This window comes from Amycolatopsis samaneae, assembly GCF_039541975.1.
GTDB lineage: Bacteria > Actinomycetota > Actinomycetes > Mycobacteriales > Pseudonocardiaceae > Amycolatopsis > Amycolatopsis samaneae.
The window spans coordinates 337,618-450,925 of the sequence record NZ_BAABHG010000003.1 but is presented as its reverse complement, the minus strand read 5'-3'; the positions used below and the strand labels follow the sequence as shown (position 1 = coordinate 450,925).

General features: G+C 71.0%; 107 protein-coding genes and 1 pseudogene (2 of these 108 running past the window's edge). 52 read left to right on the top strand and 56 right to left on the bottom strand.

The window, feature by feature from the left end:
- A protein-coding gene (locus ABD987_RS09205) for a gamma-glutamyl-gamma-aminobutyrate hydrolase family protein (RefSeq protein ID WP_345389149.1) crosses the window boundary here: on the bottom strand, nt 1-261 show its 5' end (the start). It extends 453 nt beyond the left edge of the window; 261 of the gene's 714 nt are visible here — the first part of the coding sequence; the start codon lies at nt 259-261; the stop codon falls past the left edge of the window.
- The gene (locus ABD987_RS09200; RefSeq protein ID WP_345389147.1) at nt 242-1,609 is read right to left on the bottom strand and encodes a glutamine synthetase family protein; all 1,368 of its coding nucleotides are present in this window, start codon (nt 1,607-1,609) and stop codon (nt 242-244) included. The genes ABD987_RS09205 and ABD987_RS09200 overlap by 20 nt, the downstream gene beginning before the upstream one ends.
- A gap of 235 nt (nt 1,610-1,844) precedes the next feature.
- On the opposite strand from ABD987_RS09200, the gene ABD987_RS09195 reads away from it, so the two are divergent.
- Entirely contained in the window at nt 1,845-2,366 is a 522-nt protein-coding gene (locus tag ABD987_RS09195) for a YflT domain-containing protein (protein WP_345389145.1), read from the top strand.
- Between the two features lie 148 nt (nt 2,367-2,514).
- Here ABD987_RS09195 and ABD987_RS09190 read toward each other — a convergent pair whose 3' ends face one another.
- The 13 genes and pseudogenes from ABD987_RS09190 to rsmD form a co-directional block, all read right to left on the bottom strand.
- Nucleotides 2,515-3,798 (bottom strand): DUF1700 domain-containing protein, encoded by a 1,284-nt coding sequence (locus tag ABD987_RS09190; RefSeq protein WP_345389143.1) that lies wholly within the window; start codon nt 3,796-3,798, stop codon nt 2,515-2,517.
- On the bottom strand, nt 3,795-4,115 hold the full coding sequence (locus tag ABD987_RS09185; protein ID WP_345389141.1) for a PadR family transcriptional regulator: 321 nt from the start codon (nt 4,113-4,115) through the stop codon (nt 3,795-3,797). Before ABD987_RS09185 ends, ABD987_RS09190 begins: the two co-directional genes overlap by 4 nt.
- Before the next feature lie 88 nt (nt 4,116-4,203).
- Nucleotides 4,204-5,400, bottom strand: coding sequence for an MAB_1171c family putative transporter (locus ABD987_RS09180; RefSeq protein ID WP_345389139.1), 1,197 nt, complete (start codon nt 5,398-5,400; stop codon nt 4,204-4,206).
- Entirely contained in the window at nt 5,397-5,972 is a 576-nt protein-coding gene (locus ABD987_RS09175) for a hypothetical protein (RefSeq protein WP_345389137.1), read from the bottom strand. The genes ABD987_RS09180 and ABD987_RS09175 overlap by 4 nt, the downstream gene beginning before the upstream one ends.
- The gene (locus ABD987_RS09170; RefSeq protein WP_345389135.1) at nt 5,973-6,410 is read right to left on the bottom strand and encodes an XRE family transcriptional regulator; all 438 of its coding nucleotides are present in this window, start codon (nt 6,408-6,410) and stop codon (nt 5,973-5,975) included.
- A 61-nt stretch (nt 6,411-6,471) separates the two neighbouring features.
- A complete protein-coding gene (gene mutM / locus ABD987_RS09165; protein WP_345389133.1) occupies nt 6,472-7,338 on the bottom strand; it encodes a bifunctional DNA-formamidopyrimidine glycosylase/DNA-(apurinic or apyrimidinic site) lyase in 867 nt (288 codons plus the stop codon).
- A 21-nt stretch (nt 7,339-7,359) separates the two neighbouring features.
- On the bottom strand, nt 7,360-8,127 hold the full coding sequence (gene rnc / locus ABD987_RS09160) for a ribonuclease III (protein WP_345389131.1): 768 nt from the start codon (nt 8,125-8,127) through the stop codon (nt 7,360-7,362).
- Between the two features lie 15 nt (nt 8,128-8,142).
- Complete coding sequence (gene rpmF / locus ABD987_RS09155) at nt 8,143-8,325, bottom strand: 50S ribosomal protein L32 (protein ID WP_345389129.1); 183 nt, start codon at nt 8,323-8,325, stop codon at nt 8,143-8,145.
- Nucleotides 8,326-8,371: 46 nt separating this feature from the next.
- Entirely contained in the window at nt 8,372-8,989 is a 618-nt protein-coding gene (locus ABD987_RS09150; RefSeq protein ID WP_345389127.1) for a YceD family protein, read from the bottom strand.
- A 705-nt stretch (nt 8,990-9,694) separates the two neighbouring features.
- Nucleotides 9,695-10,420 carry a DivIVA domain-containing protein gene (locus ABD987_RS09145; protein WP_345389125.1) on the bottom strand — a complete coding sequence of 242 codons (726 nt, stop codon included), beginning with the start codon at nt 10,418-10,420 and terminating at the stop codon, nt 9,695-9,697.
- Nucleotides 10,421-10,548: 128 nt separating this feature from the next.
- Nucleotides 10,549-10,962, bottom strand: a pseudogene (locus ABD987_RS09140) (guanyl-specific ribonuclease); the annotation flags it as partial.
- Between the two features lie 94 nt (nt 10,963-11,056).
- Nucleotides 11,057-11,539: a pantetheine-phosphate adenylyltransferase gene (coaD, locus tag ABD987_RS09135; protein WP_345389123.1), complete on the bottom strand. Its 483-nt coding sequence runs from the start codon at nt 11,537-11,539 to the stop codon at nt 11,057-11,059.
- Between the two features lie 52 nt (nt 11,540-11,591).
- Nucleotides 11,592-12,149, bottom strand: a complete 558-nt coding sequence (gene rsmD / locus ABD987_RS09130) for a 16S rRNA (guanine(966)-N(2))-methyltransferase RsmD (RefSeq protein ID WP_345389121.1) — start codon at nt 12,147-12,149, stop codon at nt 11,592-11,594.
- Nucleotides 12,150-12,273: 124 nt separating this feature from the next.
- On the opposite strand from rsmD, the gene ABD987_RS09125 reads away from it, so the two are divergent.
- The 13 genes from ABD987_RS09125 (at nt 12,274) to ABD987_RS09065 (ending at nt 25,938) form a co-directional block, all read left to right on the top strand.
- A complete protein-coding gene (locus tag ABD987_RS09125) occupies nt 12,274-14,388 on the top strand; it encodes a HelD family protein (RefSeq protein ID WP_345389119.1) in 2,115 nt (704 codons plus the stop codon).
- Between the two features lie 121 nt (nt 14,389-14,509).
- Nucleotides 14,510-15,505, top strand: coding sequence for an LLM class flavin-dependent oxidoreductase (locus ABD987_RS09120; RefSeq protein WP_345389117.1), 996 nt, complete (start codon nt 14,510-14,512; stop codon nt 15,503-15,505).
- A gap of 326 nt (nt 15,506-15,831) precedes the next feature.
- Nucleotides 15,832-16,623 (top strand): MlaE family ABC transporter permease, encoded by a 792-nt coding sequence (locus ABD987_RS09115; protein ID WP_345389115.1) that lies wholly within the window; start codon nt 15,832-15,834, stop codon nt 16,621-16,623.
- A gap of 3 nt (nt 16,624-16,626) precedes the next feature.
- Entirely contained in the window at nt 16,627-17,481 is an 855-nt protein-coding gene (locus ABD987_RS09110) for an MlaE family ABC transporter permease (protein ID WP_345389113.1), read from the top strand.
- Nucleotides 17,478-18,758: an MCE family protein gene (locus ABD987_RS09105; RefSeq protein WP_345389111.1), complete on the top strand. Its 1,281-nt coding sequence runs from the start codon at nt 17,478-17,480 to the stop codon at nt 18,756-18,758. Before ABD987_RS09110 ends, ABD987_RS09105 begins: the two co-directional genes overlap by 4 nt.
- Complete coding sequence (locus ABD987_RS09100; RefSeq protein WP_345389109.1) at nt 18,755-19,756, top strand: MCE family protein; 1,002 nt, start codon at nt 18,755-18,757, stop codon at nt 19,754-19,756. Before ABD987_RS09105 ends, ABD987_RS09100 begins: the two co-directional genes overlap by 4 nt.
- Nucleotides 19,753-20,745 carry an MCE family protein gene (locus ABD987_RS09095; RefSeq protein ID WP_345389107.1) on the top strand — a complete coding sequence of 331 codons (993 nt, stop codon included), beginning with the start codon at nt 19,753-19,755 and terminating at the stop codon, nt 20,743-20,745. Before ABD987_RS09100 ends, ABD987_RS09095 begins: the two co-directional genes overlap by 4 nt.
- Nucleotides 20,742-21,761: an MCE family protein gene (locus ABD987_RS09090; protein ID WP_345389105.1), complete on the top strand. Its 1,020-nt coding sequence runs from the start codon at nt 20,742-20,744 to the stop codon at nt 21,759-21,761. The genes ABD987_RS09095 and ABD987_RS09090 overlap by 4 nt, the downstream gene beginning before the upstream one ends.
- A complete protein-coding gene (locus ABD987_RS09085; RefSeq protein WP_345389103.1) occupies nt 21,758-22,873 on the top strand; it encodes an MCE family protein in 1,116 nt (371 codons plus the stop codon). Before ABD987_RS09090 ends, ABD987_RS09085 begins: the two co-directional genes overlap by 4 nt.
- Entirely contained in the window at nt 22,873-24,072 is a 1,200-nt protein-coding gene (locus ABD987_RS09080; protein ID WP_345389101.1) for an MCE family protein, read from the top strand. The genes ABD987_RS09085 and ABD987_RS09080 overlap by 1 nt, the downstream gene beginning before the upstream one ends.
- Nucleotides 24,057-24,623: a hypothetical protein gene (locus ABD987_RS09075; protein WP_345389099.1), complete on the top strand. Its 567-nt coding sequence runs from the start codon at nt 24,057-24,059 to the stop codon at nt 24,621-24,623. Before ABD987_RS09080 ends, ABD987_RS09075 begins: the two co-directional genes overlap by 16 nt.
- Complete coding sequence (locus ABD987_RS09070) at nt 24,620-25,222, top strand: hypothetical protein (protein WP_345389097.1); 603 nt, start codon at nt 24,620-24,622, stop codon at nt 25,220-25,222. Before ABD987_RS09075 ends, ABD987_RS09070 begins: the two co-directional genes overlap by 4 nt.
- 68 nt (nt 25,223-25,290) lie before the next feature.
- A complete protein-coding gene (locus ABD987_RS09065; protein ID WP_345389095.1) occupies nt 25,291-25,938 on the top strand; it encodes a hypothetical protein in 648 nt (215 codons plus the stop codon).
- A 43-nt stretch (nt 25,939-25,981) separates the two neighbouring features.
- Here ABD987_RS09065 and ABD987_RS09060 read toward each other — a convergent pair whose 3' ends face one another.
- Entirely contained in the window at nt 25,982-26,995 is a 1,014-nt protein-coding gene (locus tag ABD987_RS09060; RefSeq protein ID WP_345389093.1) for an RCC1 domain-containing protein, read from the bottom strand.
- 378 nt (nt 26,996-27,373) lie between these two features.
- Between ABD987_RS09060 and ABD987_RS09055 the strand changes: the two genes are divergently transcribed.
- Both ABD987_RS09055 and ABD987_RS09050 read left to right on the top strand, forming a co-directional pair.
- Nucleotides 27,374-28,027 (top strand): DUF6801 domain-containing protein, encoded by a 654-nt coding sequence (locus tag ABD987_RS09055; protein ID WP_345389091.1) that lies wholly within the window; start codon nt 27,374-27,376, stop codon nt 28,025-28,027.
- A 164-nt stretch (nt 28,028-28,191) separates the two neighbouring features.
- Nucleotides 28,192-29,574 (top strand): DUF6801 domain-containing protein, encoded by a 1,383-nt coding sequence (locus ABD987_RS09050; protein WP_345389089.1) that lies wholly within the window; start codon nt 28,192-28,194, stop codon nt 29,572-29,574.
- A gap of 13 nt (nt 29,575-29,587) precedes the next feature.
- On the opposite strand, the gene ABD987_RS09045 is transcribed toward ABD987_RS09050, so the two are convergent.
- The 5 genes from ABD987_RS09045 to ABD987_RS09025 form a co-directional block, all read right to left on the bottom strand.
- Entirely contained in the window at nt 29,588-30,877 is a 1,290-nt protein-coding gene (locus ABD987_RS09045) for a PucR family transcriptional regulator (protein ID WP_345389087.1), read from the bottom strand.
- A gap of 235 nt (nt 30,878-31,112) precedes the next feature.
- Nucleotides 31,113-33,107, bottom strand: a complete 1,995-nt coding sequence (locus ABD987_RS09040) for a hypothetical protein (protein WP_345389085.1) — start codon at nt 33,105-33,107, stop codon at nt 31,113-31,115.
- The gene (locus tag ABD987_RS09035) at nt 33,104-34,033 is read right to left on the bottom strand and encodes a polyprenyl synthetase family protein (protein WP_345389083.1); all 930 of its coding nucleotides are present in this window, start codon (nt 34,031-34,033) and stop codon (nt 33,104-33,106) included. The genes ABD987_RS09040 and ABD987_RS09035 overlap by 4 nt, the downstream gene beginning before the upstream one ends.
- Entirely contained in the window at nt 34,030-35,553 is a 1,524-nt protein-coding gene (locus tag ABD987_RS09030) for a chymotrypsin family serine protease (protein ID WP_345389081.1), read from the bottom strand. Before ABD987_RS09030 ends, ABD987_RS09035 begins: the two co-directional genes overlap by 4 nt.
- Before the next feature lie 43 nt (nt 35,554-35,596).
- Complete coding sequence (locus ABD987_RS09025; protein WP_345389079.1) at nt 35,597-36,196, bottom strand: hypothetical protein; 600 nt, start codon at nt 36,194-36,196, stop codon at nt 35,597-35,599.
- A 564-nt stretch (nt 36,197-36,760) separates the two neighbouring features.
- On the opposite strand from ABD987_RS09025, the gene ABD987_RS09020 reads away from it, so the two are divergent.
- The 5 genes from ABD987_RS09020 (at nt 36,761) to ABD987_RS09000 (ending at nt 46,130) form a co-directional block, all read left to right on the top strand.
- Nucleotides 36,761-37,828 carry a hypothetical protein gene (locus ABD987_RS09020; protein WP_345389077.1) on the top strand — a complete coding sequence of 356 codons (1,068 nt, stop codon included), beginning with the start codon at nt 36,761-36,763 and terminating at the stop codon, nt 37,826-37,828.
- Nucleotides 37,829-37,885: 57 nt separating this feature from the next.
- Nucleotides 37,886-41,689 (top strand): coiled-coil domain-containing protein, encoded by a 3,804-nt coding sequence (locus tag ABD987_RS09015; RefSeq protein WP_345389075.1) that lies wholly within the window; start codon nt 37,886-37,888, stop codon nt 41,687-41,689.
- Nucleotides 41,689-42,468, top strand: coding sequence for a hypothetical protein (locus ABD987_RS09010; RefSeq protein ID WP_345389073.1), 780 nt, complete (start codon nt 41,689-41,691; stop codon nt 42,466-42,468). The genes ABD987_RS09015 and ABD987_RS09010 overlap by 1 nt, the downstream gene beginning before the upstream one ends.
- A gap of 97 nt (nt 42,469-42,565) precedes the next feature.
- Nucleotides 42,566-44,620, top strand: a complete 2,055-nt coding sequence (locus tag ABD987_RS09005) for an AbfB domain-containing protein (RefSeq protein ID WP_345389071.1) — start codon at nt 42,566-42,568, stop codon at nt 44,618-44,620.
- Between the two features lie 22 nt (nt 44,621-44,642).
- On the top strand, nt 44,643-46,130 hold the full coding sequence (locus ABD987_RS09000) for an AbfB domain-containing protein (RefSeq protein WP_345389069.1): 1,488 nt from the start codon (nt 44,643-44,645) through the stop codon (nt 46,128-46,130).
- Nucleotides 46,131-46,205: 75 nt separating this feature from the next.
- Here ABD987_RS09000 and ABD987_RS08995 read toward each other — a convergent pair whose 3' ends face one another.
- The 4 genes from ABD987_RS08995 to ABD987_RS08980 all read right to left on the bottom strand — a co-directional run bounded on the left by ABD987_RS08995 (nt 46,206) and on the right by ABD987_RS08980 (nt 52,941).
- Complete coding sequence (locus ABD987_RS08995; RefSeq protein ID WP_345389067.1) at nt 46,206-47,036, bottom strand: arginase family protein; 831 nt, start codon at nt 47,034-47,036, stop codon at nt 46,206-46,208.
- A 169-nt stretch (nt 47,037-47,205) separates the two neighbouring features.
- Nucleotides 47,206-50,583, bottom strand: a complete 3,378-nt coding sequence (locus ABD987_RS08990) for a pyruvate carboxylase (RefSeq protein ID WP_345389065.1) — start codon at nt 50,581-50,583, stop codon at nt 47,206-47,208.
- Nucleotides 50,584-50,723: 140 nt separating this feature from the next.
- Entirely contained in the window at nt 50,724-51,650 is a 927-nt protein-coding gene (locus tag ABD987_RS08985; protein WP_345389063.1) for a S8 family peptidase, read from the bottom strand.
- A 79-nt stretch (nt 51,651-51,729) separates the two neighbouring features.
- Nucleotides 51,730-52,941: an erythromycin esterase family protein gene (locus ABD987_RS08980; RefSeq protein ID WP_345389061.1), complete on the bottom strand. Its 1,212-nt coding sequence runs from the start codon at nt 52,939-52,941 to the stop codon at nt 51,730-51,732.
- Nucleotides 52,942-52,972: 31 nt separating this feature from the next.
- Here ABD987_RS08980 and ABD987_RS08975 point away from each other — a divergent pair, with 31 nt between their 5' ends.
- Complete coding sequence (locus ABD987_RS08975) at nt 52,973-53,596, top strand: TetR/AcrR family transcriptional regulator (protein ID WP_345389059.1); 624 nt, start codon at nt 52,973-52,975, stop codon at nt 53,594-53,596.
- Nucleotides 53,597-53,676: 80 nt separating this feature from the next.
- On the opposite strand, the gene ABD987_RS08970 is transcribed toward ABD987_RS08975, so the two are convergent.
- From ABD987_RS08970 to ABD987_RS08960, 3 genes are read right to left on the bottom strand one after another with little or no spacing between them, the layout of a single operon-like run.
- Nucleotides 53,677-54,186 carry a GNAT family N-acetyltransferase gene (locus ABD987_RS08970; RefSeq protein ID WP_345389057.1) on the bottom strand — a complete coding sequence of 170 codons (510 nt, stop codon included), beginning with the start codon at nt 54,184-54,186 and terminating at the stop codon, nt 53,677-53,679.
- Nucleotides 54,187-54,190: 4 nt separating this feature from the next.
- Complete coding sequence (recG, locus tag ABD987_RS08965; RefSeq protein ID WP_345389055.1) at nt 54,191-56,341, bottom strand: ATP-dependent DNA helicase RecG; 2,151 nt, start codon at nt 56,339-56,341, stop codon at nt 54,191-54,193.
- 2 nt (nt 56,342-56,343) lie between these two features.
- Entirely contained in the window at nt 56,344-57,942 is a 1,599-nt protein-coding gene (locus ABD987_RS08960) for a DAK2 domain-containing protein (protein ID WP_345389053.1), read from the bottom strand.
- A gap of 132 nt (nt 57,943-58,074) precedes the next feature.
- On the opposite strand from ABD987_RS08960, the gene rpmB reads away from it, so the two are divergent.
- Nucleotides 58,075-58,266, top strand: a complete 192-nt coding sequence (gene rpmB, locus ABD987_RS08955) for a 50S ribosomal protein L28 (protein ID WP_324162777.1) — start codon at nt 58,075-58,077, stop codon at nt 58,264-58,266.
- Between the two features lie 503 nt (nt 58,267-58,769).
- On the opposite strand, the gene ABD987_RS08950 is transcribed toward rpmB, so the two are convergent.
- From ABD987_RS08950 to ABD987_RS08940, 3 genes are all read right to left on the bottom strand, one after another.
- The gene (locus tag ABD987_RS08950; protein ID WP_345389049.1) at nt 58,770-59,558 is read right to left on the bottom strand and encodes an alpha/beta fold hydrolase; all 789 of its coding nucleotides are present in this window, start codon (nt 59,556-59,558) and stop codon (nt 58,770-58,772) included.
- Between the two features lie 83 nt (nt 59,559-59,641).
- Nucleotides 59,642-60,319 carry a uracil-DNA glycosylase gene (locus tag ABD987_RS08945; protein WP_345389047.1) on the bottom strand — a complete coding sequence of 226 codons (678 nt, stop codon included), beginning with the start codon at nt 60,317-60,319 and terminating at the stop codon, nt 59,642-59,644.
- A 20-nt stretch (nt 60,320-60,339) separates the two neighbouring features.
- Nucleotides 60,340-60,861 carry a gamma carbonic anhydrase family protein gene (locus tag ABD987_RS08940; RefSeq protein WP_345389045.1) on the bottom strand — a complete coding sequence of 174 codons (522 nt, stop codon included), beginning with the start codon at nt 60,859-60,861 and terminating at the stop codon, nt 60,340-60,342.
- Nucleotides 60,862-60,888: 27 nt separating this feature from the next.
- Here ABD987_RS08940 and ABD987_RS08935 point away from each other — a divergent pair, with 27 nt between their 5' ends.
- The gene (locus ABD987_RS08935; protein ID WP_345389043.1) at nt 60,889-62,118 is read left to right on the top strand and encodes a glycoside hydrolase family 27 protein; all 1,230 of its coding nucleotides are present in this window, start codon (nt 60,889-60,891) and stop codon (nt 62,116-62,118) included.
- A 39-nt stretch (nt 62,119-62,157) separates the two neighbouring features.
- Here the strand turns inward: ABD987_RS08935 and ABD987_RS08930 are convergent, their stop codons facing one another.
- Nucleotides 62,158-62,637 carry a GNAT family N-acetyltransferase gene (locus tag ABD987_RS08930; protein WP_345389041.1) on the bottom strand — a complete coding sequence of 160 codons (480 nt, stop codon included), beginning with the start codon at nt 62,635-62,637 and terminating at the stop codon, nt 62,158-62,160.
- A gap of 29 nt (nt 62,638-62,666) precedes the next feature.
- On the bottom strand, nt 62,667-63,623 hold the full coding sequence (locus ABD987_RS08925) for a thiamine-phosphate kinase (protein WP_345389039.1): 957 nt from the start codon (nt 63,621-63,623) through the stop codon (nt 62,667-62,669).
- A 150-nt stretch (nt 63,624-63,773) separates the two neighbouring features.
- On the opposite strand from ABD987_RS08925, the gene ABD987_RS08920 reads away from it, so the two are divergent.
- The gene (locus tag ABD987_RS08920) at nt 63,774-64,007 is read left to right on the top strand and encodes an Lrp/AsnC family transcriptional regulator (protein ID WP_345389037.1); all 234 of its coding nucleotides are present in this window, start codon (nt 63,774-63,776) and stop codon (nt 64,005-64,007) included.
- 19 nt (nt 64,008-64,026) lie between these two features.
- Nucleotides 64,027-64,560, top strand: coding sequence for a DUF3515 domain-containing protein (locus ABD987_RS08915; protein ID WP_345389035.1), 534 nt, complete (start codon nt 64,027-64,029; stop codon nt 64,558-64,560).
- Between the two features lie 74 nt (nt 64,561-64,634).
- Here ABD987_RS08915 and ABD987_RS08910 read toward each other — a convergent pair whose 3' ends face one another.
- On the bottom strand, nt 64,635-65,732 hold the full coding sequence (locus ABD987_RS08910; protein WP_345389033.1) for a D-alanine--D-alanine ligase family protein: 1,098 nt from the start codon (nt 65,730-65,732) through the stop codon (nt 64,635-64,637).
- A 145-nt stretch (nt 65,733-65,877) separates the two neighbouring features.
- Between ABD987_RS08910 and ABD987_RS08905 the strand changes: the two genes are divergently transcribed.
- The 3 genes from ABD987_RS08905 (at nt 65,878) to ABD987_RS08895 (ending at nt 68,543) form a co-directional block, all read left to right on the top strand.
- A complete protein-coding gene (locus ABD987_RS08905; RefSeq protein ID WP_345389031.1) occupies nt 65,878-66,198 on the top strand; it encodes a hypothetical protein in 321 nt (106 codons plus the stop codon).
- Nucleotides 66,198-67,886 carry an alpha/beta hydrolase gene (locus ABD987_RS08900; RefSeq protein ID WP_345389029.1) on the top strand — a complete coding sequence of 563 codons (1,689 nt, stop codon included), beginning with the start codon at nt 66,198-66,200 and terminating at the stop codon, nt 67,884-67,886. Before ABD987_RS08905 ends, ABD987_RS08900 begins: the two co-directional genes overlap by 1 nt.
- Nucleotides 67,887-67,991: 105 nt before the next feature.
- Complete coding sequence (locus ABD987_RS08895) at nt 67,992-68,543, top strand: hypothetical protein (RefSeq protein ID WP_345389027.1); 552 nt, start codon at nt 67,992-67,994, stop codon at nt 68,541-68,543.
- A gap of 6 nt (nt 68,544-68,549) precedes the next feature.
- Here the strand turns inward: ABD987_RS08895 and ABD987_RS08890 are convergent, their stop codons facing one another.
- Both ABD987_RS08890 and pdxR read right to left on the bottom strand, forming a co-directional pair.
- Entirely contained in the window at nt 68,550-68,786 is a 237-nt protein-coding gene (locus ABD987_RS08890) for a hypothetical protein (RefSeq protein ID WP_345389025.1), read from the bottom strand.
- A 157-nt stretch (nt 68,787-68,943) separates the two neighbouring features.
- Entirely contained in the window at nt 68,944-70,317 is a 1,374-nt protein-coding gene (pdxR, locus tag ABD987_RS08885; protein WP_345389023.1) for a MocR-like pyridoxine biosynthesis transcription factor PdxR, read from the bottom strand.
- A gap of 92 nt (nt 70,318-70,409) precedes the next feature.
- Here pdxR and ABD987_RS08880 point away from each other — a divergent pair, with 92 nt between their 5' ends.
- Nucleotides 70,410-71,081 (top strand): pyridoxamine 5'-phosphate oxidase family protein, encoded by a 672-nt coding sequence (locus tag ABD987_RS08880; RefSeq protein ID WP_345389021.1) that lies wholly within the window; start codon nt 70,410-70,412, stop codon nt 71,079-71,081.
- Here the strand turns inward: ABD987_RS08880 and ABD987_RS08875 are convergent.
- Both ABD987_RS08875 and ABD987_RS08870 read right to left on the bottom strand, forming a co-directional pair.
- On the bottom strand, nt 71,050-72,477 hold the full coding sequence (locus tag ABD987_RS08875; RefSeq protein WP_345389019.1) for a sensor histidine kinase: 1,428 nt from the start codon (nt 72,475-72,477) through the stop codon (nt 71,050-71,052). The genes ABD987_RS08880 and ABD987_RS08875 overlap by 32 nt on opposite strands.
- Complete coding sequence (locus ABD987_RS08870; RefSeq protein WP_345389017.1) at nt 72,474-73,250, bottom strand: response regulator transcription factor; 777 nt, start codon at nt 73,248-73,250, stop codon at nt 72,474-72,476. The genes ABD987_RS08875 and ABD987_RS08870 overlap by 4 nt, the downstream gene beginning before the upstream one ends.
- Nucleotides 73,251-73,381: 131 nt before the next feature.
- Here ABD987_RS08870 and ABD987_RS08865 point away from each other — a divergent pair, with 131 nt between their 5' ends.
- The 6 genes from ABD987_RS08865 (at nt 73,382) to ABD987_RS08840 (ending at nt 78,210) form a co-directional block, all read left to right on the top strand.
- Nucleotides 73,382-74,725 carry a ferredoxin reductase family protein gene (locus tag ABD987_RS08865; protein ID WP_345389015.1) on the top strand — a complete coding sequence of 448 codons (1,344 nt, stop codon included), beginning with the start codon at nt 73,382-73,384 and terminating at the stop codon, nt 74,723-74,725.
- Nucleotides 74,726-74,734: 9 nt separating this feature from the next.
- Complete coding sequence (locus ABD987_RS08860; protein ID WP_345389013.1) at nt 74,735-75,133, top strand: FMN-binding protein; 399 nt, start codon at nt 74,735-74,737, stop codon at nt 75,131-75,133.
- 2 nt (nt 75,134-75,135) lie between these two features.
- Nucleotides 75,136-75,873, top strand: coding sequence for an FAD:protein FMN transferase (locus ABD987_RS08855; protein WP_345389011.1), 738 nt, complete (start codon nt 75,136-75,138; stop codon nt 75,871-75,873).
- 78 nt (nt 75,874-75,951) lie between these two features.
- Complete coding sequence (locus ABD987_RS08850; RefSeq protein WP_345389009.1) at nt 75,952-76,341, top strand: VOC family protein; 390 nt, start codon at nt 75,952-75,954, stop codon at nt 76,339-76,341.
- The gene (locus ABD987_RS08845) at nt 76,341-77,162 is read left to right on the top strand and encodes a class I SAM-dependent methyltransferase (RefSeq protein WP_345389007.1); all 822 of its coding nucleotides are present in this window, start codon (nt 76,341-76,343) and stop codon (nt 77,160-77,162) included. Before ABD987_RS08850 ends, ABD987_RS08845 begins: the two co-directional genes overlap by 1 nt.
- Before the next feature lie 43 nt (nt 77,163-77,205).
- Nucleotides 77,206-78,210, top strand: a complete 1,005-nt coding sequence (locus ABD987_RS08840) for an asparaginase (RefSeq protein ID WP_345389005.1) — start codon at nt 77,206-77,208, stop codon at nt 78,208-78,210.
- Here ABD987_RS08840 and ABD987_RS08835 read toward each other — a convergent pair.
- From ABD987_RS08835 to ABD987_RS08825, 3 genes are all read right to left on the bottom strand, one after another.
- Nucleotides 78,207-78,695 carry a cysteine dioxygenase gene (locus ABD987_RS08835; RefSeq protein WP_345389003.1) on the bottom strand — a complete coding sequence of 163 codons (489 nt, stop codon included), beginning with the start codon at nt 78,693-78,695 and terminating at the stop codon, nt 78,207-78,209. The two genes, ABD987_RS08840 and ABD987_RS08835, sit on opposite strands and share 4 nt — an antisense overlap.
- Nucleotides 78,696-79,635: 940 nt before the next feature.
- Nucleotides 79,636-80,661, bottom strand: a complete 1,026-nt coding sequence (locus ABD987_RS08830) for an NAD(P)H-dependent glycerol-3-phosphate dehydrogenase (RefSeq protein WP_345389001.1) — start codon at nt 80,659-80,661, stop codon at nt 79,636-79,638.
- A complete protein-coding gene (locus tag ABD987_RS08825; RefSeq protein WP_345388999.1) occupies nt 80,661-81,389 on the bottom strand; it encodes a lysophospholipid acyltransferase family protein in 729 nt (242 codons plus the stop codon). Before ABD987_RS08825 ends, ABD987_RS08830 begins: the two co-directional genes overlap by 1 nt.
- Nucleotides 81,390-81,508: 119 nt before the next feature.
- Here ABD987_RS08825 and cofC point away from each other — a divergent pair, with 119 nt between their 5' ends.
- From cofC to ABD987_RS08810, 3 genes are all read left to right on the top strand, one after another.
- Nucleotides 81,509-82,141 carry a 2-phospho-L-lactate guanylyltransferase gene (gene cofC, locus ABD987_RS08820; RefSeq protein WP_345388997.1) on the top strand — a complete coding sequence of 211 codons (633 nt, stop codon included), beginning with the start codon at nt 81,509-81,511 and terminating at the stop codon, nt 82,139-82,141.
- A gap of 64 nt (nt 82,142-82,205) precedes the next feature.
- The gene (locus ABD987_RS08815; protein WP_345388995.1) at nt 82,206-84,686 is read left to right on the top strand and encodes an RNA degradosome polyphosphate kinase; all 2,481 of its coding nucleotides are present in this window, start codon (nt 82,206-82,208) and stop codon (nt 84,684-84,686) included.
- A complete protein-coding gene (locus ABD987_RS08810) occupies nt 84,683-85,636 on the top strand; it encodes an NUDIX hydrolase (protein WP_345388993.1) in 954 nt (317 codons plus the stop codon). Before ABD987_RS08815 ends, ABD987_RS08810 begins: the two co-directional genes overlap by 4 nt.
- A 309-nt stretch (nt 85,637-85,945) precedes the next feature.
- Here the strand turns inward: ABD987_RS08810 and ABD987_RS08805 are convergent, their stop codons facing one another.
- The 4 genes from ABD987_RS08805 to leuC all read right to left on the bottom strand — a co-directional run bounded on the left by ABD987_RS08805 (nt 85,946) and on the right by leuC (nt 91,905).
- The gene (locus ABD987_RS08805) at nt 85,946-88,705 is read right to left on the bottom strand and encodes an AfsR/SARP family transcriptional regulator (RefSeq protein ID WP_345388991.1); all 2,760 of its coding nucleotides are present in this window, start codon (nt 88,703-88,705) and stop codon (nt 85,946-85,948) included.
- A gap of 211 nt (nt 88,706-88,916) precedes the next feature.
- Entirely contained in the window at nt 88,917-89,585 is a 669-nt protein-coding gene (locus ABD987_RS08800) for an HU family DNA-binding protein (RefSeq protein ID WP_345388989.1), read from the bottom strand.
- 251 nt (nt 89,586-89,836) lie between these two features.
- Nucleotides 89,837-90,439: a 3-isopropylmalate dehydratase small subunit gene (gene leuD, locus ABD987_RS08795; protein WP_345388987.1), complete on the bottom strand. Its 603-nt coding sequence runs from the start codon at nt 90,437-90,439 to the stop codon at nt 89,837-89,839.
- Nucleotides 90,440-90,468: 29 nt separating this feature from the next.
- Nucleotides 90,469-91,905, bottom strand: a complete 1,437-nt coding sequence (gene leuC, locus ABD987_RS08790) for a 3-isopropylmalate dehydratase large subunit (protein WP_345388985.1) — start codon at nt 91,903-91,905, stop codon at nt 90,469-90,471.
- Between the two features lie 142 nt (nt 91,906-92,047).
- Here leuC and ABD987_RS08785 point away from each other — a divergent pair, with 142 nt between their 5' ends.
- From ABD987_RS08785 to ABD987_RS08765, 5 genes are all read left to right on the top strand, one after another.
- Nucleotides 92,048-92,749 (top strand): IclR family transcriptional regulator, encoded by a 702-nt coding sequence (locus ABD987_RS08785; RefSeq protein ID WP_345388982.1) that lies wholly within the window; start codon nt 92,048-92,050, stop codon nt 92,747-92,749.
- A 408-nt stretch (nt 92,750-93,157) separates the two neighbouring features.
- The gene (locus tag ABD987_RS08780) at nt 93,158-93,571 is read left to right on the top strand and encodes a phage holin family protein (protein WP_345388980.1); all 414 of its coding nucleotides are present in this window, start codon (nt 93,158-93,160) and stop codon (nt 93,569-93,571) included.
- The gene (locus ABD987_RS08775; protein WP_345388978.1) at nt 93,568-93,879 is read left to right on the top strand and encodes a DUF3618 domain-containing protein; all 312 of its coding nucleotides are present in this window, start codon (nt 93,568-93,570) and stop codon (nt 93,877-93,879) included. Before ABD987_RS08780 ends, ABD987_RS08775 begins: the two co-directional genes overlap by 4 nt.
- A gap of 94 nt (nt 93,880-93,973) precedes the next feature.
- The gene (locus ABD987_RS08770) at nt 93,974-94,306 is read left to right on the top strand and encodes a plasmid stabilization protein (protein ID WP_345388976.1); all 333 of its coding nucleotides are present in this window, start codon (nt 93,974-93,976) and stop codon (nt 94,304-94,306) included.
- Between the two features lie 10 nt (nt 94,307-94,316).
- On the top strand, nt 94,317-94,775 hold the full coding sequence (locus ABD987_RS08765; RefSeq protein ID WP_345388974.1) for a DUF6328 family protein: 459 nt from the start codon (nt 94,317-94,319) through the stop codon (nt 94,773-94,775).
- A 31-nt stretch (nt 94,776-94,806) separates the two neighbouring features.
- Here the strand turns inward: ABD987_RS08765 and ABD987_RS08760 are convergent, their stop codons facing one another.
- The 6 genes from ABD987_RS08760 to ABD987_RS08735 all read right to left on the bottom strand — a co-directional run bounded on the left by ABD987_RS08760 (nt 94,807) and on the right by ABD987_RS08735 (nt 99,628).
- Nucleotides 94,807-95,754, bottom strand: coding sequence for an anti-sigma factor RsbA family regulatory protein (locus tag ABD987_RS08760; RefSeq protein ID WP_345388972.1), 948 nt, complete (start codon nt 95,752-95,754; stop codon nt 94,807-94,809).
- Between the two features lie 75 nt (nt 95,755-95,829).
- Entirely contained in the window at nt 95,830-96,450 is a 621-nt protein-coding gene (locus ABD987_RS08755; RefSeq protein WP_345388970.1) for a DUF6292 family protein, read from the bottom strand.
- A gap of 165 nt (nt 96,451-96,615) precedes the next feature.
- Nucleotides 96,616-97,011 carry a hypothetical protein gene (locus ABD987_RS08750; protein WP_345388968.1) on the bottom strand — a complete coding sequence of 132 codons (396 nt, stop codon included), beginning with the start codon at nt 97,009-97,011 and terminating at the stop codon, nt 96,616-96,618.
- Between the two features lie 193 nt (nt 97,012-97,204).
- Entirely contained in the window at nt 97,205-97,363 is a 159-nt protein-coding gene (locus ABD987_RS08745) for a hypothetical protein (RefSeq protein WP_345388966.1), read from the bottom strand.
- Between the two features lie 174 nt (nt 97,364-97,537).
- The gene (locus tag ABD987_RS08740; protein WP_345388964.1) at nt 97,538-97,957 is read right to left on the bottom strand and encodes a PPOX class F420-dependent oxidoreductase; all 420 of its coding nucleotides are present in this window, start codon (nt 97,955-97,957) and stop codon (nt 97,538-97,540) included.
- Nucleotides 97,958-97,993: 36 nt separating this feature from the next.
- Nucleotides 97,994-99,628 (bottom strand): AMP-binding protein, encoded by a 1,635-nt coding sequence (locus ABD987_RS08735; RefSeq protein WP_345388962.1) that lies wholly within the window; start codon nt 99,626-99,628, stop codon nt 97,994-97,996.
- Between the two features lie 113 nt (nt 99,629-99,741).
- Here ABD987_RS08735 and ABD987_RS08730 point away from each other — a divergent pair, with 113 nt between their 5' ends.
- Entirely contained in the window at nt 99,742-100,602 is an 861-nt protein-coding gene (locus ABD987_RS08730) for a LuxR C-terminal-related transcriptional regulator (RefSeq protein WP_345388960.1), read from the top strand.
- A gap of 143 nt (nt 100,603-100,745) precedes the next feature.
- Here ABD987_RS08730 and ABD987_RS08725 read toward each other — a convergent pair whose 3' ends face one another.
- On the bottom strand, nt 100,746-101,696 hold the full coding sequence (locus tag ABD987_RS08725) for an Lrp/AsnC family transcriptional regulator (protein ID WP_345388958.1): 951 nt from the start codon (nt 101,694-101,696) through the stop codon (nt 100,746-100,748).
- Nucleotides 101,697-101,788: 92 nt separating this feature from the next.
- Here ABD987_RS08725 and ABD987_RS08720 point away from each other — a divergent pair, with 92 nt between their 5' ends.
- The 5 genes from ABD987_RS08720 to ABD987_RS08700 all read left to right on the top strand — a co-directional run bounded on the left by ABD987_RS08720 (nt 101,789) and on the right by ABD987_RS08700 (nt 108,591).
- Nucleotides 101,789-103,183, top strand: coding sequence for an MFS transporter (locus ABD987_RS08720; protein ID WP_345388956.1), 1,395 nt, complete (start codon nt 101,789-101,791; stop codon nt 103,181-103,183).
- Between the two features lie 129 nt (nt 103,184-103,312).
- On the top strand, nt 103,313-104,455 hold the full coding sequence (locus tag ABD987_RS08715; protein WP_345388954.1) for an epoxide hydrolase family protein: 1,143 nt from the start codon (nt 103,313-103,315) through the stop codon (nt 104,453-104,455).
- A gap of 194 nt (nt 104,456-104,649) precedes the next feature.
- Nucleotides 104,650-106,470, top strand: coding sequence for an APC family permease (locus tag ABD987_RS08710; RefSeq protein ID WP_345388952.1), 1,821 nt, complete (start codon nt 104,650-104,652; stop codon nt 106,468-106,470).
- A 64-nt stretch (nt 106,471-106,534) separates the two neighbouring features.
- Complete coding sequence (locus tag ABD987_RS08705) at nt 106,535-107,110, top strand: PadR family transcriptional regulator (RefSeq protein ID WP_345388950.1); 576 nt, start codon at nt 106,535-106,537, stop codon at nt 107,108-107,110.
- 17 nt (nt 107,111-107,127) lie between these two features.
- Nucleotides 107,128-108,591, top strand: coding sequence for an FAD-dependent monooxygenase (locus ABD987_RS08700; RefSeq protein ID WP_345388948.1), 1,464 nt, complete (start codon nt 107,128-107,130; stop codon nt 108,589-108,591).
- An 81-nt stretch (nt 108,592-108,672) separates the two neighbouring features.
- Here the strand turns inward: ABD987_RS08700 and ABD987_RS08695 are convergent, their stop codons facing one another.
- Entirely contained in the window at nt 108,673-109,572 is a 900-nt protein-coding gene (locus tag ABD987_RS08695; protein ID WP_345388946.1) for a GntR family transcriptional regulator, read from the bottom strand.
- A 187-nt stretch (nt 109,573-109,759) separates the two neighbouring features.
- Between ABD987_RS08695 and ABD987_RS08690 the strand changes: the two genes are divergently transcribed.
- Nucleotides 109,760-110,476, top strand: a complete 717-nt coding sequence (locus ABD987_RS08690) for a DUF2306 domain-containing protein (RefSeq protein WP_345388944.1) — start codon at nt 109,760-109,762, stop codon at nt 110,474-110,476.
- On the opposite strand, the gene ABD987_RS08685 is transcribed toward ABD987_RS08690, so the two are convergent.
- Complete coding sequence (locus ABD987_RS08685) at nt 110,477-111,424, bottom strand: hypothetical protein (RefSeq protein WP_345388942.1); 948 nt, start codon at nt 111,422-111,424, stop codon at nt 110,477-110,479.
- A gap of 250 nt (nt 111,425-111,674) precedes the next feature.
- Here ABD987_RS08685 and ABD987_RS08680 point away from each other — a divergent pair, with 250 nt between their 5' ends.
- Entirely contained in the window at nt 111,675-112,646 is a 972-nt protein-coding gene (locus ABD987_RS08680) for a chitinase (protein ID WP_345388940.1), read from the top strand.
- A 69-nt stretch (nt 112,647-112,715) separates the two neighbouring features.
- Here ABD987_RS08680 and ABD987_RS08675 read toward each other — a convergent pair whose 3' ends face one another.
- Together ABD987_RS08675 and ABD987_RS08670 are read right to left on the bottom strand one after the other, a co-directional pair.
- Entirely contained in the window at nt 112,716-113,090 is a 375-nt protein-coding gene (locus tag ABD987_RS08675) for a DUF427 domain-containing protein (protein ID WP_345388938.1), read from the bottom strand.
- A 42-nt stretch (nt 113,091-113,132) separates the two neighbouring features.
- Nucleotides 113,133-113,308, bottom strand: the 3' end of a protein-coding gene (locus ABD987_RS08670) for an HAD family acid phosphatase (RefSeq protein ID WP_345388936.1). It continues 595 nt past the right edge of the window; only the last 176 of its 771 coding nucleotides appear in the window; its start codon lies beyond the right edge, outside the window; the stop codon is at nt 113,133-113,135.

Below are 113,308 nucleotides of genomic sequence, written 5' to 3'. Positions count from 1 at the left end.
GGTCCTCTCGTGCGGTTCCTGGCCGTACCGCGCCGGGTCCACGTCGGCACCGCCGGTCAGCACCAGACCATCCACAGTGGACACCAGACGGGCGTGGCCGTCGCCGACCGGCGGCAGGAGCACGGGAATCCCGCCCGCCGCCACCACGCAGTCGACGTAGACGCGGTGCAGCAGGGCCGCCTCGGTGTCCCAGACGCCGAACCTCGCGGGCTCGAGATACGTCGTCAGCCCGATGACAGGCTTAGAGCCGCTCGAAACCACGGATGCGCTCCCAATCGGTGACGGCCTTCTCGAAGGCCTCGCGTTCGATGTTCGCCGCGTTGAGGTAGTGCCGCTTGACCTCGTCGCCGAAGGCCCGTTCGACGAGCTCGCTCGCCGCGAACTCCCCGATGGCCTCGCCGAGCGTGGCGGGCACCCGCGGCAGGTCCGCGGAATCGTAGGCGTTGCCGGTGAACTCCGCCTCCAGCGGCAGTTCGTTCTCGATGCCGTGCAGCCCCGCCGCGATGAGCGCGGCGACCGCGAGGTACGGGTTGACGTCGCCGCCGGGAACGCGGTTCTCCACTCGCAGCGAGTCGCCGTGGCCGACCACGCGCAGCGCGCACGTGCGGTTGTCGGTGCCCCAGGCGATGCCGGTCGGCGCGAAGCTGCCGGGCGCGAACCGCTTGTAGGAGTTGATGTTCGGCGCGAAGAAGCAGGTCAGCTCCCGCAGCCCGGCGAGCTGACCGGCGAGGAAGTGCTCCATCAGCTTCGAGAACCCGCCCGGGCGGTCACCGGCCAGCACCGCCGCGCCGTCCTTCGCGCGCAGGCTGAGGTGGATGTGGCAGGAGTTGCCCTCACGTTCGTCGTACTTCGCCATGAAGGTCAGGCTCTTGCCCTCCTGCGCGGCGATCTCCTTGGCACCGGTCTTGTAGACGCTGTGGTTGTCGCAGGTGGTCAACGCGTCGGCGTAGCGGAAGGCGATCTCCTGCTGGCCGGGATTGCACTCGCCCTTGGCGGATTCGACGTACATCCCGGCGCCGCCCATCTCGCGGCGGATGCGGCGCAGCAGCGGTTCGATCCGCGCGGTGCCGAGCATCGAGTAGTCCACATTGTACTGATTGGCGGCCTTCAGGCCCTGGTATCGCTTGTCCCACGCGGTCTCGTAGCTGTCGTCGAAGACGATGAACTCCAGCTCGGTGCCCACGTACGCGGTGAGGCCGCGTTCGGCGAGCCGGTCGAGCTGGGCACGCAGGACCTGTCGCGGCGACACCGCGACCGGTCCGCCCTGTACCCGCTCCACGTCGGCGAGCACCAGCGCCGTGCCCGGCTGCCATGGGACCAGCCGCATCGTGTCGAAGTCGGGCCGCAGCACGAAGTCGCCGTAGCCGGTCTGCCACGACGAGAGGTCGTAGCCGTCGACGGTGTTCATCTCGACATCGACCGCGAGCAGGTAGTTGCACGCTTCGGTGGCGTGCGGCACCACCTCTTCGAGGAAGTACTCCGCGGCGCAGCGCTTGCCCTGGAGCCTGCCCTGCATGTCGGTCATCGCGACGAGCACGGTGTCGATCGCCCCGTCGGCGACCAGCGTGCGCAGCTGGTCGAGGGTGAGCATGCCTTGTCTCCGCGCCATCCGCCACCCCAAAGGTTTGAACCGAATCCTTTGCGCGTTCTTCCTACCGGGCGGCTGGCACGGGGTCAACCGGAGCAAAGGTATTAATGTGAACCTTTGAGGGGACGCGTGGCGAGCCGGGGACATACCGGTCAGAATGTCCGTGTTGTCCGGCTGAGAAGAGTCTGTGAATCACGCCCGGCCGGGACCAATCCGGCGTCTTCGGACGTTGTACCGGTCAAGAGAGGTGAGATCGATGACCACAGCATTCACGCAGAGCTCGGTGAACCCGCAGCAGGCCCGTCCTCAGCTGCCCACGATGCCCACCGGCTGGCCGATCGGCTCCTACGAGTCGTACGAGCAGGCCCAGCGCGCGGTCGACCACCTCGCGGGCACCGACTTCCCGGTCACCGACGTGACCATCGTCGGCGTCGAGCCGGTGCTCGTGGAGCGCATCGCGGGCCGGATGAGCTGGCGCAAACTGCTCGGCAACGCCGCGATGTCCGGCGCGCTGTTCGGCCTGTTCCTCGGTCTGGTGCTGAGCATGCTGAACCCGGGGGCAGGCATGATCCCGATCGGCATCGGCCTCGTCGCCGGTATCGGCTTCAACCTGGCCTTCGGCGCGCTCGGCTACGCGATCAGCCCGAACAAGCGCGGGTTCGTCTCGCAGAGCCAGCTGGTCGCGCGCCGCTACGACGTGCTGAGCCAGCCGCGCAACGCCGAGAAGGGCCGTCAGCTCCTGGCCGACCACGCCGCGCGCAGCGCCTTCGGTCACTGACCCCGGCTCCGGCCTTCTGTTCCCGTAGGTCCGTGAATGCCACATTGAGGGACTCTGAATCCCTCAATGTGGCATTCACGGACCGCTGCTGTCGGCGCGTGGAAGACGTGGTGGGAGCGACCCCCGACCGCCGCTCCCACCACGTCGGCTACCGGGTCGCCGGAGGCGCCGACGGCGCCGTTGACGGAGCCGGGGACGCGGGCGCGCCGGAACTCGACGGCGCGGGGCTCGGGCTCGGCGCGGGCGTGGGGCTGGGGCTCGTGCCCTTCGGGATGGCGGCGCTGAACAGGACGTCGGCCCGTTCGCGGCAAACGCCGCGATAGCCGTTGTACCCGTTGATGCGCCCCCGGTTGTCGGCCACGCCCTGATCCAGCCACGGGCGGGGGAAGCGGTTGTCCGCCCCGACCCGCATCTTGGCGCCCGTGCCCGGCTCGCAGACGTACCGGCTCATCGCGAGCGGCCGCCCCTGCTCGTCGTAGAGATAGACGTCGGTCAACGGCTTGCCCTGCGCGTCGAACGCGTAGACGTTGCCGACCATCTCGTTGCCGTACTGCAGTTGCTTGCTGCCGTACGAATCGCTCGTGGTCGACATGGAATACGAACTCGGACTCGAACTCGAACCCCAGGAGGTCCGGCCGGCGACCAGGTCGACCGCGGCGCCGAACCCGCCGAGCATGCCGCCGACGACGAACGCGGAGATCGGCACGGCCACCCACAGCAACCGCCGGTCCTTGCCCAGCTTCGCACCGGCCCAGATCACCGCGATCGCGGCGGCCAGCAGGAACGGCAGCAGGAGCGCCGCGTACCGGTGCCGCAGCATGAGCAGCAGCCCGAACGCGATCAGCACACCCGCGCACACCAGCCACCAGGCCGGACGCAACGAACGCAGGTAGCCCAGCACCTTGCCGCTGTCCCGGCTGTCCCCGGTGGACACGAACCGCTCCCTGACCCAGACGACCTCCGGGAGCGCCAGCACCGCGGGAAGACCGCGCTTGAACAGGAAATACAGGCTCAGCACGAAAACCGGCACCAGGAAGCCCAGGCCGAGCAGCGCGTCCGGATTGATTCGCACCGCGGCGCTGAACGCGAACATCGCGAGCCCCGCCGCGCAGAACACCAAGCCCCACAAGGCGAATCGTGGCCCGAACAGGTTCGGCACCTTCGCCGCCGGGGCGGGCAACACCGTCGTCACCTCCTCGGACGGCTGCGGGTATCCGCCCGCGGCCCGCAGTTCGGCCGCGTAGCTCTCCGGCGTGCCGAGCCGTTCGATCAGCGCCTCCACCTTGGCGTCGGCGCCCAGCTCGGCCTCCATCTCGGCCAGATGCGGCCGGACGTCTTCCAGAATTTCCTCGATCTCACCGGCAGGCAGATCGGCGAGCGCGGTCCGAACCCTCGCCAGATAGACCCGCACGGCGGTCGGCCGCTCACTCACGATGCCTCCAACAGTGTGTCCATTGTGGACGCGAACCCCCGCCACACCTTCATGGATTCGGCGAGCCGGGCCCGGCCCGGTTCGTTCAGGCTGTAGTACTTGCGGTGCGGCCCTTCCTCGCTCGGCACCACGTACGACGTCAGCAGTCCCGCCTTGTAGAGGCGGCGCAGGGTGCCGTACACCGACGCGTCCCCCACCTCCTCCAGCCCGGCGACCCTGAGTCTTCGCAGGACGTCGTAGCCGTAGCCGTCGTCCTCGCGCAGCACCGCGAGCACGGCCAGATCGAGCACGCCCTTGAGTAGCTGACTGATCTCCACCCGGTCCTCCAGTCTTACGCGTCAGAAGGTACCACGCATTGCGCAGTAGTGTGCACAGCGATGCCCCGATCGCCATCAGAACCTGCCTTCAGGCCGGAACACCCAGGTCGTCGCGGACCTGATCACGGACGCGTGCGACGACCGCGGAGTGCCGCCAGGCCCGCGTCACCTGGACGAGCCACGCCGCCTCGGCGGCGATCCCGGCGTCCGGCAGCTGCCGGGCGGGCGGGCCCGCGTCGCCGCCCCGGTACCGGCGGTCCGCCTCGCTCGCGAGCAGCGCGGCGGCGAGCGCGGCTGCTTCGGCGGTGGCCGCGACCAGCCGCTCCGGCACCCCGGCACGACGCGCCCGCGCCTCGGCCAGCGCCGGGATCCCCGGCTCGAAGTGGGGACGCAGCGCCAGGTACCCGTCCCGGATCTCGATGACCCGCCGGTACAACGCGAACTCGGCACCGCCCGCCAGGCCCGGTGCCGGCGCGAGGGCGATCCCCGGCACGGCGGCGCGCAGCGCGGCCCACAACGGTTCGATGCGCCGGTACGCGTGGTACGCGCGCAGCCAGCGCACCGGCGCGCGCAGCGCGGGACCCCAGACGCTGAGCGTCGCGCCCGCGACCGCCAGTCCGACACACCCCGCGGCGAGGACCGCCGAATAGACGTCCTCGCTGGCGTTCACCCGTCCGCTGGCGACCAGCCTGCCGACGTCGTCGATCCCCCAGAACGTCCAGGCCAGCGCGGACACCGCCCCGCCGACGATCAGCCACAGCCCGGCCCGCAGCGCCCCCGGCTCGGCGAGCCACGCGAACCGGCCGAACACGACGATGAACGTGGTGAGGCTGACCACCCCGTAGACGACGAACACCAGCAGATACGCGACCAGGTACCAGAGAGCGTCCTCCCCCACGGCGGTGTCCTCGCCCACCCGGTGCGTCCTGGCGAGGAAGAACAGCACGACCTCGGTGAGGGCCACGACGGCCGTGAGCGCCACGTGCCATCCCGGCCGGGCGTGCGCGCCCAGCCGCAGGGAACGCGCGAACGCGACGGCGAAGGCCATCGCGCCGATCTTGAACAGGTCCGCGGCCAGGTTCACCAGGCTGGCGAACGGTTCCCGCCCACCGACGATCGCCTCGGCCGCGGGGGTGAGCACGAGGATGCCCGCCGCGATGCAGATCCCGAAACCGGACAGGCACCACAACCGCCGCGCGGGCTGGGTGTGCCGCGATTCGAGGAGCTTGAAGCCGAAACCCGCGAAGGCGAGCACACAGCAGTAGTAGGACAGGGTCTCGATCACGGGGTCCCGCGGCGGGGCTTGCCGCCGAACAGGCTGTCCACCCTGGCCATCCCGCCGGCGAGGTCACTGTCGCGCTCGTCGGACCGCGCCGGTCCCCGCGTACCCTCGCCGCGGGCCACCCGCTGCGCGATGAGCGAGGCCAGCAGTTCGGCCTCCTGTTCCTCGACGGCGCCGTAGGTGCTCCTGCCGAGCACCCGGCGGACGAGCTCGGGCGACAGGTTCGGCATGAGCGCCCGGCTCGCGGCGACGTCGATCGCCGCGCCGGCGGCGCCGGGCGCGGCCGGGCCGACGTGCCCGCACAGCAGGTGCCCGACCTCGTGCAGCAGGATGTGCCGCCGGTGCAGGGCGGTCGTGGTGGTCGGATAGAGGATGTAGTCGGCGCGCTCGGTGCTCATCAGCAGACCGCAGGGGCCGCCGGACGGCGCGTTCACCGGCATCAGCTCGATCGGGCGCCCGCGCTGGGCCGCGAGCGCGGCGACGAACCGCCCGTCGTCGAACGGCTCGGGAAGGACGAGCGTGTCGGCGAGCCGGCGGCACCGCCGCCAGAGCTGCCTGCGCTGCCGGTCCGGCACTCAGGCCTCCTTCCGCTGGCCGCCACGGCCGGCCTCCCTGCGCGCGATCGCGTCGATCATGTCGCTGATCGTGTCCAGCCCGTCGGCCGAGAGGGTCACCGCGCGCAGCGCGACATCACGGACACCGGCGTCACGCAACGCGCCCAGCAGCGCGAGTTCCTCGGCGATCTTGGCGCTCTGCTCGTCGTCGAAGAAGTACGCCGGGGGAACGCCGAAGAACTGCGCGAGCGCTTCGAGATGCCGTTTGGTCGGATTGTCCCGGCGCCCGGTCCGCAGCTGCCAGAGGTAGGTGGTGGAAAAACTCTCCCCCGTCGCCTCACGACAGGCCTTCGCGACCTCTTCGTGGCTGTAGGACTCCCGATCCGGCCTGCGCACGACGTCGAACAGCTTGTCGATCTTTTCGGCGAGCGTGGACCTGCCGGGTTCGGTGACCACCATCACTCCCTCAACGGCGCCGTGGTGCGCGTTTTCATCCTAGTTGGCGAGCTGGCGGAACGCATCAACGCGAGCTAGTTCGCGGCCGGGGCTGGCACCGCGGGCAGGAGTACGACGAGCGGTTCATGAACGGTTCGCGGCGAATCGCCGAGCCGCAGCGGCGGCACGGCAACCCCTCCTGCCCGTAGGCGTCGAGCGACCGGTCGAAGTAACCGGACTCGCCGTTCACGTTGACATACAAGGCATCGAACGAGGTCCCGCCCGCGACCAGCGCTTCGGCCATGACCTCGGCGGCCGCGGCGAGCACCGCCTCCGCCCTGGCCGCGACGAGCTTGTCCGTCGGCCGGGCCCAGTGCAGTTTCGCGCGCCACAACGCTTCGTCGGCGTAGATGTTGCCGACACCGGAAACCAGCGTCTGATCCAGCAACGCGCGCTTGACCTCGGTGCGGCGCGAACGCAGCGCCCGCACCGCCGCGCCGAGATCGAACGCCGGATCCATCGGATCCCGCGCGATGTGCGCGATCGCCGAGGGCAACCGCGCGCCGTCGACCTCGGCCAGCTCGTCCAGCGCGAGACCGCCGAAGGTGCGCTGGTCCACGAACCGCAGCTCCGGGCCCTCGTCGTCGAAACGGACCCGGACCCGCAAATGCTTCTCGTCCGGGGCGCCTTCGGGCTGGACGAGCATCTGCCCGCTCATCCCGAGATGCGCCAGGACGGCTTCTGCCGAATCCAGCTCCAGCCACAGGTACTTGCCGCGGCGGCGGGCCGCGTCGATCCGGACCCCGGCGAGCCGGCCGGTGAAGTCCTCCGCCCCGAGCACGTGGCGACGGATGGCGCGCGGATGCAGGACTTCGACCTTGCTGATCGTGCGATGCGCGACATGCGCTTCGAGGCCGGCGCGAACCACCTCGACCTCGGGAAGTTCAGGCATACGACCATTCTGGCGCACGCCTCAGGACGGAGTGCCCTCGCCGTCCGGCTCCTCGGCCTGCTTCGCGGCCGCGATCTCGTCCGTGAGCGTCCGCCACGCCGTCTCGGCGGCCTTCTGCTCGGCTTCCTTCTTGGTGGAACCGGTGCCGTGCCCGTAGTCACGGCCGCCGACGAGCACCGTGGCGGTGAACTCCTTGCGGTGATCCGGCCCGGTGTCCTCGACGCGGTACTCAGGCACGCCGAGACCCGCGGACGCGGTCAGCTCCTGCAGACTGGTCTTCCAGTCCAGCCCGGCCCCCCGCTTCGGCGCCTCGGCGAGCAGCCCGTCGAACAGGTGATGCACCAGTTTCCTGGCGACCTCGATGCCGTGCTGCAGATAGGCGGCGCCGATGACCGCCTCGAGACCGTCGGCGAGGATGCTCGCCTTGTCCCTGCCGCCGGTGAGCTCCTCGCCCTTGCCGAGCAACAGGTGTGCCCCGAGACCACCCTCGCCGAGCCCGCGCGCGACACCCGCCAGCGCGTGCATGTTGACCACACTGGCGCGCAACTTCGCGAGCTGCCCCTCGGGCAGCTCGGGATGAGTGGTGTAGAGGTGGTCGGTGACCACGAGGCCGAGCACCGCGTCGCCGAGGAACTCCAGCCGCTCGTTGGGCGGGAGACCACCGTTCTCGTACGCGTAGGAACGATGGGTCAGCGACAGCTTGAGCAGCTCGGGGTCGAGAGTGACCCCGAGCGCTTCGAGCAGTGGTGCAGGATCGACCGCTGGGCCGTTGGGCGACTTACCCCCCATGACCGGATACCCGGATCAGGCGGGCTCGACGACCTGGCGGCCGTTGTGCTGGCCGCACGACGGGCACGCGACGTGCTGGAGCTTCGGCTGCTTGCAGGCGCGGTTGGAGCAGGGCACCAGCTGAACCGGAGCCGCCTTCCACTGGCTGCGGCGCGCGCGCGTGTTGGATCGCGACATCTTCCGCTTCGGGACGGCCACGAGTAGATCTCCTTAAGACGGTCTGCCCGCGAGCACGCGAGCGGACTTAGGCTTGCTGTCCGGGGCCGTCCACGGGTTTGTCACCCGTGTTCTCGTCGAAACGCTCGACCAGTGCGGCCCACCGAGGGTCTATCTTCTCATGCCCGTGTCCGGGCTCGAGATCGGCCCACTTGACGCCGCATTCGGTGCACAACCCGGCACAGTCCTCGGTGCACAACGGGGCCAGCGGCAGGGCCAGCACGACCGCGTCCCGGACGATCGGCTCCAGGTCGATCCGGTCGTCGACCAGGCGGGGAATCTCTTCCTCCTCCGTGGTCTCCTCGGTCGCGGAACCGGGATAGGCGAACAGCTCGGTGAGTTCGACCTCGACGTCCTCGGTGACCGGGTCGAGACAGCGCGAGCAGGCACCGCGCGCGGTCGCCGTGGCCGTGCCGGTGACCAGCACGCCCTCGACGACGGACTCGAGCAGCAGATCCAGTTCGAGCTCAGCCCCGGCCGCGATGGTGATCACGTCGGGCACGCCGAGCTCGGTGTCCAGCGGCACACTGCGCCGGACCGGACGGGACAGCCCGGCACGCCGGCCCAGCTCACGGGTGTCGAGCACCCACGGACTGCGGTCGTCGAGCGACGCGGGCCTGGGATGGGAGGTGTTGTTCTCGGACATCCACACCAGAGTACGCAGGCCGGGGCGCCCTCGATCGGGCCGGTGCCCACGGCGGTTTCGCGACGGTTCAGCGATGGTTCGCGACGGGTCGCGAAGGAATGAACGGAAGATTCAGGACAGCCTGAGCACCCCTACCCGACAGCGTAGGGATGGGGACCGACGGAAACACCGGGGCGGGAGGAAACCGGCGCCGGGCCCGGTCCGGAACGCGGCGGACGAGCGCCCCAATGTGGCATTGGGTGCGTCCAACGCAGCGAATGTGGCGTTCGGTGCGTCCAACGCACCCAATGTGGCGTTCGGTGCGTGCGAGGCCGCGACCGGGCCGCCGACCGGCCGCGCCCACGTCCCGAACGGCCCGTTCGGGACACGGGTGCGACCGCTTGCCGCCTCAGCAGCCCCGTCAGTCACCACAGTCACCGAAACCCCACGGAGAAAGCCTCATCGGGAAGCACGCGACGCCCCGCCAGCTTGTCGGGGGTCAGGCCGGGCGCCGAGGGACGCCCTGGGTGCGTTGAATGCGACGAGGGCGTCCCTCGGCGCGCCCAACGCACCGAAAGCGTCCCTCGGCACCCCGCCACCACCACACGTCCCGAACGCCTCATGGGGGACGCTCAATGTCCCGAACGGCCCGTTCGGGACATACCGAGCACCCCTACCAGCGAGTCTATCGGGTGGGGGTGACGGAAACGGGGCGGAAGGCCGGGGTCAGACCTGGTAGTCGTACAGCGTCGGACGGGCCGAGCCGGAGACGTTGGCCGGGGAGCGCAGGTGGTTGCGGCCGGAGTCGACCGTCCGCAGGGTCGTGGCCAGCAGCTCCGAGAACTCGGCGAGCTTGCCGTCCACGTAGGCGTCGCATTCGCCACGCTGCCGGTCGGCCTCGGCGTGCGCCTCGTCCACGATCCGCGCCGACTCCGCGTGCGCGGCCTGCACGACCTCGGTCTGCGCGACCAGCCGGGCCTGCTCGGCACGGCCGTCCTCGATGGCGCGGTCGTAGGCGTCCCGGCCCGCCTGGATCATCCGGTCGGACTCGGCGCGGGAGCGCTCGGTCAGGTTCTGGAACTCGGCCTGCCCGGCCGCGACCATCCGCTCGGACTCGGCGTGCGCGTCGGCCAGCATCTGCTCGGCGCGCGCACGCGCGTCGGCCAGGATGCGCTCGGCCTCCGCGGACGCGTCCCCGACGGTCCGCTCCGCCTCGGCGTTGGCGCCGGCGACGGTGTCCGACGCCTCCTTGCGCGCGGCCAGCAGCAGGTCGTCCCGCTTGTCGAGCACGTCCTGCGCGTCGTCGACCTCGGCCGGGAGCGCGTCACGCACGTCGTCGAGCAACTCGAGAACATCGCCACGGGGCACCACACAACTGGAGGTCATCGGCACGCCGCGTGCCTCCTCGACGATCGTGACGAGCTCGTCGAGCGCCTCGAAAACCCGGTACACGGCAACTCCCTCTGCAGAGCATCCCCGTTCGCTGCCCCAAGTCTGCCCGCTGACTCGCCTGAACCGGTGAAAGCACGCGGTGCCGGGCGTGTCCTGCGTGCCAGGACACACCCGGTACCGGCCGATCAGACGTCGATGACCTGGAAGGTCTTGTAGTGGTCGCCGGTGTAGAAGTACTCGTGCGCGCCGCTCACGATGCGCCGGGTGCCGCGGTTCGACGAGCCCGGGGTGATCACGGTGTACTCGTGGTAGTACTTCGACGCGCAGGCTGGCAGAACCTTCTCCCGGTTGGTGAACACCGAGCCGTCCTTGCCCGGGTACGGGAACGGGCCCCCGGACTGGATCAGCTTGTAGGTGTCGGTCGCCTGCTTGGGCAGCGAGGACAGCTTGACGTGCTTGTAACCACTGAGGTCACCGCACTTGTTCTGCTGGGTGCTGAACGAGGCCGGCGCCGAGACCGCCTCCGCGGCGGTCACCCCGCCGAAGAGGGCGACCACCATGGCGAACAGGACGGCGAACATGCGAGATCGGTTGTTGGTCATTTTCGGACCGTAACCCGGACGTGTGACTAAAAGAACAGTTCGAGGTGAACACTCGCGGACCGACCAGGGATTCCCTACGAACGTCGTCCCCCGATCAGGGCCGATTCGCGAGTTTCTCGTGCAGCCGCTCGAACACCACGGGCGGGACCAGGGCCTTGACGTCGCCGCCGAGCCCGGCCACCTCCTTCACCAGCGAACTGGACACGAAGCCGTACGCCGGGTTGTTGGCCATCAGCAACGTTTCGAGCCCGGTCAGCTCGCGGTTCATCTGCGCCATCTGCAACTCGTAGTCGAAGTCGCTGACCGAGCGCAGGCCCTTCGCCACCGCGGCGATGTCGTTCTCGCGGCAGTAGTCCACCAGCAGGCCCTGCCACGAGTCGACCCGGACGTTCGGCAGCTTCGCGGTGATCTCGCGCAGCATCTCCATGCGCTCCTCGACGGAGAACAGGCCCTTCTTGCTCTTGTTCACCCCCACCGCCACGACCACTTCGTCGAACAACAGGGCAGCCCGCTCGATGATGTCGAGGTGCCCGTTGGTGGCCGGGTCGTAGGACCCGGGACAGACCGCACGCCGCATGGCGCGGACGCTATCAAGCCGGAAGGCACCGCGCGCGTCTGTGACTACTGCGTCACACCCCGCCGTACTCCGCCCAGTACAACGCGGTGTCGCCGTAACGCTTCACCCGCGTCGCGGCGTATCCCGGCGGCCAGTCCGGCTCGCCGTCGCGGGCGGCCCGCTCGATCACCACGAGCGCGCCGTCACCGACCCAGCCGCCGTCGGCGAGCGCGGCCAGCACGACCCCGAGCCCGGCGGCGTCGACCGCGTAGGGCGGATCGGCCAGCACGATGTCGAACGACGCGGGCGCGGGCGCGGACACGACCGCCTCGACCTGTCCCGCCCGGACGGTGCCGCCGAGCCCCACCGCGGCGACGTTGCCGCGCAGCACCTCCGCCGCCCGCCGGTCCGCCTCGACGAACAGCGCGTCCGCGGCGCCACGGGAAAGCGCTTCGAGCCCGAGCGCGCCCGAGCCCGCGTAGAGGTCGAGCACCCGGACGCCGTCCAGCTCGCCGGCCACCTCCAGGGCGTTGAACAGGGCTTCCCTGACCCGCTCCGAGGTCGGCCGGGTGCCCTTCGGCGGCACCTTCAGCCGCCTGCCGCCCGCCTTCCCGGCCACGATCCTGGTCACCGCCCCATTCTCACCCGCGCCACCGAATGTGGCGTTGGGCAGGACTTGCTGAACCTGGCGGGGTCACCGCGTAGAGTCGTTCTTCGCCCTCGTGAGGCGATCGAGTCGTTGTCAAGGAGCATGCGTGTCCGAACCCCGGGTCAGACGGGCCGAGATCGCCATCGAGCAAACCCACGTCGACCGGGTGTACACCCGGCTGGCGGAGCTGCGGGTCCAGGCCGAGGCGATGCGCACCAAGGGCTACGAGATCGGCCAGGGCGCCCAGCGCGAGGCGATCTTCGAACAGGCGTCGATGCTCTTCGAGCGCGACATGATGGTCTTCCACGCCAACCAGACCCTCCAGACACTCGACGCCGAGTACGAGGGCCTGGTGTTCGGCAGGCTCGACCACCTCGACCGCGAGCACATCTACGTCGGCAGGCTCGGCATCCGCGACGCCGAGTTCGACAACCTTGTCACCGACTGGCGCGCCCCGGCCGCCGCCGCGTTCTACCAGGCCACCGCCGAAGAGCCGATGGACGTCGTGCGCCGCCGCGTCATCCGCTGCTCCGGCCAGAACGTGCTCGACGTCGACGACGACGTCCTCATCGCCGACGCCGTCCCCGAGGACATGCCGATCGTCGGCGAGGGCGCGCTCATGGCCGCCCTGGGCCGCTCGCGCGGCGAGAAGATGCGCGACATCGTCGCGACCATCCAGAAGGAACAGGACGAGGTCATCCGCGCGCCGTGGCGCGGCGTCACCGAGATCACCGGCGGCCCCGGCACCGGCAAGACCGCCGTCGCGCTGCACCGCGCGGCCTACCTGCTCTACCGGCACCGCCGTCAGCTCGGCGGCGCCGGCGTGCTGGTGATCGGCCCGTCCGGCGTGTTCACCAGCTACATCTCCCGCGTGCTGCCGTCGATGGGTGAGACGAACGTCGAACTGCGCGCACTCGGCGAGGTCCTCGACGGACTCGAAGCGACCCGCCAGGACGCGGCCCCGCTCGCGGCGATCAAGGGCTCGCTCCGCATCCGGAAGGTCCTGCTGCGCGCACTGCGCGACACCCCGCCGGACGCCCCGGACGAGCTGCGCATCGTCTACCGCGGCGAGGTGCTGAAGCTGACCCGCCGCGAGCTGGAAAAGGTACGCCGCAAGGCACACACGCACGGCGCGCCGCCGAACCGGTCCCGGGTGCGGACCGCGGAACTGCTGCTGGAAGCGCTTGCCGCGAAGGCGGAAGAGCACGCGAAGGCCGACGGCAAACAGGTCGACCGGGCGGAGCTGATCACCGACCTCGGCGAGCGCATCGAGTTCCACCGGTTCCTCGTGGTGTGGTGGCCGATCCTCTACCCGGCACAGATCCTCAAGTGGCTCGGCGACGAGAAACGCCTCGCCGCGGCGGCGAAGGGCATCCTGTCCCGCGCGGACATCACGATGCTCGCCGCGGACCTCGCGGACCGCTCGCGCGGCTGGTCGGTGGCCGACGTCGCCCTGCTCGACGAGCTCCGTGTCCTCATCGGACCGCCGCCGAAACGACGCCGCAAGAACCAGCCGGTGGTCGAGGTCGAACCGCAGCGCGGCGGGGCACCACAGCGGCCGGAGCACTACGACGAGTACTCGCACGTGGTCGTCGACGAGTCGCAGGACCTCTCCCCCATGCAGTGGCGGATGGTCGGACGGCGCGGGAAGTACGCCAGCTGGACCGTCGTCGGCGACCCGGTGCAGAGTTCCTGGCCGGACCCGGCCGAGGCGGCGCAGGCCCGCGACCAGGCGTTCGGGCTCAAGACCACGCGGCGCCGCTTCACCCTGCGGACCAACTACCGGAACTCGGCGGAGATCTTCGACCTCGCGGCACAGGTCGTCACCGGGCACGCCGAAGCGGACGAACTGCCGATCGCGGTGCGGAAGACCGGGATCACCCCGGAGGTCCGCGCCGTCGGGAAGGCCGCGCTCGAAGGGGCCACCCAGGACGCGGTCAAGGAACTGCTCGGCGCCGTCGAGGGCACCGTGGGCGTGATCACCGCCATGGACCGGGTGCCCGAGGTGTCCGGCTGGCTCGCCGGGCAGTCCGACGATCGGCTCAAGGTCGTCGGCAGCCTCGACTCGAAGGGCCTCGAATACGACGCCGTCGTCCTCGTCGAGCCGATCGACCTGGTCACCGAGTCGACCACCGGCCGCCGCGTCCTCTACGTCGCGCTGACCCGCGCCACCCAGCACCTGACCGTCCTCGCCTCCGACCCCGACTGGCTCCCTTCCTGAACACGCGACACGCGTGATCGAGGCGCGCACTCGCGTGATTGGAGACGTAACTCGCGTGATTGGGCGGAGATCTCGCGTGAAGCGGGGAAGAGATCGGGGACGCGGGGCGTTGTAGCGGGGCGTGAGTTCCGTATCAGGGGTGCCGCTGTCCGTGCTCGATCTGTCTCCCGTGGTGAGCGGGGGTGACGTCGGCACGGCGCTGCGCAACACCATCGACCTCGCGAAGGTCGCCGAGCGGCTGGGCTTCCACCGCTACTGGCTCGCCGAGCACCACAACATGCCGGGCATCGCCAGCTCCGCGACCGTCGTGCTGATGAGCCAGGTGGCGACCGCCACCGAGCGCATCCGCGTCGGCTCCGGCGGGATCATGCTGCCCAACCACGCCCCGCTGATCGTCGCCGAGCAGTTCGGGACACTGGAGGCGTTCCACCCCGGCCGGATCGACCTCGGCATCGGCCGGGCGCCCGGCACCGACCAGCGCACCGCGCTCGCCCTGCGCGGCCCCGGCGGCCTGTCCGCCGAGAACTTCCCCCAGCAGCTGGGCGAACTGCTCGCCTACTTCGAGCACTCCGAGTCCCGGGGCGTCAACGCCGTCACCGCGGAGGGCAACCGGCCCCCGGTGTGGCTGCTCGGGTCGAGCGGCTTCAGCGCCCAGCTCGCCGGACGGCTCGGCCTGCCCTTCTCCTTCGCGCACCACTTCGCCGCCGAGAACACCATCCCCGCGGTCAAGCTCTACCGCGAGAACTTCCAGCCCTCCGAGGTGCTCGACGCGCCGTACGTCATGCTCGGCGCGTCCGTCTTCGCCGCGGACACCGACGACCGGGCGCACTACCTCGCCGCCCCCAGCGGGCTGACCTTCCTCAGCCTGCGCCGCGGTCGCCCGACCCCGCTGCCCACGCCCGAGGAGGCCGCGGCCTACCCGTACACCGACATCGACCGGGTGTTCATCGAAGACCGCTTCTCCTCCAGCATCATCGGCTCGCCCGAGACCGTCCACAAGGGACTCGAGAAGCTGGTCGCGGACACCGGCGCGGACGAGCTGATGGTCACCACGATGATGCACAGTCACGAAGACCGCGTCCGCTCCTACGAAATCCTCGCCGGACTCACCCGCTGAGCCGTACCCGGAGAGTCGGCTCACGTACCTGGAAGGTCGGTTCGCGTACCCGAAGGGTCGGCTCGGAATTCTTTTCCGGTCCGGACAACAATTGAAGAGACGTTTGTCAGGAAGCAACAAGAATCTACCCGGTTATCGGGCCGTGACCAGGTGATCGTGCTCAGGTTCTTGTCACCGCACCGCGCGCGAAGTTAGCGTACCGACCAGTAACGAACCGCACGGTAACACCCGCCACCGGCACCAACGGACCATTGTCTCCACCATTCGGAGCAACCGGAAATGCCAGTGGGAGGGTGTATTCGCCGTGCCGCGCGAAAAGAGGTGGCATGGTCGGGCGGACGACGGCGTCCTTTCCCGGTGCGGCCGCGCTCCGGCAGACCGGACGGCTCTACGCGCTCGGCCTCGACGTTGTGCGGCTGACCTTCCGCCGCCCGTTCCAGGCACGCGAGCTGATCCAGCAGTTCTGGTTCATCGCCAGCGTTTCCATCCTGCCAACGGCGCTGGTCTCGATCCCGTTCGGCGCGGTCATCGCGCTGCACATCGGCTCGCTGACCACGCAGATCGGCGCCCAGTCCTTCACCGGCGCGGCCAGCGTGCTCGCGATCATCCAGCAGGCCAGCCCGATCGTGACGGCGCTGCTCATCGCGGGCGCCGGCGGCAGCGCGATGTGCGCGGACCTCGGCTCGCGGACCATCCGCGAGGAGATCGACGCGATGGAGGTGCTCGGCGTCTCGCCGATCCAGCGCCTGATCGTGCCCAGGGTGCTCGCCGCGATGGGCGTCGCGGCGTTCCTCAACGGCATGGTCAGCGTCGTCGGCGTGCTCGGCGGCTACTTCTTCAACGTCGTCATGCAGCAGGGGACGCCCGGCGCCTACCTGGCCAGTTTCTCCGCGCTGGCCCAGCTGCCGGACCTGTGGATCAGCGAGATCAAGGCGGTCCTGTTCGGCTTCGTCGCCGCGGTCGTGGCCTCCTACCGCGGCCTCAACCCGAAGGGCGGGCCGAAGGGCGTCGGCGACGCGGTCAACCAGTCCGTGGTCATCACGTTCCTGCTGCTGTTCGTGCTGAACCTGGTGCTCACCGCGGTCTACCTGCAACTCGTCCCGCCGAAGGGGAGCTGAGCGATGGTCACCACCAGCCCGGCCACCCGCGCCGCCCGCGTGCGCGACGCCGTCGACCGCCGGTTCGGCTTCCTCGACACCCTCGGCGACCAGATCCTGTTCTTCCTGCGCGCGCTGGCCTGGACCCCGCGCGCGATCCACCGCTACCTCCGCGAGATCGTGCGGCTGCTGGCCGAGGTCAGCTTCGGCTCCGGCGCGCTCGCGGTCATCGGCGGCACGATCGGCGTGATGATCGGCATGACCGTCGCCACCGGGATGGTCGTGGGCATGCAGGGCTACTCGGCGCTCAACCAGGTCGGGACCTCCGCGTTCGCCGGGTTCGTCTCGGCCTACTTCAACACCAGGGAGATCGCCCCGCTCGTCGCCGGGCTCGCGCTGTCGGCGACCGTCGGCTGCGGGTTCACCGCGCAGCTGGGCGCGATGCGGATCTCCGAGGAGATCGACGCGCTGGAGGTCATGGGCATCCCGAGCGTCCCCTACCTCGTGACGACCAGGGTCATCGCCGGGTTCCTCGCGGTGATCCCGCTCTACGCCATCGGGCTGCTCAGCTCGTACGTCGCCTCGCGCCAGGTCACGGTGTGGGCGTTCGGCCAGTCCGCGGGCACCTACGACCACTACTTCCTGCTGTTCCTGCCACCCGGTGACGTGCTGTGGTCGTTCGGGAAGGTGCTGGTGTTCAGCGTCGTGGTGGTGCTGGCGCACTGCTACTACGGATTCCGCGCCAGCGGCGGGCCCGCGGGCGTCGGCGTCGCGGTCGGGCGCGCCGTGCGGACCGCGATCGTCGCCATCAGCGTGCTCGACTTCTTCCTCAGCCTCGCGATCTGGGGCGCCACCACGACGGTTCAGGTGGCCGGATGACGAGGCACACGGGGCTGCGCAAGGCCGGGGTCCGCGCCGCCGGGGCGCTGTTCCTCGTGGTCATGGTGGGGCTGGCCTGGCTCTCGGTCATGGTCTACGACAAGGACTTCGTGACCTCGGTGCCGGTGACGCTCAGGGCCGACCGCATCGGCAACCAGCTCAAGGCGGGCGGACAGGTCAAGGCCCGCGGCGTGGTCGTCGGCGAGATCCGCGGGGTCCGCGCGACACCGGTGGGCGCGGAGATCGCCCTCGCGCTGGAACCGGCCAAAGCAGACCTGCTGCCCGGCAACGTCTCCGCGCTGCTGGTCCCGAAGACGCTCTTCGGCGAGCGCTACGTCCAGCTGTCCATTCCGGACAGTGCGCGGGCGCCGCACCTGAAGGCGGGCGACGTCATCGCCCAGGACCGCTCCGCCAACGCCATCGAGCTGGAACGCGTCTTCGACAACCTCCTGCCGGTGCTGAAGGCCGTGCAGCCGCAGAAACTCGCGACCACGCTCACCGCGGTCGCGACCGCGCTGGACGGCAGGGGCGAGCAGCTGGGCAGCACCCTGCGCACCGCGTCGGACTACCTCACCCGGTTCAACCCGAACCTCCCGCGCCTGGACGAGAACGTCCGCGACCTCGCGGCCGTGACCACGCTCTACGGCGACATCGCGCCCGACCTGCTCGACGCGCTCACCGGCGCGGCGGTCACCCTCGGCACCGTGCACGACCGGCGCGACGACCTCGCCGCCGTCTACCAGCAGGTCACCGATTCCTCCCAGCAGCTCACCACGTTCCTGCAGAACAACAGGAACAACCTGATCCGGCTGACCGCCGAGAGCCGGGCGCCGCTGGAGATCGGCGCGCGGTACTCCCCCGGCTTCAAATGCACGCTCGACTCGATGGTGGCGCTGAAGGACTCGATGAACAAGGTACTGGGCGCGGGCACGAAGGAACCGGGACTGCACGCGAACATCACGATCACCGAGCCGCGCGGGAAATACGTCCCGGGCAGGGACGACCCGGCCTACCACTCCGGCGACGGCGGACCGCTCTGCTACCTCAACGGCGTCATGCCGCCCGTGGGTACCCCCGCGGTCGCCGCGGCAGGTCCCCGGGCACCGCTGGCACCCGGCGGCCCCGGCGACCTCGGCCTCCCGAACTCTCCGCAGGAGCGGGGACTGCTGAGCGCGCTCCTCGCGCCGCAGCTCGGGACGGCGCCCTCGGGCGTGCCCGCGTGGGGCAGCGTGCTCGTCGGCCCGCTCTACCGCGGCACGGAGGTGACGCTGCGATGAGGAAGTTCGTCCCCGCGCTGCTCAAGAGCCTCGTGTTCATCGTGGTCACCGGGCTGGCCACGGCGTTGCTGGCGATCTCGATCACCAACACCGGGGTCGGCGACACCGAGCTCTACGGCGCCACCTTCACCGACGCGACCGCGTTGAACGTCGGCGACGACGTCCGGATCTCCGGCGTCCGGGTCGGCCAGGTGGAAAAGCTGGAGATCGCCGAGCAGCACCTCGCGCACGTCCGGTTCTCCCTCGACTCCGAGCGCACGCTGCCCGCCGACGTCGGCGCGGTGATCAAGTACCGCAACATGGTCGGGCAGCGCTACATCGCGCTGGAGCGGGGCAAGAGCGGCGCGGGCGACCTGCCGAAGGGCGGCGAGATCCCGGTGGGGCGCACCACCGCCGCGCTCGACCTCACCGATCTGTTCAACGGCTTCAAACCGCTGTTCCAGGCGCTCGCCCCGAACGACGTCAACCAGCTCTCCGGCGAGATCGTGCAGGTGCTGCAGGGCGAGGGCGGGACGGTGGAAAGCCTGCTCGCGCACACCGGCTCGCTCACCACCACCCTCGCCGGGCGGGACCGGGTGATCGGCGAGGTGATCGGCAACCTCAACTCGGTGCTGAAGACGGTCAACGGCAAGGGGGACGCGCTGGCGAACCTGATCTCCACGCTGCGCGGGCTGGTCTCCGGGCTGGCCGGGGACCGGGCCGCGATCGGCGACGCGATCGGCGGGCTCGCCGATCTCACCGACGCCACCGCCGGGCTGTTCGAGCAGGCGCGCCCGGGGCTCAAGGACAGCATCGCCGGGCTCGGCGCGCTGTCCGGGCAGCTGGCCGCCGGGAAGTCCGATGTGGACAGCGCGCTGACCACCCTGCCGAAGAAGTACGAAGCACTCGGCAGGACCGCCTCCTACGCGTCGTGGATGAACTTCTACCTGTGCAGCGCGACCCTGCTGACCGATCCCCCGCGCGGGGTCCCCCAGACGGCCGCGAGGTGCGGATCGTGAAGTCGTTCAAGGAACGCAATCCGCTCACCATCGGCGTCCTCGGCAGCCTCGGCCTCGCCGCGGTGCTCACCGTGACGCTGAACTGGGACAACCTGCCGGTGGTCGGCGGGGGCACCACCTACGCCGCCGAGTTCTCCGAGGCCGCCGGCCTGCGGACCGCCGACGAGGTCCGCGTCGCGGGCATCAAGGTCGGCGAGGTCACCGGCGTCGCGCTCGCCGACGACCACGTGAACGTGACCTTCCGGGTCAAGGGCGCGTGGATCGGCGACCGCACCTCGGCCGAGATCAAGATCAAGACGTTGCTGGGCCGCAAGTTCCTCGCCCTGCACCCGACCGGCGCCGGAACGCAGGACCCCGACCGGCCGATCGGGCGGGACCGCACGGTCACGCCCTTCGACGTCACCGACGCGTTCAACGGGCTCGCCGACACCGTCGGCCAGATCGACACGAAACAGCTCGCGGACAGCTTCGGCTCGATCAGCGACACCTTCCGCAACTCCCCCGAGCACATCCGCACCGCGCTCGACGGGCTGACCGCGCTGTCGAAGACGGTTTCCCGGCGGGACAACGAAATCGCCGAACTGCTGGCCAACGCCCGGAAACTGACCACGACGCTGGCGAACTCGAACGACGACTTCGAGGCACTGCTCAGGGACGGGAACCTGCTGCTCACCGAGCTGAACAACCGCCGCGACGCCATCCACCAGCTGCTCACCGGCGCGCAGAAGCTCGCCGGTGAGCTGTCCGGGTTCGTCAAGGACAACAAGGACGAGCTCGGCCGCGCGCTGAGCCAGCTCGGCCAGGTCACCGACGTGCTCAGGAAACAGAACGAGAACCTCTCCAAGAGCCTCGAACTCGCGGGCCCGTACTTCCGCGTCGTCACCAACGCCACCGGCAACGGGCGCTGGGTCGACGGCTACCTGTGCGGGCTCATCCCGGAGAACCGCGATCCGTGCGATCCGAAGAAACTGGTCGGAGGTGGCAGATGACCACGACCCGGATGGGTGTGCGGCTGAACCGGTTCGTCCTGTTCGCCGTGCTGCTCGCGCTCGTCGTCGTGGCCGGGCTGTGGTGGCTGTTCTCCGGCAACGGGAAACACCACGCCACGGTGTACTTCTCCCGCGCGGTCGGCGTCTACACCGGCTCGGACGTCCGGCTGCTCGGCGTGCGGATCGGCCAGGTGGACTCGGTGACCCCGCGCGGCGAGCAGGTCGAGGTGGGCCTGACCTTCGACGGCTCGGCGGGTATCGCGGCCGACACCACGGTGGTCGTCATCGCGCCCAGCGTCGTCGCCGACCGGTACGTGCAGTTCGCGAAGCTCGCCCGCGGCGGGCCCCGGCTGACGGACAACGCGGTCATCGGCACGAACCGCACCGCGACCCCGGTGGAACTCGACCAGCTCTACGGCAGCCTCGACACCCTCGCCAAGGCGCTCGGCCCGAACGGCGCCAACTCCGGCGGCGCGCTGTCGGACCTGCTGCGCACCGGCTCGCGGAACCTCGCGGGCAACGGCAAGCCGTTCAACGAGTCCGTGCGCAACTTCGCCGAGCTGGCCCGCACCCTGGCCGGGAACTCCAGCGACCTGTTCGGCACGGTCGACGAACTGCAGAAGTTCACCACCATGCTGGCCACCAACGACCGGCAGGTCTCCGACGTCAACCGCCAGCTCGCGCGGATCTCGGAAACCCTCGCCGCCAACAAGGACGAACTCACCGGCGCGCTCAGGGGCCTCGGCGGCGCGCTCGGCGACATCCAGGCGTTCATCAGGGACAACCGCGGCCAGATCAAGTCCAATGTGGACAAATTGGCGCTGACCACGCAGACACTGGTGGACAAGCGCGCGTCGGTGGCCGAGCTGCTCGACGTCGCGCCGATAGCGGCGCAGAACGTGGTCAACGCCGTCGACCCGGTCACCGGCACCCTCCAGGGGCGCGGCAACCTGCACGAGTACTTCGGGCTCCCGGTCACCGGGCCCGTCTACAGTGGACAGGCGGGCGGCCGATGAACCGGACGGGACGGGCCCGGCGAACGCTGGCCACGCTGGCGGTGTGCTTCCTGGCGGCCACGGGATGTTCGTCCGGCGAGTTCAAGGGCGTCTACGACCTCCCGCTGCCCGGCGGCGCCGACCTCGGCGGGCACCCGTTCCGGGTCACCGTGCAGTTCGCCGACGTGCTCGACCTGGTCCCCCAAGCCGCGGTGAAGGTCGGCGACGTGCCGGTGGGGCGGGTCGAGTCGATCCGGCTGGGCAGGGACGGCTGGACCGCCGAGGCGGTGGTGGCCGTCAACGGCGACGTCGTGCTGCCCGCGAACGCGATCGCGCGGCTGCGGCAGTCCAGCCTGCTCGGCGAGAAGTTCGTCGAACTCGCGGCCGCCGACGGCGCGGGCGGCGGCGCGGCGGCGGGCAGGCCCGCCGACCGGCTCGCCGACGGCGCCACGATCACCGCGGACCGGACCAACCGCAACCCGGAGTTCGAGGAGATCTTCGGCGCGCTTTCGCTGCTGCTCAACGGCGGCGGGATCGGGCAGCTGCAGACGATCAACCGCGAACTGTCGAAGGTGATGACCGGCAACGAGACGCAGATCAGGGACTTCCTGTCCGGGCTGAACACCCTGATGTCCAATCTGGACTCCCACCGGTCCGACATCACCGCGGCCATCGACGGCCTCAACCGGCTGTCGGCGACGCTGGCCAACCGGGCCAAGCAGGTCTCCGGCGCGCTCACCGACCTCACCCCCGGCCTGAAGACGCTGTCGGACCAGCGTGCCCAGCTCGTCACCATGCTCGGCTCGCTCGACCGGCTCTCCGGCGTGGCCACCGACGTGATCCACCGCAGCCGCGACGACCTCGTCGCGGACCTGCGGGCGCTGGCCCCCATCCTGCGGAACCTGGCGGCGGCGGGCGAGAACCTGCCGAAGTCGCTGGAGATCCTGCCGAGCTTCCCGTTCACCGACCCCGTGCTCGACGCGGTGAAGGGCGACTACCTCAACGTGTACGCCGCGCTCCTGCCCGCGCCGGGCGTCCCCCTCCCGCCCCCGGGCGAGGGCGTCCCCCCGGGCCTGCCGACACTGCCGCTCCCGGCCTCCTCGTCGTCCGCGCCACCGGCGGGAGGCCGCTGATGCTCACCACCCGGGTCCGGATCCAGGTCCTCGCGTTCGTGGTCATCGCGCTGGCCACGACGGCGTTCGTCGGCGCGAACTACGCCGGGCTCGGCAGGCTGTTCGGCGGTGGCGAGTACACCGTGCGGCTCCAGCTGGCCGAGGGCGGCGGGCTGTTCACCAACGGTGAGGTGACCTACCGCGGCGTCGCCGTCGGCCGGGTCGGCACGCTGCGCCTGACCACCACCGGGATGGAGGCCGACCTGCTCATCGACACCTCGGCGCCGCCGATCCCGGCGAACGCCCGCGCCGTGGTGGCGAACCGCTCGGCCGTCGGCGAGCAGTACGTCGACCTCCAGCCGCGCACCGGGGACAGGCCGTACCTCACCGACGGGGCGGTCATCCCGCGCGAGGCGGCCACCCTGCCGCTCCCGGTGCCGAACCTGCTGTCCGATGTGGACTCACTGACCGCCTCGGTGCCGACCGGCGACCTGCGCACGGTGGTCGACGAGCTGGACAAGGCGTTCCAGGGCGCCGGGCCGGACCTGCGGCTGCTGACCGACACCGCGACCTCGTTCACCCAGCAGGCCGCCCGGCACCTGCCGGAGACCACCAAGCTGATCGACGACGGCGCGACCGTGCTGCGCACCCAGCTGGACTCCTCGCAGGCCTGGCGCCAGTTCAGTGCCAACGCCAAGGCGTTCGCCGGGCAGCTGGCCGGCGCCGACGGCGACCTGCGCAGGCTGATCGCCTCGGCTCCCCCGGCCGCCACCGAACTCGGCAAGCTGGTCAAGGAGACCAACCCCGGACTGCCGATCCTGCTGGCGAACCTGCTCACCACCGCGCAGGTCTTCGACGCGCGGACCGACGGGCTGCGCGAGCTGCTGGTCAACGTCCCGAAGGCGGTCGCGGCGACCTCGACGGCGATCACCAAGGACGGCGGACGGCTCTCGCTGGCGCTGACCTTCCACGACCCGCCGCCGTGCGAACGGGGTTACGAGGGCACCGACCGCCGGCCCAGCACCGACCTCTCCCCGATGCCGTTCAACACCGCGGCCGCGTGCACCCTGTCCCACGGCGACCCAAGCTCGGTGCGTGGCGCGCAGAACGCGCCGCACGCCGGTGTCCCGCCCGCCGCCGTGCCCGGGGTGCTGGGCGGCGTGCTGAGCGAACTGCCGACCGCCAAGACCCTCCCGGAGATGCTATGGCTACGGAACTAGCGCCCGCGAAGGCTTCCCGGCTCCGGAAGGCCCTGACGTCCCTTCGGGCCCGGCCCCTGCTCGCGGTCGCCGCCGCGCTGGTGGCGGTGAGCGCGGTGTTCGCGGGCTGGTCGGGGTACTCGTGGTTCGGCGCGGCGAACGATCCCGGCGTGACCTACGGCGGCACCCGCGACGAGGTGCTGCGGACCGGCCGCGAACTCGTCGCGGTACTGAACACGCTCGACTACCACCGCATCGAGCAGGATCTGGCCCGCTGGCGGGACGCCTCGACCGGCCCGCTGCGTGACCAGCTCTCCCGGACCGACGACACCACGAAGAAGACCCTCGCCCAGAACGCGACGGTGTCCAGCGGCAAGGTGCTCGACGCCGCGCTGACCGAACTGGACACGCACGCGGGCACGGCGAAGATGCTCGTCGCGGTGGAGATCAGCGTCACCAAGGAAGGGACCGCCCCGGCGGCCAAACGCAACCGGTTCGCGGCCGCGCTGGCCAGGACCGAGGCGGGCTGGAAACTCAGCGCGCTCGACCAGCTTCCGGTGGGGGCACGATGAGTACGGAGACCGTCACGGACACCGGCGAAGAAGCCGAGACTCCGGAGCCCGTGGAGTCCGAAGCGGCGGAACCCGAGGCCGGTGTGTCCTGGGCGCGGCGGCTCCGGCTGCCACTGATCCTGCTCGCCGTGGCGGTCGTGCTGGCGGGCGCCGGGGTGTGGTTCACCGTCCAGGCCCGCTCACTCACCGCGGGTGCCGCCACCGCCAACCACGCGCTGACCGACGTCGGCGCCACCGCGGAGGTCACCTCGGCGGTGTCCCTGGCGCTGAACAAGGTGTTCTCCTATTCCTACGACCGGACCGAGGTCACCGAAAAGGCGGCCGCCGAGGTTCTGCGCGGCCAGGCCCGCGATTCCTACGACAAGCTTTTCGCACAGGTCAGGGAAAAGGCGCCGCAGCAGAAACTGATCCTCACCTCGCGGGTTTCCTCGGCCGCGGTGCAATTCTTGGACGACCACCGGGCGACCCTGCTCGTCTTTCTCGATCAATCGGCGGTCCGCGCCGACAACAACACGGCGGACGCGGCGGCGGCCCAGCTTTCGGTCACCGCGGAACGGTCCGGCCGGACCTGGGTCATCACCGATCTCGCACCGCGCTGAGCGCCATTGTTTTCGCCGGTCCGCCCTCCCCGCGGTCCCGGCGCCGGAAAACCGTAAGGAGAACAGGTATGTCCACTGTCGCACGTACCAGAAGAGCCCGGCGGCTCGCCGCGCTGACCGCCGCCACGACCGTCGGGCTCGGCACGCTCGTGGCCACCCCGGCGACGGCCGCGACGCCCATCCCGATCCCGATGTCCTACAAGGTCAGCGGCACCACGACGGTGAAGAAGACCGGCAGCACGATGACGCTGGGCCCCGGCACCCTCAAGGGAAACCTGCTGGTGGACACCAGCACGAACACCGTCGGGCTGAAGGGTGACCTGGTCCTGCCGGAGTCCCAGACGGACATCTCGCTGCTGGCCGGGCTGTTCCGGATCAAGGCGAAGGTCAAGATCACGCCGACCGCGCCGGTCACCGGCACGATCGCCAAGGGCACGCTGACCACGCACGCGAGCGCGAACATGGAGATCAGCGACATCTGGGCCGGGCCGATCGTCCCGGTCTTCCCGATCCCGACGGTTCCCGGCAGCTGCAAGACCGTCAAGCCGATCGAGATGGACCTCTCGGCGACCAACGTGAACATCTTCAAGCCGCCGATCAAGATGAGCGGCAAGTACACGATCCCGGAGTTCACCAACTGCTTCATCGCCGACATCGCGCTCGGCGCGATGGTGTCCGGACCGGACAACACGCTCGAGTTCTCGATGACGCCTTAACGGGACCAGGCACCCGGTGGCGGGCCGCCACCGGGTGCTCTCGCTAGCAGGTCAGGCTGGTCGTCAGCACACCACTTCGCCGCTCCGCCGCGAAGACACCGAGCAGCGTGCCGCAGAGCTTCACCTTGTTGGTCTCGCCCGACATGTTCGATCCCCACATGACCAGGGTGTTGTCGTTCTTCAGCGCGAGGTTGTGATACCAGCCCGCGGCGATCGCGACCACGCCCGAGGTGGCCTCGGCGGGCACGATGCTCTGCTTGTAGACGTTGCTGCCCCAGGCGAGGACACCACCGTTCTTCAACGCCAGGCTGTGGTTGTAGCCGGCGGCGATCGCGGTGACACCCGAGGCCGCCGCCGCGGGAACGGTGGCCTGGCCGACGGAATTGCCGCCCCAGGCAAGCACTCCGCCGTTCTTCAACGCCAGGCTGTGGTCACCGCCCGCCGCGATCGTGCTCACCCCGGCGCGCGCCGCCGCCGGAACGTCGTCGCGGTTTCCCCAGCTGACGACCCGGCCGCCCGCGGTGAGCGCGAGGCTGTGCAGGGTACTGGCCGCGACGGCGCTCACCCCGGACCGCGCGAGGTCGGGGACCCGCGTCTGCCCGTACCAGTCATTGCCCCACGCCAGTACCTGCCCGTTCTTGAGCGCGAGCAGATGACCCCAGCCCGTGGCGACCGCGCCGACCCCGGAAGTCGCCGCCTGCGGCACCTCGGCCTGGCCGAAGTTGTTGTCCCCCCAGACAATCGCGGCGCCGTCCTTGAGCGCGATCCCGTTGAGGCTGCCCACCGCCGCCGCCGACACCGCGCCCAGTGTCGCGGGCGGCGGCGAGGTGCGAAAGTCCTGGCTCCCCCAGAGCCGCACCAGCCCGGTACCCGGCGTGGGGTCCCCCGCCGCCGCGCCCGGGGCCGCGGCGGAACCGGCGGGCTCGTCGCGGCGCGCCCCGGCCCGTCCCGGCGCCCCGGCGGAAACCGCGTCGGCGCCCAGCGGGGCGACCAGCGCGGCGGCCGCGACCATGGCGGTACGTCGCGAAATCCGTCGATGACCTGGAGTACGCGGCACGATAGTCTCTTTTCTTGGTTCCTTGATCGGAATCGTACGCCAAGAAGACAGATGCTAGACCGGTCGAACCGTATTCCCCGCTCGGCCGGAGGGACTTTGTCATCAGCCGAGCAGGGCGGCCCGATAATTGCTCGGTTTCTGACAAGAAATCCGTCGCGCGCGCCGTCACGTACGGCCATACGCCGCCAAAGTCTTGTTGCGGGGAAAACTCGCGAGTAACCTTGCTTTCGCAGCCGAACTGGGAGGCGTACAGCCGTACGACACAATGCGAACTCTTCCCGCCGGGCGATTACCCGGACATCCGTTCAGCACGGACGCCCCGGCGGAGCTTCGACGGCGGTCTGCCGAGGGGTAACTGGATCAAAGGAGATAACAGTCATGTCCCGAATCAGAAAGTTGTCCGCCCGCGCCGCCGCGGCGGGTGCCCTCGTCAGCGTGGCGGTCCTGTGCACCGCGACCGCCGCCTCGGCCGACGCCACCGTCACCTACAAAGCGGGCGGCGACCCCGGCGCGGGCTCGGAGATCATCTATCTGTGCTCGTTCCCCGGCATCTCCGACCAGCCGGTCAAGGTCACGGCCCACTTCGACGGCCCGGACTCGATCGCGCACGGCACGACGGTCACGCCGACGAACGTCGGGGGCACCGCGTCCATCTCCGGTGAACTCCACTCGCTGCTCACCGCCATCGGCTACGACGGCGTCAAGGGCAGTGCGGACGTGCCGATGAACGCGTCGGCCGGGACCCTGTCCCAGGCCGCCGCGACCGGGCTGGACATCCCGGAGAAGATCTACCCGGCGGACGGCGCCCCGATCACCATCGTCATCTCGCAGGTGGGCTCGTCCTCCATCCCCACCTACACCGCTCCGGCGTCGCCGGGCAGCGTCACCTTCTCCCTCGGCAACCCCCTGGTGGCGCACCTGCAGTTCCACAACGCCGCCGACGGCTCGTGGACCCCGTTCGACATGAGCTGCGCCCCGCAGCAGGACCCGCCGCAGAACGTCAACTTCTCGCCGAACGGCGTGATCTCGTAACGACGACGGGAAAAACGGGGGTGACCGGCGCGGCGCGCCGGTCACCCCACCACCGTTTCCGGCTCCGCCGGCACCGGGCGGCGTCACCTTCACCCCGTCCATCGGCATCACGTAGCCGAAGCGCGTTCCCCAGCCCCGCGGAATCCCGGAGAACCAGGACTCACATGACACGTCCAGCGCGAACGACAAGACTGGCCGTCCTCGCGGTCGTCCTGGCCTCGGCCTTCGGCGGCGCACTGACCGGTGCCGGTTCGGCGGCCGCCGGTCCCGGAGAAACCACTGCGGCACAAGGAAAACACACCGCCGCGCAGGACGTCGAGGCGACCTGCCCGTTCCCCGCCCCCCTCGGCCCACGCACGTTTTCCCTGCACACCACGGCAACGATGCCCGCCGTGACGAGCACCGGGGCGCCCGTGGCGATCGACGACCTCACGATGAAGTTCACCCTGCCGCGCGACGCCGCGCAGGCGCTCTTCGGCACCGCGAAGACGATCGACGGCAGGCTCGTCCTGGAGCTGGCCATCCAACGAGGCGACAAACGCGACCTGCTCCCGGTCCTGCTCGCGATCCCGGCCACGCCGCTGCCGGAAACCGGGGACGTCACGTTCACCGCGACCGGCGCGCCACCGCCGATAGCCGTCGACACCCCGGGCGCGGTGACGGTGAGCCTCACCGCGCCCACCGTCACCCTCGGCCCCGCGGCGGCGCCGGGCACCGAACCGCCAGGGCCGGTGACCTGTGCCCTCACCCCGGAGCAGAACACGACGCTGGGCGCCATCGCCGTCCAGTCCGTCACCCCGGTCCGGCCCGCTCCTCAGGATCCGGCGCCCGCACCCGGTACACCCGGCGCCCCCGGCGAGGTGGCCGTGCAGACGACGGCCGACCCGCCACCGACCATCTCCACGCCACTCGTCCTGATCCGGGTCGTCAGCACGGCGACCGTGACCAGGCTCGGCGCGAAGGCGGTCAGCACGCCCAGCGCGCTGCTGAACGGCACCCTGCAGCTCTGGGTACTGGGGCCGGGCAAGACGAGACAGAAGGTCGTCGGCAGCATCTCCTTCAAACCGGTGACCGTCACCTATCTCAGCTTCGGCTTCACACCGACCAGCGCGACCGTGGAGTTCCTCCCGGTGGTCGACTACCGGAACAGCAAGTTCATCGATGTGGACGGCGAACTCCTGGCCACCCCTGGCAAACCTTCGGTGCTGACGAGCGACATCTCCGTGATCGCCAGGATGAGCGACGCCCGCGTCAACGGTGTCCCGCTCGACCTCGGCCCCGACTGCGTCACCGCGGACCCGGTCAAGATCCACGTCGAGGGCATCTACGACCCGTTCAAGTGGGGATTCCTCAAGACCGGCCCGGAAGGCTTCCGGCTCCCCGGCTTCCGGAACTGCGGTGTCGCCGAGCCGCTCAGCCAGCTGCTGACCGGAATGGCTTCGGGGCCGGGGAACTCCGCGACCATCGAAACCCTCAACATGCCAGGGTGCTATGTGCCCGACCACACCAAGTGCCCGCCACCGCCCCAGAAGCCGCCGGGCCAGTAGCCACGGCGAGCGCTCAGCGCGTCACCTTCCGGGCGGTCCACTGTGGACCCTCGTGCCGGGGCGCCGGGAGCAGATCGCTGACCGGGAAACGATTTCCCGGCGTGGTCTGGCCGACCCCGGCCCGGAGGGCGAGCTCCATCTCGAACCGGGCGCCCGGATCGCGCAGGTGCTCGCCGAAGGTGGACTGGAGCTGGCGCATCCGGTAGCGGACGGTCTGCGGGTGCACGCCGAGCCGTTCGGCGATCTCGACCACGTTGCCCTGGCTGTCCAGCCAGGCCCGCAACGTCTCCAGCAGCCGTTCGCGCTGTTTGTCGGTCATGCTCGCCAGCGGCGCGAACAGCCGGTGCCGCAGCGCGCCGACCAGGCCGAGGTCGGAGTTGACCAGCAGAGTGGCCAGGTGGTCCTCGGCGCGGACCACGCGACGCGGCACGATGACGCCGCGTTCGGCGAGCAGCATCGCGCGCCGGGCCCAGCGCAGCGAGTCGGCGAGCGTGTCGAGCGCGACGCACGGGCCGAGGGCGAGCCGGCAGTCCGGGAGCGCGGCCTGCAACGAGGCGAGCCGGGCGGCGCTGACCTCGTCCGGCACGACGAGTTTCGGCTCCACGCCGTCGAGTTCGGCGAGCACGTCGGAATCCAGCGCCGCCAGGCGGCGCGGCGGGAGGGTTTCGGTACGGGGGTGGACGGCCACCGGGGTCGCCCTCGCGGGCACCGTCCAGCCGATGAGCTGCGCCAGCTCGGCGATCGCCTTCGCCGGGGCGGGCGGGCTTTCGAGCACGAGCTGGAGCAGCCTGCGTCTCCAGCTGTCCAGCGCGCCGGCGGTTCTCGCCTTGGCTTCGAGGTAACCGTCCAGCGCCACCGAGGCGAGTTCGTCCATGAACCCCAGCATCGAGTCGGCCAGCTGGGACATCACCGCCGAGGACAGGCCGCTGCGCCGCCCGACCCGCATGATCCGCCGCCAGGACACCCGCGCGCCGACGCGGTAGGCGGACTGCAGCGAGTCGAGGCTGCGGCCCTCGCGCATCTCGGCCTGGCCGAGCCGGTGGTGCACCTCGTGGGACGGTTCCTTCGACACCGACGGATCGGCGATCTGCGCGACGAACAACGTGATCGCGTACTCGACGCCGGTGCGGATCGACTTGCCGTACGGGCCGTCGAGCGGACGCGCGTAGGCCGGGATGGTCGTGCGGATCTCCTCGACGATCTCGGTGGCCAGGCTGCCCAGCTCGGGGCGGAGGATGTCGGCGAGTTTCCGCGGCAGTGCCGCCGGGGGCGCAGTCTGGTCGAATCCGCGCTCCAGCGACATCGCAGCTCCTTCGCTCCGCCCAGTGACCGGCCGCGCCGGGACGCGGCCCATCTCCTCCGCACCGTTGCGGAGTGACACCGGACACATCGAAAAACTAGCCCCCGGTGTGTCACCTATCCCGAAGAAAACCAAGTTCTTGTCAGGTTCGTGACAAGTTTTCCCACACGCTCGCGCAGCAGAGGAAAAACTGTCCGCCGGGTGCGCGCAAAGTACGTACGAACGGACGAATCGCGCCTCACGGCGAAGGCAGCGAGCCGAACGCGGGCTCGGCGATCGCGTCGGCGAAGACGCGCAGCACACGACGTGCGCGGCTGTCCGAGAGCCGCGCCCCCGCCGCGCGGGCCTCACGCCAGGCGCGCCGCCCCCGGTCGAGGACGACGGCCAGCGCGGCCGCCCTGAGCAGCGGGTCGCTCCCGAGAGTGTCGGCGGTCAGGTCGTGGCGCCGGAGCAGCCCGGGCACCGTGGAGGTCCGGGCGGCCAGCATGCCGCCGAGGGTGGTGTCCAGCCGGGTACGTTTCCCGCCCAGGGCGAGGGCGTCTTCGGCGAACAGGAACAGCCGTCCCACCGCGTCACCGTATCGGCGCAGCGTGCGGGCCGACTCCGCCGTCGCGGCCCCGAGTTCCGCACCGACGCGCAGGGGGAACTCGAACAGCGAGGCGAACACGCGGGCGACGTCCGCGGTCTCCGGGGACACCACGACCTCGGCACGCAGCGCGGTCAGCTCGCCGAGCCAGTCCGCGAACGACCACGAGAGCCCGGGGGCGGTTTCCGCGATCAGGCGGGAGGCCCGGCCCAGCAGGTAGTCGCCGCCGAGAATCGTGGTCGCGGATTCCCAGTCCACCCCTCGCCGGGCACGGGGAGTCACCGCCGGGCCGAGGAAGGCGAGCGCGCCGAGCATCGCCAGCTCGATCGCGGCCGCGACGGTGGGATGCCCGCGTCTCGGGGTCCCTCCACCGGCCAGGATGGCGGCGCACAGCGCGACCGCCGGCCGGAGCCGGAAGTCGGTCAGGCTCCGGTCCGGGGTGAACAGCCGGGCCAGGAACGGCCACTCCCGCCGGATCGTGGTCACCGCGACCTCGTCGCAGGCGGCCAGGAAGGGGGCCAGGATCGGGCCCGTTCCCGGCGGTGGCCGCAGCGGCGGGCCCGCCACGGGCTCGGAAAGCCCTTCCGGCAGCACGATCGCCCGGCGCCCCTTGACGAAGAACGGGCTTTCACTCCCCGCACCGGCGGCCAGCACCCGCCAGGCGAGGTGATAGCGCCGGGCGGCGTGGTTCGCGGTCTCGAAGTAGCCGACGAAGGCCGCGCCGAGGTCGCGCTCGTAGGTCCGGCGCGCCGCGACGCGATCGTCCACATGGGACGCTATGGCCCCGGCCGCCAAGAGGCCCGAGTGGACGGCCCCGCTCAGGCCCTCGCCGGTGAAGGGGTTGACCAGGCCGGCCGCGTCCCCGACCAGCAGGCCGCCGTCGCCTGCCGCACGACCGGGGCTGAAGCCGCTGTACACCGGAGCACTGTCGATGGGACCTCGCGGCGTGCCCTCCACCAGCCGGGGTTCGACCTCGCCCAGCGCCGCGATCGCCTCCGCCAGGAACCGCGCCGGATCCTCGCACCGGCCGATCGCCGCCGCACCGATCGTGTAGCCGTCGGCCGAAGGGGCGAGCCACACACATCTGGGCCGCCCCGCCGGATCGGCACCCGGCGGGGCGAGCAGCCGCAGTATCACCCGGTCGCCCGTCAGCGGGCCGGTGAAGCTCCGGGCACAGGCGACGCCGGTTCCGTGTCCCGCCGCCCCGGCCACCGGGGCCCCGGTGGCCACCACGACCTGCGCGGCCTCCACCACGAGGTGCCCGTCGAGGACCGCCGAGAAGCCGGTGCTCCCGGCGGTCAGCGAGGTGACCTCGCCTTCCAGGTATTCCGCTCCCGACGCGACGGCGTGCGTTCGCAGGTCCGCGCGGAGCCGGGCTCCACTCACCGTGGCGAAATCGACGTCCGGGAGCGGACACGGGTTTTCGGCCCCCAGCCACAGCTCCACCGGGTACGAGCCGTGCCACGAGGCGGGGAAGCCGATCGAGCGCAGGCCCCGCCTGGCCGGGCCGCCGAGCAGCACTTCGTGATCCCGGCCGGTCTCGCCCCGGCCCGCCAGCACGGTGGGCACTCCGCGCCTGGCCAGCGCGGCGGCCGCGACCGCGCCGGCCGGACCGGCTCCCAGCACCAGCGCGGTGGTGGTTCTCATGGCTCGCCCCATACCTTCTCCGCGATGGCCCGCAGCGCCGCCCCGGCCGGCCTGCCGGGTGCCGCGGCCAGCGCGGAAAGCGCTTTCCGGTAGTGCACGCCCGCCAGTTCGCGCGCCGCGGTGATCCCGCCCAACCCGGTCACGAGTTCGCGCACCTCGGCGAGGTCGGCTACCGAAAACCCCGGGGAGAGCAGCAGCTCGCCGAGCCTGCCCGAATCGTCGGCCCGCAGTGCCGACAGCGTCGGGGCGCCGAAGAGACCGAGCAGCTGGTCGGTCCCGACCGGCTTGTCGGCACCGGCCGCGGTGAGATCCCAGCAGTCGTCCATGATCTGGAAGGCGATCCCGAACTCCCGTCCGAACGCCGCCAGCGCCGTCCGGGCCGGACGGCCGAGCCGGGCTTCGGCCGCGCCGAGCAGACAGCTCAGTTCGAACAACGCCCCCGTCTTGCGCCGGACCAGTTCCACGTAGTCCGGCAGGGAAAGCGTGACGTCGAAACCCCGCTCGACGTCCAGTAGCTCGCCGTGCGTCAGTTCGGCGATGGTCCGGCTCACCGGCACACTCACGTCCTCGCCGAGTTCGGCGGCTTCGGCACCGGCCGCGCCGAGACAGGCCAGCCCCGCCAGCAGCGCCAGCTCGGTGCCCGCCTCGCGGTGCGCGGCGGGCCGTCCTCGCCGGACCGCGGCCCGGTCGATCACGTCGTCGTGCACCAGGGACGCCAGGTGCACCAGTTCGACGACCGCGCCGAGCCGTGCCACCCGGCCGGGGTCGGCCTCACCGAAACCCGCGCAGGCGGCGAGCATCGTCGAGCGGAGCTGCTTGCCGGGCCGCTCGACCAGCCCGCGCACCGTGTCCCGCAACGGTGCGGAAAGCCCGTCCACCAGCCGTTCCAGCCGGGCCCGCACCGCGCTCGTCTCGGGTGTCGTCACCGGGTCGAGGAAAAGCCGTACGACGCGTCCACGTCCAGCCCCGGAAGGGAAAGCAGCTTCTCCCGCACCCGGTGGTACACGGCGATGTCGTTCATGTGGTCGAGCAGCTGCTGCCGGTTCTTGCCCAGCGCGGGGGTCACGACCTCGTCGAACAGCACCCACAGCGCTTCCTTCTCCGCCCTGGTCACCAGTTCCGGGGAAAGACCGGCGAAGACGTGCCGGATGTCGTCGAGGTGTTCCCGAGTGAGCGTCACCGCCGAGCCCGGATCGGCCAGCACCGCGGCCACCAGCGCGTGGTACTTGTCGTAGAACTGCCTGGCCTGCCGGCGTTCCTCGGCGGAACCGGCGCCCGCGGCCCGCAGCCGGTCCATCCCGGTCTCCAGGTTCCGGTAGATCACCTGGATGAGCAGGTTCCCGGTCGCGCTTTCGGCGAGGAACTCGTCGCGCGCCCGGTCCGCGAGGGCGTTGTCCTCGGCGAGGGGAAGGTCGTAGAACGTGCCCGCGTCCCCCAGCGCCCGGCACTTGATCGAGGGCACCGGTGTCGGTGTCCTGCCGTTGCCGCCCTCACACACGATCGCCCCGGAGTCGCCCGCGAGCGAAAACCGCTGAGCGAAGATCAGGTCGCCGAACTGGTAGCCGTTCACCATCACGAACGCCGAGGTGTCCAGGATGACGCTCGAGGTGTACCCCGAGGTACGGCCCACCTTCTCGATCCGTCTGCCCTCGACCGCCGGCACGGTCGAACCCGGGGTGAGCGGCTCGACGTCGAGCTGCCGCAGGACCGTGTCGATCTTGGCCATGAACGTGCCCCCGTGCACGCTGGCGACGAAGGCCAGCCCGACCGCGGGATGGGTCGGGGAAACCGGCGCCATCAGGTTGCGCGCCACCGTGGCGCTGATCCCGATCCCCGGCACCAGTTCGGCGATGGCGGCGTCCGCCGTGTTCAGTGTTCCGGTGGCCAGGGGAATGAACCGCTTCAGCCTGGCGACGACGTTCGCCTGGTCCGCGCCACCGTCCCGACCGCTCGGCTGGACGATCGGGGCGCCGATCTCCGCCCGCCCGAAATCGGCGAGGACGTGGTTCGCCGACAGCACGCAGATCGTGCCGTCGGTCCTGTCCCGCACCAGGCACCCCAGCGTCCCCTGGGTACCGGCCGCGAGATTGCCGACACTCGCTCCGTGCAGCGGGGGCCGGAACCTCTCCGTGATGGCGGTGTCCGCCGTCGTGCCCGAGGCTTCCTCGCCGGTCGCCCGCGAAAAGCAGAACTCCCCGGTCTCGACCACGTCGACGCCGTAGTCCCGGCCCTCGAACTCCACCGTCTTCGGCAGCAGTCTTCGCCGGGACACCAGGGCTTCCCGGCGTTTTTTGAGGACCATCACCACGACAACCGGCTCGTCGGTGAGCGCACCGCCCCGCGTCCGGAACCCCTTCGCGATCCCGGCGATGTTCGGGTCGTCGGCGTGGTCTTCGCGCAGCCTGCGCTTGACCCGGTCCAGTCCGGCCGCGATCGCCCGATCCATGACCCTGTTCACAAGCCACCTCGAAACGAATCCGGTATCGGTTTCACTGGACGTCGATCGTGGCGACGACGGGATCCTGCCCCGGCTTCAGCTGGATTTCGCTGTCGAACTCGCCACGCTTATCACCCTTGAGATACGAAACACGCGCGGTGACCACCGGATCCGGCGCTATCGTCACCGGTCCGACGTTCCGTACGGCGGGCAGCGGACCCGAATCCGAAAGTTTCGCGGTACCGGTCATGATGAATTCGACGGCCTTTTCCGGAAGCGCCGTGTCCGGAAAGACGAAGCCGACCGGGAAGAGCCCCGACAGACCTCGCGAATCAGCGACGACGACCTGGCCCTGTCCCGTGACGGAGACCCGCCGGCACCCGGCGGCGAGCATCATCGCGGTGAAGGTGTACTCACAGATGACCTGGACGATCACCGGCCCGGCGGTGACGACCTCGCCGTACCGCGCCGACGCCGGAATGCCGGAAATGACGCGGGTCCGGACCGGCTGCGCCTGGACGCCGGGGAGACCGACGAACCATCGCAGCTCCTTGAACGGGACCGCCGCTCCCGCCACGTCCGGCCTCGCCACACCGCCCGCGATCGCCGCGACTCCGGCGGCCGCTCCCTTGAGCGCGGTTCTTCGTCTCACCCCGGAATTCATGTGGGCCCCTCCCCAGATGCGCTTCACCAGCCGCGTGGCGGAGGCTAGCGCCGGTGACCGGAGCCGCACAAGCCAGTTGCTTCCACTACCCCGGCGAGCACGCGGCGCCCACCGCGTATTTCATAACGGGAAGACAAGAAACCGGCACGCCACCGGGTTTTCCGCCACGTTCTTGGCACGGTTCGACAAGTTTTTCAGAAGGCGCTTTCCGGCCCCCGTTACGCCGACCGGCGCAGCGCCGAGGACAGTGGACTGAACGGGCTATTGTCCCGATTCCGGTGAATCTGTTAGCTTCACGCCAGGTGATCAACGATCACGTGTTTCTCGACTTGGGGGAGTCATGGCCAGTGTTGCCCCGGCGACGGTCATCGGAGCCGCCATGGCGGTGTCGACGACCGGTTCGGCCCCGGCGCACACCGTGCCCACGCCACTCCACGGCTAACCACGTCCACGCGCGAAGCGCGGACCCGCTCAGCGCACCCGATACCCGACGTTTCCTTGCCGCACAAGCACTTCGTGTCAGCCACTGACCCTGGGGAGGGGCGGTCCATCATGCGTTCGCTGATCACGGCCATGGGATGTGTCCTGGTGCTCGGCGCCGGACCGGTGGCGACGCCCGGGACCGCCCACGGCACCGCGAACGCGAGCGCTGTCACCGCGGTGGATCTCGCGGCCGGGATGCGCACTCTGGTCAGGAGGATCGCGGGCAAGGACCCCCGGGCCGCGGTACGGGCGGACGCCTGGGTGGCCTGGGCCGACGAGTCCGGCGACGCGGCGATCGTCGATTTCCTGAACGGCGGCCTGGCGCGCGCCGAGGAGCGGGCGCGGGAGGCCAGCGAGCTGAACGCGGACTTCGCGCGACAGGTGCTGGCTGTCTACACCAAGGAGTTCGCGCCGATGGTGCACGCAGCCGCGCAGTACGCGGTGACCGGATCGGACAGTGACCGGGAGTACTTCGCCCGTCAGGGATTCGCCGACGCCGAGCAACGCGACCGCCAGGCCCGCGAAGCCGACGGCAGTCAGGCGCGCGCACTGGCGGAGGCGGACCGGCGGTTCGTCCGCGATCTCAAGGACAACGACCCGGGGCCGCAGGTCCGGTCCGCCGCGGCGTGGGCGGTCCGGCCGGGTGCCTCCGACGAGGACCTGGTGGAGTTCTTCGCCTACGGCTGGGCACACGCGGCGGCGCTGGATCTGACCGCCCATCGGTTGCGGGACACCGACAACGAGGCCGGCTGGCAGGCCAGGGCGCGCCGGTTGCTGACCGACGCCCAGGAAGCCGAGCGGGCCGCGCTGGACGCGGCCGGGGAAGCCAGGGCGGCGGCCAGGGCGGCGGCGGCCCGTGCGTGGGGAGCGGTGCGCACGCAGACCGGCCCGGCCAGGACGGCCTGGGCGGAAGCCGGGCAGGTCGCCGAGCGGCAGGCCGCGAACTGGCGGGCGATCGCGGCCGCCGCGGCCGCGGCCACCGGGCCGAACTGGCGGGCGATCGCCGCGGTGGCGGACGGCACCGGCACCGAGTGGACGGCGGAACGGGCCTGGGCGGCCGAGCAGGCCCGGCTCTGGGACGACCTGCTGGCCCAGGCGCTGGACGGCGAGACCCGGATGACCGACCCACCGTCCTGAGGCGACGGCTTCGCCGGAGCGGAACACCTTTTCCTCGTCACTTCCGGAGGGCACTCGATGATCCGCACGTTCCTGACCAGATCACTGCTGATGCTCCTGGTGTTCGCCGTCGTCTCGAGTTCGGTGGAGCCGGTCCGCACGCCGGTGAGCGCCGCACGGACCACCGAGGATCCGCCACCGGCCGGAAGACCCATGCCGGACGCGAAGTATCCGCCATGGGACGGCCAGACCGGGATGGGCGAGGCGATCGCCTTCTATTCCCGGAAGCTGGTCGTCGACATCGCGCAGTACACCGAGGAGACGGAGGTCCGGGAGGCCGCGACGGCGGCGCTGGCCGCGGGTACCCAGGCCGCCATCGACGTGTTCCTGGACACCGGCGAGCAGGAGGCCCAGGCCAGGGCCAAGGTCCGCAGGGACGAGACGGCCCGCCAGGACCGGCAGACGATCCTCGCGCTCGCGGGCACCGGCGGGCCGATCTTCAACGCCGAAGTGGACCGGGTACTGGCCGGGTCCGACTACGACCGCGCGTTCTTCCTGGCCTACGGCAAGGACATCGCGAAGGACAGGGACGAGCGGGCGCGGCAGGCCACCCAGGCGCGGGCCGACGAACTCCGCGCCCGGGTGACGGTGCTGGCCGGTGGCGCGGCCGGTGACGAGGTCAAGAAGGCCGCGCAGGAAGCGCTCGCCGGCGGGGACGCCGCCATCGAGGCCTTCTTGAACAGCGGCTACCTCGCGGCCGCGAAACGGGACGCCGACGCGCGTGAGGCATACCTCAAGGAGTTGGAGGAGCGCAACAAGGCCGCGGAGCAGGCGAGCGAGCTGGCGCAGAAGGCACGCAGGGCCTCGGAAGCCAGAAAGAACCTGCTGATCGCGCACGGCCATGGGGTACGAGCGCTGCAGCGGGCGGCCAACGCGATGATCTCCGGCGCGACCGCGGCACGCCAGGCCGCGCAGATCCTGGCCGCGAACACCGCGGGCGGGCACCACTCCCCCGAGTCGTTCAGCCTGGTCCGGCAGGAGGCCGCGCGACAGTACGACCTCGCCGACCACGCCGCGACCGAGGCGAAGAACGCCTCGGTCGCCGCGACCACGGAAGCCACTATCCTCAAGGACCTCGGCCTGACCTACGGCGAGGACTGGAGCCGGATCGCACTCGGCATGGCCGAGGCGTCGAAGGCCGCCACACTGGCGATCGAGACCTCCCAGCACGCGATCACCGCGACCATGGCGACCGACGCCGCCGTCGGCGACGAGGCGCAGGCCAGGGCCCGCGCCGAGCAGGCCCGCCAGTGGTTGCTCAACGCGCAGCAGAACGAAGCGGGCGCGGCCAGACTGGCAGCCGCGGCGGAGGCACAGGCCAACGCGGCCAAGGACGCGCTCGCGGAGGCGAACCAGGCCTACGAAAGGGCGAAGCAGGCCAGGGACGAGGCGTCGAACGGGCTGGACAGGACCCGGGAGTACCAACGTACCGCCGAGACCGAGCGGGACAAGGCCAGGGAGTGCCGCCGGACGGCCGAGACCGAGCGGGACAACGCGGAGCGCCATCGGCGGGACGCCGAACGCGAAGCCGCGGACGCGCGGAAAGCGCGCGGCGAGGCCGAGCGGCAGGGCAGGCTCGCCGCGGCGGCCCGTCAGCGGGCCGAGACACAGGAGGGCATCGCCAGGACCGCGGACGAGACGGCCACCCGGGAGGCGGGGAACGCCGCGCGGGCACGGCAAAACGCGTGGGACGCGAAGGCGCGAGGCGACGGTCTCGAAGCACGGGCACAGGCGCTGCTGGCGGCCGCCGCGGCGGCGCACGGGACCGAGCAGGAAGCGCCGGCCAAGGAAGCGGCGAGGCTCGCGCGGATAGACGCCGACGAGGCGGCGTCCGCCGCGAAAGAGGCACAGGACGCGGCGAACCGGGCGACGGGCGCCGCCGCCAGGGCGCGGGAGGCGGCCACCCAGGCCACCTACTCCGCGGCGGCGGCACGGGCCGCGGCCGAACAGGCGGCGCAGCACGCGGCGAACGCCGACGTCGCGGCGAGCAACGCGGAGCAGTCCGCCGCCGGCGTGCACGTCGCGGCGACGAAGGCGAACGCCGCGGCCGCCGACGCCACCGCGGCCGAGGTCAAGGCGGCCGCGAACGCGCGGGCCTCGATGGCGTCGGCGGTGGAGGCCACCGAGCGGGCCAGGGTGGCCGCGGTCAGCGCGGTACGCGGCCAGGAGGAGGCCAAGGCCGCGCGGGACGAGGCGATCTCCGCCGCGACACAGGCCGGTCTCGCGGTGCGGGCCGCGCTCTCCGCGCGGGCCTCCTCGGCGGCCATCGCCGATCCGGCGAACACCGCGATCACCGTGGTGGCCCCGTTCACCGGCGCCGATCTCGACGCCGACTTCGTGCGCGAGGTGGCCGAACAGGCACTGAAGATCGGCGACGAACAGGCCAAGGCCGCGCAGGACAGGGCGAACGAGGCACAGACGGCCGCCGCGAACGCGCGCCAGGCCGCCGACGCGGCCACCGGTGACGCGAAAGCGGCTTTGCAGGCCGCCGCGAACGCCGCCACGTCCGCCTTCAACGCGGCGATCTCCGCGTGGCACGCTCAGCAGTCCGCCGCCAGTGCGAAGAACATCGCGGATTTCGCCAGGAACGCGGCGGACACCGCGAACAACTACGACGCCGAAGCGCACAAATCGGCGCAGACCGCCCGGCAGGCGGCCAACGAAGCGAACCAGGACGCGGCGATCGCCGGCCTGGCCGCGGACGCCGCCGACGGTCACGCCGCCGCCGCGCGCGGGGCCGCCGAGCAGGCCGAACGCGACGCGACCACCGCGCAGAACGTCGCGACGAAGGCCGCCGCCGACGCGTCCGCCGCCAACGACGCGGCGAACCGGGCGCTGGAGCACGCCAAGCACGCCTCGGAAATGGCGGCCAACGCCCGCGCGGACGCGGCCAGTGCCGAGCAGGCGGCCAACCAGGCCGAGGAGATCCAGCGGCAGAAGGAGGCCGAACAGCGGCAGCGCGACGCGCAGGCGATCGCGGGCTGCCTCACCGCGCTCACCATCGACGACACGGATCTCCTCAACGCCGTCGACGACGAGGGCGGCCCGGCGCTCGCCGAGTACCAGAAGATCCAGCAGGAGTGCGCCAGCGGCGACGACGTGCGGAGCTTCCTGGTGGAGGTCGGCGGTGAGGTGCTCCTCGAGTACCTCGGAATCGATGACTTCCGCCGATGCGTCGGCACCGGCAACTTCGAGGCGTGCTTCTGGTCGGTCGTGAACGTGATCGGCCTGATCATCCCGTTCATCAAGGGAAAGGCCATCGTCAAGGCGATCGCCGCCGTGGTCACCAACATCGGCAAGTACCTCGGCAAGTCCGAGCGCATCGCCAGGATCGCCGAACGGGTCCGGAAGATATTCAGCCGGTACCGGCTCGACTGTGTGCTCGAACTGGCCGAACAAGGCCTCACACCGTCCGCCGTGGGACACCGGACGGCCACGGCCGGCCATCAGGATGCCTCATCTCCCGCGCAGGTCTCCGCGAAGATCTGCAAGGTCCCGAAGTTCACCAAGGACGCCAACTACTTCAACCAGTTCACACAGAAGCTCCAGAAGCACGGTCCAGAGTGGTGGGGCCGGGCGGTGGACATGCGGCCAGGAAGCAAGGACTGGGTAGAGTGGGAAGGCATGATCATGCGCGGCTTGCAGAGCAAGAAGGTCGTACCGTGGAGTTCGGGCTCGACGGAAACCTACGCCTTCATCAACAGGTTCGGCAACGACGACTTCGTCGTCCAGGTCGACCGCCTCACCGGCTTTTTCGTCACCGCGTTCCGCCCCAACGCCGGCCAGCTGCGGGCGATGTGGAAACTGTACCGGGAGCCCTGATGAACATCGACAGCGAGAAGCTGTACCCAGAAGGTTCCCTGCTGATGCTGAGCATCTACCCGGCCGCACACGAAAATGACGAACACGTCTTCCGCGAGTTGTACCGGGTGGTTCGCGAACACGTCGAGTCGTCCGCGAAATATGTGGACGTGATTCCCCGCGAACACGATTATGACCTTGTCTACGAGCACTCGGACCTCATGGCGAGAATGGAATTCGACGGTTCACGCGATCACGAGCTTCCTTTCCGCGAAGACACCGAGTACCGCGTGGTCAAAGCCTATGTCGGCACCGAGCGCCTCGGCCCCGTGATCATCACCTACGAACCCGCGGACGGCGCCGAGCGGCATCCAGTGACGGCATACCTCGCCGACGATGTACTCGGCATCCCCGACGAGCTGTGGTCGGAGGAAGATCGGCGGGCGGCTGCCGAACTCCACGACTGGGCCCATGCCGTCTTCTCCGCCGCGTGCACCCGTACCGTCCCCCGCTACGCCCAGCTCGCCAGTGAAACCAGCCTTCCCCTGCCCCACGAAATCCTCGCCGGGCAAAGACTGGACGGCACTGTCTACCTTTCCAAGGAGCTCATCGACGAGAACCTGTCGTTCACAGATTCCTTACGTGTGGAGTACGGGGCAAAAGCTGTCGAAGAACTCTCCCACGGATTCATCTTCGACGACTGGCTCCCTTTCCGGGAAACCGGAATCACGCGCGAGAACTACAGGGGGTACGCGGAGAAGATCAGGGAAGTCGCGGCCACCGGGCTGAGCGACCGGTGAGGAAACCGGGCGAGCTCGTTGTCAGGGTTGAACCTTTGCTCCGGCCGTCCGCCGATCTGGAGGAGTACGCACAATGGAAAGCACTGATGCCGCTGCGATGAGGCGAAGACGGGCCCGGCGCGCGGCCGTGCCGGGCGTAGTCGCGGTGACGCTGCTGGGCCTGCTGAGCCCGGTCGCGGTCGCCGCGCCCGCCCTGCCCGCCGCACCGGCGAAGCAGGCGGCCACTCCCACGGCCGAGGTACCACCGGTGTCGAGTGAGCCGGAGAAGGTGCGCGCCGCCCGGACACTGGGGGTCGTCCCGACCGACGCGATGATGGCGCTGCGCGACAAGGACTTCGTCATCGCGCTGTGGCGGACCGCCACCGGGCCGGAGGTACGGGCCTCCGCGGAACTCGCCTTCACCAGCTCCGACCTGGCGTGCACCGAGTGGATCAAGTCCGGGGTGCTCGCGGCGAACACCCGGGACCAGGAAAACAAGATGCGGGACGCCGAGGCCGCGAAGGTGGCGAAAGAAGCGAAGGAGAAAGTCCTTCTCCTACTGGGAATCGTGGACGACGCCGAGCTGACGGTCCAGAACAACAAGGACTTCATCATCGCCGTGCTCAACCGGGCGCAGGGCCCGAAGGTACGGGCCGCCGCGGTGACCGCGCTCGGTGCTTCCGCGGCCGCGCAGAAGGAGTTCATCGCGTCCGGAATCCGGCTCGCGTACGCCGCCGACCAGCGAGACATCATCGAGGCCAACGCGCAGGCCGATGCGGAGAAGAAGGCCCGGCTGCTCGCCGAGGCGGCACGGGGCAACGCGGTGACGGTCGTCCGCGTGACGCCCACCCCGGAGATCAAGAGCCTTCCCGACGACGATGTCCTGCGGGTGATCGCGGACAACGCCCGGCCGGGCAGCCAGATCGAAACGGCCGCGGTCAAGGCACTCCGCAGCCGGGACAGGGCGGACTGGAAGCGCTTCATCGACACCGGGGTGTACGAGGCGAACGACCGGGACATCGACGCGGTACTGGCACAGAAGGCACAGGCCGACCGCGCACTCGTCGAGGAGATGAGGACGAAGGCCGTCCGCGGCGGCATCCAGCCACGGCTCGCCATCGCCGCCGCGAAGGCGCTGGCAGGCGGGGTCGACGCGGTGTCCGGATTCCTGGAGACCGGGCAGTACCAGGCACTGACGCAGTCCTTCAGCAGGCAGGCGATCAACGGCAACACGGCGGGTCACTATCTGCGCGAGTCCGCCGACGGCGTGCTCGTCAGCCCCGGCGCTGCCGAACCCGGCCCGGAGGACGGTGTCTCCGCCACCTGGCGGGTGGTGCCGGGCCTGGCGGGCCAGGACTGCCACTCCCTGGAATCGGTGACCAGACCGAACCATTACCTGGCCCGGTTCTTCGACGGCAAGAAGGTTCAGGTCAAGGTCATGCCCACCAACGGCACCGTCGATTTCGACTGGAACGCCACCTGGTGCGCCGACAACATCCTGCCCGGCGCCGGAGTGACCCTGCGCAGTGGGGCCGACTTCCTGACCCGCACCCCGGACGGGCGAGCCGGAATGGGCAGCGAATACTACTGGTGGGTCATGGATCCGAATCCGGATTCCACCGAGATCACGCTGGACTGGCTGAACAGGGAACTGCCGGACTACGACCCCTACACCGAGCTGATGGTGTATCCGGTACGCGAGGAACAGGTCGACGGATCGGTACGGTTCCGCGATTTCCAGAGCCGCGGCACACCACCACGCTGGACGTTCCGCTCCTACTGGAGCCGCGCCACCGGGGTGCACCGGCTTTACGTGGGGAAACTCGGCGGATGTCCCGCGCCGGAACTGCTCGACACGTATGTGCGGCTGGGCGGGCACCGGACTTTCGGAGTACCCGTCACCGACGACTCCTGCGCACCGGACAAGCTCGGCCGCTTCGCGCATTTCGCGAACAACGTCTCGATCTACTCCGTCGAACGAGCCGGGGTACACGCGGTACAGGGAGCGATCAGGAGCAAATGGCAGTCGCTCGGCGCGGAGAAGTCGACGCTGGGATATCCCACGAGCGACGAATTCGATATTCCCGGCGGGAGGCGAAGCACTTTCGAACACGGCAGAATCGATTACGACTTCGCCACCAAGACGGCAACCGTCTATCCCACCGGAAACTGACCAGCCGCAAGGAGCGAACACGATGAGACGCAGACCGAGCGCCGGGCTCGCGGCCGGCCTGATATCCGCGACGATGCTGCTGGGGCTGGTGAGCACCGACACGAGCTTCGCCGCGTCCTCGCCCGCGCCCAGCGTGCAGGCGGCCCAGGCGACCCAGGAGGACAAGAGGTTCGCCGCCCAGGAGATCGGCGTGCTGGCCACCCCGGAGCTGCTGATCCTGACCGACCGGAACTTCGTGTTCGCCCTGTGGGAACGGGCGAAGGGGACCGAGGTGCGCGCCTCCGCCCAGCTGGCCTACGGCGGCGACCTCTCGCAGAGCACCCAGTGGATCAAAACCGGCATCTACCAGGCGAACGCGCTGGACCAGGCCAACAAGAAACGGGACGACGACGCGGCCAAGGCCGCGCAGGAGGCCAAGGAGAAGGCCGCACTGGTCATCGGCATCACGGCGACGCCGGAACTGTGGATGCTGAACGACAAGGAGTTCGCCTTCGCCATCTACCAGCGGGCGAGCGGCCCCAAGGTCAAAGCCGCGGCCTTGGCCGCGTACAACGGTTCGGCGGCCGACCAGCAGGCGTTCATCCTCACCGGCATCAGTACGGCGTGGGCACAGGACCGGCAGGACGCCATCGACGCGGACACCGCGACCAGCGAAGAGCAGAAGAGGGTCCTGAAGGCGCAGGCGGCCCGCCGTCGGGCGGGCGCCGTGGTGGCGATGGAGCCCACCGCGGGCCAGCTGATCGAACCGGACCGGAACTTCGTGCTCGACCTGTACAACGCGGCGAAACCCGGCAGTGAGATCGCCGCCGCGGCACTGCGCGCCGCGCGCAGCACCGATCCGGCGGCGCGAACCCGCTACATCGAAACCGGGATCCACGAGGCGGACGAAAAGGACTGGAACACCTGGCTCAAGAAGAAGGCGGACGCCGATCGGCGGCTCGTCTTCGAGCTCCGGACCAGGGCGGAGCAGAGCGGGGTGCATCCGGCGCTGGTCACGGCGGCGGACACGGCGCTGGCCGGCAGCGACGACGACGTCGACGTCTTCCTGCGGCTGGGACAGTACGAGGACGCCGTGCTGACCCAGTCGCTGGGATCGACCAGCCCGGGCACCCAGGGCTGGTACATCCGGGGGGAGATCGACGCGGTGATCGGCCCCGGCGCCGGGGCCGACGCCACCTGGCGGGTCGTGCCGGGCAAGGCCGACCAGTTGTGCCACTCGTTCGAGTCGGTGACCCACCCCGAGCACTATCTGCGCCAGCAGGATCTGAAGGTGGTCGTCGCGCCGTCGGACGGCACCGACCGGTTCCGGGCCGACGCGACCTGGTGCACCAAGCCCAGCCCGGACGGCGGCGGCGTCTCCCTGGAATCCTTCACCCAGCGGGGACGGCTGCTCCGCCACTACAGCGGCCGGCTGTGGGCGGCCGACCAGAGCGGCCGGCACGACTACGACACGCCGGCGTCGTACGGCCCCGACGTCACCTGGCGGGCGACAGGGCCCACCACGCGTTGACTCGAAGACGACCGTGGGTGGCCCGGGTGGTTCGCACGGCGGCATCACGTCGGCGGGGCTGGGCGGAAGGTGCGCTCAGCCCCGTGCCGTGTGCGGCCCGGCGGCCCCGAGCCGCCTGCCGATGGCCGCCAGCACCGGTTCCAGTACCTCCAGCCCCTCGGTGCCGGCGCACTCGGTGACCCCGGCGCCGACGACGTCGAAGCCCACCAGCGCGTCGATCGCGGCGACCAGTTCGGCGATCGAGAGCCCGTCCGGTTCGGGGTAGTTGAGGCCGCCGAACTCGCCGGGATCCAGGATGTCGAGGTCGACGTGCAGGTAGACGTGCTCGGCGCCGCGCAGCGCGGCCGCGAGGGCGGCGGCGTCGGTGGCGTCCGGGACCACGGTGACCAGGCCACTCTCCGCGGCTTCCCGCTCGGGGTCGTCGAAGGACCGGGTCCCGGCGAGCACCGCGCGGCCACGCTCCAGCGCCGGGTTCGCCGCGAAGTCCGGATCGCCCTCGCCGAGCAGCGACCGCAGGACCATCCCGTGGTAGGCGCCCGAGGGCGAGGACCGCGCGGTGTTGAGGTCCGGGTGCGCGTCGAACCAGAGGACGCCGAGCCCCGGCCCGTACCGGTACCGCGCGACGCCGATCGGGACCAGTTCGGTGCCACAGTCCCCGCCGACGGTCAGCACCGGGCCGCCGGGCGCCTCCAGCGCGGCCAGCTGCGCCGGACGGTTCGCGAGCAGGACCTCGCGGTTGGCGATCCCGCCGGCCACCGGGGAGGTCTCCCCGCTCTGCCGAACATGGCACACCGGCCGGCCGAGCACCCGCCCGGCCAGTTCGGCGAGCGCCGCACACCCCTCGGGAAGCTCCTGGGCGCGCGGGCCGAGTGCGCCCTGCCACTGCGGAACCGCGTTGATGAGCATGCGGTCAAGCTACTCGTGACCGGTCGCGCCGCCTAGGTACCGCGAGCACCCCAATGTGGCATTGGGTGCGTCCAACGCACCCAATGTGGCGTTCGGTGCGTCCAACGCACCGAACGCCACATTGGGGCGCATGACCGCCGGGAATCCAGGGCTCCCGAGCGATCCGGGCTCATTCCAGGACGAGCAGCAGATCCCCGCCTTCGACCTGCTGCACGGCGGTGATCGCCAGCCGGGCGACCTTCCCGCCACCCGCCGCGGTGATCGAGGCCTCCATCTTCATCGCCTCGATGGTCGCGACCGTGGCACCGGCCTCGACGACGTCGCCCTCGGCGACCTGCAACGTGACCACCCCGGCGAACGGCGCGGCGACCTGCTTCGGGTTGCCCTTCTCGGCCTTCTCGGTCGCCGGGATGTCGGAGGCCACCGAGGCGTCGCGGACCGAGATCGGCCGGAGCTGGCCGTTGAGCGAGGCCATCACCGTGCGCATGCCGCGCTCGTCCGCCTCGCCGATCGCCTCCAGCTCGATGAGCAGCCGGACACCCTGCTCCAGGTCGACCGAGTACTCCTCGCCCGGCCGCAGACCGTAGAAGAAGTCCTTGCTGGGCAGCACGCTGGTGTCGCCGTACTGCGCGCGGTGCGCCTCGAACTCCTTGGTCGGCCCGGGGAACAGCAGCCGGTTGAGCGTCCGGCGGCGTTCGTTCGCCAGTCCTTCACGGTCCTCTTCGGACAGTCCGGCCACCGGTTTGGCCTCGGCGCGGCCCGCCAGCGCCTTGGTGCGGAACGGCTCCGGCCAGCCACCCGGCGGGTCGCCGAGTTCGCCGCGCAGGAAGCCGATCACCGAGTCCGGGATGTCGAACCTGTTCGGCTCCTGTTCGAAGTCCTCCGGCGAAACCCCGGCGCCGACCAGGTGCAGCGCGAGGTCACCGACCACCTTGGACGAGGGCGTGACCTTGACGAGGTGACCGAGGATGCGGTCGGCCGCGGCGTACATCGCCTCGATGTCCTCGAAGCGGTCGCCGAGCCCGAGCGCGATGGCCTGGGTCCGCAGGTTCGACAGCTGACCGCCGGGGATCTCGTGGTGGTACACCCGACCGGTCGGCGAGGCGAGGCCCGCCTCGAACGGCGCGTAGATCTTGCGCACGCTCTCCCAGTACGGCTCCAGCTCGCCGATGGCCTGCAGGTCGAGACCGGTGACGCGGTCCGAGTGGTCCGTACCGGCCACGATGGACGACAGCGAGGGCTGCGAGGTCGTGCCTGCCATCGACGACACCGCGCCGTCCACCGCGTCCGCGCCCGCGCCGATCGCGGCGAGGTAGGTGGCCAGCTGGCCACCGGCGGTGTCGTGCGTGTGGATGTGCACCGGCAGGTCGAACTCCTTGCGCAGCGCGGAAACCAGCCGGACCGCGGCGGGCGCGCGGAGCAGGCCCGCCATGTCCTTCACCGCCAGCACGTGCGCGCCTGCGCCCACGATCTGCTCGGCCAGCTTCAGGTAGTAGTCCAATGTGTACAGCTGCTCGCCGGGGTCGGACAGGTCCGAGGTGTAGCACAGCGCCACCTCGGCCACGGCCGTGCCGGTCTCCCGCACCGCTTCGATCGCGGGCCGCATCTGCTCGACGTCGTTGAGCGCGTCGAAGATGCGGAAGATGTCGATCCCGGTCGCGGTGGCCTCCTCGACGAAGGCGGTGGTCACCTCGGTCGGATAAGGCGTGTAGCCCACGGTGTTGCGGCCGCGCAGCAGCATCTGGAGGCAGATGTTCGGCACCGCCTCGCGCAGCTTCGCCAGCCGCTCCCACGGGTCCTCGGCGAGGAAGCGCAGTGCGACGTCGTAGGTGGCACCGCCCCAGCATTCCAGCGACAGCAGCTGCGGCAGGGTGTTCGCGACCACCGGGGCGACCGCGAGGAGGTCCTTGCTGCGTACCCGGGTGGCCAGCAGCGACTGGTGCGCGTCGCGGAAGGTGGTGTCGGTGACGCCGACGAGCGGGGATTCCCGCAGCCAGCCCGCGAATCCGGCGGGGCCGAGCTCGGCCAGCTTCTGCTTCGACCCGGCCGGTGGCACCGCATCCTTGGCGAGGCGGGGCAGCTTGAGCTGCGGGTCGAGGGTGCGGGGCCGCTCGCCGTGCGGCTTGTTGACCGTCCGGTCCGCGAGGTAGGTGAGCAGCCGGGTGCCGCGGTCGGCGGAGTGTCGCGCGGTGAGCAGGTGCGGCCGCTGTTCGATGAACGACGTGGTGACGCGACCGGCGCGGAAGTCCGGATCGTCGAGCACCGCCTGCAGGAACGGGATGTTCGTGGCCACGCCGCGGATGCGGAACTCGGCGACCGCGCGACGGGCGCGGCCCACCGCGGTCTTGAAGTCGCGGCCCCGGCAGGTCAGCTTGACCAGCAGCGAGTCGAAGTGCGCGCTGATCTCCGTGCCGGAGAACGCCGTCCCGCCGTCGAGCCGGATGCCGGAGCCGCCTGGCGACCGGTAGGCGCTGATCATCCCGGTGTCCGGGCGGAAACCGTTGGCCGGGTCCTCGGTGGTGATCCGGCACTGCAGCGCCGCGCCGCGCAGGTAGACACGGTCCTGGGACAGGCCGAGGTCCGCGAGGGTCTCCCCGGAGGCGATGCGCAGCTGCGACTGCACCAGGTCGACGTCGGTGACCTCCTCGGTCACCGTGTGCTCGACCTGGATGCGCGGGTTCATCTCGATGAACACGTGGTTGCCGTCGCGGTCGAGCAGGAACTCGACGGTCCCGGCGTTGCGGTAGCCGATCTGACGGGCGAACTTCACCGCGTCGGCGCAGATGCGGTCGCGCAGGTCCGGGTCGAGGTTCGGCGCCGGGGCCAGCTCGACCACCTTCTGGTGCCGCCGCTGTACCGAACAGTCCCGCTCGTACAGGTGAATCACGTTGCCCGCGCCGTCGGCGAGGATCTGCACCTCGATGTGCCGGGGCTCGACGACGGCCTTCTCCAGGAACACCGTCGGATCGCCGAACGCCGACTCGGCCTCGCGCGCGGCCGCCTCGATGGATTCCCGCAGCTGCGCGGGATCCTCGACGCGGCGCATCCCGCGGCCACCGCCACCGGCGACGGCCTTGACGAACACCGGGAAACCGAGTTCCCCGGCCGCCTCGACGAGCTCGTCGACGTCGGACGAGGGCGCGGAGGACCCGAGCACCGGCACCCCGGCCTCGCGCGCGGCCTTGACCGCGCGGGCCTTGTTACCGGTCAGTTCGAGGATTTCGGCGCTGGGGCCGACGAAGGTGATCCCCGCTTCCTCGCACGCGCGCGCGAGGTCGGGGTTCTCGGACAGGAAGCCGTAGCCCGGGTAGACGGCGTCGGCACCGGCCTTCTTGGCTGCGTTGACGATCTCGCCCACCGAGAGGTAGGCGCGGACCGGATGCCCCGGCTCGCCGATCTCGTAGGCCTCGTCGGCCTTGAGCCGGTGCAGCGAGTTGCGGTCCTCGTGCGGGAACACGGCGACGGTTCCCGCGCCGAGTTCGTACCCGGCGCGGAACGCGCGGATGGCGATCTCGCCCCGGTTGGCGACCAGCACCTTGCGGAACATGCCCGGTCCTTCCGTTTACGGTGGGATGCAGGTGACGCACGTTACCGGGGTAGCCCAGTGGGCGGGAGGCGTCGCCCAGGTGATGGACGTCATGACGCACCGAACGTGGTCTTCCGACCGCACCGGGGTACCCGGCGGGGTCAGGACGCCGGGTCGGTGAACAGCAGCAGGTTCGGGGTACCCGACGGCACGCCGCCGAGGGCGTTCTTCGTCGCGGCGGCCACCAGTCCGTCGGCGACCTGGGCGGCGGTCGCCTGCGGGTGCCGGGCGCGGTAGAGCGCGGCGGCGCCGGCCACGAACGCGGCCGACATCGACGTGCCGGTGATCGGCCCCGCGCCCTGTCCGCCCGCGATCGGGCCGGGGATGTCGACGCCCGGCGCGTAGAGGTCCACGGTCGAGCCGAAGTTCGACCTCGGCGAGGCGCCGTCCCGGACGTCGCTGCCCGCCACGGTCAGCGCCTCGGTCACCCGCGCGGGCGAGTAGGCGCTGGCGTCGGAGCCGGACCCACCCGCGGGCACGGCCACCGGGACCACCCCGGCGAGCGCGCGGACGGCGTCGTCGAGCTGGTCGTTGGGCGCGCCGCCGAGCCCCAGCACCGCCACCGCGGGCTGGCGGGCGTTCTGCCGGACCCAGTCGATCCCGGCGATGATCTTGCCGGTCTCCCCGCCGCCGTTCTTGTCGATCACCCGGACCGGGACGATCCGCGCCTTCTTGGCGACCCCGAACGTCGTGCCCGCCGCGACCCCGGCCAGACGGGTGCCGTGGCCGTTGCCGTCGGTGGTGTCGGTACCCGTGCCGTCGCCGAGGAAGTCCCGGCCCTGCTCGACCCGGCCCCCGAAGTCGGGGTGTTTGGCGTCGACGCCGCTGTCGATCACGTACACCGTGACGTTCTCGGCCTCGGTGGCGTAGCGGTAGTTCCGGTCGAGCCCGGAGCGCTGGTCGATCCGGTCGAGCCCCCAGCTCGGCGGGTTCGGCTGGCCGCCGCCCGCGGCGATCGCGGGCACCTGCCCCGCCGCCGTCAGCACGAGCGCCACCATCGCCACGGAAAGACCACGTCGCAGAGTCATGTCTGCGTGGTATCGCGCGTGTGGCGGCACCGGCAACTCGGCACCGGCCATGTCGCCCGAACGGTTGACGCCGGTCGGCTCACCCCGCCGGGACGTTCCCGCTGACCGACATCCGCGGCAGGTGGACGAGCGCGTCGAAGGCGGCGGCGACGTCGACCGGGGTGGTCATGTGCGCGTGCCGGATGCTCGTGGGCCCCGGCTTCCCGGCGGCGCGGTGGGCGCGGAGATCGACGAGGCACGGGCCGCTCTCGGCGAGCGCCGCCTCGACGCTGTCCTCGGCGGGCGAATCCAGCTCCTGCGCGAAGACACGGAAGCCGAGGCGGGTGCCCTCCTGCGGGGCGAGACCGGTGGTCACCCCGGTCGCGGCGGTGACCCCGAGCGCGAAGTAGTCGTCCCCGAACTCCTCGGCCAGCAACATCCCGGCGGGCGGGAACGCCATCCCGGGCAGCGCGGCGAACGGCGTGCGCTGCAAATGTCCATTGTGGAGCATGAGGAGGATCTTGGCGTCGGAGCGTTCCCGCAGCAGGCGCACCGTGGCGGCCATGTATGTGTCGCGCGAGGAGCTCCCCAGCGCCGACGCGGCACCGGACATCATCGCGTTCACCTCGCGCAGGTGCAGATCGACCCGCAGCGCCCCGGCGACGTGGTGCCGGGCCTCGGCGAAGGCCTCGCTGCCACCACGTTGCCGGTAGACCGGGGCGAGTGCGTCGAGGTGCGCGGCGAGCACGGACAACGCGGCCGTCGCGGCGTCGCGCCCTGGCGTGTCAACGTTCTTGTAGCGCTCCATCGCGACGGCGTTGCTCGCCCCGGCGTAGGGCTTCACCGCCGCCACCGCGGCGTCCACAAGGGCCACCGCGGACGCGTCGATCTCGGCGAGGTAGGCGCGGACGGCGTCGAGCGCGGGCACCGGCGAGCCACCCGAACCCGGCACGTCCAGCCCCGTGAAGCGGACACCGCCGCGCTCCCGCAGCCAGGTCAGCAGGTCCTGCGTCTCGGGCGCGTCGCCGAGACTGAAGGTGAACCCGTCCCGGCCGACGTCGGCGACCTCACCCGGCGCGCCCTGGAGCCAGGCGTCGACGAGATGTCCTTCCGGGAAGCCGGATTCCCAGCCGAGCACGGTGAAGCCGCGATGCTCCACGAGGTACCGGGCGAGCTTGGCCCGCAGCAGCCCGAACTCGTGGCTATGGTGGTTGTTCTCGCCGATCGCGACGATGCTCGCGGCGCCGATGAGATCGGCGATCGGGGTCACGTCGTCCGTCGACAGTGGAGTGACGAAGTCCAGGGCTGGCATACTGGGCACACTAACGCAACGGGAGTAGCGGTTGGCAACGGACTTTTCTGACGCGGAACAGCCGGGCACCCAGCGGCCCGGCGGGCGCACCGAGCGCACCCGGCTCGCCGTCCTGCACGCCACCCTGGCCCTGCTCGCCGAGCACGGCTACGGCGAACTGACCGTGGACGCGGTCGCCGAACGCTCCGGCGTGCACCGGACCACCGTGTACCGCCGCTGGAAATCCGCCGAGGGCCTCGTCGCGGCGGCGTTCCACCTCGGCACCGAGGACGACTGGACCGCGCCCGACACCGGCTCGCTCGCCGGCGACCTGTACGAGATGCTGGCCGAGCTCGTCGGCTACTTCACCACCCCGGGCATGCGGGAACTGCCGACGGCGTCGATTCTCGCGGCGTTCCAGTCGGAGCTGGCGGCCGAGGCACTGCACTCCTTCTACGTGGACCGGCACGCGCGCTGCGCCGTGCTCACCACCCGCGCGATCGCCCGTGGCGAGGCACCCGCCGGAACCTCGCCCGACGAGGTCATCCGGGCCGCGAGCGGCCCGATCTTCTACCGCCTGTTCATCTCGCGCGAATCCCTCGGCCTCGCCGACGCCCGCCTCGCCGCCCGCGCCACCGCGGCCGCCGCTGCCGCCGGAGTCTTCGTCCCCGCCTGACCTCTCACCGTGGTCCGTGAATGCCACATTGAGGGACTCTGAGTCCCTCAATGTGGCATTCACGGACCGCTGAAGGAAGGTCAGGGCAGCGGGCGCCGGTAGCCGACGACGGGCAGGGCGACGCCGTGCATTTCCTCGGTTTTCGTGGCGCCGTCGGGTTTCCACCCCGCGCTTTCGTAGAAGCCGCGGGCCCGGGTGTTCGTGTCCAGCACCCACAACATCGCCTCGCGGTGCCCCGCGGCCGACAGGTGCCGCACGGCCTCGCCGAGCAGGAGACCGCCCCAGCCACGGCCCCACCGCTCCGGATCGACGTACAGCGCGTACAGCTGCCCACCGGAGGCGTCCCCGGCGGGGCCGAAGCCGGCGAACCCGCCCAGCCAGCCGTCCGCTTCGAGCACGACCACGGTCCCCTTCCGCTCCGCCGCGCCGAGGATCTCCTCCCACCGCCGCGCACTGTCCAGCATGGACAGTCCACTCAGGACGTCGGGAGGAACGTCCCCGGCGTAGGCCACCCGCCACGAGGCCACGTGCAGGGCCCCGATCGCGGTGGCGTCGGAGACCGTCGCTTCGCGGAGCACCGGCTCGGCCACGACATCAGCTCTTTTCCAGGTATTCGACCCGGTCCTGATCCACCACGTCGGCGATCAGGCGCGCCAGGCCGGGGAACTTCTTCAGCTCCGGATCCTGTTCGACGAACGCCTGCGCGCACGTCCGCGCGTCGGCGATCACCTCTTCGTCCCGCAGCAGCGAAAGCAGCTTGAGCGTCGACCGCTTCCCGGACTGCGCCGCGCCGAGGATGTCCCCCTCGCGCCGCAGCTCGAGATCCAGCCGCGACAGCTCGAAACCGTCCGTTGTGGACTCGACGGCGGCCAGCCGCTCCCGCGTCGACGTGCCGTCCAGCGTCTCGGTCACCAGCAGGCACAGGCCGGGGACGCTCCCCCGGCCGACCCGGCCCCGCAGCTGGTGCAGCTGGCTGACCCCGAACCGGTCCGCGTCCATGATCACCATCGCGGTCGCGTTCGGCACGTTCACGCCGACCTCGATCACCGTCGTGGCCACCAGCACGTCCAGCTCGGCCGCGGCGAACGCCCGCATCACGGTGTCCTTCTCGTCGGCGGGCATCCGCCCGTGCAGCACCCCGACCCGCAGGCCCTTCAGCGGCCCGTGTTCCAGCTCCGGCGCCACGTCGAGCACCGCCACCGGTGGCCGCTCCGTCTTGTCCGACGGCGGTTCGTCCCCGATCCGCGGGCACACCACGTAGGCCTGGTGCCCCTTGCCGACCTCCTCGCGGACCCGCTGCCAAGCGCGGTCCAGCCACGCGGGTTTCTCCGCGACCGGCACCACGGACGTCTTGATCGGCGAGCGGCCCACCGGCATCTGCCGCAGCGCGGAGGTCTCCAGATCGCCGTACACCGTCATCGCGACCGTGCGCGGGATCGGCGTCGCGGTCATCACCAGCACGTGCGGGCTCGTCCCCTCGGCCCCACGCGACCGCAGCGCGTCCCGCTGTTCGACGCCGAAGCGGTGCTGCTCGTCGACCACGACCAGCCCCAGCTCCGCGAACGACACGGAGTCCTGGATCAGCGCGTGCGTGCCGACGACGATGCCCGCCTCCCCGCTGATCGTCTCCAGCAACGCCTTCTTGCGTTCCTTCGCCCCCATCGACCCGGTCAGCAGCGTGACGCGCGTGGCGTTCTCCGCCCCGCCCAGCTCCCCCGCCTGCGCGAGGTCACCGAGCATGTCCCGCAGCGAACGCGCGTGCTGCGCGGCGAGCACCTCGGTCGGCGCCAGCATCGCGGCCTGCCGCCCGGAGTCGACCACCTGCAACATCGCCCGCAGCGCCACCACGGTCTTCCCGCTGCCGACCTCGCCCTGCAGCAACCGGTTCATCGGATGCTCGGTCGCCAGGTCGGCGGCGATCTCGTCGCCGATCTCCCGCTGCCCGTCGGTCAGCTCGAACGGCAGCCGCTTGTCGAAGGCGTCCAGGATCCCGCCGTCGGTGTGCGGGGACGCCTTCGCCGGGCGCGAGACCGCGGAATGCCTGCGCTGCGCGAAAATCAGCTGCACCGCCATGGCCTCGTCCCACTTGAGCCGCTGCCGCGCGCTCTCCAGCGCCGCCCAGCTTTCGGGCCGGTGGATGCCGCGCAGCGCGGGCTCCAGCCCGGTCAGGCCGTACCGCTTCAGCAGCTCGGCGGGCATCGGGTCCTCGTCGACCTCGAGCACGTCGAGCACCTGCCGCACGCACTTCTCGATCGACCACGAGGGCATCCCCGCCGCCGCGGGATACACCGGGATGATCGCGCCGGCGAAGTTGTCGACGGCTTCGGCCTCGTTTTCCGGCTCCAGCAACTGGTATTCCGGGTTCGCCAGCTGCAGGGTGTCGCGGAAGGCGGTGACCTTGCCGGAGAACAGGCCCGTCTTGCCGGGTGCCAGCTCCTTCTCCCGCCACGCCTGGTTGAAGAACGCGCACGCCAGACGGCGTTTCCCGTCGGTGATCACCATGTCGAGGATGGTGCCACGCCGCGACTTCATCGTGCGCTTGCTCACCCGCTCGATCCGCGCCAGCACGGTCGCGTGCTCGCCGAGTTCGAGCCCGGCGATGTCCGTGAGCTCACCCCGCTCGGCGTAGCGGCGCGGATAGTGCCGCAGCAGATCACTGACCGTCTCGATGCTCAACGCCGTCGACAGCGCCTTCGCCGTCTTGGCGCCCAGCAGCAACGGAAGCTTGTCGCGCAGCCCTGCCATGCCTACTCAACCCCCATCAGCAGCACGGCGTCCGCCTGACCACTGGCATAACTCGTCAACTCCACCTCGGGATGCTCCGCCCGCAACCGCTCGGCCAGCTCCGCCCCGACACCCGGCGGGACGTCCGCGCCGGTCAGCACGGTGACCAGTTCACCGCCAACCGCCAGCATCCGGCCCAGCACCTCGAGCGCGGCCGTGACGAGATCGGCGCCGGCACCACCCGCGGGCTCGATGAGCACCACCTCGCCGTCGACCAGGCCGATCAGATCACCGGACTGGGCCCGGCCCACCCAGGTTAGCGACTCCTCCAGCGCGATCCGCAGCTCGCCGCGCCTGGTCGCCGCCGCCGCCTCGGCCATCGCGACCACGTCGTCGTTCGTGCGCCGCGCCGGATCGTGCACCGCCAGCGCGGCCAGCACCTGCACCGGCGAGGCACACGGGATCACCACGACGTCCCGGTCCGCGGCCATCGCGTGCCCGGCCGCCGCGTCCGCCGCCGCGGTCAGCTCGGCGCCACCGGGAAGCACCGTGACATGCCGTCCGGCGGCCTCGTTGAGCAGGCCGATCATCTCCTCGACACTCGGCGTCGTCCCGGAGGGCACCGCCAGCACCGCGACGCCCTCCGCGCGCAGCACCTCGGCGAGCGCGCCGCCGTGGACGACCACCACCACCGTGCGGTCGAGGCCGCCGCCCGGTTCGATCGGCGTGGGCGTGAGGAGCGGTTCGACCCGGACGCGGCGGGGCCTGCCCAGCTCCAGCCCCGCCTCGATCGCGGCACCGATGTCCGCGCAGTGCACGTGGACGGCGTGCCCGCCCGCGCCGTCCCCCGCCACCGTGACGCTGTCCCCGAGCCCGCTCAGCTCCTTGCGCAACGCGGGCAGCCGCGCCTCGTCGACGCCGTCGAGCAGGTACATCACTTCCCACGCGTACGGGGCCTCGCCCGGCACGGGGGCGGCGATCGCCTCCAGCGCGTGTTCGTGTTCGGTGGCGGTGCCGGTGATCACCCCGGCGAGCGCGTCGAGCACCGCGACCAGCCCGCGCCCGCCCGCGTCGACCACCCCGGCCTTCGCCAGCGCGGGCAACTGCTTCGGGGTCTCCTCCAGCGCGGCCGCCGCCGCCCCGGCCGCCGCCGTCGCGACCCCGGCGAGGTCCGCGCGGCCACCGGCACAGCCGCGGACGGCGGCCGCCACCGCGTGCAGCACGGTGATCATGGTCCCGGCCACCGGGCGGCTCACCGCGCCGGTCGCGACCGCGTCGGCGTGCGCCAGCGCCGCGGCCAGCCCCGGCCCGTCCAGCTCCCCGCCGTCCGCCGCCCAGTCCGCCAGCCCCCGCACCACCTGCGAGATGATCACCCCGGAGTTCCCGCGCGCGGCCGCGACCGCGCCCCGCGCGAGCACGCTCAGCGCCTCGGCCACGGTCGAAGGCGCGGCGGCCGCCAGCTCGTGCTGGGCACCGGTCATCGTGTGCAGCAGATTGGACCCCGTGTCGGAGTCCGCCACCGGGTAGACGTTGATGCCGTTGATCGCCGGCCGCAGCCCGTCGAGACTGTGCACACACGCCGCCGACCAGGCCGACACCGCCGCCACGTCCAGCACCCGCACCCGTAACCTCCTAGCTGGTCCCCGCGAGGGTAGCGACCCGGTGCGGAGGCCCCGGAAACCACTGGTTACTATGGACGAGTTGCCCAGGCGTATCTGGGCCGTATTTTCGTCCCAGATCCAAAGGAGTTCGACGTGGCTGCCGTGTGCGACGTCTGTGGCAAGGGGCCGGGCTTCGGCAAGTCGGTCTCGCACTCCCACCGGCGTACCAACCGCCGCTGGAACCCGAACATCCAGACCGTTCACGCGAAGATCGGTCTGTCCCAGCGCAAGCGCCTGAACGTGTGCACCTCGTGCATCAAGGCGGGCAAGGTCGTCCGCGGGTAGGCGAAAGCTTCGGGTGGCGAGTGCTCGCGAAGAGCGCTCGCCATTTTTTTCGCCTACATGTCTTTTGGGGGTCGAACCCCCAAACCCCCGCCAGGGGGCAAGCCTCTTGGACCCCCGCTGTCGTCACGTTTCGTGGTGGGGTCGCCGCTGTGCGTCGGGGGTGCTGAAGGACGCCTTCAGTGCGTTCAGCGCGCTGAAGGACGCTTTCAGTGCACTGGACGCACCTAAGGCGTCCTTCAGCGCGGGTCTGCGCGTTCTCCGGCTCCAGCGGTGACGGCGGGTCTCGAACGCTCCGTTCGAGACGCTCGACGTGCCGTGAAGGCCTCCTTTACAGCGCTCAGCGCTGGTAAGGCCTCCTTCACGGACCCCCGGCCGCAGTGGTCACGTTCCGTCTCCGGCTTGCCGCTCAGTCACTTTGCGTAGGCGTCCGTGAATGCCACATTGAGGGACTCTGAGTCCCTCAATGTGGCATTCACGGACCTTTCGACGGGGCAAAGGAAGGCTCAGGCGAGGAAGTCGGTGAGCAGGGGGAGCAGGGTTTTCGGGTGCTGGAGCACTCCGTGGGCCTGACCCTCCAGCGTGTGGTAGACGCCACCCGGCACCGCCTCGGCGGCCGCCCGCGCGCCCGCGGGCATCCACGCCGGGCTCGCCCCGCCGCCGATCACCAGCGTGGGCACGGTGATCTCGCCGAGCCAGCCGGGCAACCGGTTGCCGGGGCCGCAGATGGTCAGGTCGTAGGGCAGCGTGTGCGCCAGCCCGGTGAACCAGCCCCACACCGGCGCGCTCTTCATCCCGGCCACCACCTCGGCGGGCGTGTCGGTGCCCTCGACCAGGAACAACGTCACGGCCTCGTCGCGGTCCCCCGCGTCCAGCGCCGCCCGGACCCGGTCCACCAGGTCGTCGGCGGGCCGCGGCCGGCTGTCGTCGACGACGAACGGCGGTTCGTACACCGCGAGCCGCCCGATGGGCAGCCCGTGCCGCGCGGCCGTCAACGCCAGGATCGCGCCCGAGGAGTGCCCGAACACGTGCGCCGAGCCGCCTGCCCGCTCGATCAGCGCGGCGAGGTCCTCGACCTCCCGCTCCACGCGGTACTCCCCGGCGTCGCCGCTGCCGCCCCGGCCACGCCGGTCGTAGGCGATCGTCGTGTAGCCGTCGAGCACCTCGGCCAGTCCGGCGACGGTCGTCCGGTCGTTGAAGGCGCCGCCGACCAGGATCACCGGCGCACCGGATCCTCGCCGGTCGAAGGCGATCGTGGTGCCGTCGGCCGAGGTGACGGTCGCGGGCTCGGTCATGGAAACCTCCAGAACACAGGGAAGCGGCTCGAACGCCGCCGTTCACCTAGCGGTCGGAACCGGCGCCCGGTTCTCGACACGCGCTACGGCAGTTTCCATTCGACCGGCGCGGCACCCTGCTCGGCAAGGAGCTGGTTCGCCCGGCTGAACGGCCGCGAGCCGAAGAAACCGTTGTGCGCCGAAAGCGGGCTCGGATGCGCCGACTCGATGCACGGGACGTTGCCCAGCATCGGCTTCAGGTTCCGCGCGTTGCGGCCCCACAGGATCGCGACCATCGGCTCCGAGCGCGCGGCGAGCGCCTTGATCGCCTGCTCGGTGACCTGCTCCCAGCCCTTGCCCTGATGCGAGTTCGACTTGCCGGGCTGCACCGTCAGCGCCCTGTTGAGCAGCAGGATGCCCTGCTCCGCCCACGGCGTCAGGTCACCGTTGGACGGCGGCGGGTAGCCGAGGTCCTCGCCGTACTCCTTGTAGATGTTGATCAGGCTCTTCGGAATCGGGCGCACGTCCGGCGCCACCGAGAAGCTGAGCCCGACCGCGTGCCCCGGCGTCGGGTACGGATCCTGGCCGACGATCAGCACGCGCACGTCGTGGAACGGCTGTTTGAAGGCACGCAGCACGTGTTCCCCCGCCGGGAGGTAGGTCCGCCCGGCGGCGATCTCCGCCCGGAGGAACTCCCCCATGGCGGCCACCTGCGGCGCCACCGGTTCGAGGGCTTGCGCCCAGCCTGCTTCGATGATCTCGTGCAGCGGTCGTCCGGTCACGGGGCGCGAGCTTAGCGCTTCTAGGAAAGGCGGCGTAGCTCGACCCGGAAGCGGGCCGCGCGCTGGACGTAGGAATCGACCACCTGCGCGATCTGGTCCGGCCCGAACGACGTGTTCGGCCGGGTCTTCGCGGGTACGCCGAGCGCGATTTCCCCTTGTCCCACCTGGGATCCGTAGGACAGCACGGCACCGGCGCCGACCATGCCGCCGTCCTCGATCACCGATCCGTTGAGCACCACCGATCCGGACGCGATCAGGCAGCCGGTGCCGATCTTCGCGCCTTCGACGTGCACGGAATGTCCGACCGCCGAGGACGGCCCCAGGATCGTCGGATGGCGTCGCGTGCAGTGCACGACACAGCCGTCCTGGATGTTGGAACGCTCCCCGATCTCGATGTACCCGTTGTCGCCGCGCAACACGGTCTGTGGCCACACCGACGCGTTCGCGGCGATCCGGACGTCGCCGATGACCGTGGCGTCGGGGTGGACGTAGGCATCGGGGTGAATGGTCGGTTCGAGTTCCCCGAGCGCGTAGATCGGCATGCTTTCCTCCGGACACAGCGGTTTCACGTGTGGTGCGATTGGATCACGCGCATCGCCAAGAAGACGAGAAACCAGCGCCGGGGCACGCGGATCGTGCTCGTGCTCCTGGTGCTGGCCGCGCTCTTCTGGCCGGTCGGCCCGGCGCCCGCGCTCGCGAACGGCCTGGCCGCCACCCCGCCGATGGGGTGGAACAGCTGGAACCAGGTCGGCTGCCGGGGACTGACCGAGCAGGTGGTCCGCGACGCCGCCGACGCGCTGGTGCGGACCGGGATGCGCGAGGCCGGATACCGCTACGTCGTCGTCGACGACTGCTGGCAGGCACCGACGCGGGCCGCCGACGGCTCGCTGCGCGCCGACCCCGCGCGGTTCCCCGGCGGGATCGCCGCGCTCGCCGCGTACGTGCACGCCCGCGGTCTGTTGTTCGGCATCTACGCCGTGCCGGGCAGCCGCACCTGCGCGGTGGTCAACAACGCCTATCCCGCCACCGGAATCGGGTCGCTCGGCCACGAACGGCAGGACGCGGAGCTGTTCGCGGGCTGGGGCGTGGACTACCTCAAGTACGACTGGTGCGCGGCGGACACTGTGGACGGTCTGGACCGGAAGGCCGCGTTCACCAGGATGCGCGACGAGCTCGCCCGGCTGCCCCGCCCGATCCTCTACGCGATCTCCGAGTACGGCGTGTCCAGCCCGTGGACCTGGGCACGTCCGGTGGCGAACCTCTGGCGCACCACCGACGACCTCACGCCGGACTGGGCGTCGGTCGTGTCGGTGCTCGGGCGACAGGCCGAAGTCGCCGCGTACACCGGGATTCCGGGCGGCTGGAACGACCCGGACATGCTCCAGGTCGGCAACGGCACGCTCACCCCGGACGAGAACCGCGCGCATTTCGGCCTCTGGGCGCTGCTGAACGCCCCGCTGTTCGCCGGAGCCGCCCCGGACACGCTGAACGCGGCGGACCTGGCGACGCTGCGCGATCCCGAGGTGATCGCGCTCGACCAGGATTTCGCGTACGGCCAGGGACGTCGCTGGGCGATCTCCGGCGCCGCCCAGGTGTGGGGAAAACCGACGTCCGACGGCGGATTCGCGGTCGCGCTGCTGAACACCGGCACCACGCCCGTCCCGATCCCGGCCACCGTGCCCGGCACCTGGCGGGTCCGCGACCTGTGGCGGCACGCCGACCTCGGTACCGCCACCGACGTCGTCTCCGCCACCGTCGCCCCGCACTCCGTGGCGCTGCTGCGGCTCAGCCGTCCGTGAATGCCACATTGAGGGACTCAGAGTCCCTCAATGTGGCATTCACGGACCGACGAGGGCCTTGGCGTAGCAGACGCTGTCCGGTTCGCATCGGTAAAGGCCGAACTTCGGGATCTCGTGATAACCCGAGGATTCGTACAGCGCGAGCGCCTCGGGCTGTTTGACGCCGGTTTCCAGCACGGCCCGCTTCCGTCCGGCGGCGACGGCGGTGCGCTCCAGCTCGGCCAGCATCGCCCGCGCGAATCCCCTGCCCCGCGCCGCCTCGACGACATACATCCGCTTCAGCTCGAAGTCGCCCGGCCGGAAATGCGGGGCGGGCCCGTCGTGGGCCCGCCAGCCGCCGCTGGCCACCGGGACGTCGTCGAGGTAGCCGACGAGGAACAGCCCCTGTGGCGGGGCGAACTCCGCCGGGTCCATCGGGGTCTCGTCCTCGTTTCCGTACCGCTCGACGTAGACCAGCTGGACCTCGGCCATCAGCTTGCGGGCGTCGGGATGGTCGTAGGAGACCACGCGGATGTCCATGCGCCGAGATTAACCACCCGGCCGGCAGTTCAGCGCCAGTGTTCCCAGCCCGACTCGTGCTCGTAGGGCTTGCCGTCCACGGTGACCCCGGACTCGGCGATGGTCACCGCGCCGATCGCCCGCCAGCCCTCCGGCGGATCACCGAAGGGCGGGAAGGTCGCCGCCAGCGCGTGGTCCTCGCCGCCGGTGAGCACCCAGCGCAGCGGGTCCGCGCCGAGCGCGGTGCCCACCTCCACCAGCCGCGGGGCGACGTCCAGGTCCGCGCTGCGGATGTCGATGCCGACCCCGGAGGACTTCGCGAGGTGCCCCAGATCGGCGAGCAGCCCGTCGGAGACGTCGATCATCGAGGTCGCGCCCGCGTCGGCGGCCTGCGGCCCGGCCGCGTACGGCGGCTCGGGACAGCGCTGCGCGTTGACGACCCCGACCGGGGACCGGAACCCGCGGCCCAGCACGGCGAGCCCGGCCGCGGCCCAGCCGAGGTTGCCGCACACGGCGACGACGTCGCCGGGCCGCGCGCCCGACCGCGTCACCGGTGCGCGCCCGCCGAGGTCACCCAGCGCGGTGACGCTCACCACGAGCTGGTCGGCGCGGACCATGTCCCCGCCGGAGACGCCGATCCCGGCACGCTCGGCCTCGGCCCACATCCCCTTCGCCAGCTCGGTGATCACCTCGGTGGGGGTGTCGGGCGGACAGGCGATGCCGACGAGCAGTGAGGTCGGGTGCGCGCCCATCGCCGCGATGTCCGCCAGGTTCACCGCGGCGGCCTTGCGGCCGACCTGCTCCGGGCTGGACCAGTCCAGCCGGAAGTGCACGCCGTGCACCAGCACGTCCGTACTGGCCACCACGCGGCCGTCGGGTGCGGCGAGGACCGCGGCGTCGTCGCCGGGGCCCAGCAGCGTGGCCGCGGGCTGCCGCCGTCCCGCGGTCACCGCGTCGATCAGCGCGAACTCGCCGGTCCCCGCCACCGTGCCGTCGTCCGGTGACACCGGTCACCTCCTGTTTCTTCTCACACAACACATATCGATCACCGACAGTCGGATGCCCTATGTTTTTCCGGAAGCCGGGGATACGTTGCTGGCAGTGATGCCTCTTCAGTTCCTACCTTGAGCCGACCGATACCGACGAAAGGGCGCGCCGTGGTCCACGCATACATCCTCATCCAGACCGAGGTCGGCAAGGCGGCCGCGGTCGCCGCGGAGATCTCCGGCATCCCCGGCGTCACCACTTCGGAGGATGTCACCGGCCCCTACGACGTCATCGTGCGCGCCACGGCCGAGAACGTCGACCAGCTCGGCCAGCTCGTCGTCGCGAAGGTGCAGAACGTGGACGGCATCACCCGTACGCTGACCTGCCCGGTGGTCCACCTCTGACGAGTGGTGTAGTGGTCGGGTGGCAGATTCCGACACCGGCACGCCCCCGAAGGCGGCCCTGATCGTCGCGACGGTGCTCGCCGTCGCGCTCGCGGGTGTGGTCGCGGTCGTCGCGCTGACGAAGGGCAAGGCGGCCGAGGGCGACCCGAACGGACCGCTCGCGCTGGTCTCGGTGCCCGCCCCGCAGGCGGGCGGCCCGGACTGCGCGGCGATGATGGGCGCGGTACCGACCGAAATCGTTTCGTCGGGCAAGAAACTCACTCCCCGCACGCTGGCCGACCCGGCGCCGCCCGCGACGATCGCCTGGGGCGACACCGACCCGATCGTGCTCCGCTGTGGCCTGGAGCGCCCGCCCGAGCTGGTCCCGACCGCGCAGCTGCGCCTGGTCAACGGCGTCAACTGGCTTCCGGTGGCCGGTGCGGGCTCGACGACCTGGTACGCGGTGGACCGCGCCGTCTACCTCGCGCTGACCGTGCCGGACTCCGCGGGCACCGGCCCGCTGCAGTCGGTCGCCGAGGCGATCGCGGCGAAGCTGCCCGCCAAGGCCAATTAGGACCCGGCACCGAACGCCCCAATGTGGCGTTCGGTGCGTTGGACGCACCGAACGCCACATTGGGGCGCATGTCCCTACCGCAGCCCGGTACCCCGCGCGATGGCCGTCTCGATGAGCGTGCTCAGCAGCGCCGGGTAGTCCACACCGGTGACCTGCCACATCTGCGGGTAGGCCGACTTCGCGGTGAAACCGGGCATCGTGTTGATCTCGTTGACGATCGGCTCGTCGTCCTCGCCGACGAAGAAGTCCACCCTGGCCAGGCCCTGGCAGTCCAGCGCCCGGAACGCCTCGACGGCCATGGCGCGCACGCGCTCGGTGACCGCGTCGTCCAGCTTCGCCGGGATGTCCAGCTCCGCCTCTTCGCCGAGGTACTTGGTCTCGAAGTCGTACCAGGCGCTTTCGTCCGCCGAAAGCACCCGGATCTCGGCGGGCAGCGACGCCTCGACGCGGCCGTCGGGATACTCCAGCACGCCAACCTCGACCTCCCGGCCCACGACCGCGGCCTCCACCAGCGCCTTGGGATCGGTCCGCCTGGCCAGCGCGATCGCGGCGTCCACTTCGGACCAGTCGGTGACGCGGCTGATGCCCACGCTCGACCCCGCGCGCGACGGCTTGACGAACACCGGCAGCCCGAGCCGCTCCCGGTCCTGCTCTTCCACTGTGGACTGTCCACGACGGAGCACGGTGTAGCCGCCGACCGGCAGCCCGGCGGCGGCGAGCAGCTTCTTCGCGTACTCCTTGTCCATCGCGGCCGCGCTGGCCAGCACCCCGGCGCCGACGTAGGGGATCTCGGCGAGTTCGAGCAGCCCCTGGATCGTGCCGTCCTCGCCGAACGCGCCGTGCAGCACCGGGAAGACGACGTCGACCGCGGCCAGTACCTCGGTGACCTCGCCCGTCCCGAGCGCGACCAGCTCACGCCGGGTCGGGTCACCGGCGAGCACGAGCGCCCTGCCGTCGGCGACCGAGGGCAGTTGCCCGCCCCGGATCGCCAGCTGGTCCGGCCCGCCACCGGCGAGCACCCAGCCACCCGCCGGGGTGATGCCGATCGGGACCACCTCGAACCGCGCGGGGTCCAGCTGCGCCAGCACACTGCCCGCGGAAAGGCACGAGATCGCGTGTTCCGTGCTCCGGCCGCCGAAGACAACCGCCACCCGGATCTTTTCCCCGCTCATCGATCGCACCCGCGCACGCACAGCTCCTCGAAACGTCTCTCGTCCTCTAAGGAGTGACGTGTCCGGGCCCCTCCCGTTGCCCGGAAGCGGCGCGAAACCCGGAAACCACTTAAAGTGATCAGTCCATTACGTACAGGAGGACTCGATGGCAAGCGGGTACGCGGTGGTGGTCGAGGCGATCGAGGCCTCGGCGCGGGCGGCACGGCGCACCGCCGACCGGGTACGGCCGGTCGACCTGGCCGGCGCGCTCGCGGAGGTCGGCCGCGGCCTGCCGGGCGGGGCGTCGGCGGAGGCCGCGCGGCTGCTGGCCGACCGGTGGGGCCGGGAGCTGCCCGCCTGGGTGCGGAACGTCGAGTCCTACGGCGAGGACCTGGCGGACGCGGCCCGCCGCTACCGCGCCGACGACGCCGCCGCGGCGCGGGACCTGCGCGCGGTGCCGGTGTCCGGGGGAAGGCGGCCGGTCTGATGGTGACCTGGGGCGAGGTCCGGCGCTGGGAGCCGCGCGCCGCCGGCGCGGTGGCCGACGCGCTGGGACAGCGATGCGCCACGCTCGCCGGAGTCAACGACGACCTCCACGCCGTCGCCGGTCTCGACGGCTGGGCCGGCGACGCCGCCGTCGCGGCCAAGTCTCGCGGGGCTTCGCTGGTGTCCGGGATGGAGCGACGCGTGGCCGAGGTGGCCGCGGTGCGGCGCGCGGCACACGAGGTGCAGCTCGCGCTGGACCGGATCGCCGCGTACGTCCGGGAAACCGACGAGCTGGCCGCCCGGGCCGGCCTGACCATCGGCGGCGACGGCGCCGTCGTGCTCGTGCCGCACACCGGTCCCCTACCACCCCCGGACGTCACCGCGGCGCGGGTGCGCGCGCAGGCCGAGCTGGCGGACCGCGTCGAGCAGATCCTGCGCACCGCCGCCGACATCGACGCGGACTTCGCCGCGGTGCTGCTGCGGGCGATGCGCGGCGAGATCACCGACCAGGGTGTCGGCACCCTCGCCCAGGCCGCGGAGATCGGCGCCGGACAGGGCGGGCTCTCGGCAGCCGGACCACCCGAGCACGCCAGACCGGGTGAGGTGAAAGCCTGGTGGGACAGCCTTTCCGACTCCGCGAAGGCCGCGATCCTGCGCGAGGGCCCGGACCTGATCCGCAATCTCGACGGCATCCCCGTCCTCGACCGCGACGCCGCGAACCGCGCCGTCCTGAAACGGGAGATCGAAAAACTCCAGACGGAGGCCACCCGGATCGCGCGGACCAACCCGAACAATCCGAGGACCCCGAACCAGAGCGACTGGCCGGGCAAGGAAAAGCTCGACGCGATCGCCGCGAAACTCAAGGGCCTGCACGACATCGAAAACCGGCTCGACCGGCCGGGTCCCGGACAACAGCAGGCGTTCCTCATCGGCCTCGACACCAGTGGTGACGGCAAGGCGATCGTGTCGTCCGGCAACCCGGACACCGCGAAGAACGTGGCGACCTACGTCCCGGGAACCGGCAGCGACCTGGGCAGGATCGACGGCGACCTCGACCGCTCCGACCGGATGGTGACCTCGGCCCGGGAAGTGGGTTCTCCGTCCACGGCCGTGGTGACCTGGCTGGGCTATGACGCCCCGGACGAGCTGGTCAACGCGGGCAGTGAAAGCTACGCGGACAACGGAAAGGCCGCGCTCGGTGATTTCCAGGACGGGTTGCGGGCCACCCATCAGGGTGACGAGCCATCGCACAACACGGTGCTGGGACACAGTTATGGAACGACGGTCGTCGGGCACGCCTCCCGTGATGGCGGGCTCAACGCCGACGAACTCGTGTTCGTCGCCAGCCCGGGTGTCGGCGTCGGCAACGCGAGCGGGCTCCACCTCGATGGGGTGAGCCAGGCGGACATCGGGCACCACGTCCATTCGACGGCCGCGGAACACGACATGATCAAGGTGACCAACATCGAGGTGACCGAGGACATCGGCAGCGGCCCCGAGGACATCGCCCTGGGCCCGGATCCGGCCGCGGCGAAATTCGGCGGGCGGGTGTTCACCTCCGACCCCGGCACCGAAGGGCCCTGGTACACGGGTGGTCTCAGCGGCGCGGCACACAGCGAGTACTGGAATCACAACTCGAAATCGTTGAACAACATAGGCCGGATCATCGCCGGTGCGCCGACGTACTGACCGGAGAGTGAAAGCTTGACGAAGCAAGCGGGCACACACGCCGGAATCGCCCTCGCACTGGCAGGTTTGCTGATGGCCACCGCATGTGGAAGTGACGGAGCAGGAATGCGACCCACGATCACGATCAACGAAGCCAATACACGAGTCGAGGATTACGCCTCTCGCGCGGTCAAAGCACTCCCATCTCAAGCCAAGCTGACGTTGACGTATGAAGAACGCCATGGGGATTGCAGTGACCCCACCGACCATGGGCCGAAGAACCGTGTGGTCGCCAACCGGAGCTACCAGGTTCTCGGGCTGGATTCGAAGGAGATCCCGTCCTACTTCGCCATGCTCCGGTCCTGGTGGCTGGCCAACAACTTCCGGGTCCTCGACGAGACTCCGCCCAACGAGTTCCTCTGGGTGGAGAACAACGCCGACGGTTTCCAGATGACCCTGAAAGCCAACTTCAAGGGGGAGATCTATCTCCTCGCCGGGTCGCCCTGTGTGTGGCCGAACGGCACGCCCGAGGCCACCGCGGCGGGCCAGAACCCCGCCGAACAGGTTGTGGCGCAGCAGGCACCAGCACCGAAGTCGGCACCTCGGCGGCGACCGGCGGCCGACGAGTACATCGAGGATTTCGACCAGACGGACTGGACCGACGAGCAGCACTACTGACCGGCCTCACGCGGCGGTCCGCCGGTCCTGGTGGTCGCGTCGTTTGACGACCGCCGCGAGCCGTCGATGGCCACAGCAGCATCGTCGGCCGCGAAAGGCGCGGACCACCTCCGCGAAGGCCTTGATTCCGGCGGCACCACGGGTTTTCGCGATGTAGGCGCAGACGGCCATCGCGGAGACGAAGCAGGCGGCGACGCAGATCAGCGCCGTACCGGAAAGACGAGTCAACCATCCAAGATCCATTCCAGGACACCTTCCGAGAACCGTCGAGCCCGGAATCGACGGTCAGGTGTTGATGAATCTTGTTCAGTTGTGAAGGCCCACTGACGAAGAGCAGTCCGGGTGCTCCCCTCCCCATGGTCCGCTTCGCATCCTAACCGATCGGCGCAAGCGACCCACCTCAACGCAGCAGCGAAACCAGCGTCGGCAGGGCGCTGACCAGCGCCTCCCGCGTACAGCCCGCGTAGCCGATCGCCGCGCCGTAAGCGGTCGGTTCCCCGAGGAAATGGCGGGACAGACCGTCGAAGCGGATACCGCGCCGCTCGGCCGCCGCGAGCCGCGTCGCTTCTTCCTCCGCCGACGCGAACGGGACGACCAGGTGCGCGCCCGCGTCGTCGCCCTGCACCGGAACGCCAGCGCCGCTCAGTGTGTTCGCCAGCAGGGACCGGCGCTCGGCCAGTTCACGGCGCAGCTTTCGCAGGTGACGGCCCAGATCGCCGTGGCGGGCCAGTTCGACGAGGACGCGTTGCCCGGCGGGCGAGGGCCGGGTGCCGGTGAGTTCGCGGTAGTCCAGCACCGCCTCGGCGACCTCGGCGGGGGCGACCATCCAGCCGGCGCCCAGCGTCGGCGTCAGGATCTTGCTCGTGGTGCCCAGATGTGCCACGACGTCGGGGGCGAGCGCGGCCAGCAGCGGGAGCGGGGCGACGTCGAAGCGCAGTTCGCCGTCGTAGTCGTCCTCGATGACGAGCATGCCGTCCGCCCGCGCGCGTTCCACCAGCTCGACGCGCCGCGCGGCGCTCATCCGGCTGCCCATCGGGTACTGGTGCGCCGGTGAGCAGAACACCGCCCGTGCCCCGGCGGGGATGGCGTCCGGGCGCAGGCCCTCGCCGTCCACCGGGACACCGGCCACCGCGAGCCCCGCCCGCCGGAACGCCTGCACCGCGCGCTGGTACCCCGGCTCCTCGACGGCCACGAGATCACCGCGTTCCAGTACCGCGGCGGCGAGTTCGACGACGGCGGCCGTGGTCCCGCCGGTGGCGAGCACCGCGCCCGCCGCGAGCCCGCGATGCCGCAGCAGGTGCTCGGTGACCGCGGTCCGGTAGTCGGGCAGACCGGCCCGGTGCGCGCGGATCAGCGCGGGCGGGTCGGCGGCCGCGCGCCACGCCCGGCGCCAGGCCGCGCGGTCGAGCCCGTCGGCCCACGGCGTTCCGGGGCCGAGGTCCAGCAGCGACGACACCTCGGCCTCGGGTGCCGGGACGGGCGCGCCGGCGGGCCGGTCGGCGACGACGTGGCCCGGCGGCGTGGTGACGTAGGTGCCCGAACCGTGTTTGCCCGCGATCCAGCCTTCGGCGTGCAACTGCTCGTAGGCCGCGGAGGTGACGGTGCGGCTCACACCGAGCCGCTCGGCGAGCGCGCGCGTCGACGGCAGCCGGTCTCCACCGCGCAGATGCCCGGTCGCGGCCGCCTGGCGCAGCGCGTCGGCCAGTTGCACGGCGAGCGGTGTCGGCGCCGCGCGGTCCAGGCTGATCGGCAGCGCGGTATCGGCGTGGGACACGGTGCCCTCCCCAAACGACTCCCAAGTGGACCTCTCGATTGTAACGAGAAGTGGACATTTGACAGGGCCACTCGGCACGAGAGACTGGTCTCATGACCAGCTCGACCCCGCTCTCGTCCACCGAACGCACCACGCTCGGCCGCAAGAAGAACCGCGGCGTCACCGACCGTCAAGCGCTGTACGCGGTGCTCGACGACGGGCTGATCTGCCATCTCGGTGTCGTCCGTGACGGTACGCCCTTGGTCCTGCCGACGGGCTACGGTCGCGACGGCGACACCCTCTACGTGCACGGTTCCACCGGGGCGAGCAGCCTGCGCACCGCCGCGGGGATCGAGGTGTGCGTGACGGTGACCCTGCTCGACGGGATCGTGTACTCGCGGTCGGTCAACGACCATTCGATGAACTACCGCAGCGCGATCATCTTCGGCGTCGCGAAGGCGGTGGTGGAACCCAACGCGAAGATGCACGCGCTCAAGGTGCTGACCGACCACCTCGCCCCCGGCTCATGGGAGCACGCGCGGGACGTCAACGCCAAGGAGTTCGCGGCGGTGTCGGTGCTCGCACTGGACCTCACCGAAGCGTCGGTGAAGGTACGCGCGGAAGGCCCCGCCGACGCGGAAGAGGACATCCTGGCGAACAAGGCGTGGGCGGGGGTGCTGCCGGTCCGGACCGTCTTCGGCGAGCCGGAGTCCTCGGCCGACCTGCCCGCCGGGTTCCCGGTCCCCGGGCACGTCACGGAGCGGGCAGCGGCAACCGCACCGTGAACACCGTGCGGCCCGGTTCGCTGGTGACGCCGACCGTGCCGCCGTGCGCGGCGACCAGCGACTGGACCACCGAGAGGCCGAGTCCGGTCCCGCCCGCTTGCCGGGTACGAGAAGTGTCGACGCGGTAGAAGCGGTCGAAGATCTTTTCCCGGTCCTCGGGCGCTATTCCCGGCCCGGTGTCGATGACCCGGATGACGGCTTCGCGGCCCTCCACCCCGGCGGCCAGCGTGACCGGCGTCCCGGCGGGCGTGTGCACCGCGGTGTTGGCCAGGAGGTTGTCGAGAACCTGCCGCAGCCGCACGGGATCCGCGTCGAGCGCGATGCCCGGCTGTCCGAAGTCGACGGTCAGCGGATGATCGGGCCGCCCGGCGCGGAAGGCGTCCCCCGCGGCGTTCACCAGGTCCGCGAGCTCGACGCGTTCCGCGCGCACGGGCGTCTCGGCGTCGCGCGCGTCGAGCCGGGCGAGCAGCAGCAGGTCGTCGACGAGCACGCTCATCCTGGTCGTCTCCTCGCGGATCTTCGCCAGATGCGCCTCCCGCTCGGCCGGTTCGTTCGCCGCCGCGTAGCGGAACAGCTCCGAATAGCCGCGGATGGAGGTCAACGGCGTGCGGAGTTCGTGCGAGGCGTCCGCGACGAACCGGCGCAGCCGCTCGTTGGCCTCGGTGCGCGCGGCCAGCGAGGAGTCGATGTGCGCGAGCATCTTGTTGAACGCGCTCCGCAGCTCCTGTACCTCGGCGCCGCCGCCGTCGCCGGTGGCGCGCACCGGGAGGTCGGAGTTGGCGGTGAGGTCGTGCGAGGCGATGTCGTGCGCCGTGCCCGCCATGGTGGACAGCGGCCGGAGCCCTCGGTGCAGCACGAGCCGCCCGAGCGCCACGAGCAGGGCGAGCGCGAGCAGGAACGCCACGACCTCGACCATCACCAGCTGCCGCACCGTCCGGTCGAGGTCGTCCTGCGGCGCCGCGCTCACCAGCACGACGCCCTGGTCGACCTGGCAGGTCCGCACCCGGTACTCGCCCTGGTCGCGCAGGGAGACCGTCCGCAGCAGCTCGCCGCCCCCGGTCTGCTCGACGACCCGCGCCAGCGGTTTGCTGTCGGCGGGCAGCCTGCTCCCCTCGCGTGGCGTGGCGACGCCGTCACGGACGTCGTACACCGCCGAATACCAGGAATACGCGGACTCCGGCGCGTTGTGCGCGTCGCGCAGCGACGGCACCTGGCTCACCTGGCTCTTGGTGAGCTGCTCGTCGAGCCGACGGGCGAGGTAGCCGTGCATGATCCCGACCATCACCGTGCCGACCACCGCGAACACCACCAGCGCCAGCACGCCGAGGCCGAGCGCGAGCCGGGTGCCCAGCCGCGACCGGCGCCACGCGCCGTACCAGCGGCGTATCCACGTCACTGTACTTTGCGGGACACCCGCACCCGGTCGGCATCCTGAGCAGGCTCCGCCAGGGTATGCCCAGGCTGCCTCCGTTCGCCCTCCCGCACCACATACCCCACACCGCGCACCGTGTGGATCAGCGGTTCGGCGTCGGCGTCGAGCTTGCGGCGCAGGTGCGAGATGACCAGTTCGACCACATTGGACCGTCCGCCGAAGTCGTACTCCCAGACGTGGTCGAGGATCTGCGCCTTGGTGAGCACCGTCGGGGACCGCCGCATCAGGTACCGCAGGAGCTCGTACTCGGTCGGGGTCAGCTCGGCGAGCACGCCGCCGCGCCGGACCTCGCGGGTCTCCTCGTCGAGGGTGAGGTCCCCGACCTGCAGCACGGCGGTGCGCGGCGGGACGACGGCGCCGGTGCTGCGCCGCAGCACCGCGCGCAGCCGCGCCATCAGTTCCTCCACCGAGAACGGCTTGACGAGGTAGTCGTCGCCGCCTCTGGTCAGGCCCGCGATCCGGTCGGCGGTGGCGTCCTTCGCGGTGAGGAACACCACCGGGACCGCGTCGCCGTGCTCGCGCAGCCGGTCCAGCACGGTGAAACCGTCCAGGTCGGGCAGCATCAGGTCGAGCACGATGATGTCCGGGCCGAACGCCGCGGCCTTGGCGAGCGCGTCCTGCCCGGACCCGGCCGTCGTGGCGTGCCAGCCCTCGTAGCGGGCCACCGTGGCGACCAGGTCGGCGATGTGCGGCTCGTCGTCGACCACGAGCAGGCGCACCGGGCTGTCTTCCGTCACCTTTCCATCCTCCGTGACGCGCGCCCGGCGGGCGACACAAGGTCTCCTCCGACAGGAAGCTGACAGGTTGCCCCCAGATCATCCACAGCTTCGCGGGCGACGCTGGCCGCCATGAACCGAGGAAAGTCCGGGTGAGCGGCGTGACATCGACGGCCGCGCCGGTCCGCCCCCGCACCGCGGCGCGGGCCGGGCTGCTCGCGTTCCTCGGTGCCAACGTCGTCGCCGTCACCGCCCTGTTCGCCGCGGGCGGGACTTCGGACAGCCCGCTGATCGGCGTCGGCAGGCTGGCCGGGCTGTACGGCGCGCTCGCGATGGCGTGTCAGCTGCTGCTCGTGGCCCGGCTGCCCTGGCTGGACCGCCGCCTCGGGATGGACCGGCTCACCTCGCTGCACCGCTGGACCGGGTTCGCCGTGCTGTGGCTGCTGCTCGCGCACGTGGTGTTCGTCGTGTTCGGCTACGCGGAGGTCGAGCAGCACGGCCCGGTCGGCGAGTTCGTCCAGCTCGCGACCACGATGGCGGGCGTGCTGCGCGCGATCGTCGCGTTCGTGCTGCTCCTGGTCGTCGGTGGTGTCTCCGCGCGGTTCGCCCGGCGCCGGATGTCGTACGAGACCTGGCATTTCGTCCACCTCTATACCTACGCGGTCGTGTTACTCGCGTTCGCCCACCAGGTCGCGATCGGCCAGTCGTTCACCGGCTCGCCGCTCGCGAAGGCCTACTGGTGGACGCTCTGGCTCGGCGCGGGCACGGCGGTGCTCTCCGGGCGCGTCCTGCTCCCGCTGTGGCGGAACCTGCGGCACCGGCTCCGGGTGACCGCCGTCGTGCCCGAATCGCCGGACGTCGTTTCGGTGTACCTGACCGGGAAGCACCTCGACCGGCTCCCCGCGCGGGCCGGGCAGTTCTTCCTGTGGCGGTTCCTGACCCGCGACCGCTGGTGGCAGGCCAATCCGTTCTCGCTCTCGGCCGCGCCCGACGGGCGGACGCTGCGGCTGACGGCGAAGGCGGTCGGCGAGTCCAGCGCCGCGCTGCGCTCGCTGCGGGCGGGCACCCGGGTGTTCGCCGAGGGGCCCTACGGCGCGTTCACCACGCTGCACCAGCGGCGGCCCAACGCGCTGCTCGTCGCGGGCGGGGCCGGGATCACGCCCGTCCGCGCGCTGCTGGAGGACATCGCCGGGCACGTCGTGGTGCTCTACCGGGTGCGCACGCCGCGGGACGCCGTGCTGCTGCCGGAGCTGCACACACTCGCGCGGGCGCGCGGCGCGGTGATCCACGTCCTCAGTGGACCGTCCACAGCGGAGGGTCCACACGGGCCGCTGCTGGGCGCGGAAAGCCTGCTCGCCCTGGTCCCCGACATCCGGGAACGGGACGTGTTCGTGTGCGGGCCGCCGGGAATGACCTCGGCGGTGCTACGCGGCCTTCGCCGGTTGCGCGTGCCCGCCCCGCAGGTGCACGCCGAACGTTTCAGCCTGGCCGCGTGAGGACATGAGATGAAGAAGACCGTTTTCGTGGTGGCGCTGTCGATCGCCGGGTTCATCGCGGTCTGGCGGTTCGAGCCCGCACCCGTGACCACGACCACCGCGGCCGCACCGTCCACTTCGGCCGCGCCGAACGGCTCGGCCTCCGCCGACGCGGCCACCGTCCAGGGTTCCGCGGAGGACAGCGAGTTCGGCACCGTGCAGGTGCGGGTCTCCTTCTCCGGCAAGCGGATCACCGACGTCCAGCTCGCGCAGGCACCGGATAGTGGACGCGGGCGGCGGGCGATCCCGCTGCTGCGCGAGGAGGCCTTGCAGGCGCAGAGCGCGCACATCGACACGGTGTCCGGGGCGACCATGACCAGCGAGTCCTACATCAGGTCGCTGCAGGCGGCACTGGACGCGAAGGGGTAGCGATGACCGTCCACGTCGAACAGGTGATGGGTCTGCCGGTCTCGCTCGACCTGCGGGACGCCGGTGACCATTCCGCCGCGGTCGGGCGGGCGTTCGCCTGGCTGCACGAGGCCGACGCCCGGTTCAGCCCGTTCGAACCCGGCAGTGAGGTCTGCCGCTACGACCGGGGCGAACTGTCCACACCGGACCTGAGCGACGAGTTGCGCGAGGTGCTGGAACTGTGTGTCCACTACGAGGGACTCTCCGGCGGCGCGTTCTCCGCGTGGCTGCCGGGACGTCCGTTCGACCCGTGCGCGGTGGTGAAGGGCCTGGCGGTGCAGCGCGCGGCGGACGGACTGCGTTCGGCCGGGGTGAAGACGTTCTGTCTCAACGCGGGCGGCGACGTGGTCACCTCCGGCGAACCCGAGCCGGGCCGCCCGTGGCGCGTCGGCGTCCGGCATCCCGACCTCCCCGGCGCCGTGTGCGCGGTCGTCGCCTCCCGCGACGGCGCGGTCGCGACCTCCGCCGCCTACGAACGGGGACAGCACATCCTCGACGGCCGCACCGGCCGCCCCGCGACCGGACTGCTCAGCGTCACCGTGGTGGCCGCGGACCTGGTGACCGCGGACGCGTTCGCGACGGCGGCGTTCGCGCTGGGCACCGACGGCATCGCCTGGGCCGCCGGGCAACCGGGCTGCCAGGTGCTGATCGTGGACGGGGACCGGCGGGTGCACCGCTCGCCAGGGCTCGTCCCGGCCTGAGCGGGAAAACCGATCGCGCGGGCGGGACGAATCGGGCACACTCGCGGCGTCCGTCCGTTGCCCGGCCCGGGGAGTTCCATGACGTCCTTCGTGCAGAACGTGACCTTCGACTGCGCCGACGCCTACACGCTCGCCCGGTTCTGGAGCGAGGTCACCGGGCAGCCGGTGTCCGAGGAGGACCAGCCGGGCGATCCCGAAGCGCTGGTCTCGCTGCCCTCCGGCGTCGATCTGGTGTTCTGCCAGGTACCCGAGGGGAAGACCGTCAAGAACCGCGTGCACGTCTGCCTGCGGCCGGACGAGGGACCGCGGGACGCCGAGGTCGAACGGCTGCTCGGTATCGGGGCGAGCTTGGTGGCGGACAAGCGGAATCCCGACGGCACCGGCTGGGCGGTGCTCGCCGACCCCGAGGGCAACGAGTTCTGCGTGCTGCGTGGCCGGGCCGAGGTCGAGGCGGGGCCCGCGCACTGATGACGGACTACCTGGCGATCAACCGGGCGAACTGGGACGAACGCGCGCCGATGCACGCGGCGTCGGCGGACTACGGCGTCGAAAGCTTCCTCGCGGATCCCGCCCACCTGAGTGACGTCGTGCGCTTCGACCGAGCGCGGCTCGGCGACCTCACCGGTGTCCGGGGCGTCCATCTGCAATGCCACATCGGCACCGACACGCTTTCGCTGTCCAGGCTCGGCGCGTGGATGAGCGGGCTCGACCTCTCCCCCGCGTCACTGGCCGAGGCACGCGGGCTCGCGGAACGCACCGGCACCACGATCGACTACCACGAAGCGCCCGTCTACGACGCGGTCGACGTGTTCGGCGCCGGGACGTTCGATCTCGTCTACACCGGTGTCGGCGCACTGTGCTGGCTGCCGGACATCGCGCGCTGGGGCCGGACCGTGGCCGGCCTGCTGCGGCCCGGCGGGCGCGTGTTCCTCCGCGAAGCGCATCCGATGCTGATGACGTTGGACGAAACGGCCGATCCCGCCTGGCCGCGGTACCCGTACTTCGAGCACGCCGAGCCGCTGGTGTTCGACGAACCGGAAACCTATGTGGAGACCGACGCGCGGCTGTCCAACGGCGTCACGCACACCTGGAACCACGGGCTCGCCGAAACGATCACCGCGTTGCTGGACAACGGGCTCACGCTCACCGCGTTCACCGAACACGACAGCGCGCCGTGGTGTGCGCTGCCCGGGCAGATGGTGCGGGTGGCCGACAGCGAATGGCGGATGCGGGACGAACCGCGGCGCCTCGCCGCGAGTTTCACGCTGGAAGCCGTGAAGCACTCCTAAGGCTCCTTTCGCGACCCGGCCGTTGTTTCCTAAGGTGCTCGGCATGCCGGACACCGATCGCCCCGTCGTCGCCGTCGCCGCTCTCGGCGGCACCATTTCCATGGCGCGAGCCACCGGGAACGACGGCGTCGTTCCCCGGTTGAGTGCCACCGACCTGCTCGGCGAACTCGGCGCCGGCCTGCCCATGGACGTCCGCGCGGAAACCCTCGCCGGGCTGTCGAGCGCGTCGATGGATTTCGCGACGCTGCAACGGACGCGGGCGTGGGGTGCCCGGGAAGTCGAAAACGGGGCGGCCGGTCTGGTCGTCGTCCAGGGCACCGACACGTTGGAGGAGACGGCGTACTTCTTCGAGGTGACCTGGCCGTACGCGGCCCCGGTGGTGATCACCGGCGCGATGCGCAACCCGGGCCTGCCCAGCCCGGACGGCCCGGCGAACCTCCTGGCCGCGCTGACCGTCGCGGCCGATCCGCGCGGCCGGGACCGTGGCGCGCTGGTGGCGTTCAACGACGACGTCCACCAGGCACGCTGGGTGCGGAAGACGCATTCGAGCAAGGTGGAAGCGTTTTCCTCGGCTCCCGCCGGCCCGCTCGCGCTGGTGGCCGAGGGGGCGGTGCACTACTTCCACCCGTCCGCCCCGCGCGTGCCCGCCCTCGCGGTGGACGACGTCTCCTACGCGGGGCTCGTCCCCGTGCTGGAGGCCGGGCTCGCCGACACCGGCGAACTGCTCGCCACCGTGGCCGGGGCGGGCGCGAAGGGCGTCGTGATCGCGGCCGGCGGGGTCGGGCACGTGTCGACCGGGCTCGCCGACGTCATCGAGCGGGTGCTGCCGGAGCTGCCCGTGGTGATCGCGTCCCGCACCGGCGCTGGCACGACTTTCCGTGCCACGTATGGGTTCCGTGGTTCGGAGTCGAGCCTGCTCGCGATGGGCGCCACGATGGCGGGCTGGCTGTGCCCGCGCAAGGCACGGGTGCTACTGCACACCCTGCTGGCGACCGGCGCCGACCGCGCGGAGATCGACCGCCAGTTCCGGCTGCGCGGCGATCTCTAGCGTTCTTCGGCGCGGACCGGTCCGGTGAGCAGATCCTGGTGGTACGGGCGCATCTCACGGCCGCCGTCGCGGTAGACGTGGATGCTGATCGCCGGGTCCGCGCCCTCGTTGCGCACCTGGTGCACGTAGCCGGGGCCGAACACACGGGACTGCCCCGCGGTCAGCGCGTGCAGCTCGGTGACCGCGCGCCCGCCGGGGGCACGCCGGGCGACGGTCTCCTGGAGCCGGCCGCTGACCACGGTGAACGCGCCGGTCGAGAACGCGTGGTCGTGCAGATCGGTCCGCTGGCCGGGCAGCCAGCTCATCAGCCAGATCTCCTGCCGCTCGTCGCGGTCGACGAGGGCGGAAAACCGCTGGTCGGGGTCGTAGCGCAGCAGATGACCCCAGCGGTCACGGTCGACCGCGACCTCGAGCGCGACGCGCACCGGGTGGCGCAGGGCGGGGTTTTCGGGACGCAGCAGCGTGTTGTCCGGAACGGCGAACATGAAAGTCCTTATAAGAAGGGAAGGGGTGTACGGGCCGGGGCTGGGTTCACCGACAACACGGACACGGCATGTTCGCGGCAGGCAGCATGGGGCGCGAGGTCAGCGGACCCCGCGACTCGGCCATACGACGCGCGAACATGGCCTGTATCTCAGCAGCGCCGGGCGGCCCGGTCAAGCCGTCCCAGGTTCTGGACACGTTCGGGTCACGGATTCGCGTGCGGTGCTGAAGGACGCCTTCAGTGCACTCGCCGCAGTGAAGGACGCCTTCAGTGCATCGAACGCACCGAAGGCGTCCTTCGTCACATCGCCCGACACCGAGCATGCCCCGCGGGCCATGTCCCGAACGCGCCGTAGGGGACGTTGAGCGTCCCGGACGGAGCGTTCGCGACGTGCCCGGCCGCCGCGCCCCGGCTCACCGCCACCACCAGCACCACAGGTCACATTCGCCCCACGGTCCACATTTTCGCGCCCTCCGGATGCTGTGAAGGCCCCCTTCCCGGCGCTCAACGCCGTGAAGGGGGCCTTCACAGCATCCGAGTCCACAAAGGACAGACTGGGCGGGGCGTTCCGAGCGGGACATTCGAGACGTTCTGCCTTCCCCGGAGAGTCACGGCGCCCGAAATCCGCTAACCGAGCCTCACTGTCGCACCGGCCACGACACCGAGGTCCCGAACGCGTCGTTCGGGGCACCCCAGTCTGGCTCACGCCCCGAACGCGCCGTACGAGACGATCACCGTCCCGAACGGCCCGTTCGAGACACCACCCTCGCCCCGGAAACCCACGCCGACCAGCGCCTTTCCCGTTGTCCACAGGCAGCACCCCTTGTGGACAACTCCCCGCGCCACCCCGGTCCCGTCGGCCCCCGGCGGTAGGATTGCTGCGGGGACGCCCCCCAAGGGTGGGTGGGGGGTGCCTGGAGGTGCGGGACCCGAAAAGGCGGTCAGTACCACTCGTGTTTTTGGGAGCGGCCCAGGAGTTCGGTGCCGGCCTGGCGGGGGTCGACGCCCTCGTGGCAGACGCGGTGCATGGCGTCGGTGAGGGGCATGTCGACGCCGAGGCTTTGCGCCAGCGCGCGGATCGACGAGCAGGACATGACACCTTCGGCGACCTGGCCGCCCGCGGCGGCCTGCGCCTGTTCCAGGGTTTCGCCACGGCCGAGACGTTCGCCGAAGGTGCGGTTGCGGGAAAGCGGCGACGAGCAGGTCGCCACCAGGTCACCGACACCGGCGAGCCCGGCGAAGGTCAGCGGGTCGGCGCCCAGTTTCGCGCCGAGGCGGGCCATTTCGGCCAGGCCACGGGTGATCAGCGTCGCCATCGTGTTCGTGCCGAGGCCGAGTCCCGCGGCCATGCCGCAGCTCAGCGCGATGACGTTCTTGCAGGCACCGCCCAGCTCACAGCCGACGACGTCGGTGTTCGTGTAGGGCCGGAAATACCCGTTGGAGCAGGCCCGCTGGATCGCGACGGCCCGCTCGTGGTCGGGGCAGGCCACCACGGCCGCCGAGGGCTGCGCGGCGGCGATCTCCCTGGCCAGGTTCGGGCCCGACACCACCACGACCTCACCGACGTCGACGCGGGCGATCTCGGCGACGACCTCGCTCATCCGCTTGAGCGTGCCCAGTTCGACACCCTTGGCCAGGCTCACCAGGATCGCGTCGGCGGGCAGCAGCTCCCGCCACACCGACAGGTTCGCGCGCAGGCTCTGGCTCGGCACGGCCAGCACGACGGCCTGCGCACCGGCCAGCGCCGCCGCGGCGTCCGAGGTCGCGGTGACCCGCTCGGGCAACCGCACGTCCGGCAGGTACGAACCGTTGGTGTGCCGGTCCCGGATCTCCGCGGCGACCTCCTCGCGGCGCGCCCACATCGTCACGTCGCGGCCGGCGTCGCCGAGGACCTTGGCGAACGCCGTCCCCCACGACCCCGCCCCGAGCACGGTGACCCGCTGGACGTCGGTGGCGAACCCCGGCATCAGTTCTTGCCCCCGCGCTCGGTGTTCTTCCTGGCGGGCGGCTCCTCCTGGCGGATCTCGCCCAGCAGCCGGGTGACCTCGTCCATCATCACCGCGGTCACCTCCTTGAGCAGCGACGCGCTGCGCGGGTTCCCGCCCCGGTAGGGCGAGAGGTCCAGCGGGTCCCCGACCCGGTGCGTGACCGTCTTGCGCGGGAACGGCGTGAACTTCTTCGTGTAGCCGTTGAAGATCTGCTGCGTGCCCCACCGGGCGATCGGGATCACCGGGACGTCGTTCTGCAGCGCGAGCCGCGCGGCCCCGGTGAAGGACTCCTTCGGCCAGCCCGCCGGGTCCTTGGTGATGGTGCCCTCCGGGTAGATGACGACGATCTTGCCCTCGGCCAGTGCCTGGTGCGCGGCCTTGAGGCTGTCGCCCGCCGCCACCGACCCGCGCGCGACCGGGATCTGCCCGGACCCGACGAAGATCTTCCCGAAGATCGGCGCCCTGGTCAGGCTCTCCTTGCCCAGGAAACGGGGCACCCGCTTCTGCCGGTGCACGAACACCGCGTCCACCACCGGGTCCAGGTGGGAGACGTGGTTGAGCACCAGGAGCGCGGGCCCGTTCCTCGGCACCTTCTCCGCGCCGACGTAGACCCGGCGGCCGATGGCGACCAGCGGATAGAACACGATGGCGGCCAGCGCCACCCAGATGCCGCCTTTTTCTCGTACGGCCCAGTCTCGCCCGGCCACTTCTCCTCCTCGCGACGTGCGTCTCCTGGCTGGAGAAGATCCTCCCCCGCTCCGGTTCACGCAGTCCAGGGAGGGTGCACTGGCACCCGCCGCGGCCGGTTTCGGGTAAAGATGAGGGGGTGGACGTCGACCTGATCGTGCCGATGAAACGGCCCCGCCTCGGCAAGTCGCGGCTGCGTGGCGCGCTGGCCGCCGAACGGCACGCCGACCTGGTGCTCGCGCTCGCCGCCGACACCCTGGCCGCGGTGACCTCGGCCGCGCGCGTGCGCCGGGTGCTGCTGGTCGCCGCCGAACCCGCGACGGTGGCCGCGCTCGCCGAGCTGGGCGTGGAGATCGTCGCCGAGCCGGGCGACGGCGGGCTGAACGCCGCCCTGCGCCACGGCGAAAGCGTGCTGCGTGCCGACGATCCCGCCGCGGTGATCGGCGCGATGCAGGCCGACCTGCCCGCGCTGCGTGCCGAGGATCTCACCGCCGCGCTCACCGAGGCCGCCGGTCGCCGCGCGTTCGTCGCAGACCGCCAGGGCACCGGCACCACCCTCCTGCTCTCCGCTCCCGGGGGCGCGCTCGGCCCCCGGTTCGGCACCGGATCCGCGCGGGCACACGAGCGCAGCGGCGCGATCCCGCTCACCACGCCGGCGCCGTCCCTGCGCAGTGACGTCGACACGCCCGGCGATCTCGACCACGCGTGCGCGCTGGGTGTCGGGAAACACACGGCCGCTTTGCTCGGCGAGCCATGTGTTTCGCTTGGGTAATGATGTTCACCGGACCTTCATCGCTGCCTGCGCATTCCGGCTGTTCGTAGTGAACAATGGGGTTGTGAGCACAGACGGCACCCCTCCCGCCACGCCCCGGCGCGGGACTTCCCCGGCGAAGGCACCGGCCGCCGGGAGCGAGACCCGCACGAGCGGACCGGCGAAACGCACGAGCGCGGCGAAACCCGCGGCGAAACCGGCGACCGGCAGGACCGCCGCCGCGAAACCCGCGGCCGCGAAGAACACCAAGACCACCGCGGCGAAGAACACCGCCGCGGCGAAACACAAGGCCGTGACGCCGAAGCCGAGCGCGCGCACCAGCGCCGCCCGCGCGGCCGCGACCAAGTCGGGCACGGCCAAGGCGAAGACGACCACCACCGCGCGCAGCTCGGCCACCCCCGCCGGGCCGTCGGCGGCGACCCGGCGCGCCGAGGAGTTCCGCGCGATCCCGTCCGCGCCGCCCGCCGCCACCGCGCCGACCGCCGTCGAGACGCTTCCCGACGACCGGTACTTCAACCGCGAGCTCTCCTGGCAGGACTTCAACGCGCGGGTGCTCGCGCTGGCCGAGGACGAATCGCAGCCGTTGCTGGAGCGGGCGAAGTTCCTGGCGATCTTCGCGTCCAATCTGGACGAGTTCTACATGGTGCGAGTCGCCGGGCTGAAGCGCCGCGACGAGACCGGGCTGCCGGTGCGCAGCGCGGACGGGCTCACCCCGCGCGAGCAGCTGGCCTACATCGCCAAGCGCAACCAGGACCTGGTCGAGCGGCACACCGGCGCGTTCGAGCTGCACCTGCGCCCGCAGCTGGCCGCCGAGGACATCCATTTCGTCGGCTGGGCGGACCTCGACGGCGCGGACCAGCTCCGGCTGTCCAACTACTTCAGTGAGCAGATCTTCCCGGTGCTCACCCCGCTCGCGGTCGACCCGGCGCACCCGTTCCCCTACATCTCCGGGCTGTCGCTGAACCTCGCGGTGACCGTGCGCGACCCGGAGGGCGGCACGGAACGCTTCGCCAGGGTCAAGGTGCCGAGCAACGTGCCGCGGCTGATCCGCGTCGAGACCCGGCGTGAGGCCCGCACCGCGACGTTCCTGCCGCTGGAGGAGCTCATCGCGGCGCACCTCGGCGAGCTGTTCACCGGGATGGAGGTCACCGAGCACCACGTCTTCCGCGTCACCCGCAACGCCGACTTCGAGGTCGAGGAGGACCGGGACGAGGACCTCCTGCAGGCGCTCGAACGCGAGCTGGCGCAGCGGCGGTTCGGTCCGCCGGTGCGGCTCGAGGTCGCGCAGGACATGAGCGAGCACATGCTCGAACTCCTGCTGCGCGAGCTGGAGGTCGACCCGGACGACGTCGTCGAGGTGCCGGGGCTGCTGGACCTGACCTGCCTGCACCAGCTGTCCGGTGTGGACCGCAAGGAACTCAAGGACCGCCCGTTCGTGCCCGCGACGCACCCGGCCTTCGGCGAACGCGAGACGCCCAAGAGCGTGTTCGCGACGCTGCGCGAGGGCGACGTGCTGGTGCATCACCCGTACGACTCCTTCTCCACCAGCGTGCAGCGGTTCATCGAGCAGGCCGCCGCGGACTCGAAGGTGCTCGCGATCAAGCAGACGCTGTACCGCACCTCCGGTGACTCCCCGATCGTCGACGCGCTGATCGACGCCGCCGAAGCGGGCAAGCAGGTCGTCGCGCTGGTCGAGATCAAGGCGCGGTTCGACGAGCAGGCCAACATCACCTGGGCCCGCACGCTGGAACGCGCCGGCGTGCACGTGGTGTACGGGCTCGTCGGGCTCAAGACGCACTGCAAGGTGTCGATGGTCGTGCGCCAGGAGGGCTCCACCATCCGCCGCTACTGCCACATCGGCACCGGGAACTACAACCCGAAGACCGCGCGGCTGTACGAGGACCTCGGCCTGCTGACCGCCGACCCGAGCATCGGCGCGGACATCACCGACCTGTTCAACGTGCTCACCGGCTACTCGCGCCAGGACACCTACCGCACGATTCTCACGTCGCCGCACGGTATCCGCCGCGGCATCGTGCGCGCCATCGGCGAGGAGATCGAGCTCGCCCGCGCGGGGCAGCAGGCCGGGATCCGGATCAAGTGCAACTCGCTGGTCGACGAGCAGGTCATCGACGCGCTCTACCACGCGTCGCAGGCCGGGGTGCCGGTCGACGTCGTGGTGCGCGGGATCTGCGCGCTCAAGCCCGGCGTCGAAGGACTGTCGGAGAACATCCACGTGCGCTCGATCCTCGGCCGCTTCCTGGAGCACTCGCGGATCTTCCACTTCCGGGCGGGCGGGACGCACTGGATCGGCAGCGCGGACATGATGCACCGCAACCTCGACCGCCGTATCGAGGCGCTCGTGCGCGTCAAGGACCCGAAGCTGACCCGGCAGCTGGACGACATCTTCACCTCCGCGCTCGACCCGGAGACGCGCTGCTGGGTGCTCACCGCGACGGGTGAGTGGACACCGTTCCCGACCGACGGCACCCAGGTACGCGATCACCAGACGGAACTGGCGAAGCGGCACGGAGCGGCTGGATGACCACGGAAGTACGTGCCTCGGGCGCGGTGCTGTGGCGCCGCACCGGGGACGGGATCGAGGTCGCGCTCGTACATCGGCCGCGCTACGACGACTGGTCGCTGCCCAAGGGAAAACTCGACCGTGGCGAGACCCTCGCGGCCGCGGCGGTGCGGGAGATCCACGAGGAGACCGGGTTCCGCGCGGTCCTCGGCCGGTATCTGACCAGGGTCGGCTACGCGGTGCCGCTGCGGAACGGGACCGGCACCGCCGACAAGACCGTCGACTACTTCAGCGCGGAAGCGGTTTCCGGCGGCTTCGCGCCGAACGAAGAGGTCGACGAGCTGCGCTGGCTCGGCTACGAGGCGGCGGAGAAGCTGCTCACGCGTGACACCGATGTCCGGGTGCTACGGGACTTCTGCGCACTGCCCCCGGAGCTGACGACGGTGCTCCTGGCGCGGCACGCCAAGGCGGGCAAGCGGGAGGACTGGAACGGCGACGACGATCTGCGCCCGCTCTCGGATGCCGGGCACCGGCAGGCACAGGCACTGCGAGAACTGCTCACGTTCTACCGCCCGGACCGGGTGCTTTCCGCGCCACGGCTGCGGTGTGTCCAGACGGTGCGCGGGATCGCGGAGGACCTCGGCACGGAGGTCCGGCACGAACCACTGCTGTCGGAGCAGGACTACTGGGCGGATCCGGTACTCGGCCTCGCGCGGCTGCTGGCGATCGCCGGGGACGGCGGGACGCCGCTGATCTGCAGCCAGGGCGGGGTGATCCCGGACGTGGTGAACGCGCTCGCCGAGCGCGACGGCGTCGACCTGCCGACGTCGCGGGGCGGGGTGGTGCCCAGCAAGAAGGGCTCGTTCTGGGTGCTGTCCTTCCTGCCGCCGTCCGGGGACAACGGCCCGAAGCTCGTCGCGGCCGACTACTTCTCCGGCGCACTGCCCGTCCCCGCGCCCACCGCACGCTGACCCCGCTGCTCCCGCCGCTCCCCGCGGTCCCGAAGCGCCCCCGTAGAGCGCCCCAATGTGGCATTGGGTGCGTTGGACGCACCCAATGTGGCGTTCGGTGCGTTGGACGCACCGAACGCCACATTGGGGCGCATGACGCCGGGAAACGGAACCGTGGTGTGCGATTCGGCGACTGGGGAACTCAGGCGCGCGAGTGGGGAACTCGGGCGCGTGAGTGGGGAACTCGCGCGCGACAGCGCTTTGACAGCGGCGGGTGCTGTACTGAATCGGGCACGCCTGTGTGCTGCGCCGGGCTAGGGGTACGGCGCATCACGGGGGTGTCGGCCGTTCGCCTGCTGGCAACGTCGCCAACAGTGCCTCGATGTCCCCGGCGCGGGGATCGCCGAGGCGTTGGCAGACAGCCAACGCCTCGGCCCAGTGGCGTCCGGCTTCGGCGCCGCGGCCGGTGCTGTGCCGGATCCTGCCGAGCGTGATCAGGACGTCGATGGTGCCGTAGTCGGCGTTGAGCTCTCTCAGTTCGGCGAGCGCTCTCAGGCCGTGCACCTCGGCTTCGACGTACCGGCCCGCGCCTTCCAGTGCCTCGGCGGCGTTCCCGAGGGACAACGCGGCGTGGTAGCGATCGCTCAGCTCGGTGAAGGCGTCGAACGCCGCCATCGCCGCTTCGGCCGCGTGGTCGAAGTCGCGCAGCCCGATCCGGGCCGCGCTGACGTTGAGCAGCGCGTGCGAGACGAAGGTGCGCTGGCCGCGTTCACGGGCGAGCCGGACCGCTTCCAGCGCGTACTGCTCGGCGTCGGTGTACTCCGCACGGACGAAGTAGGCGCCGGAAAGGTTGGACAGGATCGCCACGGTCAGCGCGCTCCCGCCCGTCTCCTCCGACGCCTTCTTGCCCTCCTCAAGCGCTTCCAGCGCCTTGTCGGCCTGCAGCGCGCGCAGATAGGCCGACCCGAGGTTGTTGGCCGCGTACTGCAGCCCCAGCCGGTCCTTCGCGGCACGCGCGGCCTCGACCGCCGTCTGCCCGGTGGCGATCCACTCCTCGCGGTCGTGCCGTTCGGCGAAGAACCCCCGCAGCAGCCAGGCGAGTTTCCAGGCACGGGCGGGCCAGCCGTGCCGGGCGGCGATCTCGACCAGTGCGACGAGCGCCTGCCGTTCCGCGGTGTACCAGGCGATCGTGTCCTCGTGGTCGACGAAGCCGACCCCCTCGCCGCCGACGGGTTCCAGCTCGATGTCCTCGGTGAGCAGATCGGGCCGGACGAGTTCGTTCGCCTCGGCGACCGTCGCGAGGTACCGGTCGAGCAGCCGCCGCAGCGCGGAGGTCCGTTCCTCCTCCGGGGTTTCGGCCTCGACGAGCTCGGCCGCGTACACCCGGAGCAGATCGTGGAACTGGTACCGGTCGGCCCTCGGCTGGTTGAGCAGGTGCGCCGCGGCGAGCTGGTCGACCAGATCGCGGGCCTCGCGCAGCCCGGTCCCGGCGAGCGCGGCCGCCGAGTGCAGGCTGACGGTGAGCCCCGGATGCAGGCCCAGCAGCCGGAACAGCCGGGCGGCCGCCGGGCGCAACGCCTTGTACGACCAGGAGAACGCGGCACGCAGATCGGTCCCGGCGTCCTGCGGGTCGCGCAGCGCGTCCAGCCGCAGCCGCTGATCACGCAGCTCGTCGACGATTCCCGCCAGTGACATCCCGGAGAACCGGGAGGCGCGTTCGCCCGCCAGCGCCAGCGCGAGCGGGAGCCCGCCGCACAGTTCGGCGAGTTCGGCCACGGCGAGGGGTTCGGCGTCCAGCCGCGCCCGGCCGACGCTCCCGGCGAGCAGCGCCACGGTGTCCCGGTGGCCGAACGAGCCCAGCGCGATGCGCCGGGCGCCCGCGCGGGCGACCAGCCCCCGCAACTGGTTCCTGCTGGTCACCACGACCAGGTTGCCCGGCCCCGGCAGCAACGGCCGGACCTGCTCGGCGTCCCGCGCGTTGTCGAGCAGCAGCAGGGTGCGGCTCCCGGCGAGCCTGCTGCGCAGCAGGGCCGATCGTTCCTCCACTGTGGAGGGTAGGGACTCCGGTGAGACCCCGACCGCGCGGAGGAACCCGGCGAGTGCCGCCTGGAGCGTGACCGGCGTCTCGGCGGAATGTCCGCGCAGGTCAAGGAACAGCTGACCACCGGGGAACCGGTCGGCGACCCGGTGCGACCAGTGCACCGCGAGCGAGGTCTTGCCGACGCCGGCGGTGCCCTCGATGACCACGATGCCGCCGTCCTCCCGCCCCGCGCCGAGGAAGCCGTCCAGCGCGGCGAGTTCGGCGTCCCGGCCGGCGAAGCTGGCGACGTCGAACGGGAGCTGCCGGGGCACGGCCCCGTGGCGGGGCCGGTCGGCGCCGGCGGATTCGTTACCCGGCAACGAGCCCTCACCCGCCGCGAGCAGCTCGGCGTGCAGCCGCCGCAGCTCCTCCCCCGGCTCGACGCCGAGCTCGTCGGCGAGCAGCTCCCGCAGCCGGGCGTAGCCGGCGAGTGCCTCGGCCCGCCGCCCCGACCGCGCGAGTATCCGGACCAGCCGTGCCCACAACGATTCCCGAAGCGGATGCTGGGTCACCAGTTCGGTCAGTTCGGCGACGAGCCGCGCGTCGGGAACGAGGCGTGAGTCGAGATCGATGCGCTGTTCCGCGGCGAACAAATAGCGTTCGGTCAGCAACGGCACCCATTCGGCCGCCAATGCCGGGGAACCGGCGCCTTCCAGTGGTGCGCCACGCCACAATGCGAGCGCGGAGCCGAGGATGGCGCGACGGCGATCCGGTTCGGCGGTTTCCATCGCGGTGTCGACCAGACCGAGAAATCGCAGCGCGTCGACGTCGGCGGGCTCGGCCACCAGGCGATAACCGTCCGGTTCGGTGGCCACGGTTTCCTCACCGTAGAGCCGCCGCAGCCGCATGACATACGTTTGGAGGCTGCCGCGGATCCGTTCGGGTGGCGCCTCCCCCCACACGCCGCGGGCGAGTGTCTCGATGGACACGAGCCGTCCCGCGCTCAGCGCGAGGGTGGCCAGCAACGCGCGCTGCCGGGAACTGGTGACGACGACCGGCGAACCGTTCACCAGCGTCTGAAACGGACCGAGGAGCCGGATATCGATGGTGGACGCCCCTTACGCCACGGCACCGCGACCGCCGCGTCTGCCTGGATCGCAGCGTGGCATCACTCGGTCGGGTGCTCAAGCACATTCCCGGAATCACCGGGGACACCGGGGGTGAACGTGCGGCAGGGCCCCACGCGGATCGCGTGGGGCCCTGCCGAGAAGTACGCGCTGGCTACTTCTTCTTGGCCGCCGAGGTGCGCTTGGCCGGGGCCTTCGCGGCGGTCTTCTTCGCGGCGGTCGCCTTCGGCGCGGCCTTGGCGGCCGGCTTCGCGGCGGCCTTCGCCCGCGTGGTGGTGGCCTTCGCGGCGGTCTTCGGCGCGGCCTTGGTGGCAGCGGCCTTCGCCCGCGTGGTGGTGGCCTTCGCCGCCGTCTTCGGGGCCGCCTTGGTGGCGGTCGCCTTGGTGGCGGTGGCCTTCGCCCGCGTGGTGGTGCTGCGGGTCGAGGTCGGCCGGGTGGCGGCCGTGCGGGACGCGGCGGTGCGCGTCGTGGTGGCGCGGGTGCTGGTGGTCGCCCGGGCGGTGCTCGCGCTCGCGCGCTTCGCCGGGGTGGCCTTCGCCAGCTTCTTGGCGCCACTGATGACGTCCTTGAAGGTCGTGCCGGCGCGGAAGGCGGGCACGTTGGTCTTCTTGACGCGCACGGTCTCACCGGTGCGCGGGTTGCGCGCGGTGCGGGCGGCACGGGCGCGCTTCTCGAACACACCGAAGCCGGTGATGTTCACCTTCTCGCCCTTGTTGACCGTCCGGATGATGATGTCGACGAGGCCGTCGACGGCCTCCGATGCGACCTTCTTGTCGCCCAGGCGCTCCGACAGCGCCTCGATCAGCTGGGCCTTGTTGGCCATTCCAGTCCTCCAAGAAGAACTACTTCGTCCACGGCCACGTCGGCCGACTTGCGCACACGGTATTACTAATGCAGCACAAATTCCAAACGGCACGCGGAAATTTTCCTTGCGTCGGACGTGGTTCCGCCTCTTGAGGGACCCCCCGAGGGGCCCGCGAGGTGCCGTCTGGCGTGGTTTCGCAGTGTTCTCCCGACCCGGCCCCGGGGCACGAATTCCCTGCTCAGCAAGGGAATCCGCACCCCGGAGGCGGGTCAGGAGGCGGCGGCGGGGGTGGTCACCGGCTTCCAGGAAGGCCGATCGGCTTCGAACTTGTCGATCTCCCCGGCGTGGCGGAGGGTGAGAGCGATGTCATCGAGCCCCTCGAGCAACCGCCAGCGGGTGTAGTCGTCGATCTGGAAGGGCGCGACGAAGTCCTTCGCTCGCACGGTCTTGGTCTCGAGGTCGACCGTGACCTCCGTGCCGGGCTCGTTCTCCAGCAGCTTCCACAGCAGCTCGACGTCCGACTGCGCGCACTGCGCCGCCACCAGGCCCTGCTTGCCGGAGTTCCCGCGGAAGATGTCGGCGAAGCGGGCGGAGATGACGACCCGGAAGCCGTAGTCCATCAAGGCCCACACGGCGTGCTCGCGGGAGGATCCGGTGCCGAAGTCCGGCCCGGCGACCAGAACGCTGCCCTGGCGGAAGGGCTCGGAGTTGAGGACGAACTGCTCGTCCGAGCGCCAGGCGGCGAACAGGCCGTCCTCGAAGCCGGTCCGGCTGACGCGCTTCAGGTACACCGCCGGGATGATCTGGTCAGTGTCCACGTTGGACCTGCGCAGCGGCACGCCGACCCCGGTGTGCTGGGTGAACGGTTCCATCGATGTCTCCTTCGGGTCTCGGTGCGGACTCAGCGGCCGGCGGTGACGGGCAGGTCCTCCGGGGAGGACAACGTGCCCCGGACGGCGGTGGCGGCCGCGACGAGCGGCGACACCAGGTGCGTCCGGCCGCCCTTGCCCTGCCTGCCCTCGAAGTTGCGGTTCGACGTCGACGCGCTGCGCTCGCCCGGCTTGAGCTGGTCCGGGTTCATGCCGAGGCACATCGAACAGCCGGCCTGCCGCCATTCCGCGCCGGCCGCGGTGAAGATCTCGTCCAGGCCCTCGGCTTCGGCGGCCTGGCGCACGCGCATCGAACCGGGCACCACGAGCATCCGCACCGAATCGGCCACGTGGCGGCCCCGCAGCACCTCCGCGGCGGCCCGCAGGTCCTCGATCCGGCCGTTGGTGCAGGAGCCGAGGAAGACGGTGTCCACCGCGATCTCCCGCAGCGGCGTGCCCGGCTTGAGGTCCATATAGGACAGGGCCTTCTCTGCGGCGATGCGCTCGTTCTCGTCGCCGATCCGCTCCGGGTCCGGCACCTCGGCGCCCAGCGGCAGCCCCTGCCCGGGGTTGGTGCCCCAGGTGACGAACGGCGTCAGCTCGCTCGCGTCGAGCCGCACCTCGGCGTCGAACTCGGCGCCCTCGTCGGTGCGCAGCGCGCGCCAGTTCTCGACCGCGGCGTCCCAGTCGGCGCCCGCCGGCGCGTGCGGACGGCCCTTCAGATACGCGAACGTGGTCTCATCCGGAGCGATCAGTCCGGCGCGGGCGCCCGCCTCGATCGACATGTTGCACACGGTCATCCGCGCTTCCATCGACAGCGCCTCGATGGCCTTGCCGCGGTACTCCAGGACGTAGCCCTGCCCGCCGCCGGTGCCGATCTTCGCGATCACCGCGAGGATGATGTCCTTCGCGGTGACGCCGGGGCGCAGCTCGCCGTCGACCGTGATCGCCATCGTCTTGAATGGACGCAGCGGCAGCGTCTGCGTCGCCATGACGTGCTCGACCTCCGAAGTGCCGATGCCGAACGCCATCGCGCCGAACGCGCCGTGCGTGGAGGTGTGACTGTCACCGCACACCACGGTCATCCCGGGCTGGGTGAGCCCGAGCTGCGGGCCGATGACGTGCACGATGCCCTGCTCGGCGTCCCCCATCGGGTGCAGCCGGACCCCGAACTCCTTGCAGTTGCGGCGAAGGGTGTCGACCTGGGTGCGCGAGACCGGATCGGCGATCGGCAGCTCGATGTCGACGGTCGGGACGTTGTGGTCCTCGGTCGCGATGGTCAGGTCGGGACGGCGCAGTTGCCGCCCGGCCAGCCGGAGCCCGTCGAACGCCTGGGGGCTGGTCACTTCGTGCAGCAGGTGGAGGTCGATGTAGAGCAGGTCCGGCTCGGCGCCTTCGCCTCGGCGCACGAGGTGGCTTTCCCACACCTTTTCCGCCAGTGTGCGGGCCTTGCCGGTCGGGCTGGTCATCTTCGGCTCCTTCCACGGGAATCTCGCGAACGTGGAACCCGGGCAGCGGGCACCCGCGGTGAAAAGCCGCGAGCGGGCGCCGCGCGAGTTCGGTTTTCCCAGATTCTGGACTTCCCAAAGTGCGGGAAGATAGTATCGAGTTGTGGGACAGCATAGCGGTATCGGAGTACTGGACAAAGCTGTGGCCGTGCTGCAGGCCGTGGCCGAGGATCCCTGTGGCCTGGCCGAACTGTGTTCGCGGACGGGGCTTCCCCGCGCCACCGCGCACCGGCTCGCGGTCGGCCTCGAAGTGCATCGCCTGCTGCGCCGGGGGCCGGACGGGCGCTGGCGCCCCGGCACCGCGCTCGCCGAACTCGCGGGCGGTTCCACCGACCCGCTGCTCGACGCGGCGGGCGCGGTGCTGCCGAAGCTGCGCGACATCACCGGGGAAAGCGTGCAGTTGTACCGTCGTGACGGCGTTCAGCGCGTGTGCGTCTCGACCGCCGAGCCGCCGAGCGGACTGCGGGACACCGTCCCGATCGGTTCGCGGCTGCCGATGACGGCGGGCTCGGGCGCGAAGGTCCTTGCCGCGTGGTCGGATCCGCACACCCAGCGGACGATCCTCGCCGAGGCGGTATACGGCGAACGCACCCTGCTGGAGGTGCGGCGCCGCGGCTGGGCGCAGAGTGTCGCCGAGCGCGAGCCCGGTGTGGCGAGTGTCTCGGCGCCGGTGCGCGACTCCTCGGGCACGGTGATCGCCGCGGTCTCGGTGTCGGGCCCGATCGAGCGCATCGGCCGGAAGCCGGGCGCGCGCTGGGCGGCCGATCTGCTCGCCGCCGCGGACGCGCTGCAGGAACGCCTCTGACGTCACAGGAGCCCCAAACCGTCCATTGGGGACACCGGACACCGGGGACGAGGTGACTTTCCGTCCACGTCCGGTGACACGCCGGGGCCGCATGGGAGTGACCATCCACAGAGTCCGCCGCCGCGCAGTGTCCACGGTGTACTCCCCCGCTCCCGCCGCCCACCCCCTCGGCCGAACGCCCTCACCCGAACGGCCGCGCGGCCACCACTGACGGCAGCACCGCCCGGCCCGTCGCGAGTACCGGTACGCCCCCACCGGCGGAGCCTCGCCCGCGACCACTCCGTCCACAGTGGATGAGGCGGCCGCGTGCCCGGCGGGTTTACCCGGCCGCCGGGCCGGGTACGCGGCGAGGACCGGCCACGGCGGTCCCGGCGTGGCCCGGCGCCGAAACCGCTCGGGAGGTGCTCCGTGATCGAAGAAGCGAACCACGTCCCGGCCGAGAACCGTTCGGCCGGTGAACTGGTTTCCGACCTGACCGACGAAGTGAAACGACTCGTCCGCGACGAACTCCGGCTCGCCCGGTACGAACTGCGCGACAAGGGCAAGCACTTCGGGCTCGGCGCCGGTCTGTTCGGCGCGGCGGGCCTGCTCGGCGTGTTCGGCGCCGCGACGCTGGTCACCGCGGCGGTACTCGCGCTGGCACTCGTGCTGCCCGCCTGGTTGTCCGCGCTGCTCGTGGGCGCCGCCCTGCTCGTGGTGGCCGGGATCGCCGCGCTCGCCGGCCGCGAGCAGGTCGGCCGGGCGGCGCCGCCTGTGCCGGAGGAGACCCTCGGCTCGGTACGGGAGGACATCGACACCGTCAAACGAGGAGTGCGGTCATGACCGAGCGCGAGAAGTTCCCCGCCGACGCCGAAGAAGCCAGGGCCGATCGGGACGTCACCCGCGAAGAACTGACCGAGACGCTCGGCGCGCTGGCGGGCAAGCTCGACGTGAAAAACCGCGTGCGGGAGAACGTCGACGGCAGGCTGGACCAGGCCACCGCGCGGATCGCGTCGACGGTTTCGGTCCCGGCGGCCGAGAAGTTCCGCCGGGGTGCCGAGGCGGTGCGGAACCGTCCGCTGCCGGTCTTCGCCACGGCGTTCGCCGTGGTGTTCCTGATCCGGCTGCTCCTGCGGCGGCGGCGCCGCTGAGCGGCCGCTTCCGGCGCCGGGGTTTATCCCGGGCCCCGGGCGGTTAACCGGAGGACGTAGTCCGACCGGCAGCCGCCGGGGAGGGAGCGAGGTCATGCCCCAGCAGTCGTGGAACGCGAAACGCGAACGCCAGTACCAGCACATCAAGCAGTCCCAGGAGGAGCGCGGCACGGGCGAGGACCGCGCGGAGGAGATCGCCGCGCGCACGGTCAACAAGAACCGCGCCCGCTCCGGTGAGTCGCGTTCGGCGAGCCGGACGTCCACACAGGACAAGTCGCCGCAGCAGCGGGGCGGGCACCGCTCCGGCAAGCGCCTCGGCCCCGGCGGGCCGACCAAGGAACAGCTGTACAACGACGCCAAGAAGCGCAACATCCATGGCCGGTCGAAGATGACGAAGAAGCAGCTCCAGCAGGCACTCGGCCGCTGAGACGTACGCGATGAGCGAACCGGAGGAGTCCGACCAGCGAAGACTCGCCCGCAACCTCGGCGAACTGCTCCAGGAGGTACGCGTCGCGCAGGCGGGCGTCCAGGTGCTCTTCGGTTTCCTGCTGTCGCTGGCGTTCACCGAACGCTACGCCAGGACCGACGGGTTCCTGCACCACGTGCACGTGGTGACCGTGCTGCTCGCGGCTGGCGCGGTCGCGCTGCTGATCGCGCCGGCCGCGTGGCACCGGCTGCTGTTCCGGCGGGGGATGCGGGAGGTGATCGTGCGGTACACCTCCACGCTGGCGGTGCTGGGCCTCGTCCTGCTCGCCGCCGCGATGACCGGAACCGTGCTGATGATCGGCTACCTGGTCTTCGGCGGGGTCGCCGCCGCGGTGCTCAGCGCCGGCACCGCGCTGCTGTTCCTGCTGCTGTGGTTCGTCGTCCCGTTGTGGCTACGGTTCTTCCGGTGAGCTGCCGGCGTCCTCTGTGGACCCCGCGGGCTCAGTGACCGAGCCGGAACGACGCCTCGACACAGGTGCCCGCCGGGCCGGTGTACGTGCGGACCAGATCCGCGAGGTGGTGCACCAGCAGCAGGCCCCGGCCGCGCAGCTGTCCCGGTCCGGCGGGACGGCTGCCGGCGAGCGGATCGGCGAGGCGGCCGCTGTCGCGTACCTGGCACACCAGGTGTTCCCCGGCCGTGCCCAGCAGCACCCTGGCGGTCCCGCCGCCGTGTTCGATGCTGTTGCCGGCGAGTTCGGTAAGTGTCAGCGCGACGTCCTCGACGCGTTCCGCGCCGAGTCCGGCGCGCGCCGCCAGCCTGGCCGCCACGCGCCGCAGGGCGGGCAGCCCGATCGTCTCGACGGTGACGGCGGTGGCTCCCTCGGGCGGCGGCAACGGCCGGTTGCAGGCGGAGACGACGGCGTCGGGGTCGTACCGGTCGCTGACGTGCCGCCCGGTCGCGTCGACGACGAGCGGATGCGTGCGCAGCGCGTCGGTGAGCGTCTTCGGCGTGAGCGAACCCACGTGATAGGGGCACAGGATCGTCACCGTCCGCCCGGCGAAGGCGTGGTTGATCAACGCCTCGTGCCGCGCGCACGCCGGGTACTCGTGCACGGAACGGGCGGCCCAGACCGGCTCGCCGACGATCCGGACGTGCCCGCCGGGATGCCGGTCGGCGAAGGCGAGCAGCACGCCGGGAATGAGGTGTCCGGGATTGCGCCCGACCTCGGTCATGTCGAGCATGACCACCCGCCCGGCGTCGGCGCCGAGCGCGGCACGCAGGAGTGCCAGATTGTCCGGCGGCACCACGACCGCGACCGGGTCCGCGGCGTCGAGGGCGCCGGTGACGAACGGCAGCACGCCCGCCAGGTACTCCCGCTCGTCGCGGTAGAACAACGCCGGATGCGTGAACGGTTCCGGCCCGGCGGCGCCCGGGTGGGTGCCGGCCACGCCATGGGTTCCGGAAGAAGTTCTTCGCATCACCGGGTCTCATACCCCGGACGGCACGCGGGCAAACGGTGCCGGTCAGCGCCCGCCGAGGTACCGGCTCATCCGCTCGGCCTGACGCAGGCGGCTTTCCGTGGCAGCCACGGGTGTCGGCAGTCCCGCGCCGCGCCGATGGTGGACGACGTCGCCGACGAACCGCGCCACGGCCTCGGGCGAGGGCACCGTGTCGCCGCCCAGCCGGGACAGGACGATCGCCGATTCGGCGGGGCGGGTCTCGACCGAAACCACCCATCCCTGCCGTTCGCTCCAGACCAGCATCAGATCCCGGTCGGCGTACTCGGGCCGGCGGCTCGCGAGCGCCAGGTAGGCGGTCGCGGTGTCGGTGACTTCGCACGTGGTGCCGTCGGGAGCGACCCCGACCACGTCGGCGACCGCGCGCACATACCCCTTCAGCGCGCGAGCCAGCACCAGGGTTTCGTCGTCGGCTCCCGCTTCCGCGGCCTCGAACTCCGCGCGATGCCCCGCCGATTCCGGCAGGCCGAGCATGGCCAGCAGTTCGTGCCGGTCTCGCGCGTCGTGGGAATTGCCCGCCACGGCTCGCACGGCCCTGGCCCGCATCGTCTCCTCGGCCTGGGAGGCCTCGGCCCGTGCCCTGGCGAACTCACCGCGCGGAGGTCGGTCCGGTCCTGACGGGGACATGCGAACTCCGTTCCGGCCCCGGCAGCCCCGGGCCGGAACCGACCCTACCGCACAAACCAGCTCCACGGGGCCGTGCGCGACAGAGTATCTCCACTGTCCACACAGGACTGTCCGGGGACAGGCCGTGCCCGCCGGCGCTTCCGGCACCGGCGGACACGGACGGGATCAGTGCACCGCGCGGCGGTGCCAGATCCGCCGCGGTCCCGGCATCCCGATCCGGGCGATCAACGTGGTGAGCACCATGCCGATCACCAGCCACACCACCGCGGCGAGGCCCTCGTTGACGAGGGTGCGCAGCTTGGCGTCACCCGGGGTGAACAGGTCGCGCAGGCCGAGGGACACCGACCCGGACCAGCTGTCGACGAGCCGGGCGAACGTGTTGGCCGGGTTGGCGTCGCCGTAGACGAGCACGATGTGCAGGGCGAGAACCAGCGCGAACAGCACGCAGATCACCCGGATCACCGCGTTGAGGGCACGGATCATCCGCACCCGGGGGTGGACACGCTCCACGACTTCCTCACCGGCCGGGGAGAGGTGCTCAGGGGGTTCCGAATGCGTCATCGTCGACCTCCTTCCGCGCAGCCACCATCCACTGTGGACTTCACCTGGCCACGCTCGTGCCGGTGGGCTACCCCCGGCCGCGCGCGGCGAAACACGGGATGGCCTGATCATCTGGACGACGGGCCCGGAAGCGACTCGAACAATTGTTCCCGTGCCACCCGGGAACAATTCCGCTTTTCCGGATCCGCACCGCTCAGCGGTGCAGCACGAGCTCTCTTTCCCCGGCCCCGCGCTCCCCGGCACGGCGAATCGGGATACTCCCGAGCAGCAGCAGAATCCCGAGCGCGCCCAAGATCACGTGGCCGGCTGTCAGGCACAGCCCGCACAATCCGATCCACAGGGCGATCTTCATTGCGCCAGTGTAGGTCCGCGCGCGGGGAGGGGTCCGAAAACTTGGGAAAGACTTAGGGTTCTCGCGCCCCTAATTCGTTATTTCCCTGTGACCGTATCAGGAGAAACGGGGGACGGAAATCCGCGTGCAAGATCATTGTCCGGCCGGAACCCCCATTGTCCCGGCCGGACAAGGTCATCGCGGCACGTTCGCTTCGACGACCTTCGACGGCGTCAGCCGCACCACGACCCTGGGCCCCTGGGCGGGGTCGGGCTCCCACGGCTTTCCGGTGTAGGCCAGGCAGAGCTCGTTCATGAGCGCGGCCCCGCCCTCTTCGGTCATCGTGACGGTGCCCCGGATTTCGACATAGTGGTAGGGGTCTTCCGGGTCGTGGGCGAGCAGTGTCGCCCGGGGGTCGCGGGTCATGTCCCGCCATTTCTGCCTGCCCCGCACGGTCACCATGAGCAGGTCGTCGCCGTCGCGGCGGACCCAGATCATGCTCGAATGCGGAGTCCCGTCCTTACCCAGCGTGGTGAGGACCGAGAAGTACGGCGCCCGGAAGAACCGGGCACCCTCGTCGGACAGCCGGGCCGACGCCGAGATCTGCACTGCCATACGACCAGGAATACCAGCAGGGACACGCGCGGCGCCTCAGCTCGCCGGGGAGACCTCGCGGGCACGTTCCCGCAGCAGGAAACGCTGGATCTTCCCGCTCGGCGTCTTCGGCAGCTCGGTCACGTAGTGCACCTCGCGGGGATAGACGTGCGCGGCCAGCCGGGACTTCACGAGCCGCTTCAGCTCCTCGGTGAGCGCGTCACCGGATTCGGCGCCGTCCCGCACGACGACGTAGGCCACGACGACCTCGCCCCGCAACGCGTCCGGGGTGCCGATGACGGCGGCCTCGGCGACCGAAGGATGCTGTACCAGCGCGCTTTCCACCTCGAACGGGCCGATCCGGTAACCGGCCATGAGGATCACGTCGTCGTCGCGCGAGCCGAAGGTGAGATAGCCGTCGGCGCTCTTGGCCGCGACATCGCCGGTGTAGTACCACCGCCGGTCGGCGCTGAACCGTTCGGCGCTGCGCTCGGGCGCGTCGCGATACCCGTCGAACGGCATCAGCGGGCTACGCGCGAGGTCGACGGCGACCCGGCCGACCTCGCCGGGGCCGGCCAGCTCGTCGGACCCGGCCTTCAGCACCTCGACGGCGAATCCGGGCAGTGGACGGCCCATCGACCCGGGCCGTACCTCGGCGACGAGGTCCGGATGCCAGGCGTTGCCCACCATCATCCCGGTCTCGGTCTGTCCGTAGTGATCCCGCACGGGAACGCCGAAGGTTTCCCGCGCCCAGTCGATCACGTCCGGGGTCAGCGGTTCCCCTGCCGAGGAGAGGTGCCGCAACCGCAGCGCTTCCGGCACCTCGGCCCCGGAGTTGCGCAGCGCGCGGTAGACGGTCGGGCCCGCGGTGAAGTTGGTGACGCGGAAGCGCGTGAGCACCTGCCAGGTCAGCTCCGGGGAGAAACCCGCGTGCAGCAGCAGGCTGCGCCTGCCCATCGCCAGCGGCGCGCTGATCGCGAAGTACAGCCCGTACGCCCAGCCGGGGTCGGCGGCGTTCCAGAACACGTCCTCGGCGGTGTGGTCGAGCCCGAAGTGCTGGTAGGAGTGGAGTCCGGCGAGCCCGCGCACCGGGACCGGGACGGCTTTCGGCGTCCCGGTGGTGCCCGAGGTGAACAGCTCGATCAGCGTGCCCTCGCCGCCGACGGCGACCGGCTCCGGGACCGGCGAATCCTCGGCGAGCAGGTCCGCGAACGCCAGATCGCCACCGCCCGCCTCGCCGGTGGTGACGACCAGCCACCCGGCGTCGGCCGGGATGTCCGCGCCCGGCGCCAGTTTCGCCCGCTGCCCGGGGTCGACGACGATGGCCTTGGTGCCGTTCCCGGTGACGCGCAGGGCGATCGCGGGCGGGGCGAACGCGGTGAACAGCGGGACGTGGACCGCGCCGAGCCGCCAGATGCCCAGCAGCGCGACGACGAGCTCGGCGGACTTGCCCATCAGCGTGGCAACCCGGTCGCCCGCGCCGATCCCGCGCGCGGCCAGCGCGGCGGCGAACCGGCCCGACAACTCGTCCAGTTCGCCGAAGGTCAGGTCGCGGCTGGTGAGGTCCGCCTCGACGACGGTGAAGGCGATCGCGTCGGCCGGGTGGCGGCGGCACAGCAGGTCGAGGGCACAGGCGTCGGGGGCGCCGTACCCGGCCAGCAGGTCCAGCGCGGTCTGCTCCGGTGAGGTCATGGGTCACTCCGCCGAGGTCGTGGGCAACGTACCGGGGCCACGTTGCCGCAGGTGGTCGTACTATCAGGGGGTCCGTTACCCGCCGACTACCCCCGAACAGGGGTGATGCGCGCATGCCGACACCGGAGCCGGCCGACAGCGCCGAGGTCCGTCGCGCCCTCGGCACGGTGCGGACATCCGCGCGGCTTCCGCTCGCCTTCGGCGGGGTCGTCGTCGGTGGTTCCGAACTGCGGATGAGCGAACTCGTGGGCACCGCGACCAACTCGTTGCGCGGGCTCGTCGTGGCGCAGGGCCGCGGTCTCGGCGGTCAGGCGATCGCCGCGCGGCGCCCGGTGTCGGTCACCGACTACTACGCGAGCGACTCGATCAGTCACCACTTCGATCACGCGGTCCGCACCGAGGGCGTCCGCTCGGCCATCGCCGTGCCGGTGATCGTGCGCCGCTCGGTGCGCGCGGTGCTCTACGGCGCGGTCCGCGAGGCGGTGTGCTTCGGGGATCCCGCGATCGACGCGGTGGCGCAGGCCGCCCGCGATCTGGAACAGGAGCTGGCCGTCCGCGACGAGGTGGAACGCAGGCTCGCGCAGCTCACCGCGCCGTACCGGACGGCGGGCATGGCCGCGGACTCCGCGTCGGCCGAGCGGGAGACCATCCGGCGTGGCCACGCCGAACTGCGGTCACTCGGCCGCGAGATCACCGACGCGGCGCTGCGCGCGCGGATCGACGCCGTCACCGCGACCCTCGCGGGCGCGTCCCCGCTCCCGTCCCCGGACGGCCCGGCGCCGTCGTTGTCGGTGCGCGAACTCGACGTCCTGGCCTGTGTCGCCGCGGGCCAGAGCAACGCCGAGGCCGCCGCGACGCTGTCCATCGGCGCCGAGACGGTCAAAAGCTACCTGCGCAGCGCGATGTGCAAACTCGACTGCCACAGCAGGCTCCAGGCCGTCAACGCCGCCCGCCGCGCCGGCCTGCTCCCCTGACCGCGAACTCGCGTGATCAGAGAGGTAACTCGCGTGATCAGAAGGAGATCTCGCGTGATTGGACGCGGATCTCGTCTGATCACGCGAGATCGCCGTTCAATCACGCGAGTTCGCTCTTCGATCACGCGAGACCCCGCATCCGCTCACGAGGTCGCGGCGCGTTTGACGGTGTGGATGATCGGCGCGGACTCAAGGCGGTCGATGGCGTCGAGGCGGCCGACCCGTTCGGTGAGGTAGGTGTAGAGCGCTTCGACGTCGCGGCAGAGCACGGTGGCGACCAGGTTGCTCGATCCGGTGGTGGCCGCCACGAACGCGACTTCCGGTTGTCCCGCAAGGGATTCCGCCACTTCCACCAGCCGCGCGGGCCGCACCGAAAGCCACAGCACCGCCTGGACGGTGTACCCGAGATGCACCGACGCCATGTCGATGTCCCAGTACAGCACCCCGGCCCGGCGCAGCTGGCGGATCCGGCGGCGCACGGTCGCCTCGGCCCAGCCGGTGGCCGCGGCGAGATCGGCGTAGGACGTGCGGGCGTCGTGCCGCAGCAGGGCCAGCAAGGGCTCATCGGCCGCGACGTCGGCAACGGGCTCGGCGGCGGGATCCGGCGGCTCGGGGGTGAGGCGCTCGACCTGCTCCGGGGCCAGCGCCGCCGCGCACCCGTCCCAGCCGACCGGGCCGCCGACGAACGTCCGCAGCAGACAGTGCGCGGACACCGCGACGACCCGCGGTGTCCGGGGAAGTTCCCGCAGCAGCAAGGAATCCGGGGCCTGCGCGGAGCGGATCACGCAGACGATCTCCGTCCCGCCGGAGGTGAGCTGCACCCAGCGGGTGTCCTCGCGGCGGGCGAGTGCGTTCGCCACCTTCAGCGCCGCGTCGGGCGTGCAGCGCAGCCGGACGAACCACTCGACGAGGCCCAGCCGCCGGGCGTCGGTCATCCCGACCACGCGCAGCACACCGTCGGCGCGCAGCCTGCGGTAGCGGCGCGCGACGGTCTGCTGGGACGTCCCGAGTACCTCCGCGACGTGGTTGAACGCCGCCCTGCCGTCGAGGTACAGGGCGTGGACCAGCGCGCGATCGAGATCGTCCAGTGGCATATTCCGATCGTAGCTCCCCAAACTTGGAACTATCCGTCGCAGATCCGGCGCTGAGTGGATCGGAACGCCCGGGTCTTCCTACCTTCGCGGACATGACCAACCAGCACGTACTCGCCGCGCCCGGCGTGGCCCCGCCGCGTCGTGGCCGGTGGCTCGCCCTCGCGGCGCTCCTGCTCGCGGAGGCGATGAACCTGCTCGACGCCACCGTCGCGCAGGTCGCCTCCCCCGCCGTCCGCGCCGATCTGGCCGCCTCCGACGGTCAGCTGCAATGGGTGACCGCGGGCTACACGCTCCCGTTCGCGGTCCTGCTGATCACCGGCGGGCGGATCGGCGACATCCTCGGCCGCCGCCGCGCGTTCGTCGCCGGCACGGCCGCGTTCGTGCTGTGCTCCGCGTTGTGCGCGGCCGCCCCGGACATCGGGACCCTGCTCGCGACACGCGCGCTCCAGGGCGCGAGCGCCGCGTTGATCATCCCCCAGACGTTCGGGCTGATCCGCGCGATGTTCGACGGCGCCGAGCGCGCGAAGGCACTGGGCATGATCGGGCCGGTGATGGCGCTGGCTTCGGTGTGCGGCCCGGTCCTCGGCGGCGTGCTCACCGAGGCGGACGTCCTCGGCCTCGGCTGGCGCGCGGTGTTCCTGCTCAACGTGCCGCTGGGCCTGCTCGTGCTGCTGGCCGCCCCGCTCGTGGCCGACGACCGCTCCCCCGCGCGGCCGCGGCTCGACGTCGCGGGCACGGTGCTCGTGGCGGCGGCGACCGGGCTGATGATCTTCCCGCTGGTGCAGGGCAACGACGTCGGCTGGGCGGCGTGGACCTGGCTGTGCCTGCTGGCGGGTGCCGCGCTGTTCGCGGCGTTCGGGTGGCACCAGCGGAGCAAGTCCCGTCGCGGCGCGAGTCCGCTGGTCGAACCGGGTCTGTTCCGCGACCGGGTGTTCCCCGCGTCGCTGGTGTCCGTGCTGCTGTTCTTCGCGGTGACGAACGGCCTGATGTTCGTCCTCGTCCTCTTCCTCCAGCTCGGCGGCCGGACCGGCGCGCTCGGCGCGGGGCTGGGGATGCTCCCGTGGTCGCTGGGCCTCGCGATCGGCTCGTGGTGCGCCGGCCGCTACCTCGTCCCCCGCTTCGGCGCGCCGGTGATGCGGGTGGCCGTGTGCGTACTGGCCGCCGGGCTGGCCGGCACCGCGATGCTGATCGACGCGCCGTGGCCCGCGCTGATGTGGCCGCTGCTGGTGTCCGGGACCGGGCTCGGGATGTTCACCGTGCCGTTCTTCGGCACCGCACTGTCCCGTGTGGACCATCACGAGACCGGGTCCGCATCCGGTCTGCTCAATGCCGCCCAGCAGTTCGGCGCCACGGCCGGTGTCGCGGTGCTGGGCGCGGCGTTCTTCCACCTCGGCGGTTCCGGCGGGACGCGGCTGGCACTGGGGATCTCGCTCGGGCTGCTCGTGTTCGTCCTCGCGCTGACCCGCCCGATCCTGCGCTCCCGCTGAGGACTCCGCGAGGTCCGTGAATGCCACATTGAGGGACTCTGAGTCCCTCAATGTGGCATTCACGGACAGCACGAAAAAGGCGTCGAATGCGGCCATTAAGTGGCCTATTTGGCCGGAAGACTGCTCCGCATGACCGCACCACAACCCTTCCGGATCGACGTCGACCAGGCCGACCTCGACGAGCTCACCGACCGGCTCGCGCGCACCCGCTGGCCCGGCGAGCTCCCCGGTGTCGGCTGGTCGTACGGGGTGAACGAGGACTACCTGCGAGACCTCGTCGGCTACTGGCGCACCGGCTACGACTGGCGCCGCCACGAAGCGCGACTCAACGCCGTCCCCCAGTTCACCACCGAGATCGACGGGCAGCACGTCCACTTCCTGCATGTCCGCTCGCCCGAGCCGGACGCGACGCCGCTGCTCATCACGCACGGCTGGCCGAGCACGGTGTACGAGTTCCTCGACATCCTCGGGCCGCTGACCAACCCGCGCGAGTTCGGCGGAGACCCGGCCGACGCCTTCCACGTCGTCGCGCCGTCCGTCCCCGGCTTCGCGTTTTCCGGTCCTACCAAGGAAACCGGCTGGGGTGTCAGCCGCATCGCCCGCACCTGGCTCGACCTGATGCGCCGGCTCGGCTACGAGCGGTTCGGCGCGCAGGGTGGCGACTTCGGCAGCATCGTGTCCCCGGCGATGGGCCGGATCGCCCCGGACCGCGTCCTCGGCGTGCACGTCAACGCGCTCGCCGACGCGTCGGTGTCCACCGATCCGGACGACCTCGCGATGCTGTCCGACGCCGACCGGGAACTGGCCGAGCACCAGAGCACACTGTGGGCACAGCACTCCGGCTACGCGACGCAGATGTCGACGAGGCCGCAAACCCTGGCGTACGCGCTGAACGACTCGCCCGCCGGGCAGCTCGCGTGGAACCTGGAATGGTTCGTGGACTGGGATCCCGGCCGGACCGGGCAGACCCCGGTCGACCGCGACGCGATCCTCACCGACGTCTCGATCTTCTGGCTGACGGGGACCACCGGTTCCGCCGCGCGGTTGTACCTCGAAGGCGGGCAGGAGGCCTGGGGCGTGCGTCCGCGGCCTTCGCCGGTGCCGACCGGGGTCGCGAACTTCCTCGGTGACGGCGCGATCCGCGGGCTCGCCGAACTGTCGAACACCATCACGCACTGGACGCGGTACGACACCGGTGGCCACTTCGCGTCCCTCCAGGCCCCGGACCTCCTGGTCTCCGACATCCGCGCCTTCTTCCGCACCGTGCGCTGAGATCCGCCGCCCCAAGTCCGTGAAGGACTCCTTCACCGCGCTCAGCGCGGTGAAGGAGTCCTTCACGGACCGCCGCGGCACGACCGGAGAGATGCGTCACCAGGGCGTCAGTGCGCTGTGGTGATCGGCCGAAAGCGCGTTAAGAGGCCGTAGACGCGCGGCGAAGCGGGACGGCGTGACCGCAGCCTGGGGCCGTGACCACCACTCTCCGCCCCGCCCCCGCGACGGGCCGCAAGAACGACGCAGAGCGGCATCGCCTGTCCGTGATCGGCGGGCTCGCCGCGCTTTCCCTCGACGCCATGGCATCCGTGGCCTACGGACCCGAGGCGATCGTGCTCGTGCTGGCCGTCGCGGGCGGCACCGGGCTCGGGTTCACCCTGCCGGTCACGCTGGCCATCGCGGTGCTGCTGGCCGTGCTGACGTTGTCCTACCGGCAGGTCATCGCGGCGTTCCCCAACGGCGGCGGCGCGTACGGCGTCAGCCGGACCTACCTGGGCAGGCGGGCATCGCTGGTCGCGGCCGCCTCGCTGATCGTCGACTACGTCCTCAACGTCGCGGTCTCGGTCGCCGCCGGGGTCGCGGCGCTGACGTCGGCGTTCCCGCAGCTGCTGCCCTACACGGTGTGGCTGTGCCTTGCCGTGCTGGCGCTGGTGACCGGCATCAACCTGCGCGGCATCGCGAACAGCGCGCGGGCGTTCGTGCTCCCGACCGCGATCTACGTCGGCGCGATCCTGGTGGTCGTGGTGGCCGGCCTGATCCGCGCCGAACCGGCGGCCGTGCTCACCACCGGACACGCCCATACCCTCGAATCGGTCGGCATCCTGTTGCTGCTCAAGGCTTTCGCGAACGGCTGCTCGGCGCTGACCGGGGTCGAGGCGATCGCGAACGCCGTCCCGTCCTTCCGCAGGCCGAGGGTGAAGCGCGCGCAGGCGGCCGAGGTCGCGCTCGGCGCGCTGCTCGCGGTGATGCTGATCGGCATCGCGGTGCTGATCCAGAAGTTCGCCATCCAGCCGGTCGACGGCGTGACCGTGCTCTCGCAGGTGACCAGTGCCGCGCTGGGCAACGGCTTCGGCTTCTACGTCGTCCAGTTCTCCACGGTCGTGCTGCTCGCGCTCGCGGCGAACACCTCGTTCGGCGGACTGCCCGTGCTGGCGCAACTGCTGGCCGAGCACAACAACCTGCCGCACGTGTTCGCGCTGCGCGCCGAGCGCCAGGTGCACCGCTACGGGATCGGGTTCCTCGCGATCACCTCGGCGTCGCTGCTGCTCGTCTCCGGCGGCCAGATGAACACCCTCGTGCCGCTGTTCGCGATCGGTGTGTTCGTCGGGTTCACGTTGTCGCAGATCGGGATGGTCCGGCACTGGCGCCGGACCCGGCCGCCCGGCTGGCACGGGAAGGCGTTCGTCAACGGATTCGGCGCCGTGCTCACCGCGATCGCGGCGGTCGTCGTCACGGCCACGAAGTTCGGTGAGGGCGGCTGGCTGATCGTCGTCGCGCTGCCGGTGCTCGTGCTGCTCATGGAGTGGGTGCACCGGACCTACCGCCGCATCGGGGAAAGCCTCGAACTCGGCCGGACCCCGGCGCCGCCGCGCCCGCACCGCGCGCGGGTGATCGTGCCCGTCCATTCGGTGACCCGGCTGACCCGCGACGCGCTGGCCGCCGCGCTTTCGCTGGGCGACCGCGTCGAAGCCGTCACGGTGACCCATCCCGGCGAGGAGGCGGCGGCGAAGAAGTTCGTCGAGGACTGGGACCGCTGGCATCCGGACGTCCCGCTCGTGCAGCTCTACGACGAACGCCGACGGCTCGGTGAGCCGCTGGTCGAGTACCTGCGCGGGATCGGCGACTGCCACGCGTTCGTGCTCATCGCCGAGGTCGAGCCGGAACACCTGTGGCAGCGGGTGCTGCAGAACCAGCGCGGCGCCGTGCTTTCCCGCGCGCTGCGACGGCATTCCGACGCCGTGGTGTGCCGGATGCGCTTCCGGCTGAGCCCGCACGTGTGCATCGACGAGAACTAGCACCGCCCGACCTCGGCCCGCCGTGTATAGTCGCTTCCGACTAATAGGGAGCGACTAACTCATCATGGCCACCCGCAAGATCCGGAACACCCTGGCGCTCGCCCTGCTCGGCCTGCTGCTGGAAAAACCGATGCACCCCTACGAAATGGCGTCCACGCTGCGGGAACGCAGCAAGGACACCAGTTTCAAGATCACCACGGGCACCCTGTACGACACCGTCGAAGCACTGGCCCGGCACGGGTGGATCGAACCGGTGGAGACCGTGCGCGAGGGCAACCGCCCCGAGCGCACGGTCTACGCGCACACCGAGCTGGGCCGCGAGGAGTTCGTGCGCTGGCTCGACGAGCTGATCCGCGAACCGGTCGCCGAGTACCCGAAGTTCGTCGCCGCGGTGTCCTACCTCGGCGCCCTCGGCCCCGAACGCGCCGCCGACGCGCTCGAAGAACGCGCGCGACACCTCACCGAGCGCATCGACGGCACGGACACGGCACTGCACGAGACGACCGGGGCCGGGATGCCCCGGCTGTTCATGATCGAGGCCGAGTACATCGCGCACGTGCTACGCGCCGAGCTGGACTGGACGCGGCGCACGATCGCCGAGATCCGCGACGGTTCGCTGCCCTGGCCAGGAAACCATTGACACACAGGGGGATTCACATGTCCGGAAGTCCACTTGAGACCGAAGTACTGATCGCGGGCGCCGGTCCGGCCGGGCTGATGCTCGCCGTCGAACTCCGGCTGGCCGGGGTCGCCACCACGATCGTCGAACGTCATCCCGAGCGGCCGGGCTACTGCCGGGGGTTCAATCTCAACGCCCGTTCGCTCGACCTGCTGGCCCGGCGCGGCCTCGCCGACGCGCTCATCGCCGAAGGCCATCGGGTCCCCAACGCGGCGGTGGGCGGGATCGACACCACGCTTCTGCTCGCCGGGACCGCGACCGATCACCCGTTCACCCTCGGCATCCCGCAGTCCCGGGTCGAGGAGTACCTGGAGGAACACGCCGTCGAATTGGGCGCGGAACTGCTGCGCGGGCACGAACTGCGCGTGTTCACCCAGGACGGCACCGGCGTCACCGCGACCGTCCACACCGGACACGGCGAGCGGGAGATCCGCGCGCGGTTCCTGGCGGGCTGCGACGGCGGCCGCAGCGTCGTGCGCAAGCAGGCCGGGATCGCCTTCCCTGGCACCGCCGCCACGATGTACGCGCTGCTCGGCGACGTCGAGGTGGATCTCGACGAGCTGCCGCTGGGCGTCACGCACGGGCCGGACGGCGGCAGCGTGTTCGTCATCCCGCGCCCCGGCCACGTGCGGATCGTGACCAGGGACGGGAACCCGCCCGCGGACAAGGACACCCCGGTCACCCTGGAGATCCTGCAGGACCAGGTCGACGCCGCGCTCGGGCGGCACGTCGAGCTGCGGGCGCCACGATGGATGACGCGGTTCGGCGACGCCGCGCGGCTGGCGGAGCGCTACCGGGAGGGGCGGGTGCTGCTGGCCGGGGACGCCGCGCACATCCATCCGCCCGCCGGCGCGATCGGCGTCAACGTGGCGCTGGACGACGCGGTGAACCTCGGCTGGAAACTGGCCGCGACGGTGCGCGGCACGGCGCCCGCACACCTGCTCGACACCTACCACACCGAGCGGCACGCGGCGGGTGCGCGGATCCTCGCAAACACCCGCGCGCAGGTCCTGCTGGGTGAGCTGAGCGAGGCCGACGACCCGGTGAAGAACCTGCTGGCCAGGATCGCCCGCCACCCGGCGGGAAACCGCGCGCTCACCGAGGTCGTCGTGGGTCTCGACGCGCGGTACGAGACGGTGGTCGCCGGCGAGCACCCCTGGCTGGGCCGCCTCGCCCCCGACGTCCCGCTCACCACGTCCACCGGCGAAACCCGCCTGGCCACGCTGTTGCACCGGGCCCGCCCGGTCCTGCTTGACCTGACCCCGGACCACGTCTTCGCGTCCCATTCGTCCACAGTGGACACCGTGGCCGCGAGCTGCCCGGCCGAGCCGGACCTGCGCGCCGCCCTGCTCCGCCCCGACGGCCACACCGCCTGGCTCAGCACCACCCCCGACGTCGACTCCACCCTGGCCATGGCCCTCACCACCTGGGCCCCCGCCTGATCACGCGAGTTCGCCCTTCAATCACGCGACTTACGCGCTCAATCACGCGAGTTCGCCACTCAATCACGGGTGGCCCCGAAATCAGAGGAGGTGGGCCAGGCCGTCGAGCTGGAGTTTGAGGCCGAGTTCGAAGATCTCGTCGAGGCCGTCCAGCTCGACGTCCAGCATCCCGCCGGACAGCGTGGGATAGCGGCCGGAGGCAAGGAGTTCCTCCAGCAGGCCCATGTCCGATTCGAGCCGCTGGGCACTGCTGATCCCGGTGTCCTGTTCGGACTCGACCTCGAACGCGTTGGTGGCCGCGAGCCCGCCGATGTACCCGTTCATCGTGACGACGACGTGCACCCGCATCCGCCGGTCCAGCGCGGTGTCCGAGAACGCGCGCAGCAGCCAGTCGAGATTCCTGACGCCGCTGGTGATCACCGGCGGCCGCACGAGCGAGTTGAGCAGGATCGGCGCGAGCCACGGGTGCCGCCGGTAGGCCCGCCACTGCACCCGCGCGCCGAGTTCCAGCCGGGTCCGCCAGTGCCGCGGTCCCGGTTCCGGCAGTTCCTCGGCACCGAACGCGGTGTCGGCCATCAGCCGCAGCAGCTCGTCCTTGTCCGGCACGTACCGGTAGAGCGACATCGGCCCGACGCCGAGTTCCGCGGCGAGCCTGCGCATCGACAGCGCCGCCCTGCCCTCGGTGTCGGCCAGCCGGATCGCCACCGCCACCAGCCGTTCGCGGCTCAGCGCCAGCCCGGCCGGTTCGTCCCGGCGTCTCGCGGTGCCACGCCGGTCGGTCACCACCGACCCGCTGCCGGGCACGGTGCGGATCCAGCCTTCCTGACTCAGCGCGGAAAGCGCCTTCGACGCGGTGGCCATCGCGACACCCCACTCCCGCACCAACGCCCGCGTCGAGGGCACCCGCTCCCCCACCCGCAGCTCGCCGTCGGTGATCCGCCGCTGAAGATCCGCCACGATTCGCTGATACGGCGCCGTCATCCTGCCCCTCCCCAATCTGCACTAGTGCACTAGTACGGATTACTCACCGCCGGCCCCGGCCTGGCTAGTACGGTTTCAGGGTACGCCCTGAGATTTCCCCTGCCCACTTGCTGCTCCTTATTCCCCGTCGCTAGCTTTGCGATCAGCGCGTACAGCGTATCGCAGCAGCGAACAACAGGGGGTCCCCATGACTGTCACCCAGGAACCGGCCACCCGGCCGAAGCCGAAGAAGCCGCTCTGGCAGCGGCCGTGGATGGTGCCGCTCGGCTTCGTCGTGGTCGTCTTCCTCGTCTATTCACTGCCGCCCTACCTCGGCCTTGACGTGGCGCAGTCGCGCGTGCCACCGCCGCCGGGACTCGGCTGGTACTACCCGATGCTGGTGGCCCACATCGGGTTCGCGTCGATCGCGATGGTGACCTGCGCGCTGCAGATCTGGCCGTGGCTGCGGCAGAAGCATCCGGTGGCGCACCGCAGGATCGGCCGGATCTACGTCTTCGGCGGCGTGCTCCCGGCGGGCGTCGCGGCGGTGATCATCGCGAGTGCCGCCCCGGTCGGGCCGGTGGCCGCGGTCAGTAACACGATGTTCGCCCTGCTGTGGCTGCTCTTCACGGCCCAGGGCTACCGCGCGGCCCGAGCGCGGCGCTTCGGCGATCACCGGCGCTGGATGATCCGCAGCTTCGCGCTGACCATGTCGATCATCACCAACCGGATCTGGGCGCCGATCTGGGGCATGGTGCTCGCGCCCCAGCTACAGACGACCTTCGGCGGCAGCGAAGCCGCCCTCGGCTTCGCCATCGCCGGGATCTCGACCTGGATCGGCTGGGTGCTCCCGCTGCTCATCGCGCAGTTCTGGCTGGATCGCGGCAAGGGCCGCAAGCGCACGCGCACCCCTGCCGCGCAGTGACTACAGCGTCGAGATCTTGCCCTTGTGCAGTTCCTTGATCACGTTCCGCGGCTTCTTGGCGACGTACTTCGCGGAGCCGGATTCGTAGACCAGGTAGGCGTATCCGCCGTACGCGGCGATGCCCTCGGCCATGCTCGGCGCGCGGAAGCACCGGGGCGAGCCCTTGTCGAGGTCGCGGGCACCGCCGTTCACCACGTAGATATTGCTGCGATTGTCGTTGCCGTACGAGGTGCTGTAGACGAAATGGTCCTTGGTCACCATCAGGCCCTGGGTCTTCGTCGGCACCTCGTACGCACCGGCCTGGGTGGCCAGCGAGCCGTCCTCCGCGACGGTGTACCGGTACATTTTGTCCCGGCCCTTGTCGTTGAACCGGCCCGCGTAGAGATCGTTCCCGTAGCCGGAGAGGAACGACGCGCCGTACACCTTGCGCGCCTCGCCCACCTGCTTCAGATACGGGACGCCGCCTGCCTTCATCGCGGTCTTCAGCTCGGACAGCCGGTACTTGCGGATCGAGTTGCCCGCGCCCTGCACGAACGCCCAGCCGCGGACCACGGCGATCCCGCCGACGTGCGATTCGGCGATGGCGACGGTGCCGACGTGCTTGCGGCTCTTCGGATCGATCCCGACGATGTGCGCGTTCTTCCCGTCCTGGTACGCGGTCACCAGCAGCAGGTCGTTCGCGCCGTCCCAGTTCTGCCACGCCGCGATCCCCTGCGGGGTGTGCGTGTCCAGGCCCGGCACGGCGGGCCCGCTGCCGAACCGCTTGTCGTAGGCGTAGGACGCCGACGGCCCGTGGTAGAACGGCCCGTTCTTGCCGCTGGACTTGGCGTCGCAGGTGATCGCCGCCGCATCCATCTCGGGCTCGGCGGCCACCGCGACCGTCGTCGTGGTGAGCGCCACCGCCCCGCTCAGCGCGGCGATCACGGCGTTGCGCAGTGAGGTCCTCATCCCCGCTCCCCTCAGTCGTGCGTCCCGGCGAGGATTTCCCCCTCCCCGCCGGTTCCCGCAAGGTACCAACGGCCGCCGCGTGCCGCCGGGCGTTCGGCGGGAAAATCCCTCGATCGCGGACAGCTCCGGTCCGCTATGCGCGGGATTTCCGGTGACCGGCTGACTGCATCCGAATGGCCTATGGCAGATCTTCACCTATTGGTCTATACCAATTGAAAGCGTTCCCCACACCGCTGTGGAGGTCCCCCCGATGCGCCTGTCCCCCCGATCCCTGGTGACCGCACTCGCCGGAGCGCTCGCGCTCGGCGCCGCCGTCACCGCGCCCGCGTCCGCGGCACCCGCCGCGGACCTGCCGGTCGCCCCCTACATCGACATGGGCGCCTGGCCGACGCCCAGCATGTCCGCGATGTCCGCCGCGAGCGGGATCAAGAGCTTCACCCTGGGCTTCGTCACTTCCTACGGCTGCAAGGCGAGCTGGTTCGCCGCCTACGACCCGCGCACCAAGTGGCAGGCCGACGAGATCGCCAAGATCCGGTCCGCCGGCGGTGACGTGAAGATCGCCTTCGGCGGCGCGGGCGGCATCGAGCTCGCGCAGGCGTGCGGCGATGTGTCCTCTTTGGCCGCCGAGTACGACGCGGTGGTGAAGGCCTACGACGCCAAGTACATCGACATGGACATCGAGGGCGCCGCGGTGGCCGACCCGGTGTCGGTGCAGCGGCGCTCGCAGGCGTTGAAGATCGTGCAGCAGAACAACCCCGGGCTCAAGATCTCGCTGACGCTGCCCGTGCTGCCCAGCGGACTGACCACCGACGGCGTCAACGTGGTCAGCGCGGCCAAGAACGCCGGGGTCGACCTGGACATGGTCGACGTGATGGCGATGGACTACTACCAGGGCCCCGGCGACCAGGGCGCGAAGGCGATCTCGGCGGCGAAGGCCACACAGGCGCAGGTCAAGTCGGTACTCGGGCTGTCGGACGAGGCGGCCTGGCAGAAGATCGGCGTGACCCCGATGCTCGGCGTCAACGACTCGCGCAACGAGATCTTCTACCAGAAGGACGCGCAGGCGCTGGTGTCCTTCGCCGCGAGCGTCCACCTGGGCATGCTGTCGTTCTGGGAACAGGGCCGCGACGCCAACGCGTGCACCGGCGCGCTGTACAAGTGCACGAACATCCCGCAGTCACCCTACGAGTTCGCCAGGATCTTCGCCGGCTACCAGGGCTGACGCGAAGGTCCGTGGGGGCCTCCTTGAGGGACCTAGAGTCCCTCAAGGAGGCCCCCACGGACCGACCGCTCAGGGCTGTTCGGTGATGGTGAACTTGGTGGCGTAGAAGGCCAGGTGGTCCTTGATCGGGGCGACCGCGTCGTACGGCGCCTCGTAGGTCCAGACGCCGTTCTCCACCGTTTCGCCGTCGGCCGAGTAGCTGTAGTACGCGGCGTCGCCCTTGAAGGGGCAGTACGTCGCGTGGTCGGTCCGCGTCAGCACGTCGAAGTCGACGTCCGCGCGCGGGATGTAGTGCGCCGCCGGGTACGTCGACTCGCGCAGCGTCAGCGCGTTGCCGCTGTCGGCGACCACGCGCCCGCCCACGGTGACGACGACCCGGCCGGGGTTCGGCTCGACCGTGATGGGGTGGTCGGGCCCGGGAATCCGTACCTCTTTGTCCGCCATACCCACTGGCAGCGCCCGGGCCCGGCCGCTTATTCCCGTGCCTCAGGGCAGGTAGTACATCGGGTTGGGCAGCTTGACCGGCCGTTCGGCGTAGCCGCCTTCGAGGTCGCTGAACTGGTCACCGAAGTTGAGCACGATGTTCGCGCCAGACTTGGCGATGTGCGCGCGCGTGCCGGACTTGTACTGCACGGTGTTGCAGTTCAGCCCGCACGGCAGGT

Bases quoted from the DNA above. Each gene is read 5' to 3' on its own strand.
- ABD987_RS09055 (WP_345389091.1), top strand. From the start codon at position 27,374: ATGTCCCGAATCAGAAAGTTGTCCGCCCGCGCCGCCGCGGCGGGTGCC.
- ABD987_RS08860 (WP_345389013.1), top strand. From the start codon at position 74,735: ATGAAGAAGACCGTTTTCGTGGTGGCGCTGTCGATCGCCGGGTTCATC.
- ABD987_RS08985 (WP_345389063.1), bottom strand. From the start codon at position 51,650: ATGACTCTGCGACGTGGTCTTTCCGTGGCGATGGTGGCGCTCGTGCTG.
- ABD987_RS08765 (WP_345388974.1), top strand. From the start codon at position 94,317: ATGAGCGAACCGGAGGAGTCCGACCAGCGAAGACTCGCCCGCAACCTC.
- ABD987_RS08740 (WP_345388964.1), bottom strand. From the start codon at position 97,957: ATGGCAGTGCAGATCTCGGCGTCGGCCCGGCTGTCCGACGAGGGTGCC.
- ABD987_RS08940 (WP_345389045.1), bottom strand. From the start codon at position 60,861: ATGCCGATCTACGCGCTCGGGGAACTCGAACCGACCATTCACCCCGAT.
- ABD987_RS08855 (WP_345389011.1), top strand. From the start codon at position 75,136: ATGACCGTCCACGTCGAACAGGTGATGGGTCTGCCGGTCTCGCTCGAC.
- ABD987_RS09020 (WP_345389077.1), top strand. From the start codon at position 36,761: ATGCGTTCGCTGATCACGGCCATGGGATGTGTCCTGGTGCTCGGCGCC.
- ABD987_RS08800 (WP_345388989.1), bottom strand. From the start codon at position 89,585: ATGGCCAACAAGGCCCAGCTGATCGAGGCGCTGTCGGAGCGCCTGGGC.
- ABD987_RS08725 (WP_345388958.1), bottom strand. From the start codon at position 101,696: ATGCCACTGGACGATCTCGATCGCGCGCTGGTCCACGCCCTGTACCTC.
- leuC (WP_345388985.1), bottom strand. From the start codon at position 91,905: ATGACCAGCCCGACCGGCAAGGCCCGCACACTGGCGGAAAAGGTGTGG.
- ABD987_RS08715 (WP_345388954.1), top strand. From the start codon at position 103,313: ATGACCGCACCACAACCCTTCCGGATCGACGTCGACCAGGCCGACCTC.
- ABD987_RS08750 (WP_345388968.1), bottom strand. From the start codon at position 97,011: ATGACGCATTCGGAACCCCCTGAGCACCTCTCCCCGGCCGGTGAGGAA.
- ABD987_RS09195 (WP_345389145.1), top strand. From the start codon at position 1,845: ATGACCACAGCATTCACGCAGAGCTCGGTGAACCCGCAGCAGGCCCGT.
- ABD987_RS08930 (WP_345389041.1), bottom strand. From the start codon at position 62,637: ATGGACATCCGCGTGGTCTCCTACGACCATCCCGACGCCCGCAAGCTG.
- ABD987_RS09045 (WP_345389087.1), bottom strand. From the start codon at position 30,877: ATGTCGCTGGAGCGCGGATTCGACCAGACTGCGCCCCCGGCGGCACTG.
- ABD987_RS09115 (WP_345389115.1), top strand. From the start codon at position 15,832: ATGGTCGGGCGGACGACGGCGTCCTTTCCCGGTGCGGCCGCGCTCCGG.
- ABD987_RS09000 (WP_345389069.1), top strand. From the start codon at position 44,643: ATGAGACGCAGACCGAGCGCCGGGCTCGCGGCCGGCCTGATATCCGCG.
- leuD (WP_345388987.1), bottom strand. From the start codon at position 90,439: ATGGAACCGTTCACCCAGCACACCGGGGTCGGCGTGCCGCTGCGCAGG.
- rnc (WP_345389131.1), bottom strand. From the start codon at position 8,127: ATGGGGGGTAAGTCGCCCAACGGCCCAGCGGTCGATCCTGCACCACTG.
- ABD987_RS09015 (WP_345389075.1), top strand. From the start codon at position 37,886: ATGATCCGCACGTTCCTGACCAGATCACTGCTGATGCTCCTGGTGTTC.
- ABD987_RS08890 (WP_345389025.1), bottom strand. From the start codon at position 68,786: ATGGATCTTGGATGGTTGACTCGTCTTTCCGGTACGGCGCTGATCTGC.
- ABD987_RS08745 (WP_345388966.1), bottom strand. From the start codon at position 97,363: ATGAAGATCGCCCTGTGGATCGGATTGTGCGGGCTGTGCCTGACAGCC.
- ABD987_RS08720 (WP_345388956.1), top strand. From the start codon at position 101,789: ATGACCAACCAGCACGTACTCGCCGCGCCCGGCGTGGCCCCGCCGCGT.
- ABD987_RS08900 (WP_345389029.1), top strand. From the start codon at position 66,198: ATGGTGACCTGGGGCGAGGTCCGGCGCTGGGAGCCGCGCGCCGCCGGC.
- ABD987_RS09010 (WP_345389073.1), top strand. From the start codon at position 41,689: ATGAACATCGACAGCGAGAAGCTGTACCCAGAAGGTTCCCTGCTGATG.
- ABD987_RS09030 (WP_345389081.1), bottom strand. From the start codon at position 35,553: ATGGATCGGGCGATCGCGGCCGGACTGGACCGGGTCAAGCGCAGGCTG.
- ABD987_RS08880 (WP_345389021.1), top strand. From the start codon at position 70,410: ATGACCAGCTCGACCCCGCTCTCGTCCACCGAACGCACCACGCTCGGC.
- ABD987_RS08910 (WP_345389033.1), bottom strand. From the start codon at position 65,732: ATGAGCGGGGAAAAGATCCGGGTGGCGGTTGTCTTCGGCGGCCGGAGC.
- ABD987_RS09065 (WP_345389095.1), top strand. From the start codon at position 25,291: ATGTCCACTGTCGCACGTACCAGAAGAGCCCGGCGGCTCGCCGCGCTG.
- ABD987_RS08775 (WP_345388978.1), top strand. From the start codon at position 93,568: ATGACCGAGCGCGAGAAGTTCCCCGCCGACGCCGAAGAAGCCAGGGCC.
- ABD987_RS09005 (WP_345389071.1), top strand. From the start codon at position 42,566: ATGAGGCGAAGACGGGCCCGGCGCGCGGCCGTGCCGGGCGTAGTCGCG.
- mutM (WP_345389133.1), bottom strand. From the start codon at position 7,338: ATGCCTGAACTTCCCGAGGTCGAGGTGGTTCGCGCCGGCCTCGAAGCG.
- ABD987_RS09070 (WP_345389097.1), top strand. From the start codon at position 24,620: ATGAGTACGGAGACCGTCACGGACACCGGCGAAGAAGCCGAGACTCCG.
- ABD987_RS08700 (WP_345388948.1), top strand. From the start codon at position 107,128: ATGTCCGGAAGTCCACTTGAGACCGAAGTACTGATCGCGGGCGCCGGT.
- ABD987_RS09110 (WP_345389113.1), top strand. From the start codon at position 16,627: ATGGTCACCACCAGCCCGGCCACCCGCGCCGCCCGCGTGCGCGACGCC.
- ABD987_RS08705 (WP_345388950.1), top strand. From the start codon at position 106,535: ATGGCCACCCGCAAGATCCGGAACACCCTGGCGCTCGCCCTGCTCGGC.
- ABD987_RS09200 (WP_345389147.1), bottom strand. From the start codon at position 1,609: ATGGCGCGGAGACAAGGCATGCTCACCCTCGACCAGCTGCGCACGCTG.
- ABD987_RS08810 (WP_345388993.1), top strand. From the start codon at position 84,683: ATGACCACGGAAGTACGTGCCTCGGGCGCGGTGCTGTGGCGCCGCACC.
- ABD987_RS08680 (WP_345388940.1), top strand. From the start codon at position 111,675: ATGCGCCTGTCCCCCCGATCCCTGGTGACCGCACTCGCCGGAGCGCTC.
- ABD987_RS08835 (WP_345389003.1), bottom strand. From the start codon at position 78,695: ATGTTCGCCGTTCCGGACAACACGCTGCTGCGTCCCGAAAACCCCGCC.
- ABD987_RS08770 (WP_345388976.1), top strand. From the start codon at position 93,974: ATGCCCCAGCAGTCGTGGAACGCGAAACGCGAACGCCAGTACCAGCAC.
- ABD987_RS09100 (WP_345389109.1), top strand. From the start codon at position 18,755: ATGAGGAAGTTCGTCCCCGCGCTGCTCAAGAGCCTCGTGTTCATCGTG.
- recG (WP_345389055.1), bottom strand. From the start codon at position 56,341: ATGGCAGGGCTGCGCGACAAGCTTCCGTTGCTGCTGGGCGCCAAGACG.
- ABD987_RS08755 (WP_345388970.1), bottom strand. From the start codon at position 96,450: ATGTCCCCGTCAGGACCGGACCGACCTCCGCGCGGTGAGTTCGCCAGG.
- ABD987_RS08980 (WP_345389061.1), bottom strand. From the start codon at position 52,941: ATGCCAGCCCTGGACTTCGTCACTCCACTGTCGACGGACGACGTGACC.
- ABD987_RS09050 (WP_345389089.1), top strand. From the start codon at position 28,192: ATGACACGTCCAGCGCGAACGACAAGACTGGCCGTCCTCGCGGTCGTC.
- ABD987_RS08730 (WP_345388960.1), top strand. From the start codon at position 99,742: ATGCCGACACCGGAGCCGGCCGACAGCGCCGAGGTCCGTCGCGCCCTC.
- ABD987_RS09080 (WP_345389101.1), top strand. From the start codon at position 22,873: ATGCTCACCACCCGGGTCCGGATCCAGGTCCTCGCGTTCGTGGTCATC.
- ABD987_RS08735 (WP_345388962.1), bottom strand. From the start codon at position 99,628: ATGACCTCACCGGAGCAGACCGCGCTGGACCTGCTGGCCGGGTACGGC.
- ABD987_RS08850 (WP_345389009.1), top strand. From the start codon at position 75,952: ATGACGTCCTTCGTGCAGAACGTGACCTTCGACTGCGCCGACGCCTAC.
- ABD987_RS08685 (WP_345388942.1), bottom strand. From the start codon at position 111,424: ATGAGGACCTCACTGCGCAACGCCGTGATCGCCGCGCTGAGCGGGGCG.
- ABD987_RS08840 (WP_345389005.1), top strand. From the start codon at position 77,206: ATGCCGGACACCGATCGCCCCGTCGTCGCCGTCGCCGCTCTCGGCGGC.
- ABD987_RS09040 (WP_345389085.1), bottom strand. From the start codon at position 33,107: ATGAGAACCACCACCGCGCTGGTGCTGGGAGCCGGTCCGGCCGGCGCG.
- ABD987_RS09150 (WP_345389127.1), bottom strand. From the start codon at position 8,989: ATGTCCGAGAACAACACCTCCCATCCCAGGCCCGCGTCGCTCGACGAC.
- ABD987_RS08830 (WP_345389001.1), bottom strand. From the start codon at position 80,661: ATGCCGGGGTTCGCCACCGACGTCCAGCGGGTCACCGTGCTCGGGGCG.
- ABD987_RS09105 (WP_345389111.1), top strand. From the start codon at position 17,478: ATGACGAGGCACACGGGGCTGCGCAAGGCCGGGGTCCGCGCCGCCGGG.
- ABD987_RS08995 (WP_345389067.1), bottom strand. From the start codon at position 47,036: ATGCTCATCAACGCGGTTCCGCAGTGGCAGGGCGCACTCGGCCCGCGC.
- ABD987_RS09085 (WP_345389103.1), top strand. From the start codon at position 21,758: ATGAACCGGACGGGACGGGCCCGGCGAACGCTGGCCACGCTGGCGGTG.
- ABD987_RS08895 (WP_345389027.1), top strand. From the start codon at position 67,992: ATGCGACCCACGATCACGATCAACGAAGCCAATACACGAGTCGAGGAT.
- ABD987_RS08845 (WP_345389007.1), top strand. From the start codon at position 76,341: ATGACGGACTACCTGGCGATCAACCGGGCGAACTGGGACGAACGCGCG.
- ABD987_RS08905 (WP_345389031.1), top strand. From the start codon at position 65,878: ATGGCAAGCGGGTACGCGGTGGTGGTCGAGGCGATCGAGGCCTCGGCG.
- ABD987_RS08950 (WP_345389049.1), bottom strand. From the start codon at position 59,558: ATGACCGAGCCCGCGACCGTCACCTCGGCCGACGGCACCACGATCGCC.
- ABD987_RS08990 (WP_345389065.1), bottom strand. From the start codon at position 50,583: ATGTTCCGCAAGGTGCTGGTCGCCAACCGGGGCGAGATCGCCATCCGC.
- ABD987_RS09090 (WP_345389105.1), top strand. From the start codon at position 20,742: ATGACCACGACCCGGATGGGTGTGCGGCTGAACCGGTTCGTCCTGTTC.
- ABD987_RS08695 (WP_345388946.1), bottom strand. From the start codon at position 109,572: ATGACGGCGCCGTATCAGCGAATCGTGGCGGATCTTCAGCGGCGGATC.
- ABD987_RS09075 (WP_345389099.1), top strand. From the start codon at position 24,057: ATGGCTACGGAACTAGCGCCCGCGAAGGCTTCCCGGCTCCGGAAGGCC.
- ABD987_RS08675 (WP_345388938.1), bottom strand. From the start codon at position 113,090: ATGGCGGACAAAGAGGTACGGATTCCCGGGCCCGACCACCCCATCACG.
- ABD987_RS09170 (WP_345389135.1), bottom strand. From the start codon at position 6,410: ATGGTGGTCACCGAACCCGGCAGGTCCACGCTCGCCGAAAAGATCGAC.
- ABD987_RS08690 (WP_345388944.1), top strand. From the start codon at position 109,760: ATGACTGTCACCCAGGAACCGGCCACCCGGCCGAAGCCGAAGAAGCCG.
- coaD (WP_345389123.1), bottom strand. From the start codon at position 11,539: ATGCGGCGTGCGGTCTGTCCCGGGTCCTACGACCCGGCCACCAACGGG.